We start from the raw sequence: 115,343 nt of genomic DNA on the forward strand, positions 1-115,343 counted from the left end.
TCTGGTATGTGGGTGAGCGTGTGGCTCAGCACGAAAACGGGCTTTGCGTAGGGCCATTCACCGAACGCAAGCACCGTCTCATACGTGCCCCGGCCCATCACCAGCGCATCGACAGTATGTATAAACGCCTGATAACCAAAATCTTCACCTGGAACGGTGTGTTCCGGTGCCGTAAGCCAGTCGATGGCACCATCTGGCCGGGCAATAAACCCGTCTAGGCTCGTGGCGATGTAAACGGAAAGTTTGAGCGACATAACAGAAGAGGACTAAGCACCCAATAGCCATTAGATGCCATTGTTCAGGCAAATGTATCGGCTCCGGAACAGCCCGCCATCGCCAACTGCGCCACCGATAACAGAAAGAAGCTGGCCGTATTCGCCGCAAACTATGCGGTGAATACCATTTGGAATGACAACATCACCGATTGGCTCGACTGTTTTCTGGCCTGCTTAGGCCACGCGCTAACCACCGCCGAAACCATGCTGGCCAACGTACTACGTAAAGCCCACTACTGAAGTTGGCTGAACACCCTACCCCGCGCCACCCACAAATTAACGACCGCCAACCCTAATGCCCAACAAGCTATTAGACGTACTTAATGCTAACAATCTAGTTGTCTAAGGATCACACAAGTTTGATTAACATGAAATAATGAATACTTTTACGGCTATTCTTATAATAAGGCATTGCAGTCCCTTATAAGTCCCTAACGTTGATAAAATTATATAATGAAATGAACACACCATTTTCGGCTGGGCCACAAGCAATAGGGTACCTGTATCAAGCTCGCTACTCTTTATACGAATTGCTATCCCAAGAACAACTAGACTCTGGTATCAGAATAGAATGTTTAGATGATATATCGGTCGAAACAACTGATGTAATTAAGCTTGATCAGTTGAAACACCACGTAAAAAAATCAGTGAATATCACAGATTCAAGCGTAGAGTTATGGAAGACCATTAGAGTATGGAGTGACTCATTATTACAAGGTAAGTGGAGACCAGAAGATGTTACTCTTAGTCTAATAACGACAGCTTCTGCTGTATCAGGCTCGGCAGCAGAATTCTTAAGACCAAGATATAATAGAAATGAAGAAAAAGCTTTAACTATTTTATTGGAAATATCCCGCAACTCCTCAAATAAAAATCTTAAAAGTTCATTTGACAGCTTTAGATCTTTAACAAATATTCAGCAAAGGCGATTGATTAAATCAATTCATATTCTTGATGATGCAGACAATATTCGTGACATTGTGTCTAAGATAAAACTAAAACTTAGTAGGTCTGCTTATGGTAATCACATTGACTCTTTATATGAACGATTAGAGGGATGGTGGTTTGATAAAGTTGTTGAACAGTTGCTAGCAGATTCTTCCTATCCGATAATGCTCGACGAATTAAATCAAAAGATTGTTTCTATTTCTGAACAATTCAAACGTGACAGTTTACCTATTGATTATGCCCTAGAAGAGCCAGAGTTAAAGTATTTTACAAATAAAGATGATAGAGTGTTCGTCCATCAACTAAATCATATTAAGATAAATGCTAAACGTGTACGATTTGCTATTTTAGATTATTATAGAGCTTTTGAACAAAGATCAAGATGGACTAGAGAGTCACTTATAATAGATGATGAATTGATAAATTATGAAAAGCGCCTAAAAGAAGAGTGGGAACGTTGTGTAGCGAATCTAGAGGATGGTATGCTTTATCAAAGCAAGGATGACGATTGTATTATGTTTGGACGAGAGGTGTTCAACTGGATGGAATCTTCCAAGATTCCAATTAGAAACAATATGCCTATCAGTCACGAATATGTGACTCGTGGTAGTTTCCACATGTTAGCAGACTTAGATCCTCCCAGCGTTTACTGGCATCCAAAATTTCTTGGTTTTTTAGAAAATGTAATAAACATCAATGAATCAAAATGATTACGTGGAACGAACGACCTGGTGAGATAGCTAATCTACTAAATCCCGCTTTTTGCTCTTTGATTGTTAAAACAGCTGTCGTTGAATATTACAAACGGAAGAAAGAGGGAATTAGTTATCCGTTAGCTTTCATAATATTACCTTTAGTGCTTCACAAAAATACGCGTGAAGCCTTACCAGCTACAACTCGTACAAAATTTTACACTTGGCTTCAAAACAATCAACAGGTAAGAATTGGGCTTGATGAGCGTGTGAATTCACTTTCGAGTTACACCAAGGAAACTCTAATGTTTGCCATCCAACACAATATTATCAAAGTAGATTTGGATGGCTTATTGCTACCTGTAAGACGTCGATTGCCTTCTTCTTACAATCCGATGACAGAAGAAACATTGTATTGTATTAATAGCGCAAGTTTAATAGGAAAATGGCTTGCAGACGTGAATGACGTTGATACATTGTTTTCAATTTTTGGAATTAAATTGTGATTTAGTTAACAGACGGTAATATGCAGATAATATCATTACACCTTTACAGTACGACAGGAAAAGTTCGTAGCCTTAATTTCAAATTAGGGTCATTAAATATTATTACTGGAAGGTCAGGGACGGGTAAGTCAGCAATAATTGACATTGTTGATTACTGTCTGGGTAGATCAACTTTTAATGTTTTTGAAGGAGTAAACAGAGATGTTATATCTTGGTACGCATTGTTACTCCAGTTCAAAGATTCACAAGTATTTGTTGCCAAACAATCCCCTTCTGGGATGGCCTTATCACAAAGTCAAGTTTATTGGCAAGAGTCTTTTGTAATATCGCTGCCAGCTATGAGCGATTTAATTGCAAATACAAATGATGAATCTATTAAGAAAAACTTGTCTAGATTGATAGGGATATCACCGAACCAGACTATAGTTGCTGATGGAAGGACAATGGATTCCTTTCAAGCAACAATTGATCATACTAAATACTACTTATTTCAAGATCAAAACTTAGTGGCAAATAAAAAATCTCTATTTTGGTGACAATCCGAAGATTATATTTCTCAGCATATTAAAGATACTTTGCCATATTTTTTAGGCTCAATTCAGGAAGACAGATTGAAATTGTTACAAGATCAAAAAGAATTTTCGAAAAAACTGAAGCAATTAATTAGAGAGAGAAACGAGATAGAGTCAGTGGTCAGTAATCAAAATAGTGGAGCAGTTAGATTATTTGAAGAAGCGAAATCAGCTGGGATAATTGTTGATGAAGTTGATACTAATAAAGATTTGATTGAGAGTTTGCGCAAAATTTCTCAATGGGTGCCTTCTCAATCACTTAGTAGCCCGGACAGTACTATCAGCGTTCAACAACAGATCATAAAAGATTTAAGAAAAGATTACAGATCAAAAATGGATGAAATTCGAGAGGCAGAAGAGTACATAAGGCAGGCTGATGGATTTACTCACGAAGCTGACGAGCAAGTTGCAAGGTTAAAAGCGATTGAGGTATTTGGTCGAGGTATTGTAGACAATGAACATTGTCCTTTGTGTGATTCCAAGTTGAGTGTTGCTACTCCTTCTATAGAGTCGATGAGAAAAGCTATGATTAAAATTCAAAATAATGTCACACATGCTAGAGAGGAGCGCCCACAAATAAATGAATATTTGACAAGCCTGTCTGTTGAACGTTCATATATAGGTCAGCAATTGAATGTTGCTCAACAGCGACTGGAATCTCTTATCACTGATCAAGAAAATGTAAGCCGGCTAAGAGATTTACATGTTCATGCTGCTCGTATTGCAGGCAGAATTAGCTTATTCTTAGAGAGTGTAAAAGCTGTTGATGTCAATTCTACGTTACAAAACGAGATTGAAAAAATCTCATTGTTAGTAAAAGATTTGAACGAACAACTAGAGGCAGAACAGGTAGAAGATATTTTAGAGTCTATTCTTAATGTGATAGGCGCAAAAATGACTGAGAAAGCTAAATATCTTGAATTAGAACATGCCTTCAACTCCAGATACAGGTTAGATGCCAAAAAATTAACAGTTATAGCTGATTCGCCAGATCGACCTATAGCTATGGATCGAATGGGTAGTGGTGAGAACTGGCTTGGTTGTCATATCATTACTCTGTTATCACTTCACGAGTATTTTTTGGAAAAAGCGCGTCCAGTACCTCATTTTTTAATTTTGGATCAGCCATCCCAAGTTTATTTTCCATCTAAGCAGCACTATCTTTCTTTGGACGATAGCACAAATAATTTAGCAAAGGCTGGGGCTGATGTAATAGCAGTTTCACGGCTGTTTAATTTGTTATTCGATACTGTAACAAATATGAATTCTCAGCTTCAAATTATAGTTATAGAACATGCTAACTTAGATGATGATAAATTTCAAGATGCTTTAGTAGAAGAACCTTGGACCGATGAATTAGCTTTGATACCTAAAGATTGGTTATAGGGATTCCCCCTAATCCAATTCTAAATTCTAAAGCCGCTAAGATGTCCGCCTCTTCCAAATGGGTGTACATCGTAAGCAGATCAGCCGGGGTGGCTCCTTCAGAGAGCTTGCGCAGGATGAGTTCGACCGTGATGCGGGTGCCTTTGATGACGGGTTTACCCAACATGACCTGGTGATTGGCGGTAATTCGGCTGGCGTAGTTCGTCATGTGTGGAGAAACATCGCTGGTTGGGCGACGATTATAGTAACGTATAGCTAGAAGCAATATACGAGACTTTAGCATACAGTCAGGCGCGTCAGCCTGAACGCCACGTTTAGCCCTACACGGGCTGACGCGCCGGTTTGGGGGCATTTACACTGCGCCCCGCTTTAACTCGTTTACGGCGTGGTTGGCGGCACGGGCGGTGATGGCCATGAACGTGAGCGACGGGTTTTGGGTGGACGTGGAGGTCATGCAGGCACCATCTGTCACGAAGACGTTTTTGCACTGATGCAACTGATTCCACTTGTTTAGCAGCGACGTTTTGGGGTCTTTGCCCATTCGTACGCCGCCCATCTCGTGAATATCAAGCCCCGGTGCTTTGTCGGGTTTGTCGTTGGTGCGGATGTTTTTGAAGCCCGATACGGTCAGCATCTCGGTCATCTGCTCGTGGAAATCACGAATCATTTTCTCGTCGTTGTCGTCGTAAGCCACTGAGATCTTAAGCTGCGGAATACCCCAGGCGTCGGTCAGAGTCGGGTCGAGGGTGACGAGGTTGGTTTCTTTCGGAATCGTCTCGCCCATCATGTGTGAGTTTACGCGCCAGTTGCCCCATTTGGGCTGCATGAGGCTGTTTTTCAGGTCTTCGCCCAGGCCCGACGTGTCTGTTTCGGTGGGGCGGTATGAGCCAAAACCCGCCGCGTAACCCCGCAGAAAGTCGGTTTCCTGCTTCACCACATTGCGAAAACGCGGAATGTAGCTGCCGTTGGGCCGGATGCCGTCGGTGGTGGTGTCGCGGAAGCCCTCGTGTTCTGCCGAAATGGTGGTGCGGAAATTGTGGAAGGCTATGTACTTGCCCAGCAGGCCGTTGTCGTTGCCAAGGCCGTTGGGGAAGCGGTGCGATCTGGAGTTCAGCAGAATCAGGTTGCTGTTGAGCGTGGCGGCGTTGACAAACACAATGCGGGCATAGTACTCCGTCATCTGCTTCGTGTGGGCGTCTATCACCCGCACGCCAGTGGCCTTGTTTTTGGTTTCGTCGAAGATGATCGAATGCACCACCGAGTCGGGCCGGAGGGTGAGCTTACCCGTTTTGGCGGCCCAGGGCAGGGTAGACGAGTTGCTGCTGAAATAGCCTCCATACGGGCACCCGCGCTGGCAGAGCGACCGGTTCTGGCACTGTCCCCGGCCCTGCGCCAGGTGAATAGGCTTGGGTTTGGTCAGGTGCGCACAGCGGCCAATGATGACGGGGCGCGTGCCGTTGTAATGCAGCGCCATCTGATCGGTGAAGTGCTTTTCTACGCACGATTGCTCATGGGGTGGCAGAAACTCGCCGTCGGGCAGGGCCGCCAGACCGTCTTTGTTGCCCGAAATACCCGCAAATTTCTCCACATGGCTATACCACGGAGCCAGGTCAGCGTAGCCAATGGGCCATTCCACGGCAAATCCATCGCGGGCAGGTCCATCGAAATCATACTGCGACCAGCGTTGTGTTCCCCGCGCCCACATCAACGATTTACCCCCCACCTGATACCCCCGAATCCAGTCGAAGGGTTTTTCCTGCACGTAGGGGTGCTCGGCATCTTTCACGAAAAAATGGCTCGCATCCTCCCGGTTGGCGTAGCAACGGCTAGCCACGGGGTTGGCATCACGGTATTCTTTCGAAAGCTGACCCAGGTGCGCAAATTCCCAGGGCTGCATCATGGTGGTGGGGTAGTCGGTCACATGCCGCACGTCGCGGCCCCGCTCCAGTACAAGGGTGCGTAAGCCTTTACCGGTCAGCTCTTTAGCCGCCCAGCCACCACTGATACCGGAACCAATAACGATGGCTTCGAACGTCCGCGCCTTGATAGAATCGATGTTTAAGAGAGCCATATCGTGTTGATGGACAGGGGAAACTGCACTACCGGCCCGACGCCGCAGCCAGCTTTTCGACGGGAACGCAACCGTGGTAATAGCCGGGTGCCATGTTGAATTTCTGGACGTTGACCATGTAATATTCCGAGTTGGTATAGCCCTGAATGGTCAGCCGCTTGATGAGGTCGATAAACGATTTGGCTACAGGATCAGTCGATAGCGACAGGCTGGCCAGGATGTCTTTGCGGCCCCCCGCGTCGCAGGCGGCAAAGGATTTATTGTATAGCTGCTGCGCCGTGGTTTCTGTCAGCAAAAGCCCCTGTTGCAGTGTAAGTTTTGCCGGTTCGCCGTAACAATCCCGGATCATGCGCATGGCAAACTGATGCACCTTGAGCGACTTCGCGCCGGGGGTGCTGGTCTCCGGAATGATGGCCTCAACGATATCGCCCAGCAGCGCCTCGTCATCCACCGACCCAAACGCAATGGGGCCAAGTGAGGTGGGGTTCCAGCCCGATGCCCACGCGGGCAGGGCTACTATGCTCAGGACAAGACCTTTTACTATCGAACGTCGTTGCATACGGAAGCTTGAGTAGTCACACACCTTTATAATCAACCCGGCCAGCTTACTTACTCTTTCGGCGGGCAAAAAACTACAGCCGTACGATTTCGCCGGTGCGTACGCTTTCGTCGCAGGCGAAGGCAATGCGGAGGCTGTTGACGGCGTCGGCGAGGTGGTCGGTGAGGTCGAGGTTTTCGGTGATGGCGCGGAGGAAGTAGTGCTGCTCGCGGTTGCAGAGTTCCTGGTGGTCGGGCTCGTCGGTCATGTCGATCCAGGTGTCGGGCTGCGTAAACTCGTCGGCGGGGCTCAGCTGAGCGCTATGCACGCGCAGGGACTCGGTTTTGGTGTGGGCGTCTACGTTGTCGGAGTTGCCACCCGACCCGGCGTTTTTTGCCACGATAGACACGCAGCCTTTGGGACCGATCACGTCTTTCACGAAGAAGGCCGTTTCGCTCACCATGGGTCCCCAGGCAGCTTCGTACCAGCCCACAGAGCCGTCGTCAAACCGCATCTGAAGCTGGCCGTAGTTGTAATTGTCGGCGGGAATATCGTCGGTCAGCCGGGCGCCGATGGCACTTACCCAAACGGGTTTCGAGCGGGTCATCTGGCACATCACGTCGATGTAGTGCACGCCGCAGTCGACAATCGGGCTGAGCGATTTCATCAGGTTGCGGTGCACGGTCCACATGTAGCCGTGGCTCTGCTGGTTGAGGTTCATGCGCATCACCAGCGGTTTGCCCAGTTGCTGCGCTTCGCTGATAAACCGCATCCAGGAGGGGTGAACCCGCAAGATATAGCCTACCACCACTTTTTTGCCCGCCTTCACAGCGGCCGCCACCACGCGCTCAGACCCCGCCACGGTGTCGGCCAGGGGTTTTTCGATGAACACATGGCAGCCTGCTTCCAGGGCCTGAATGGCAAAGGCCTCGTGGGTGTCGGGGTAGGTAGAGATGCAGACAGCGTCGGGCGCGGTGTCGGCGAGGGCGGTGGTGTAGTTGTCGAAGAGGGGGTAGCTACCGCCGAGTTTGTCGTTCAGAACGACTTTACTTTCGCCGGTCGAGACAAGGCCGACGATCTGGAAACCGTCGAGGGTGTGGTAGGCGGTGGCGTGGGAAGCACCCATGTTGCCGCAACCGACAACCAGCACGCGTAGGGGAGAGGGCATGTGGGAGGGAATGTAAAATGTAAAATGAAGAAGGGCACGATGCGCGAAGCTAAATGCGCGTAGCACAGCAACAATTACGCAAAACTACGCATTCACCCTATCGAACGAGGGCCGGTGACTGGTTTATGAGACTGGTTTGTGATAAGGTGCGTTACCTTAATACATCGCCCCATTATGACCATCCGACAACAGCTCTTTCGGCTTACCCACTGGGAAACCTGGGATTACCGCATCAAACTGATACCGTTGCTGCCCATCTGGTTCTGGCATTGCCTGCGGAGCCGGTCACCCTGGTTTTTTACCCCCTCGAACCCTACGCTGACGTTTGGCGGCTTTGAGGGCGAAGGCAAGCGCGAAATGTACGAGCAACTCCCGCCCGACCTGTACCCCAAAAGCATGTATATCAGCCCTGATGCTGATTTCAGTGAGGTGGCGCAGCAGGTAACAGCTACGTTTGGCGAGTATCCGGTAGCAGTGAAACCCAACGTGGGCATGATGGGCCTGCTGTTTCGCATTATCCACTCGCCCGACGACCTGCGGCAATACCACGAGCAGGTTGGCGTCGATTATATTGTGCAGGCACTGATCACATACCCCATCGAGGTGAGTGTGTTCTATTACCGGATGCCGGGTGCCGAGCGGGGTACCATTACGGGCTTCGTGCGGAAAGACGAACTGGCCGTGGTGGGCAATGGCCGCGATACGCTCTGGACACTGATACAAGCCTACGCCCCCGTGCGCTACCGCCTGCCCGAAATGCAGGCCAAACACGCCAACCGCCTCGACATGGTGGTGCCTGCCGGGGAACTGTACGCGCTGAGTCACGCCCTGAACCAGACCCGCGGTGGACAACTGGTGAGCCTTGCCCACGAAAAAGACGAGCAACTGCTGGCCCTGTTCGACCGGTTAAGTCATTACACGGGACAGTTTTATTTTGGCCGCTACGACATCAAAACCACGTCGGTGGCCGACCTGAAAGCAGGACGGAACTTCTCGATTCTGGAGTTCAACGGGGCCGGGGCCGCACCGCATCACGTCTACGGCAACGGTCATTCGCTCTGGCAGGCCTATGATATCGTGCTTCATCACTGGGCCATGCTGGCCAAAATTTCGCGCGAAAACCATCGGCGGGGGGTGCCGTACTGGGGCTTCCGGCAAGGATGGAAGCAGTTGAAAGACGCACAGATCCATCTGCAACACCTGAAACGCATGGACCTCACCTTACTGGTGGAACCGGATGTGGTTGGGGCTGTGGTGTAGGGGTTACGGGTACGACATGTTTGTAGCAAGAAGATTACTTATGTAGTAGCCCTGTAGCTGGCTTGGAAGTGGGTGGGTTCTATACAAAAAAGAGGCCGTCCGGGATAAATCCGGGACGGCCTCATTGCACAAAAACCATGCGCTATTATTTACGCCCGCCGAAGAAGCGCAGCAGGTAGAGAAACATGTTGACAAAGTCGAGGTAAAGGCGGAGGGCACCTATAATGGCCCCCTTACGCTCTTCGTGCGGCGTCAGGCCGAGGGTAATCATGGCTTTGATCCGTTGGGTGTCGTAGGCCGTCAACGCGGTGAAGATCAGCACACCCACGAAACTCGTGATCCAGTAGATCGTTTCGCTATGCAGGAAGATATTCACGACCGAGGCGATAATGAGGCCAATAATGCCCATAAACAGCAGGTTGCCCCAGCTGCTCAGGTCCGTTTTGGTCATGTAGCCGTAGGCACTCATGGCCCCAAACGTGCCCGCCGTTATGAAAAACGTCGACGCGATGGATGAGCCGGTATAGATCAGAAAGATAACGGCCATTGTCAGCCCGTTTACGGCCGCGTAGGTAATGAACAGGGCCGTAGCTGCCGACGAGGATAGCCGGTTGATTGCCGCCGAAAGGCCAATGACCATGAGCACTTCACTGATCAGTAACCCGTAGAAAACCAGCCGGTTACTGAAGATCATGGTCAACAGTGCCTCTGACGAAGCCGTGTAGATGGACACTACTGCCGTAATGAGCAGGGCAATGCTCATCCAGCCGTAGACCTGCGTCATAAAAGCGGCCTGCTCACGCTGAACATCTTCGGGCGTGATATACCTGTTTTGAACAAACGATTGATTCTTATTCTCCATGAGGCTGCGTAATCGGGATGTTTAAGACATAAAACTATTGGGGTAGCAACTTAACCAAATCACACAGGTATAGAACAATTTTCCTGGCATTATAGTGTATACTTTCCTCAATTATCGTACCACCAACAGTCGCTCGGTGAGGCGTTTGGAGCCAGATTCCACGGCTACCACGTAGCTACCCGCCGCCAGCGACTGCACATTCATACCCATCGTATGGTCGGTGAGGCGACTCACCGGCACACCCACGTTCCGCCCGTTGGGGTCATAGAGAGCTACCCGGTCAATGCCCGCCGAGAAGGCATCCGTTTCTAGCAATACCTGATCCGACGCTGGGTTGGGATACAGCCGGAATGCCGCTGCCAGGGGTTCGGTGGCCGTGATCGTTTGCTGGAAAATAGGCGACGCATCAAAACTGCGCTGCAGCACCGCGGTCATCTCCGGCTTACCCTCACCGAGCCAGTCGGTGAGGAGCGCGGCATATACCTGCCGGAAATCGGTCTGCATCTTGATGTTATTGTTATCCAGGTCCGAGAGGTTCGGGTTCCTGCCAATGGCCTGTGTCTTCACGCCTTTACCAAACACAAACAGGGGTGCCGCCGCGCCGTGGTCGGTGCCGCGACTGGCGTTGGAAACGGCCCGCCGACCAAATTCGGAAAACGTCATGCCCGCCACCCGGTTGTCGATGCCCTGTAATTTGAGGTCGTCCTGAAATGATCTGACGGCGTCAGACAGGGTTCGCAGGAGGTTGGCATGGTTGCCCACGGTGGTGTCGGTGGCCGTCACCTGCTCGGCATGGGTATCGAACCCGCCGATGTTCACGTAATAAACCCGCGTTTGCAGGCCGCCATGAATAAGCCGCGACACGATCTTAAGCTGTTCGGCCAGGCTGTTTCCGGTGGGGTAGGTAGCCATGTTTTTGCCCTTGCCCGCCGCCGCCTTAATCTGCGCGGCATACGCCACCGACGATAGTTGCTGCTGCCGAATGTAGGCCACGTGTTTACCGGCGGGGGTGTTGGTCACGGTGCCGGGATCAATCTGGGGTTTGTCGCCCACAAGCTGAGCAAAGGTGTCGGGGTTAGGAATAGCCACGGCCATGGGTCCGGCGGGACCGGCAAAGGCCGTTGAGGTGATGTAGCCGATCTGAATAGCCAGCGGGTCGGGCGTGTCTTTGGTGGGAAAACCTACGGGGTAGCCCGGCCATTCCTGGTTCAGGTAACGGCCCGTCCAGCCCGTAGTCAACTGCTGGTTGTAGTCGGCCCCGGTGAACCAGATGTCGCTGGCGCGGAAGTGCGAAAAGTTGGGCGTGGGGTACGACACGCTATGCACAATAGACAGCATGCCCTCGTTATACAGGCTTTGCAGACCCGTCATGGCCGGATGCAGGCCGGTGGTGAGGTTGCCGCTGAGCTTAAGCACCTTGGCTTCGGGCAGGGCAATGTTGCTTCTGAGCGTATTGTACTGGCTCATCTGGTCGAGTGGGATGACCATATTAAGCCCATCATTGCCACCGTTGAGCTGGATCATCACGAGCACCCGGTCGGTAGCCGTGGCCAGCTTGGTCAGCGTTTCCATAAACGCCGAAGCTGGCGAACCAAACGCCTTCGCTCCAAACCCGTCGATGAAAACGGGCAGCAACATGGAAGCCGAAGCATGCTGAAGAAAATGTCGACGATTCATAGATCAATGAGTGAATGAGCGATTGAGTGAATGAGTGAATAGCTTGGAGCGCTTCGCGCAATGTTTGCTTTACTGTGCGCGAAGCGCTCCAAGCTATTCACTCATTCACTCAATCGCTCATTCACTAATTAAGTTGGTACTCCGCCATGCGGAACATGAATTGCAGGGTGGTATTGAGCTTGGTACGCACGGCCATCAGCTTGTTTTTGTCGGTGGGTGCGGCGGCATAGGTATTCCATTCGGCGGTCCACTCGTAACGGGGCAAACCCGACACCAGGACGTTGTCGATCAGGAAATCGCGCTGTGATTTGGTCAGGTCGATAGCGAAAAACTGCGCCGTCCATTCGTCAATGAGCTTCACCGGGTCGCCGGGGTCAGATGTGCGCTGAGCCAGCACCACAGGATCGAGCGTGAGCTTGTCGGTGCCGTATTTCACGTTCCCGGCCGCTACCTGGTCGGTATACAGGCCGCGCAGGGCCAGTGTCGTGCTGTTGATCCAGAGGTCGTAATAACCGGTGTCGTAATAAGGTCGCCAGCCAAACACCGTGGGCTGATCCATAATATCCTGTTGCAGGTTGCGGCTGTTCGACCAGATGTAGGCCGTCAGTTGCGTGAATCCCATAGGGTTCGTCACCGGGTCGGGCGCGGTGATGCCAAAATAGCGTAATGTGCCCAAGGTCAGTTCCAGCGGCGACTTCACCACGGCCCCGCGCAGGCCATCGTCGTAGAAATGCTGGCTCGTCAGCAGGGCCGTCAGTACGGTACGCATCTCGTAGCCCCCGTCGCGAAAAATTTTGGCCAGGGGTTCAATGAAGTTCTGCTCAACGTCGGGCGTCAGGTCGGCGTTGATAAACCAGCGGTAGAGTTTGCGTACCAGAAAGCGCGCTGTTTCGGGTTGCCGAAGAATCATGTCGACCAGTTCACCCAGCTCATCCTCGCCCGCTGTAGCGCCCGTGCGGCCTCTGATGACCGTTTTCTGGTAGGCGTCTGAGAAAACCTTGTCGGTGGTGTCGTGCTGAGCAGGGCGGAAGGTAGCCGTGATGTCGGCGGTGGTGGCACTGCGGTAGCCCGTTTCGGTCCAGCCCGTCAGCACGCGGGCAGCGGCCTTCACATCATCTTCCGAATAGTTGCCACGGCCAATGGTAAACAGCTCCTGCAACTCACGGCCGTAGTTTTCGTTGGGTTTACCCGCCACGTTCTGGTTGCCATTCAGGTACCGCAGCATGGCCGGGTCTTTGGTCATGTCGATCACAAACGACCGAAAATTGCCTAATGCGTGGCGACGCAGCACCGTGTTCTGTCGGTAGATGTACCGGGCATCAGAGACTTCGTTAAACGTGGATACGAAGTGATTTTGCCAGAAAAGCGTCATCTTTTCCCGCAACGATGCGCCTTCGTTGAGCATCAGCCCCACCCACCAGTATTTGGTTGCCGACTGCCAGTTGCCCTGTTGGTTGGCGTCGAAAACCAGGGTGTTGAACGGCTTGGCCGTGTTCGGGTCAATGGGGGGAGCGGGGGTGGGCGTTGTGGCCAGCAGGAGTTGCAGGGCTGCCTGCGGGGTCTGCCCCGTAAACTGCTGAATCTGGGCGGGCGAAGGCCCGAACGTAGCTCGCCGGAGCAGGTGCGCGACCTGTTGCAGCGTGAGCGGTTTCTTTATGGGGTCGAGTAGGGCCATAAGCAAAGTTGTGATGCTATTTGGACAGCCCTAAGTTCCGCATTCAGAACCACTTCTGACTATTAAACTTTTTTAACCGGCGGTTTTGATTTACGACTTACGAGCGGTCCGCCGCTGCGGGACGACTTACGATTTATTGCTGACGCTGCTTTTTGCTCTATAGCAATCTCATGCGTCAGCAATAAATCGTAAGTCGTCCCGCAGCGGCGGACCGCTCGTAAGTCGTAAATCCCTACGTTCTTTTCTCACGCTTCATGTAGGTCGATGCACCGGTGCCGCGGCGGTCGCCCATTTTGTGGAGCAGCCGGGCGTCTTCCTGCGACATGAGTTGCAGGGCTGAATACTCGGTTTTGCCGGTGATCATGGGGAAGCCCGCCACGCGTTGCGCCGATGAGCAGCGCACGCAGGTACGGGTGCCAGGCACCGCTTTCAAACGACCTTCGGGAATCTCATTGCCACACTTGATGCAGTACATAACGTTGGTTGAGTTGGTTATCTATAGAACAACTCAGCGCCTGGAATAGTGCCTGTTTCAGCCGATGTTAAATACCCGTAACTCGCAGAAAGACAACGTCATGCGGTGGAATTTGGACGGTGTAGTCTTTCTTGAAAAGACCCCGATAGGCCTTCTGCCAGATGTCGCGGACGTTGGCTTTTTTGCCCGCTCCCAACTGGGCAAAATCGACGGTCATGGGGGCGGGTTGGTCGCCCAGATTGAACAGCGCTACGTGGTGCGAACGCCCGTCGGCGGCCTCTGAGGTCCACATCACCAGGTCGCCGTTGCGGCTTGCCTGACGGCTGTTGGTGGCGGTCTGGTTGGCGGCCAGGGCTTCTTCGTTGGTGAGCAGATTGTTTACGAACACGCTATTGTCGGGGAGGTTACCACCCATCATCAGGGGTGAGCGGGCCATGCACCAGAGCGTCATGTGGGTGCGTTGTTCGGCCTCGGTAAAGCGCGAAAAACGGGGCTTGGCCACGGGGCCGCGCTTGGCGATTTTGCCCAGTTGCAGCATGTCGGCGTCGGGCCAGTGTCCGGGGGCGCCTACTGTTGCCCACTCAGCGCAGTAGTCGAACTGTTTTTTCAGCTGTGGCCACTCGTCCCAGAAGTCGTTGGAGATACGAAACAGGTTAGCGTGCTGACGCAGGTGTTCGCTGTTACTAAACGGCTGAAACGGCGATACACTAAACACAAACGGCCGGCGCGTGTTGGTAATGGCTGACCGGATGGCTTCGACCTCGTTTTTGTAGTAAGTAAACGTGTTTCCGTTTGGTGCAGCCTTTTCCACGCCCAAATCGTCGACCTTAATGTAGTCCACGCCCCACTGCGCATAGAGGTCCAGCAGCGAATTATAATAGGCCTGGGCACCGGGCTTCTTCATGTCTACGCCATACATATGGTTGAGCCACGGACAGGTAGAGGTCGTGTCGGCAATCTGGTCGGCGGTGATACCGTTGGTGCCTAAAATGGGCGATTTAGCCCAGACGGCCTGTTTTGGAATGCCCCGCATCACGTGGATACCGAATTTAAGCCCCAGTCCATGTACATAATCGGCCAGTGGCTTAAAGCCCGCGCCCCGCGCTGAGGAGGGGAATTTGCGCTCGTCGGGCAACAGGCGCCCATAGGCGTCCATGTTCAGCCAGGGCACATGAGCACCGTCTTCCAGCCGAAATTGCTTTGGGTTGCTCTGTGTACTGGTGGGCGGGTGGGCGTATGACCAGCAAAAATCGACCACCACAAACTGCCATCCACGGGGCCGTAGGTACTCGGCCATGTAGGCCGCATTTTCTTTCACCTCTGCTTCCGTTACTGTGGCTCCATAGGCATTGTAGCTGTTCCAGCCCAGGGGCGGCGATTGCGCTACCGGGGCCTGCGCCAACACCATATTGCATGTGAGCAGTAGGAGGGGGAAAAGAAAGGGGCGTTTCATGGGAGAGGGAATAGTTTCAGTTATTGGTAGCCAACTTCAACTGAAAGCTCAATTAATGTGCCAGCACTGTGGTATCCATATTTTCCAGCGACGTGCCTTTGGTTTCGGGCATGAGCCGCCAGACAAAAAGACCCTGCAGGACCATCATGGCGCAGAAAAAGGCGAACAGGGTGGCCGGGCCAAAGCGTTCGGTGAGGATGGGGAAAGTGGCGGCTACAAGGGCGGCCATGATCCAGTGCGTGAAACTGCCCAGTGCCTGCCCACTCGCGCGGACTTCGTTGGGGAAGATTTCGGAGATGAATACCCAGATGACGGCCCCCTGCGAGAAGGCGAAAAAGGCAATGTAGACAAACAGCAGCAACGGCACGGTAATGCCGCCGAAGTCCTGCACGTAGAACGCCCGTGCCACCAGCCCCAGGGTGAGCACCAGCCCCGCCGACCCCACCAGCATGAGTGCCCGCCGCCCAAACCGGTCGATGAAGTTGAGCGCCAGAATGGTGAACAGGAAGTTAATCAGCCCAATCCCCGCCGACGATAGCAGTGCCGACGACGTACCTAACCCGGCCATTTCGAAGATGCGGGGGGCATAATAAATGATGGCGTTGATACCCGACACCTGGTTGAACACGGCAAACAGCACCGCCAGCATCACCGGAAACCGGTAGGCCTTGCTAAACAGGGCCGCCCTGGGCCTAGCACTGGTTTGGCGGCTGCTTTCGTTGATGGCAGCCAGAATATCGTCGGCGGTGGCGGGGTCAATGAGTTTCAGGGTCTGGAGGGCTGTGGCCTGATCGCCGCGTTTCAGCACCAGCCAGCGGGGGCTTTCGGGTATGCGCAGCACCGCCAGCATAAACAGCAGCGACGGGGCCGCCTGTACGCCGAGCATCCACCGCCACGAATTGTCGCCGATGCCCTGCAAGAGGTAATTGGAGAGGTAGGCGATCAGGATGCCGGCCACCACGTTGATCTGGAACATGGCCACCATACGCCCCCGCGACGCCGCCGGAGAGACCTCCGTAATGTAGAGCGGTGCTGCCACCGACGAGGCCCCCACACCCAGCCCGCCCAGGAACCGGAAGGCCAGAAACAGCCACCAGTCGTGCGCCAGGGCCGATCCTAACGCGGAGACGAGGTAACAAACGGCAATGCCAAACAAGGTAGCCCGCCGCCCCAGCCGGTCGGCAGGGATACCGCCAAGCATAGAGCCGATAACTGTGCCAATGAGGGCAATGGAAACCGTGAAGCCATGTTCGGTGGCGGTCAGGTGCCAGAGTTGTTGAATGGCGCGCTCAGCCCCAGAAATTACGGCCGTGTCGAAGCCAAATAAAAAGCCGCCCAGCGCGACCACAAACGACCAGTAGAGTACGTTACGATTTGTCATAGGAAGGGTTTAGTAGAAAGTAAAGATAGGAGAAGGGAATGGCATTGCTTTCGCTCTGCGTGGTAGGTGGCTGTCGCTTGGCGAAGGGCCAAGCGACAGCCACCTATTCACTCGCTAAACAACATCGCCATCATCCGGGTAAACTCGCTCTGCAACGGTGCTTCAATCGATAGGGTCTCGCCGGAAACAGGGTGCCGAAAAGCCAGCTGCCGTGCGTGAAGCAGCATGGTATTCATGCCAAATTGGCTCAGAAACAGCCTGTTCTGTTTGTTGCACCCGTGGGGCCTGTCGCCGATGATGGGGTGGAAAACGTGGGCCATGTGCTTCCGCAGTTGGTGCATTCGGCCTGTAGTAGGGGTGAGTTCCACCAGCGAATAGCGTGAGGTGGTGTGCTTACCAAACGGCAATGGAATTTCGGCCCGGCGCAAGGTCGTCAGGCTGGTAAACGCGTCTTGCAGTACGTTGTCTTCGTCGCGGCGGAGGGGGTAATCAATGTCGAGAAAGTCGGGGGTGTAGCCGCGCACAATGGCCCAGTACGTTTTGTGCATCTGCCCGTCGGCAAATTGCTGTTGTAGGGCCGCGTTCATGGTTTCGTTCAGGGCAAACAGCAGCACACCGCCCGTTTTCCGGTCGAGCCGATGGGCCGGAAATACCCGCTGCCCCAATTGATCGCGCAGGAGTTGCACGGCAAACTCATGGGCGTCGGCCGCTATCGGCGACCGGTGCACCAGCAGCCCATGCGGCTTGTTAATTGCCACCATATCAGCTGATTGGTACAAGATCGGCAGCGGCTCCGAAGGCAGAACAACATCGGTCATGCTGGAAAACCGGGGCTGGCTTTCACCTCTTCAATCTGCTTACGGTGCCGTTCGCAATGGCCGGCGAAGAGAAGCAGGGTCTGGTAGGCGTCGATGGTGCCAAAGACCAGGTGCTTGAAGTAGTGCGTTCGCCAGTTGCCCGGTGCCGAATGGACATAATCGATGATGGCCGCACGCTGCTCGTCGAAAGCCGCCAATGCCGCCTCCAGACTACCAAAACGACCCGTCGGTTCGAAGGGTGCGGGGGCTGTAATAGCCGTTTTGCGACTACGGAGGGCTTTCGTCAAATACAGATCCGATACCTGAATTTCGGCCCTCTTCTCGGGGGCTTCATCCTGTTGCATCCCCGTTTGCAGTCGACCAAAGATGCCGCCTTCTACCAGCACAATATGTTCCACGCACTCGGCTACCGACCACCGGTCTGGGGCTGGCTTGGCTATTGACTGCGCTGCCGAAAGCCCTTGTACGGCGTCATGCAGGGCTTTTTGCGAGCTGTCAAGCTGCTCGACGGCATACGTGATCTCGTCCTCAGATGCAGGGCCGGTGATCGTAGAGGGGTGTTGTTCTTGTAGCATGTTGCTGATTTACGATGTACGAATTACGATTTACGATTTTTGCTGACGCCTGTCTGGCGGAGCGTTGCTCCGCTGTTTGACTAATCTATCGCCTATTCAATTGTAAGCGGAACGCTGCCCGGCAACGCTTCGCCAGACAGGCGTCAGCAAAAATCGTAAATCGTACCTCGTAAATCGTACATCTCTACAGTTTCATTGCGGCGAAGTGGCGGATTGAGTAATTGAACGACACCATAAAGTAGCGGCGCAGCACCAGGCTCTGTACATCGTCTACGTAGCTCTCGGTGGTGGTGCGGGTCACGCTCCGGTTCTGGTTCAGCAGGTCGAAGGCGGTGATACGCAGTTCGCCCTGTTTTTGCTTGAACAGGTACTGCCCAAGGCTGGCGTTGAGCAGCACGTACTGCTGATTATACCCCGCCGACCGCCCCGAATTGGCGATATAATACACGTCGGTCTGGACAAATAACCGGTTCCCAAATCGGTGAAAGGCACGGAGGTTGGCCGTGTTCGTAAAAAAGCGCGTATTTTGCTGAGGCTGAACCGAGTAAGTGGCCACCTGGTAGGTAACGTTGCCCGACAAGTTGAGGTCGGTTTTCTCGTTGATGTTCGTATTCAGGCTCAGCCCTTGCCCCAGGCTCAGGTTCAGGGCGGTGTTGGCGCGGTCGTTCAGAAAGCTCATGCTCCGGCTGCCCTGTAGGTTGGTACTCCAGCTCACGTTGACCGTCTGCGCCCCCCACTTGGCGGGCTTGCTGATGTTCATAAACCCAAACAACGAATAGTAACCGTTGGCATTGATGGGGCGTACCTCCTGCGCGCCCGACGGCGAAATAGTAGTGGCATTTACGATGCGGTTCTGCGTCTGCGTGACGTTCAGCGAGGCCACAAAACTGTGGAACGTGGTCTGATCGTAGGTGCGGTAGTTGAGGTTGACTACGTGGCTCAGTTCGGGGCGCAGATCGGGGTTGCCTCGGCGAATGTAAAGGGGATTCGAGTTGTCGACGATGGGCTGCAACTGCGATACCGACGGGGCATTTACGCGGGTGCGGTAGTCGAGGGTAACGTTGCGGTTGCGGCCCAGGTTATACTGAAAACGGGCCGAAGGCAGCACGTTAAAAAATGACCGGTTCAGTGTGGTGTCGCGCGACAGGTTGTTGGACTGTAACGTTGCGTTTTGCGCGTCCACCCCAATCGTGTACTGGTACTTCACCCGCCGGAACTGATAGGAAACGCCCCCGCGCTGGGTAGCAAACACATTGGCATATTTGTTAGTCAACTGATTGTTAACCAGATCATAAGCTCTCGTGCTTTCTTTGAAATCATACACTTGCCGGTCCGACTTAGTATCGGAATGGGACATCGTATACCGGAATTCAATTGACTTGGCCAGTGACAGCGGCTCGGTGTAAGAGACGGTGAGGTTGTTGGTCAGCGCGTTGGTTGTTTGTCTATTCTGCTGGTCAATCCGCGATGCAAACAGGCTCGACTGCCCACCCACCGACCGCAGAAACTGGTTCTGCGACTGGTTGAGTCCGTTGCTGTTCTGGTCGTTGATCGTTGTGATCAAATTGGCCGAAAACGTGCGCCCCCGCCGTTTGAATTTGTGCATCCAGAGCAGCGTATTCGTCCCCGAAACCCCCTGCACGTTGTTGGTGTAACTGCTGTTGCTGGTGTTCAGCAACGCACCCTGTCCGTCTACGGTGCGGGCCGTAGCCAGGCTGCTGGTCTGGTTGTTGGTGAAACTCAGGTTCGGGATGAGCCGGATTGAGTTGGCTGAGTCGAGGCGGTAGTTGAGTTGCAGGTTGATGCGGTGAGCACCGTTTGCCAGGCCGCTGCCATTCTGTTTGTCGGTGAAATTCGTTTGCGACGCGGCCGTGGCACTGTTGGGCAGGGTGGTTTCGCGGCGGCTGGTCTGCTCGTTCTGGGTGTTGGTCTGGTTGTAGAAATAGCTGGTGCTGATGTCGACTTTGGTGCCAATGGCATCGGAGAAATTCAGGCCACCCGCCAGGGCCCGCGTGATGCCCGTGGGCGATAGACCGCTGGCGTTGCTACCCACGATACCCCCGCCGCCCTGACTACCCCCGCCTTGTCCGCCGCCACCCTGACCACCGCCACCCTGACCACCACCGCCGCCGGTTGGACCGTTGCCCAGTCCATCACCAGTGAAATTCTGCTGGTTAATGTTGTTCAATTGCCCTACGCCGCTTAGCTGCTGCCCATTGTTGAATCGGTTTACGCTCAGCCGGGCCTGATACCGCGCGTTGCCCGCCTCGTCGGTACCGTACCCAGCCGACTGCTGTCCGAAAACACCCCGCCGCCGGTCACGCTTGGTCACGAGGTTTACCGTCCGGTCGCGTTCGCCATCATCTACCCCCGAAAACTGCGATTGCTCCGACTGCCGGTCGAACACCTGCACCCGCTCAATCATGTCGGCGGGGAGGTTACGGGTGGCCATTTTGGGGTCGTTGCCGAAAAACGGTTTCCCATCTACCAGCACCCGCCGCACGTCCTGCCCCTGCGCCTTCACGTTGCCATCGCGGTCTACTTCCATGCCCGGAAGCTTTTTCAGCAGATCTTCCACCTGGGCGTTGGGCTGCGTTTTAAACGACCCCGCGTTGAACTCCAGGGTGTCGCCTTTCACGCTCACGGGCGGACGTTCCTGCACCACCACAACCTCGTTGAGCGTCTGGGTTTGTGATAGTACCCTGATGGTGTCCAGACTAACCGTGGGTTGCGCTGCCGTGAGGGTTAGCAACACCGATTTGGGCCGGTAGCCCACGTAGGTAATCAGGAGCCGATATCGCCCCAGGGCCAGATTCTGGACCGAAAAATCGCCGTCGCCACCCGTAGTCTGCACCTGCACAAACGACGAATCTCGCGCCAGCAGCACGGATACGTTGGCTTCCATAAGCGGTTTTTTCGTGACCGAATCAATCACGAACCCGCTTACCTGACCTGATCTGGCCGGTTTGTTCTGTGCCAGTCCTGCCAGTGGCAGCAGGAAGAATCCAAGCAGAAAAAGGCGCATGGCGTGGCTAGTTTCTGATCGGGAAGTCGCGCGATTGCTGTTGCCGCAAGGTAGCCATGGCCTTCTGCCGAATGGTCCGCAGTTCATCGGCCGACACGGTCTTGGCATCGGCGCGGGGTTTCAGCAAGGCTTCATTCACGGCTCCCGCATCGATCTTGGTAGCCCGGTACATCAAATCATCGCTTTCGATGAAGAGCACCACACCTTTGTCGGGGGTGAAATTGGGCGCGGGCGAGTAGGTAAAGGGCAGGTCGGTGGTAAACCAGACCGAGCAGGGCTGTTCTTTAATGGTGCAGGTGGCCCGCTGGCAGGTATACCCCAGAATAGTCTTGGTTTTGCCCGTCACCTTCCAGTCGGCGGGGCGGGCGGCAGTCACCTCGGTTTGGTAATATTCTTTCTTCGTCGAATCGATATTGAGCGTAGTCAGCTGGAAACTTTTGCCCGTAGTAAGGTCGGTATGCGTAGCCTGCTCCATAGGCATCCTGAACCGGTTCATGCGTTGTTGCATGGCCCGCATCTGTTCGGGTGTACGCTCACCCCCGCCGTTGTTGCCGTCAGGCCGGTCACCACCGGGCCTGTCGCCCCCGCCAGGAAAGCCCCCACCCGGCCCGCCGCGAAACATGCGCATCTGGTTGCGACCGCCGTTGTCTGCTTTGGCCCACTGCCCGCCAAATTCCACTTTTTCGACGCCCTCTGTTGTTTCGGGCACCTCGAATTTGCGGCCATCGGGCAAGGTGCCACCGGGTCTGATTTCCTGCCCGTTTACGTTGATTCGGATGTTCGACGGATCAATCCGGCGCATGGTCTCGTAGGTAATCGTACCCGACGTGGGGGCGGTTTGGGCGTTGGCCAGCGGGCAGGTTAAGAGGCTGGAAGCCAGCAGTAGGTAGTGATGATGTTTCATGGTATAAGGAATTGGTTATTGGGTCAACGTTGCATTGGAGGCACAAAAAACGCGCACGTAAACTGTTCATCTGGCGTCTGGTTGGCCTGATCACTGTTTCAGCACCCGGGCGGTGCCAAGCCGCGTACCGTTCTGATCAAAGGCCGTGAGCACATACAGGCCCGCACCCAGGGTCTGGAGAGCCAACTCGTCGGTGCCGCCAGTCGTTTGCAGGACCAGCCTCCCCGCCGAATCGACCAGGTGAACAGCGTGGGCCGGTTGGCTGCCCGCTTCTACCCGGATGCGGTCATGCGTGGGGTTTGGATACACCCGCAACGACTGCCCGGTGGCGGGGTCGGTGCTCAACACCTGAATCTCGCCGGTTGCGTAGGTGCGCAGGGCCTCCAGCATACAGGGCATGATCTGGGTGCTGCCGCTGCCAAACATGCTGAATCCACCGTCCCATTCCCACCAGGCCGACGGAATCTGAAACTTGCCCAGCGCATAGTAGATCGCCTCGGCGTGCTGGCAGCGGCTGGCCGGGCTTGCGTTGAGGTTATACGACCCAAATTCGCCCAGGAAAATAGGTACGCCCTTTGCCTCCGACCAGGCTTTGGCCGCGCCGATGCGTTGGTAGATGACCTCGTAAGTGGCCTCCTTAGCGTAGTTGTTGATGGCCCCTTCTACCCACGTACCCCTTGCCGATGCCGGTACGCTGATGGGGCTTCCCGGAACGGCCGGAAACGGAATGTTTTTCAGATCGGGAATGCCCTGTCCAGCCCAGGTAGCCCCCTGGTGAGTAAACACAAAGGGATCATAGAAGTGGAAAGTATACAGAATGTTGGGGTCGGTAAAGGGTTCCGACTGAAGCATGGCGTCGCGGCCATTCCAGTTGTGAAAACCCACCACCAGCGTGTGGTTGGGAGCAATGGCGCGTACGGTTTGAATCAGGGTCTCGGCCTGTTTTCGCCAGGTGGCAGCGGTCATGCCGTTGGGTTCGTTACGCAGTTCAAAGAGCACCCGTTCGGGGTCGGTGGTTTTGTAGCGCTCGGCAATTTGTTGCCATAGCCATACCAGCCGCGCGGTGGTATCGGCCCCGGCAAGACTCCGGTCAAACTCCACATGGTGCAGGTCAATGAGTACGTTCAGGTTATTGGCCAGTGCCCATTTCACCAGCGAATCGGGCGCGTAAAGCTGGTCGGGCGCATCCCACTTATAAGGTGGCTGTAGTGTGGCCCAGGCCCCAAAATTGATGGGTATACGTACGGTTTTGAAGCCCGCTTTTGCCAGATCGGCCATTTTTTGTTTGCGGGCAGCTACGTCGGCGGGTTTGGCGAAATCACTGAAATGCCGGGCTTTGGTGCCATTCCAGTAGTTTTCCAGAAACGACATATTCATGCCCATACCCAGGCGGGAGGCCCGTTTTTGCGCCGCTGTCTGCCCAAAGACGGGGTTGATGAGTTGACAGATTGTTAGTAAACAGAAAAATAATGGACGTAGCATAAGTTCGATCAGGACGTTAACTTTAGAAGCTACTGGTCTGTGAATTTACTCCCATTTTTGTGGCGTGTAGCCTGGAGCGTCAAGAGTGTAGAGCAACGGGCGAAGAGCGTAGAGCAAGAGAGGTAGTGCGTAGGGCTTCCACCCGCCTTTGTCTAATCCTACGCACTCAGCGTTTCCCACTCATCACTCATTTATCTCCATGCATCGCATCGTCTCCATTGTTCCTTCGCAAACCGAGCTGTTGTTCCATCTGGGCGTTGGCTCGCTGGTGGTGGGACGGACAAAATTCTGCATTCATCCCGCCCCCGCCGTAAGCCGCGTGCCGGTGGTGGGCGGGACCAAAAACGTTGATATCGAGCGTGTTGCTGCGTTGAAACCAACGCTTATTCTGGCCAACCGCGAAGAAAATACCCGCGCCGACGTGGAAGCTCTGCAAGCCATTGCGCCCGTGCACGTCACCGACGTAAACACGCTGCCCGATGCCCTGCAAATGATCTGCGACGTTGGTCAGCTGACAGGTAAAAATGCAGAAGCTGAGCAACTTACGTCAGAAATTGGTCAGTCAATGGCAACCCTAACGCCACCCTCAACCCGCCCGTCGGTGGCGTACCTGATCTGGCGAAAACCCTGGATGGTGGCCGCCGCCGATACGTTTATCGACGCCATGCTGACCGCAGCTGGCTTTACTAATGTGTTTTCAGATCGAACCCGCTACCCGGTTGTTGACGAGGCCGACTGGCAGACGGTTCGTCCCGACCTTATTTTCCTGTCGTCGGAACCGTACCCGTTTAAAGACAGGCACATGGCCGAGCTACAGCAACTATGCCCGTTGGCCAGAATCCGGCTCGTGGATGGTGAACTGTTTAGTTGGTACGGCAGCCGGCTGCGGCAATCGGCCGCTTATTTTCGGCAGCTTCAGAACGATACCAACCAGTCTCTTTTTGTGCCTTTGTAGCCTGCGTAGCCCTCTTAATTGGTGGACTAAAAAAAGTAGTAGCCATTTTTAACCCGTCGCCTGACCGAATTACCCGGCTGCGTTCGTAATTTTCGCCTTATGATGAAACTGCCTCTATCTATTTTGTTGCTGTCTGCGCTCTGGGCCGGACAGGGTTGCCAATCGAAAGCAGCCAAAGAAACCACCGCCAACGACAGTACTGCCACCACCGTTGCGTCTACATCGGCCACCACCACCGAGACCAGCACCCCCGCCAGTACCAGCACCGCTACCCCCGATTCGGTGGCCGCGGGTAAAGAACTCTCACCCATTGACTCATTGGGGTTGATTGGTCCCAAAATCACGGGCGCTATTCTGCCTGGCAAGCGCATTCTGGCCTATTATGGCAACCCGCACTCGAAGAAAATGGGCGTACTGGGCGAATACCCCAAAGACGAGATGCTCCGTATGCTCGACAAACAGGCTGTAGCGTGGGTTCAGCAGGATTCGGCCAAAACACCGGTGCAGAAAGCCCTTCACCTGGTGGCGATTTCGGCGCAGGGACTACCCGGAAAAAATGGCCACTACAGCATGCGGATGTCTGACAAAACGATCCGCAAAGTGATCCGTTGGGCGGCAGAGCATAACTCCATCTGCTTCCTCGACATTCAGGTGGGCCACGCACCGCTGGGACCTGAGATGGAATTTCTGAAACCCTACATTGAACTTCCTTACGTTCACCTGGGTATCGATCCTGAATTTTCGATGAAAACCGGCGCTCGTCCTGGCTCAAAAATTGGTACCTACGATGCCGCCGACGTAAACCAGGCGGTGCAGTTTCTGAGCCGTATTGTCCGCGACAAGAAGTTGCCCCCCAAGATTCTGGTTGTACACCGGTTTACCCGCCGCATGGTGACCAACTACAAAAATATCAAGCTCGACCCGAATGTACAGATCGTGATGAACATGGACGGCTGGGGACCACCTTCCCTCAAGCGCGATACCTACCACGACTACATTCAAACTGAACCCGTGCAATACACCGGTTTCAAGTTGTTCTACCACAACGACTTACGTAAGGTAGATATGAACTCAAAATACAAGGTACCGCACCTGATGGAACCTTCAGAAGTGCTGTCGCTCACCCCAAAACCACTGTACATTCAGTATCAGTAAAAGGAGGAACGGACAAAAGGAGGAGAGGGAGGAAGGGATTGCTGACGCCAGCGAATTAAGGCCACGTCAGCAATCCCTTCCTCCCTCTCCTCCTTTTGTCCGTTCCTCCTTTCACTCCAGCTTCCCCCACAACTTCGCGTATTTCTCGCGTTGGTGTTTCCAGCGTTTGTGCGACCAAAGCCAATTGGCAGGGTTGCGCTGAATCGTGTTTGTCAGCTCGTCGCGGTAGCGTTCAATAAGTTGGCCTTCGGGCAGTGTGTCATAGGGCGGTTCGGCCAGTAGCGTGAATGTTGCCTGGTAGTAGCCCCGCTTAACACGAACCATCTCAGCGTATAAAACGGGCAGTTTCAGGTTACGCGCCAGCCGTTCGGCACCGGTATAGAAGGGGGTGTCGCGGTGCAGAAAATCAATCCAATAGGCCGATTCGGGCTGATTGGGCATCTGATCGGCTACCAGAGCGATCAGGCGCGGAATGTTTCGCCGCAGGACCAGTTCGCGGGGTAGGCGCTGCATCGGAATCAGGTAGGGGCCAAAACTCGATCGGATGCGTTGCATCAACCGTTCTGAGAAAGGGCTGTTCAGCGGTTTGTATACACTGTCTACCCGCATGCCATAGAGGCTTGCCGCAGATGGCAGCCACTCCCAATTGCATTGATGCGCCGCCAGGCCAACAACCGCCTGCCCTCGTTCCAGCAGATCCATAGCCACTTCCGGGTTCGTGTATACAACACGGCGACGCAGTTCATCGGCCGACAGACCAGGCAGTTTTATTGTCTCCACCAGTATATCGCTGATGTTGCGGTAATAGGCTTTGGCAATGTCCCACCGTTCGGGTTCGGTGAGGGTAGGAAACGAGTGGCGGAGATTGTCGAGAATAACGGCCCGTCGGTAGCGGACCAGGTAAGTTAGCAGGAGGTACAGGATGTCTGCTACCCTATAGAGAATGAAAAACGGCAACGAGGCCAGTACCCGGAACGCAATCATAGAGCAAAGATACGAGTTGCCCGCCGGGGCGGTTTCCCTTCACTCGGATCGTTTTCGGTATAAACGGTTGCCCAGAGCTTGGATTTATAACATTTTAATGAGTGGCGTTGTTATTTTATTCTTAAGTACAAATACTTTTGTACTGCTTCTCGCGAAGCTATATCTCTCCAGGTCCAACTGGGCAGATGAAATGGTGTGGATATAGTCGGAAAGCTATTCAGGGATCCTGGGTAGCTTTTTTCATAAAAAGAGATCTTAGTTAACGCAAACCATTTATCATCTATTTAACCGCTTTAAATAAATGTATTTGGCGGATCATAATTTCGGTACCAACTTAACTGCGTCATAATCCGTAAAAGTACTTCCATGAATCAAAACCATAAACCGTTACTTCTGATTGCCGATGATGACGACGACGACCGTGTCCTGATTGAACAGGCGCTGAAGCAAACGGCGTTCAATGGCCGGATTCACTTTGTGGAAGATGGCGAACAGTTGATCCAGTACTTAAAGGATTGTCAGGTTGAATCGCCCGATGCACCTGATCGGCCAACCTTACTTCTGGTGGATCTAAACATGCCCGTTGTGAATGGTGTTGAAGCGCTGACTTACATCAAGTCGGTGCCCGGATTGCGGCAGTTGCCGGTGGTGATGCTGACTACGTCGTCGGCTGAGAGCGATATTTCAACCTGCTACAATTTGGGTGCTTCGTCATTCGTTATAAAACCGATTACCTTTACCAAATTAGTAGAGCTAATGGACTCACTTCGGGCCTATTGGTTGGGTACCGTTCAGTTGCCCCGCTGAGGCCGCGTGATTTCTCAACAAGTGACTTACGAGCAGGTGGTGAGTGCACCGCCTTGTGTATAAAGATCCTTTACAAAGGGAAGGTTGAATAGCAGAGTGAGGTGCCGCACTGCCCTGCAGTAAACGACCCATTCTGTAATGGTGTGGATAGAAGCGGAAAGCCGGCGGAGTTTCTCCGACGGCTTTTTTGTTTATTCCCGTCCTATCTTGATTAAATCCATAATAAAAGTAGGATTAAGATAGTTTAAAAAGGAAACTATGTAGTTGGGTACGCTGTTTCTGCCTCAACTGCAACTATTTCTGAACCACATGACGCTGCTTAGCAAGACCTTGTTCTGCCTTCTGCTCTGCCTGATTGCCGTGTCAACCGGCCAATCGACCGATAGCAATGCCGACCGAATTTTAGGCCGTTGGTTGTTTCCGAAGAAACAAACCTGCGTTGAGATCTACCGTGAAAACGGGCTCTATTTTGGCCGTATGGCTCAAATCAGTGGTAGTTGCCAGGCCAGTTATGGCGATATCAGCAACAAGGTGGTGCTTACCAATCTGTCCTACGCCAACAACGGTTGGTCGGGAGGCACGATGGTGCACCCTACGTCGGGCATGAAATTTAGCGTTGATATGAAGATGAGCAACGCCAACACGCTGATAGCGACAGTGTACAAAGGCATGCGCATGTTCAGTAAAGAATTAATCTTAACCCGCCAACAACCCGCGAGTTGATAGTAAGGCCTGAGAAGTAAGAGATAAGAAACAAGAGGCAAGAAAAAAGACGATGTTCAGCAACTGGGCACCGTCTTTTTTCTTGCCTCTTGTTTCTTATCTCTTACCTCTTGCTTCTTAACCTCTAAAGTAGATCAGTAATGCGGCGACCGTCACGACCTGTAAAGGCGCTCTGGAATTCGCGGCGCAGGGCCAGTACCCGGCGGCGGGGGTGAGTGGAGATAAATACCGCCCGCATCTTGAGCAGGAAGCCAATCAGCAGATAGCCAAAAAACGACGCAATCAGCACGACAAGGGATAATGTATTCGACATATTGCCGTGCAGGAAGAGAAACAGGATGGTGTTCAGCAATGACATACTACACAACACCGCAGTTGCACCACCGTGCGAAAGCCCATTGTCGAGCAGGATATGGTGCATGTGATTCCGGTCGGCAGAAAACGGCGAACGACCGTTCAGGATGCGTACCATAAACACGCGCAGGGTGTCGAAAATGGGTACAATAAGCACCACCATAGCAATGATGGGGGCATCGAAAAAGCTGCGCGGGTCGAAGCGGTAGGTGGTATTGAGGTTCACAAAGCGCACGGCAAAGAAGGCGAGGAAGAACCCGATGAGCAGCGACCCGGTGTTGCCCATGAAAATCTTGCTCGTGTGCGAGAAGTTAAACCGCAGGAAACCAACCAGCCCGCCCGCCAGAGCGAAGGCCATCGTTGCCATGGCGTAGTGTTCAGACAAGAGGAACCAACTGCCAAACGTGATGCTGGCGATGGTGGCAATGCCGCCCGCCAGCCCGTCGATGCCGTCGATGAGGTTTATGGCGTTGGTGAGGGCAATAAACACAAAGCACGTCAGCAGGATACTCACCACGTCTGTGATATAGTGGAAGCCCATGATGCCGTAGAGGTAATCTAGTTTCAGATGGCCAAGAAAGATAAGGCTACTGGCACTAAGTAGCTGAAAACCAATCTTTTTGTTTGGGTCGATGCCCACAAGGTCATCTTTCATCCCGATAAAAAACAGGATGGCAGCCCCTACGATGGAGAGATTCGTACAGTACAGATCGCGGGGATCATTGATGGGCCAGATGAAATAACTAATGAGCACGGCGGCAAAAATGGCCACCCCGCCGAACGTGGGGGTGGGTACTGAATGAGACCGGCGCTCGCCCGGTTTCTCCATTAGCGACTTTAATTCGGTGATCTTGATGACTACAGGAATAGACACCACGGCCACAAAACAGGCCACCAGAAAAGCCATCAGCACCTGGTAGAGGCCCTGCTGAAAGGCTGATTCTGTAAGCTTTTGCTGTATATAGGCTAAGAGTAGATCAGGATTCATGTGATGAGTGAGTGCGGCTCGGAAGTGGTAACGAGGCTGTATGCTAACAACTCCGGGGGGACAAAAATTGTGCTTTTCGCTTGATTACCAAGCCCCGAAAACTAATCTTCATAATTGCTTATTGAACGGTCAGGTCCGTTTTGACCAAAACTGAGACAGTTTCCGAATGGGTTTAAGCCACAGGGTCAGCCAGTTCGGCTTAAGCTCATTCAACTGCCAGGCCATGCGATCTTCGCGGTTGGCTTTCAAGCGATTGCGTAAGCTGCTGTTGCTGACGCCCCCCAGCCGCATAACAACCAGTACCTCGTTGAGGTAAGCTATCCGTATCTGGTGTTTGTGGATAAGCCTGAGCATCAGCTCATAGTCGGCGGCTGAACGCAGGCTGGTGGTGAACATGCCGTATTTCTTATAAACGTTGGTTCGAACAAAAAAGGTGGGGTGAGGCGGCATCCAGCCATACAGAAAATCGCCGTGCTGATAGTCGCCTGCCCGCCAGTAGCGGGTGACGCGATCCGGCTCGTTGCGTTGAGCATAGACCAGATCGCCGTAGACCCCATCAACCGTGGGCTGTTGCTGAAATACATCAACAACCCGGCCAATAACATCGGGGTGGCGGTATAAATCGTCCGCATTCAAAATACCGATGATGTCGCCGGTGGCGGCGGCAATACCTTTATTCATGGCGTCGTAAATACCGCCGTCAGGTTCAGAAATAAACCGGGCTATGCTGTTTCCATAACTGCGTATAATATCGGCAGTGCCATCTGTAGACGCACCATCGATGATGATGTATTCGATGGGGCTATAAGACTGTCCCAAGACCGATTCAATGGCCTCGGCAATGGTATTGGCTCCGTTGTAAACGACGGTGATAATGGAAACGGTCATGCAGAAATAGTACGCTGCCGAACAGCTACAGCGGGGTTACCCTGGTAAATGGTGTAGGGGGCCAGGTCGCGGGTGGCCACCGACCCCACGGCCAGTACGGCATGGCTGTGCATCCGCACCCCAGGGCAGACGGTGGCCCGGGCACCCACCCAGGCGCCGGTTTCGAGCACAATGGGCAACACCCGCAGGTCGAAGGTGGGCCGCTGATAGTCGTGGTTACCAGTCAGAAGCATGGCTCCCTGCGAGAGGCAGACGTTGTTTTCGATAGTGACCTGCGTGAGGTTATCGATCCATACCTGCTCACCAATCCAGACGTGGTCACCAATGGTAAGTAACCATGGGTATTTGATATTGACGGCGGGTTTGATGAGCACACCCTGACCTACCTTCGCTCCAAACAGGCGCAATAGGCTCACTTTGAGTGAGGCCGGCAGGGGGGCATACGAATTGAACAACCACGCGTTGGTAAAGTGCCACAGCAGAATCTTCCAGCGCGGTCCCGGATTGAACCACTGGTTGTTATAGGCCGACAGGTCGGTTCGGCCCTGCTGAACGGGTGTGGGGGGCATCATTGGCTGGTGGTAGTCTTGGTTTCGTCCCGAACTCCAACGGTCAGATCGCGTCCGTGTTCCTGTTTAAAATAATTGATGATGGCCTGTTTGTCGTGACCGGTGTGGTTATACACTTCCATCAGTTTGGCGTCGACCAGAAACCGATACCACAGCCCTTGCAGAAAATGCCAGACAAATCCCTTTCGACCGTCCAGAAACCCAAGCTGGATAAGGTAACGGAACAGGAAATAGATGATTGGCCGGGTGAAGAGCGGCAGGGAAGCATACTTTTCTTTCAGGTATCGTTTGCGTTCTTCCTGCGTGCCAAACAGCCGAGGCGTCACGCGTACGGTTTCGTCGAAGTTGAATCGGATGTTAAGCAGGTCAATTACCTCGCGGGTGGCGTAGTTGTTGTGCTTTTGGGTCCACCAGGTAAGGTTGTTAAGGTTGTGGTCGACCAGATCATTGGCAAACTCAATGGTTTTGGGGGGCGCGTCAGTTGGGCCGCTCAGCTTGATGTGTTCGTCCATCCAGGTTTGTTCGCAGATGCCCTGCCCCTGCCGCCAAAGCCGCAATAGCCAGATAGGGTAGTAGCCCCCGTGCCGAATCCAGCGGTCCATGAACATCACGCGGCGCTTCACATACACGCCTGTCACGCTGGCATCGAGAGCGGGTAGCCGCTGATTGATTTCCTGGGCCAGTTCGGGCAAGATGTATTCGTCGGCATCCATCCGCATCAGCCATGTTGATCTGAACGGCGTGTGGTTAATGCCATAGTTGAACTGCACGGCGTAGGTAGACCAGGGGTTTTGCACCACTACGGCCCCCAGTTCCCGGGCAATGTCGACGGTACGATCCGTAGAGAAAGAGTCAACGATGAAGACCTGCGACGTAATGGAACGCAGACTGTCCAGGCAGCGGGCAATGTGCTTTTCTTCGTTGTGAGTGAGAATTATTACGGACAAGCCGCTCATACGTGAGGAGTTGACGAATGCAATTTTATCGAAAAAACGGCACTTTACGAAGCTACATACCCTTGCCACTGCTGCGTAGGAAGGCGAAGTGCCACATACACAGCTATCTAATATAACGAATCTGCGGTTTGTCTACTCTGGGGATATGCCCCAGTACGTGTTTCTCGATGGCGTTTTGTACTCTACGCCAACTAGTTCGGCTGAGTTCGTCGGGGTTGACCCATGAGCAATCACTTCGCTGACTCCTGTCTCGCAATACAATCTGCTCAGTAGTCGGCCATGGCATTCGCACTTATGACCTCACTTACTGCCCTGCGCGCCCAACTCCGCGACGACGTATGCAGACAACGCATATATGTATACTTGCTATCAGAAGCCGGTGAGCAGTGTAAAACTTAGATGAGTCTGCTCCTCTTTATGCTGTTGATCGTAGTCGAGCACCGCCGCATTCGGAGAACGAAGGGCTGATGAAGCCTTTGTGCTGACCCAAAGCAGGCAGGTCGATTAGTGTCAGCGAGGTGACGTTGAGTATCCTGACAGGTCATGAAACTGTACCGGCGGCAACGTTATAAAAGACCTTGCCGCTTCGAGGACGTGCTATGAGATCAGTTTACTCACTGTTAGTTTGCCTGTTTATCTGTTTGCCCCTTGCCGCGCAGTCACTAGTCACGTTTCAAACGCTGCCGCGTGATCTGCAATTATACGCCCGTGACGGAGCCAATCAGGCTGCTGTAGTGATCGAGGGTACAGCCACCGACAACAGCCTTGTTAGAGTTGCCTGTTTACTTAACCGGAATGGGCAGGTGACTCAACAGCAGCGGTTTACATTTTCCAATACGCGTATGTTCCGGTTTGCCCCGACTATTGTGGCCGAACTGGCGGAGTATGGCATTCGGCTTTATGGTTACCGCGCCACGGGTGACTCTGTCCTGCTGGCCGAACGCAAACGGCTGCTGTGCGGTGACGTATTTGTGATCTACGGGCAGTCAAACGCCATTGGTCTCGGCGGCCTTGATCAGAGCAAAATTGACGACCAGTACATGCGGCAATGCGGCTACCCCTTTGGTGTTGCCGACATTCCGGGGTCCATGCAGTGGTATCCGGCAAGCCAGCCCTACGGCGCGGTGGGTGCGTTCGGCCTGTACATGGCCGAAGCCATTATGGCCGTGACCAAAATTCCTCTCTGCCTTATCAACGGGTCGGAAGGAGGGGCCAGCCTTAACCAACTGGCCGACCGGAATGCCGCCAACACCACTGATCTGACCACGTTTTATGGGCGGATGCTGTACCGCACGCGCTGGGCAGGTTATCAGGGAAAAGTGCGGGCCTTGTTCTACAAACAGGGAGAAGCCGAAGCCGGGTCGTCGGTAGCTGGCTATCCGGCCAGCTTCGACCGGCTGTATCGCTTCCTCCGGCAGGACTACGGCAACGAACCGCGCCTGTATGTGAGTCAGATCAACATTATGGCCGCTGGACAGGCAAACGTGGGTGAACTGCGTGACTTTCAGCGGCGACTGACATCAATCTATCCTGTTGGTGTAGAAAACATTGCCACCGTGGGCACACCAGGGTATGACGGTATTCACTACAGCCTGGAAGGCAACCGACAAATTGCCCGCGAACAGGCCCGGCAAGTGCTACGCGACATCTACGGGCAAAGCGATACGCTCCAGATTAACTCGCCCAATATCCGGAAGGTGGTACAAAATAGCCGTAACGACACGCTGACGCTGGTTTTTGAACCCGATATGCAACTTGTCTGGGCTGCCGATTCGGTGCTGGACCACGGCAATGGGCAGTACACCCGCAAACTGGCCGACGTTTTTTATCCCGACGGTCAGACCGGGCGGGTGAGTGCGGGGCGGGCCACCGGCAACCGGATTCAGCTTGCCCTGCGGCAGCCAGCTCCCGTGCAGGCGCTAACTTACCTGCCGCCTTATTTCTCAGATAAGCAGAACGGATTCTACGACGGTCCGGTGCTCAAAAACAGTCGGGGTATGCGTGCCTTTAGCTTCGACAACGTAGCCGTGGTTCGTGCCCTGCCCGCCATTACCAACCTGGCGGCAACGGCCAACGCCACCACCCGCGAGATAGCGCTCTCCTGGACGTTAAGTACCACCGCTGCCAGTGAGGTAGTGCTGGAACGAGCCGTAATTGGTGTATCACCTTTCGCCATCATTGCCACGCTACCTGCCACCACGAATACCTACCGCGACCGCCCGCCCCTGAGCCTGTTGGGCCAACACCAGTACCGGGTAAGGGTGATCAGCCGGGAGTCGGAATCGGGTCTGAGCAACGTGGCCGAAGGGCGGTTGCCCGTTGTTTGTACCCTGGCCGTGAGCCTGAGCGGCAGTAGTACGCTGGCCGTTGGAGCTACCGCTTCCCTCTCGGCCAGCGTAATGGGCGCACTGCCGCCTACCAACACGGTTGCACTCCGTTGGTCGGGGCCGGGCAGTAGTTCAGCGGTGGGTAGCTCATTGATCGTGAATGGATTGGCGGCGGGTTCAACCAATGTATATGCCGTAACGGCTACGCAGGGCGCCTGTTCAGCCACCGCCACCAGCACCGTCACCGTGCAGGGTGCCTGCACCCTCTCGGTAGTGATTGCAGGGGCACAAACTATTCCCTTTGGCGGTACCCTCTCCCTGTCGGCTGTAGTGAGTGGTACGCAGGTGGGCCTGGGACCAGTAACCAGTCGCTGGAGTGGCCCGGCGGGGTATACGGCAAGCGGCACCACACTGACACAGGCGGGGTTAACGCCGGGCCTGAGCGGCACTTATAGTCTAACCGTAGAACAGGGCCGATGTACAGCCGGCGCGGTGGCTGCGGTAGAGATCCAGCTGCCGCTTGCCGTGGAAGAGCCCGATGGACCTGGGCGTATTGGGCCAAATCCGGTGCGGGCAGGACAACCCTTGTGGCTGCAGACGGCGGGCAATGCCGGAACGGGACCCCTTAGCCTGACGGTCTGGACCCTGGCCGGGCAGCGGGTTATGAGCCGAACAATACGCCCCGCGCGCCAAACCGAACTGCCCACTACCAACCTCGCCCCCGGCCTTTATTTTCTCGATATTGCCAACGGCACACAGCGGCTTGTGCATCAGCGGATTATCGTAGAGTAGCGGTCAGTCCAGTACCACACACCCATGGCCCGGCACGCGTACGCCCGTATCGAGTACCCGCGCTCCGGTAGCCGAGGAGAAAGTAAGCCGGTTAAAACGAACCTCGTTGGGTGAAAAAACCACGTCGATGGGCTGGCTGCTGAGGTTGTGCAATACCAGCACCTGCGCACCCCCCGCCGACTGCCGACCAAAAGCCACGATGCCCCGCTGCCGAATGCCTGTGAGCATCAGCCTGCTGCGATTGTCGTTGAGTACGGCATGACCATTTCGGAAGGCAATCAGCCGTTTGTAGTGCGAATACAGGGAATGAGGGTCGTCCTGCTGCTGCGCCAGGGGCCGCACCGTGCGGCTGGTGGAATACCGGGCGGGACGGCCAGCCCCGTTTCGAGCGCGGTGATGGTCCTTTTTGCCTACATCCCAGAGAAATGGTTCGCGGATATATTCATCGGGTTTCAGGCCCAGCATCCCGATTTCTTCGCCATAATAGAGATACGGATTGCCCGGCAGGGTGAGCAGCAAATTCGCCGCCACCTTCAACTTCTCTACGTTACCGTTGAGCAGACTACCGACGCGGTTCTGGTCGTGGTTCGACAAAATCAGCGCATCGATAAAATCGGGATTCACGGCGGTGTAGGCAGCGTGGGTATTCGCCAGGAACGAGATCAAATCGCCCGAATCGGTACCTCGGCGGATGGCTGCTTCCAGTTCCAGGGCCAGGTCGAAGTTGAAATTGGCCTGTAAGCCCCGAAAATAGGGTGCCACGCGGTCGGGGCGGGTCCATACTTCGCCCACGAGGTAGGCTCCCGGTTTAGCCGCCTGCACTACCTGGCCAAATTCGGCCCAGAACTGGTGATTTTTTGGCTCTTCACGTTCCCGGTACAGATGCCGCGCTGCATCAAGTCTAAATCCGTCAACACCCATGTTCAGCCAGTAGCGGGCAACGGTATACACTTCTTCGCGAAGCGGCTGATGGTCAAAATTGAGGTCGGGCATACCGCTCCAGAACATGCCGTAATACTTCTCCGTTTCTGGATTCCGGGTATCATCGCCGGGCGCGTAATGCCACGGGCTGCGCTCGCCGGAGTCGGCGGTAATGTCGCGGGTGGCGAGCTTGCGGCGGCTGATTTCGGCGGGAGTCAGCCACTTATAATATGACCTGTAGGCATTGTCAGGCCCTTTTTTGGCTTCCAGAAACCACGGGTGCCGGACACTGGTGTGGTGGATAACAAGGTCTATCAGCACCGCAATACCCCGGCTGTGGGCTTCGGCAATCAACCGTTGAAAATCGTCGAGTGTACCGTATTCGGGGTCGATACCGTAGTAGTCGGTGATGTCGTACTTGTGGTAGGTGGGGGAGGGGTTGATGGGCATGAGCCAGATAGCCCGGATGCCGAGGTTGTAGAGGTAATCGAGTTTACTGATAACCCCGTTTAAATCACCGGTGCCGTCGCCGTTACTATCGCAGAATGACCGGACAAAAATTTCGTAATGGACACCCGTGGTGCCAGTAGGCGCAATAAAAGACATGGAACAAAGGTAAAGAGCGGTTTAACGTTTAAGGTCTAAAGTCTAAGGTTGGCTGACGTCAGCGCGGCAAGCATACGCCGGCGTCAGCCAACCTTAGACTTTAGACCTTAAACGTTAAACCGCTCTTTACCTTTGCCCCCATGGACGCTCCTCAACTGCTGGCCCAATTTGATGAACAGGCCATTTCTTCTATCCAGTTTGCCTTCGCCGACATCGACGGGGTGCTGCGGGGTAAGGTCATCAGCCTCGACAAATTCCGGGCGGGCCTGGCCGACGGATACGGTTTCTGCGACGTGGTTTTTGGCTGGGACAGTGCCGATGCCGCCTATGACAACGCTACGCTAACGGGCTGGCATACAGGCTACCCCGACCGGCCTGTGCGCATTGACCTGAGCACCTTCCGCGAAAAGCCCTGGGCAGGGGGAAAACCGTTTTTTCTGGCCGATTTTTCGTCAGCTACCAACCCCGACGATGATCTGGCCGCCTGCCCACGGTCGCTGATGAAACGAGTGGCGCAACAGGCCGAGGCCATGGGCTATCGGGCCGAAATGGCGCAGGAATTTGAGTTCTTTGTGTTTCAGGAAACGCCCCAAACGCTGCAGCAGAAGGGTTTCCGGGACCTCACGCCCCTGACACCGGGCATGTTCGGCTACTCGTTGTTGCGCCCTGCCCTGGCCCAGGCTTTTACCGACGATCTGTTCGGTCTGCTCACTCAATTCGGTATTCCTATCGAGGGGCTGCACACCGAAACGGGGCCGGGCGTGTATGAGGCCGCCATTCACCACGACACCGCCCTGCGCGCTGCCGATAAAGCGGTTTTGTTTAAAACGTCGGTAAAAGAAATCGCCTACAAACATGGGCTGGTGGCTTCGTTTATGGCGAAGTGGAACGCCGATTTGCCCGGTTGCAGTGGCCATATTCACCAAAGCCTCTGGACACCAAACGGCACGTCGGCTGGGGTATCGAACCTGTTTTACGATGCCACTCAGCCCGACAAATTGAGCACGCTGGCCCGGCAGTATCTGGCCGGTCAGCTGCATTGTTTGCCCCACATACTGCCCATGTATGCCCCCACCATCAACAGCTACAAACGGCTGGTAGAAGGCGCCTGGGCACCCACCACGCTCACCTGGGGGTTTGATAACCGGACCGTGGCCATGCGGGTATTAAACCATGCTGAAGCCTATACCCGCGTGGAAATGCGCGTGCCGGGCGCCGACACCAATCCGTACCTGGCCATGAGTGCAGCCCTGGCGTCGGGCCTCTACGGCATTCGTCACGGCCTCTCGCTCGATGTGCCGCCTACCACCGGCAACGGTTACGAAAACACCACAAACGGCCGCATGGCGCCTACCCTCGGCGACGCCACCAACCTCATGCGGGATTCGCCCGTAGCCGCCGAACTATTCGGCGTGGGCTTCGTTAACCATTTCTGCCAAACCCGCGATTGGGAACACCGCCAATATGCCCGTCAGGTGGGCGACTGGGAACTGCGGCGGTACTTTGAAATAGTTTAGAAATGCACTTCATCAATTATCCAGCTATAGTTCAGCAAGCCTGGGCGGCGTTTGATCCGAGCCGACCCGTGCAGGATGTGAACGATATCAGCGCCCTGGTCTCTACCAACCATGTCTTCCGCATTACCCTCGACGGGGGCGACCACGTCATTGCTAAACTGTCATTTTTTGGCAAATTCGAGCAGTTTAAAGACGATCACCGCATCATCCACGCCCTGGCCAATAACCTGCTCTATCCGTTCGAGAATGTGTTGGCGAAGTCGCTGATGAAAAACGGTCAGGTGTTTATTTATCGCCATCAGGATGGTCCCGTAGATGCCTGGGTAGTGTTTTATAACCCCATCCGCACCCTCGACCGGATGCCCCGTCGCCTCGACGAAACGCATATTCGCAAACTGGGCAACGAAATGGCCCGCTTTCATCTGGCCTGCGCGCGGGCGTCGTCGGTGCTGCCCAAATACGCCAAAACCCTCCGCTCCGACATTCAGGGATTGCTCGATTTGCTCAACACCGAAGCCGGAAAAGCGGAACACCACGCTCATGCCGACGCTATCCGCCACCATTGCCAGTTGTTTCTCGAAAACCGGCAGAAGCTGGTAGCCAAGACCGTGGAGACAATGCCCGTCTTTGTGGACTGGAACATCGGTAATTTCTCTGTCACCAATGACCTGAAGCTGTTTTCGCGCTGGGATTACGACTGGTTTCGGATCAGCTACCGGGTACTCGACTTCTACTTTTTCAGCCGCGTTTGTTCCGACGCCGGCGACCGGACGGTGTTTTCCTACTACATCGGTCCACTGGCCGAAGAACGCTTTGGCTGGTTTTTGGAGGAGTATCACCAGATTTATCCCCTCACCGAGCGCGAAATCCGGTTCCTGCCCGAAGCCTACCGGTTTTTTATCCTCAATTATGTGATCAAATACGGTCGCTATTTTTTCAACGACACCTACGCTTCCAAACTTCAGCAGGAAGCTTTTGACATCTACCTGCCATCTATTGAACAGTTCTCCGTCGAGCCGATTCTGGCGCGGTTAGGACTTTAAAACAAGTTTACCGTTTGCCGTTTTCTGTTGGCGAACGCACAAAGGTTGCTTGGTTTGCATCAGATATGCTGCGTGAACACAATGGAAAACAGTAAACGGAAAACGGTAGACTACCTATGACCCCTTTCGCCAGCCTCCTCAATCAGTACAAAGCTATTTTCTTCGATGCCTACGGGGTGTTGAAAAACGCCCATGGCCTCATCCCCGGCGTTGACCAAACCATTGGCCGGTTGGTGGAAAGCCAAACGCCGTTCTACGTCCTCACCAACGATGCTTCGCGCAGCCCCGACGAACTGGCCGAATCGTACGCCCGGCTGGGGTTGCCTCAAATTACGGCTCATTGCATAGTGTCATCGGGTATGCTGGCAAGGGAGTATTTGCAACTCAAAGTAAACCATGGTACGGTGGCCTATCTGGGCACGCCCACTTCGGCGCACTACATCGAAAATGCCGACCTCCACGCCCTGCCCATCCGCGACGTTGACCTCGACAATGCCGCCGATATTACCGCGCTTGTACTGCTCGACGACGAGGGTTTCGACTGGAATACGGACCTCAACAAGACCGTAAACCTGCTGCGACGGCGCAATATTCCCGTCATCGTAGCCAACACGGATGCTACGTATCCCGTAGCGGGTAGTCAGGTAGCTGTGGCTATTGGAGCCGTAGCCGACATGCTGGAACGGATTGTAGGAAAGCAGTTTATTCGTTTCGGAAAGCCTGACGCCCAATTGTTTATGTTTGCTTATGACCTGCTACGAGAGCGGATGCCGATTACGAAAAGCGACATTCTGATGGTGGGCGACACCTTGAAAAGCGACATTCTGGGTGGCAATAAATTCGGCTTCGACACGGCCCTTGTCCTCACCGGCAACACCCCCGCCCAAGACGTAGACCTCCGCATTCAGGCCACGGGTATTATCCCCACCTACGTCTGTGAATCGGCGGCGGTGTAGGTGGTGCACCCATACGTCTACACATGAACCTGCCTACGTCGACACATGCCTGCGGGTGAGCCATTTGTGGGTTTACTTTATGACGTACCTACTTTTTAACCATAGATTATGAAATCGAAGAATCTGGTCAGCCTATCGGTTGCCGCTGTCTTTACTGTGTTAGCTATCACGGGGTTATTGATTTATTTTGGACAGGGGAGCCACGTTGTCGAACACACCCACGCCTGGTTTGGCGTACTGTTTGTGGCAGCGGCCGTTTTCCATATTGTTAATAACTGGTCGTCGATCAAGGGCTATTCAACCGACAAGAAGACGGGTGGCATCCGGCGCGAACTGATCGTAGCCTCTGTGGTGGCGCTATTGTTTCTGGGCGGCATCGCTGCCGATCTGCCCGGCTTCAAAGCCCTCCCCAATGGTGGCAAGGCCCTTTTTGGCAAAAAACGTCCCGGTGGCCCTGGTGGTCCTGAAGGTCGGCCCGGTCCACCTAATGGCGAACGGGGCGAAGGAAATAGAAATGGTGCTGAACAGGCCGTTTTGACCAGCGCGGCCATCGATTCTATCGCCCGGCAGATGGTGGCACAACAGTTAGCCGCCAATGCCCAAACCATCCAGTTCGATACCACTGCTGCCCTAGGTCACGACGTGATTTTGGCGCAGGGAACGGCCACGTCCACCAAGCCCGGCAGTGCCAAATTCCGATTCACTCAGGTACTTACCCTTGCCGATCATGTATGGAAGGTTGCCGCTAAACAAACTGCGCCGCTCTAAAGATTGATGGCTTCACTCCGTGCTCCAGGGCCAGACGTCAGCTCCTGAAGCAGGGAGCCACACCAGCACGGAGTTGTTCTCGCTTGCCAAGCCACAGCACAATACCAAACCCATTAAAACCCAAGCGTGAGCTGTTTGCCAACCTCGTTTTGGCTTGCTACCCCGTCCATCGATTCGAGGTTGGAGAGCGAAACGCCAAGCAGCCGAACGCCCTTGGGTAGCGGCATGAGTGTTTGCAGGATGTCGTGGGTGCATTGAGCAAGCTGAGCATGGCTGCTAATGGGCGACCCAAAGCTGCGACTTCGAGTAATTAGTTGAAAATCAGCATATTTTACTTTGAGCGTGAGCGTACGGCCCGTGCTGCGGATGCGTTCGCAGTCCTGCCAGAGATCGTTGATGGGGCCGGCAAGTCCGTCGATAAGGTCAGGCCATTCGGTAAGGTCGGTGGCGAAGGTAGTTTCGGAGCCGGTCGATTTCCGGATGCGGTCGGGCTGCACGGGTCGGTCGTCGACGGCGTTGGCAATGGCGTGGTAGAACCGACCCGCCTTACCAAATTTCTGCACCAGAAACGCCTCCGTCTGCTGCCGCAAATCGAGGCCGGTGAAGATGCCCAGGTCGTTCATTTTCGCCGCCGTCACCTTACCAATACCGTGGAATTGCCCCACCTTCAGCGGTTCCACAAAGGCCAGACCCTGTTGGGGTTTAATCACAAACAGCCCGTCGGGTTTATCGTAATCAGAGGCAAGTTTGGCCAGAAACTTGTTATACGACACACCCGCTGAGGCCGTCAGCCCCGTGGCTTCCCTGATCTTGCTTTTGATCTCCTGCGCGATCTGCGTAGCCGACGCAATGCCCGGAATAGTCTCTGTCACGTCGAGGTAGGCCTCGTCCAGTGAGAGCGGTTCAATCAGGGGGGTGTATTCGGCAAAAATGGCCCTGATTTGTCCAGAAACGGCTTTGTATACCTCAAAACGCGGTTTCACAAACACCAGGTCGGGACACAGCCGCCGCGCCGTACTCGACGGCATGGCCGACCGAACGCCGAAAACGCGCGCCTCATAACTCGCCGCCGCCACCACGCCCCGCTCCCGCGAACCACCCACGGCCACGGGCTTACCCCGCAGGGCCGGGTCGTCGCGCTGTTCGACGGAGGCATAAAACGCGTCCATGTCGATATGGATAATTTTCCGCTGCATATAATACAACGCAAATATAGTGGAGGGTGATAAGTGGTGCGTGCGTATCGTGGACATATACGCACACATCACTTATCACCCTCCACTATTCTCCTCCCTTTCTTAAACTCTGTTAAGTCCGGGCACGAGATAAGGGGTATTGGCGTTTTACGGGTATAGACGCCTGAAAATTTGTATCTTTGCAGCTTATGCGAAACCTCCAGAGAGTTGTTGTGTTGGTTGGCCTGTTGGTGCTGGGGCTTAGTGCGTGTACCGACTTCAACAAGGTGATGAAAAATCCCTCGGCCGATGTGAAATATCAGGCGGCGTTGAAGTACTACAAAAAAGGCGACTGGTACCGGGCAGGGGTGCTTTTTGAAGAAGTCATTCCCCGCCTGAAGGGTGGTTCGGAGCAGGAGTTGTCGCAACTCTACTTTGCCCACACCCAATACAACCAGAAGCTGTACGAGACAAGCGCCGCGTCGTTCAAACGGTTCTACGAGACTTTTGCCCGTAGTGAATCGGCTCCGGAAGCGATGTACATGTACGCGCTCTCGCTGTTTAAAAGCACGCCAAATTTCAACCTCGATCAGTCAGGCACGATTGGCGCAATGGCCGCTATGCAGGATTTCGTAAACTCGAACCCTGACAACGAACACGTTAAGGAGTGCACCGAGATGATCGCGACTCTGCGCAAGCGGCTGGAGCGCAAGGCCTATGAACGGGCTAAACAGTACTACAAGGTCAGTGGATTCAGCATTGCCAATTACAAATCGTCGGTTGTGGCGATCAACAATTTTCAGCGTGAATTCCCCGACTCGGAATACAACGAAGAACTGTCGTACCTGAAGGTAGATGCTGAGTATAATCTGGCCATGAATTCGCTGGACACGAAGCAGAAGGAACGTTTTCAGGAGGCAGTGGATTTCTACAAAGCCTTTATTGAAAAGTATCCGAACAGCAAATACGTGAAACAGGCCGAGAAGATGCAGGAAAACAGCCTCAAGCAACTCGACCGTATTGCTAAAGAAGAAAAGGCCCGCGACGACCTTAAGAAACAACAGCAGCCCAATCCTAATGCTCCGGCAAAGGTGACGTCGGCTAATTAAAACGAGTTCAAAGTCTAAAAAACAATGTTTAAGGTTTAATCTCTGATGTCTAAAGTTGCTTCGCATTTGCAATAGTTGAGCGTGAAGCAGCGCTAAATCGTAGACGTTAAACCTTAAACCTCAGTAAAGTCAACCAAAAAATATGGCTTCCAATCCATCAATTATCACCCGCGACACAGACAAGATCGCGGCTTTCACGGGCAACATGTACGAGTCAGTTTCGGTGATTTCGAAGCGGGCGCGGCAGATCTCGACCAAGAACAAAGAAGAACTGAGCAACAAACTGTCGGAGTTTGTGTCGGCGGTTGACAACCTGGAAGAGGTGTTCGAAAACCGTGAGCAGATCGAAATCTCGAAGTTCTACGAGCGCATGCCCAAGCCAACTACCCTGGCTACCGACGAGTTTCTGGCCGGAAAAGTGTATTTCCGCTACCCCGAAGAAGGCGAAGCCGAGAAGTAACCCCTCGTTCAACTAACCTCAACGCATCTCACGTGCTGTCTCAGTGTCTAGGCTGGGCAGGGCGTGAGGTGTTTTTTTTATGCTTCAGGGAAAACGTATTCTGGTGGGGGTGTCGGGCAGTATTGCCGCCTATAAATCGGCATTGCTGGTACGGTTGCTGGTGAAAGCCGGAGCCGAGGTGCAGGTAATCATGACCGAGGGAGCCAAAGCGTTTATCACACCCCTAACCCTGGCCACGCTCTCCAAACGCCCGGCCTTGTCGGCTTTTGTGAGCAACCCCGCCACCGGCGAATGGACCAACCACGTAGAACTGGGTCTATGGGCCGATGCCCTCGTGGTTGCTCCTGCCTCGGCCCGCACTCTGGCCCGCTGCGCCCACGCCCTCTGCGACGATCTGCTGTCGGCGGTGTATCTGTCGGCGAAATGCCCGGTGTTTTTTGCGCCCGCTATGGACCTCGACATGTACCGTCATCCGGCTACCCGCGATAACCTGAACCGCCTTCAATCGTTTGGTAATCAACTGATTGATGCTGAATTTGGTGAGCTGGCGAGTGGTCTGGTGGGCGAGGGACGGCTGGCTGAACCAGAAACGATTGTGCAGACGCTGGTTAGGCATTTTGCCAAAAATTCGGTAGTGGCGGGCAAACGCGTACTCATTACGGCAGGCCCCACGCAGGAGCCCATCGACCCGGTGCGGTATATCAGCAATCACTCTACGGGCAAAATGGGCCTTGCCATCGCCAATGCCTTTGCGCAGGCCGGAGCTGACGTTACGCTCGTCTGCGGCCCCACTCACCTGCCCACGCCGGATGCCAGCATTCACCGCGTCGACGTGCGGTCGGCGCAGCAGATGTACGAGGCTACCGCCGAGGCATTTCCCAAGGCTGACCTGCTGATTCTGAATGCCGCCGTAGCTGATTACACCCCGCTGCACCCGGCCGAGAAAAAGATCAAGAAAAAAGAAGCCCAGTTCACCATTGAACTGGGCAAAACCGTCGATATTGCCGCCACGCTGGGTTCACAAAAACGCCCTGGTCAATTGCTGATGGGCTTCGCGCTGGAGACAGATAATGAAGCCCAAAATGCCCTTGACAAGCTGGAACGCAAGAATCTGGACTGGATCGTGCTGAACTCCCTGCGCGACGCCGGGGCTGGTTTCGGACACGATACCAACAAGATAACCGTTATGGATAGGGGCGGAGCCGTACAGGTATTCGACCTGAAAACAAAAGACGAAGTGGCCGCAGATTTGCTGGCGTTAGTGGTAGAAAAGTGGGGTAACGAGGTTAAAGTTTAATGTTTGAGGTTCAATGTTTTGCTGGCAGACATGAGAGCTGTTGGGAGGCGTCTCTCGCCAGGGCACAACCTCACCACCTACATACACTTAAACCTTGAACCCCAGACGTTAAAGATTGAACACAGTCATGAAACGCTTTCTTAGTACCTTACTTTTTATCCTCGGCCTGGCCATTGTGGCACCGGCGCAGGAACTGAACTGCACCGTAAACCTGAATACAGATCAGTTATTTGCCCAGCAGAAGACCGATTTTTCGTATTTCAGCCAGCTAAAAGGGCTGATCACGGAGTTTATGAATACCCGCCGCTGGACAAACGATCAGTTTGCGCCTACCGAAAAAATCAACTGTACGCTGAGCATCAACTTGTTGAAATCTGTCACGCAGGGCGTGTTTGAAGGTACGGCGCAGTTGATTGTAACGCGGCCCGTGTACGGCAGTAACTACCAGACCACCACGCTGAGCTACGTCGACAAGGCGTTTAACTTTTCGTGGTTACCTACCTCGCCGGTGTTTTACCGTGAGAACCAGTATTCGGATGACCTCACGCAGATGCTGGCTTTCTACGCCTACATTGCCCTGGCTGTCGACTACGATTCGTTTGGCAAGCAGGGCGGCAACCCCTACGTGCAGCGGGCGTATCAGGTCATGAACCTGGCCCAGCCGCCCGCGTCGAGTAACTCGGCTTGGACTGCGCAGGGCGACCGTCGGAACCGCTATTGGCTGATCGAAAACCTGCAAAGCCAGCAGGTAATTCCCTTCCGCGATGGGTTCTACACCTACCACCGCCTGGGGCTGGATGCCTTCGCGCAGAACCCCATTCAGGCCCGGAAATACACGATGGATCTGCTCACCAATATGCGGCAGATCACCCTGCAAAAGCCCGGTGCTGTGATCCTGAATGCCTTTTTCGACGCCAAATCGAAGGAATTGCTCAACATTATGGCCGAGGGCACCCGCGACGAACGCAAACGCGCCTACGACCTGCTCTCTTTTCTCGACCCTACCAACACCGAGAGCTATCGGCAGTTGTTGAATTAATGAACAATGCATAATGTACAATGCATAATGTACAATGTACAATGGTTGCTCACGTGAGAGCATACTGCGCGAAGCCATTATTCATTATACCGCATCGGCGGACCGATTATTCATTGTACATTAAAACTCTTTCCCCTTCCTTGATTGTTCTTTTTACGTATGCTATCGCACCTGTTGATTAAAAACTACGCGCTAATTGAGCAGTTGGAAATGGTGCCCGACAAAGCCCTGAACATCATCACGGGCGAAACGGGGGCGGGGAAGTCGATCATGCTGGGAGCCATCGGATTATTGCTTGGTAACCGCGCCGACACCCGCGTTTTGTACGATCCAACCGTTAAATGCGTTATTGAAGGCTCGTATGACGTATCGGGCTACGTGATCGAAACCATTTTTGAGGAAGAAGAACTCGACTACGCCCCTACGTGCATCGTGCGGCGCGAGATCAGTGCCAGCGGTAAGTCGCGGGCGTTTGTCAACGACACCCCCGTCAATCTGGATACCCTCCGCCGCGTCACGAGCCAGCTGATGGACATCCATTCGCAGCACGATTCGGTACTGCTTGGCTCCAATGAATACCAACTCCAGCTGGTTGACACCTATGCGCAGGACGATGACCGGCTGCGGGCTTACCGGGCCGATTACCAGTTGTATAGGGAGAGGCAAGCCGTTTATGACAACCTGCTGAATGAAGCCGGCGCCATGCGCCGTGAGTTCGACTTCAACAACTTTCTGTATGAAGAACTGGCCAAGGCTAATCTCCAGCCCGACGAGCAGGAAACGATTGAGCAGGAACTGAATGTGCTCGACAATGCGGGCGAGATCAAAGAGCGGTTGCTGATGGCCTACGAATACATCGACAACCCGGAGCAGTCGGTGGTGTCGTTGCTGAAGAGTGCCGTTGGTTGCCTGAATCAGGTAGCCAAAGTGGCCGACCAGTACAAGCCCATGCAGGAACGCGCGCAGAGTGCGCTGATTGAACTTCGCGATCTGGCGGGCGAGATCAGCGTGGAACAGGAGAACGTCGATATCGACGGTAGTCGCGCCGATATCATCCGCGAACGGCTTAACCTGATTTATCAACTGCAAACCAAGCATCAGGCATCGGACGTTGCCAGGCTAATTGCCATTCGCAACGAGCTGGAGACAAAGGTGAGCAAGGTATTGAACCTCGACGACGAGATTGCGAAGGCGAAGACCAAAGCCGAAGCTGCCCACAAAAAGATGATGGCCAGCGCCGAAGCCCTGTCTAAGGCACGGCGGGCGGTGCTCAAACCCATCGAGAAAGAAATTGGTGGTCTGCTCAACGATCTGGGCATGCCCAACGCCTCGTTGCAGATTCAGGCCGAACACGGCAAACCCACGCCTACAGGCATCGACACAGTGTCGTTCCTGTTCAGCGCCAACAAGGGAGTGAAGCCCCAACAACTGAAAAATGTGGCCTCCGGTGGCGAATTCTCGCGGTTGATGATGGCAATCAAGTATATTCTGGCTAGTCGTCGGTCGTTACCTACTATTATTTTCGACGAAATCGATACCGGGGTATCGGGCGAGATTGCCATCAAGATGGGGCACATGATGCGCGACATGGCGGGCAATCACCAGCTTATTGCGATCACGCACCTGCCGCAGATTGCCGCACAGGGAACGGCCCATTATTTTGTGTACAAAGACCATTCGGCCGCAAAAACCGTAAGCCGGGTGAAAAAACTGACGGTTGATGAGCGGGTGCAGGAAATTGCCCAGATGATTGGTGGTAAAAACCCCACGCCCAGTGCCATCAGTTCTGCCCGCGAGATTTTAGAGCAAAATGCCGTGGCGTAAGGTGAGTTTACTGTTTACCGTTTTGGTCATTCCCACAACGGGGGGATGACCAAGAAATCCACCAATTATTTATTTCTCCCTATGAAAAACCTTCTCTGTACCATAGCAATTGCTTGCGCTGTCATTGCCTGTGGCCCGGCCCCTAAAACGGACGAAACCAAAACACCGGGTAGCCCCCTTGACAAAGCCGAAATGGCTGTGATGGCTGTTCACGACGAGACAATGCCGCAGATAGAGACCATGTTGAAGCTCAAAAAGCAGGTCAATGCCCGCATCATGAAGCTCGATAGTCTGGCCGGGACACCCGCCGAAAAAATTCGGGCCGACGAAGAACAGGCGCAGGGCCGTCTCATTGTGCGTCACCTCACCGAAGCAGATAGCTTGATGATGAGCTGGATGAGCGGGTATAAGGGTGACACGTTAAAAAAACTTCCCGAAGCCGACGCGCTGCGCTACCTCGACGGGCAACAGAAAAAAGTAGATGATGTTAAATCGAAGATTAATCAAAGTATTCAGCAGGCCAACGCGTACCTTAGGCAGTAGGGTCTGGCTTGTTGCTATTGCCCTGCTGGCTCTGGCAGGGTGCGCCGGTGGTGATGGCGACAAACTGCCTATTTTGGGTCAGCGGGAGGCTGTAACGAAGCAGGTAGACGGCAAAACCGTAGTCGATAGTGTGTACCATACTATCCCCGACTTCGCTTTCGTAAGCCAGTATGGCGACACGGTTACGGCTAAAACGCTGGCTGGCAAAGTTTACGTAGCCGACTTTTTCTTCACGTCGTGCCCCACGATTTGCCCAAAGATGAAAACGCAGTTGAAGCGTGTCTATGAGCAATTTGGTAAGGATAACCGGGTTGTGCTGCTCTCGCACACGATAGACCCCAGCCACGATACCGTACCCGTGTTGAAAGCCTTCGCCGACCAACTGGGCGTGACGGGCCGTAACTGGCTCTTTGTGACCGGCGACCGCGACAAGATTTATGATATTGGTCAGAATAGCTACATGGTCACGGCGGCTGAAGATGCTTCGGCACCCGGCGGCGTGGTCCACAGCGGCGCGTTTATTTTAGTCGATCCTGATCGCCACATCCGTGGCATTTACGACGGCACCAAACCCGACGCCGTTGATAAATTAATAGCCGACATGACGAAGTTGCTGGCGGAGAAATGAAAAGAATGTAAAATGTATAATGAACCACAACCGAAAATTGATCGTCAACGATTGACCGTATTTAGCGATTTTTTTAAACGCGCCGGATACGCATTCTTCATTGTGCATTGTGCATTGTCCATTCTTTTTTCCTCCTGTCAGTCGAAAGAAGAAACAGATCGGCAGAAATATATTTCGGAGGGCATCGCATTGTATAAAAATAATTGCGCCAACTGCCATCAGGCCGACGGGGCTGGGTTGGCGGGTCTGTATCCACCCCTGGCCGGGTCCGATTATTTAAAGGCCAACAAGAACGCCGTAATCTGCTCGATCAAGTACGGGCAGCAGGGGCCTATTGTGGTGAATGGTAAACGATACAACCGAGTCATGCCCGCCCAACTGGGCCTGAGCACCCTGGAAGTGGCCGAAATAACGACCTACATTTACCACAAATGGGGAGGCGACGAAAAAGGCATGATCACTGCCAAAGAAGTGCAGCCTATTCTGGACGAATGCAGCATATCGTCGCAGCGGCGAACCGTCCGTTAGATTACTGCCCTGTCTCCAGATTAAACATGCCTGAGACCTTGCGAATCGTGTAGCGGGAGAAATCCTGGTCGGCATCCATGCCAATGCCGTAAAGTTTCTCGCCGGTCAGCTGACTGGTGATGATGACTTTGTTTTCCGTGAAAACCTTCTTGGTATTAGGGTTCCAGTTGAGCAGATTGGTCTGTAGTTTCTCCTGTTTCTGCTTGTTGACAACCACCACGTGCCCCATCACCGTATACAGGTCTTTGGCGCGGTCATACCGGCCCGAATCAGAGCGGAGCGTCGTTACGATCTGCTGTCCGCCGGGGTCGTAGAAATCAATGTGAACCACGTCAGGGTATTTGCGGTCGTCGTTGAGGTAGCGAAACTGGCGGGCAGTGGTGAGTTTTACTTTTAGCAAAGCTGCCTCACTATAGCGCAGATTCACGTCTTTTATTTCCTCAATCGGTCCCACATAAGCCACCGATTTTGCCGGTTTTTTTTCTTCTTCGCAGGAAAAAAAGAATGTACAATGGACAATGCACAATGTACAGTGAAGAAGCGTCTGTAAGTGCTTATGTAAACTCGACTTTTTAGAACGAAACCGTTTAATTAAATAGACAGATGCATTATACATTGTACATCGTGCATTAACTATTAATCAATTACCGACTTACGGAACCACCAGTCGTTGAGGGAGAGACCAACGGCGAAGCGGAAATAACGTTCGCGGATCTGCGTACCAACCAGTGCTCCACGTTGCCCACCAATGAGGGCGAAATTGACGTGGTTCACGAAGAAAGCGCCCACCGGAATGGATACACCCAAGCTGCCGTTGACATCGGTCAGTTGAGTACCGTCGACCTGGTAGGGGAGGGTATTATACTGAAATCCGGCCCGATAGGTGATCAGGTCACGGTAACGGGTTGAGTTGGGTTTTGGGGTGTATTCCAGGCCAATGGCCGTGTGAAGGGCATCCCGAAGGTTACCGGGCTGGTCGGATATGGTGCGGTAGAGGCTCCAGTTTTGCACCCCGGCTTCGATACCAACGGCCAGCTGATTGTTCTTTTCCAGCGTCACCCCAATCTGAAACTGTTGCGGCAACACTGCGCTGCCTGCTATGCTGTTGCGAAGGGTATCGCTCGATGAGATAGGGCGCCCACCCTGAATTTGCTGGTAAACGTCGGTTTCGCTACCACTGATGCGTGAACGGGGCGAATACGTTGCTCCCACGTTCAGCGTGTAATCTTTATTGATGGTAGGCCTCCAGGCACCGCCGAACGTAAAAAAGGCGTCGGCATAACCAACCCGGTTCACCCGCGATACGATAATGTCGCTGGTTGAGTTGATCAATACCTGCGAGTCAGACGTAGAGGAAATATTGCCGAAGAGAAACGAGGCATCAACACCGGCGTAGATATTTTTTGTGAGCCGGACCCCGTTGCTGACCGACGCTTTGTTGAGCGCACCGCGGCCAGCGTAGTTCAACACGGTTTCGTAAATCGTGCCGGGGACTTTGCCATACTGGCGGCTCTGGTAATCCACAAAGCTGTAGGGGCGCAGGCTGATAGACGTGTTCCAGCGCGACGATAACGGGAAGGCAAGAGCCAGGTAGCTCAAGTTGCCGCCAAAATCGCGCTGTGTTTGCTGTTCATTAGCCCGAATCTGGCTGATTGCTTTCTGCTGACCCAGTAGGCCAACTTCAAAGATGGTGAACCGGGTACGGCGGGCCAGCAGTGCCGGGTTTTGGCTGTTGAGGTAAAACGGACTGGCGTAGCTTACGCCAATGCCACCCATACCCAGGTTGGCCACGTTGGCCGACGGAAGCACCTCGCCAAGACCGAGTGCCGAATAAGGCGAATTGCCAAGGCCCTGCCCCCGCAAGGTGGTGGTGGCCAACAGGCCCAGACCGACCACAAATAGACTGATTTTTTTCACGAAAAGACGAAGTAACGAGCCATCAACTGGCAGAAAACATTGGATTGGCGGGTGGTCAGGCTAGCCGATTAAACCGCAAAATGTGGTTCAGGCCCCGCAGCACCAGTTCTGGCACTGCAAATATACCCGGTTTCAGGCGGTTTAGGAACAGCGAACCATCCCCACCGCAGACAATGACCCGCAAATCGGGGTGTTGGTTGGTATAGGCTGTGAGCAGTCCGTCGAGTTCGAACGTCATGCCGTGGAGCACACCGCCCAGCATGGCGTCGTGGGTATTTTTGGCCGTAATGGGCGGCTCTTCGTCGGGAGCGCGCGTAATAAGCGGCAGGCGTTGCGTGAAGGTGTGCATGGCCTGTAGCCGCATCTGGAAGCCCGGCGCAATCAGTCCGCCCTGAAACGTACCGTCGGCAGAAACAAAATCGGCGGTGAGGCACGTACCCAGGTCGAAGATCAGGCAGGGCTGGTTGGGAAACAAGGACACCGCCCCGGCCGCCCCGGCCAGGCGGTCGGCACCCAGCGTCTGGGGTGTTCCATAGCCGTTTCTGATAGGCAGAGGCGTATCTGGATCTAAAATCAGCCAGTCAGCGGCATTGTCGAACAGGGCCAGATCGGCGCGTAATTCGTCGGCGGGACGGTTGGTCGACGACACAATGACGTGGTCGGCGGGGCGGGTCAGCAGAGCCTGACGGAGCAGGTCCGGCGAATTGAAGCGCCCCGTTTCAACAAGGGTGTCGTTGTTAAACCAGCCCGTTTTCAGCCGGGTGTTGCCCCAGTCAATGGCGAGGGTCATGAGGATTCTGAATTTTGAATTGGGGATTGCGGCTTTGTCGCCAGGTGGCGTACCGCTTCCGTAGCGGTTTACTCTGATATAAGTCCATGCGCAAGCAACAAATCCGCAATCCCAAATCCCCAATCCGAGATCTTTTTTAACAAACTTTGTGACCTATGCCAACGCTCTATCTGATTCCAACGCCGCTTGCTCCCGATACCAACGCCGATGTGCTGCCTGCCCCTATATCGGCGGTAGTGGCGCGGGTAGACTGTTTTTTTGTGGAGGAGGTGCGCACCGCCCGCCGCTTCATCAGCAGCCTGCGCACAGGCCGGGTCATTGACGAAACGCAGTTTTTCGATCTTCATAAAGACACGCCCGAAGCTGATACCCGCCGCCAACTGACGGAGTTGTGGAAGCAGGATCGCGATGCGGGCGTACTCTCGGAGGCTGGCTGCCCCGGCGTGGCTGATCCGGGCGCGGTGGCTGTGCGGTTGGCGCACCAACTAGGATTTAGGGTTGAGCCCCTGGTTGGGCCGTCGTCTATTTTGCTGGCCCTGATGGCGTCGGGCATGAGTGGTCAGTCATTTGTGTTTCATGGCTACCTGCCCATCGACCGCACCGACCGGAGCCGCGTGCTGAAGCAGCTTGAGGCCGACGCCGGGCGGAAGCAACAGACGCAGATTTTCATGGAAACGCCTTACCGGAACAACGCTTTACTCGCCGATCTGCTGGCCAGCGCCCAACCCGACACGCGTCTTTGCATTGCCTGTCAGGTAACGGCACCCGATGCCCTGATTCAAACGAAAACCGTACGAGAATGGCGTGGCCAATTGCCTGATTTACACAAGAAACCCACTATCTTTCTGCTGTTCTGAATTAGTGGATATTGGATGGTGGGGGTAGTTGGGTTGTTGGGCGAATAGCTTTGAGCAACAACCTAACTACCCCCACCATCCAATATCCGATATCCAACGTCTTTATGCATTATAAATTTCTACTAGCCAGCGGTCTATGGTTTATTAGTGTATTGGTTGGATTGCCAGGGAAAGCCCAGACCACCACTGCCGATTCGGCGCGGATTGTGGCCATCAAAGACGATTCGACCCGGATAAGGCAACTAGCCAAACTGGGCGTCGATATTATGTATGAAGGCACGGGCCGCTATGAACAGGCGCTGCCTTACCTGCAACTGGCCGACGAACAGGCCAAAGAAACCGGGTCGACCCTGCTACAGGCGCATGTCCTGAGCATGCGGGCTGAGCTGGAACGGTCTATAGCGCACTGGGCTGAAGCCCTGCGTTGCCTCGGTCAGGCCGAGCAGGGTTTTGCTCAGTTGGCTATGGGTAAAAGCCCTGCCGCTGCCAGAAGCCGTTACTTTGTCCTGCTGGTGAAGCTGAAAATTGCTCAGATTCAGCTGGATAATAATGATCTGGTGAAAGCCCGTCGGTCGTTGGAGGCGGCTCGTCAGTACCAGCAACAACACAAAATGACAGACCGCGACAGTGAACGCCTGGTTTCTGATATCTACAACAGCTACTCTATTCTGGAAGGAAAGCTGAAAAATAGGCCTAAATCACTGGCCTACGCCGATACGTCGGCTATGCGCTCATTGGCTGTGGGTGACACCAGCGACTATTATGTGACCCTGCTCAACACGGCCATCACCCGCAAGAACCTGGGCCACTTTGCCATTGCTGTCAGTCAGTACGAGGCCTGTGCAGCTTATTTCGCCAGGCAAAAGAACCTCTTTGCGCTCACCATGGTCTACGCCAACATGCCCCGTGCGCTGTATGGCCTGAAACGCTACGATGAGGGCATTCGGATAGCCAACAAGGCTATTGCCATGGCCAATAATACCGCCGACAGGCTGGCTATACAATCGGACGTGAACGAGGCCCTGTCGCAGTTGTATGAGGCGAAAGGCGATCATCGGCAGGCGTTGCGGGCATTCAGGCAGTCGAAAGCGCAGCAGGACTCCCTGTTTAATCAGGAAAAAGAACGGCAGATTCAGGAACTGGAATCGAAGTATGAGGCTGAAAAGCGAAATGCCGAAATCAAACAGTTGAACGAAGAGCGTAGTCAACGCCATTGGCAACTGGCGGGGTTGGGGGGCGGAGCGCTCCTGCTGGCGTTGTTACTAGGGCTAAGCGTAAGCCAGTCGAGGCGGCTGCGGCAGGGGAGTCAGCGGATGAGTAAACAGGCCGATCAGCTACAACTGCTGATGCGCGAGTTGCACCACCGCGCCAAAAATAACCTCGCCATCGTGTCGGGACTATTGGAATTACAGGCCAACCGTACCGACGACGGTCGTACGAAACAGGCGTTTCAGGAAGGGCAACAGCGTATTCATGCCATGTCGCTTATTCATCAGCGACTCTACCAAACCGATGCGCTGACTACCATCGACCTCCGCGACTATATCAGCAACCTGGTGCAGTCGATGATGAACACCTACGGCTTCACGCCCGCCACGCTCGATCTGCACATGTCGCTGGTGGCCGATGCTGTTGATGCCGACATGGCTATTCCGATGGGACTGATTATCAATGAGGTGTTGACCAATGCGTTTAAATACGCGTTTGGGGGCGTAGAGCACCCTCGGCTGAGCGTCATTCTGCACACAAACCACGACGTTATTCTGCTCGAAATTGCTGATAATGGCCCGGGTGTGGATCTGACTGCCTGGCAACAAGCGACGGGCTCGTTTGGCAAGCAACTGATTCGGAACCTGAGCGACCAGCTCGATGCTGAACTGACCGTCGAAAATCGGCAGGGTACATACGTGCGGCTGCAAGTGCCGGTGGGTGTACACGCAACGGCAAGAGTTGCTGCGGTGTAGGCTGTAGCCTTCGCCGTAGCGTATGTTTTTGTACTTTTGCCCCCGCATTATGGTACAGTCATTCGTTTTCTCTCCCCTTCAGGAGAATACATATATCATTGCCGACGAGGCAACGCGTGAAGCTGTGGTAATTGACCCCGGCTGCTACACACAGGCCGAAAAGGAGCAATTGGCAGCCTACATAGCCAGTCAGAACCTAACGATTCGGTACCTGCTGCTCACCCACGCCCACCTCGACCATGTGTTTGGCGGGGCGTTTGTGAAACGGAAATACGGCGTAGCCGCCTACCTGAATGAAAAGGATCAGCCCATCCTGGACGACGTGCCAACGCGGTGCCGGTTGTTTGGCTTACCGGGCTATGAACTCTTCGAGCGGGATCATAACCTGGCCGAAGGCGACGTGATCAGGTTTGGTAAGACCGAACTGGCCGTGGTTGAAACGCCGGGCCATGCACCGGGCCACGTGGCGTTTATTAACCATGCCGACCGTTACGTCATTGGTGGCGACGTACTCTTCAATAACAGCATTGGCCGGACCGATTTGCCCTTTGGTGATTTCGACACGTTGCTGCAAAGCATTCAAACAAAATTCTACACCCTTCCCGACGACTACATTGTTTACGCCGGGCATATGGAGCCTACCACAATAGGAAAAGAAAAACGCACGAACCCGTTTGTTACATCTGAAAGGTAGCGGTAAGAAGCGAGAGACAAGAATTGAGAAAAAGTAAGCACAAATTGCCTCTTGTTTCTTACCTCTCACATCTTGCCGCTTATTTCTTGCTTCTTGTTTCTTCGCTCTCACTTCTTACTTATGCTAAAACACGTACCCAACGCCATGACCTGCGGCAATTTGCTTTGTGGGTGTATCGGAATTCTGTTTGCTGTGCAGGGCGATTTAACGTCAGCAGCATGGCTGATTGTGCTGGCGGGTGTACTTGATTTCGGTGATGGGTTTGTGGCGCGGGCAGTTGGTGTATCAGGGCCGTTTGGCAAAGAGCTTGATTCCCTCGCCGACGTAGTCACGTTTGGGGTGTTGCCTTCATTTATACTGTTTGCCCTCATTCAAGATCCGTTTCAACCCCTGACAAGGGAAATAAGCGACACAGAAAAAGGGCCAATCTGGCCATATCTGGCTTTTTCTATTGCCGTTTGCGGTGCTCTACGTTTAGCCCGGTTCAATATTGACACGCGCCAGACAGAGCAGTTTTTGGGCCTGCCAATTCCGGCCAACGCGCTCTTTGTGGCGTCGCTGCCCATGATTCTGACGTTCCACCCACAGCACCAGTCAATTATTCTGAGCCCTTATGTTCTCTACGGTACCATCATTATTTTATCACTATTGATGGTGTCTGAATTACCCCTGATGGCGTTTAAATTCAAGTCATTTAGCTGGGCGGCAAATCAGGCTAAGTACAGTTTTCTGATCGCTTCTATTTTGCTGTTGCTTCTGCTTCAGTTTGCCGCTATCCCACTCATTATTTTACTGTACATTCTTCTTTCTATTGTTGTAAATCGTAAGACAAAAGGAATGTAAAATGAGTCATGTAAAATGGTTTTATGGTCGTAGCCCGCACGCAAAACCATTTTTCATTTCACATTCTTCATTCCCTTTCCTCCCCATGACGTACCTCGCTGAAATTGACATTATGCCCCAGAAGGAGATTCTGGACCCGCAGGGTAAGGCTGTAAAGCTGGGCCTGCACAACCTCAATATGGATAGCATCGACAACGTGCGCATTGGCAAGCATATTCGCCTGGAGGTAGACGCTGCCTCGGAAGATGAAGCCCGCGCTACCGTCGACGCTGCCTGTCGCCAGTTACTGGCCAACCTCATTATGGAGGAATATAGCATCACTATGAAGACCGCCTAGATGACACCAATCTATTCGCGCATTACCGGATTGGGTTTCTACGTGCCCGAAACGGTAGTGACCAACGACGACCTCACGCAGTACATGGACACCTCCGACGCCTGGATTCAGGAGCGGACGGGTATAAAACAGCGGCGGTATTTTACGTTCGGCAAAGACACCAACGCCAGCATGGCCGCCGCCGCCAGCAGGCAGGCCATGGACCGGGCGGGGGTAGCCACGTCAGATGTTGACCTGATCGTGTATGCTACCATCACGCCCGATTATTATTTTCCGGGGTCGGCTTACCTGATGCAGCGCGAACTGGGGCTGGACGGAATCGCCGTGATCGACGTTCGGCAGCAGTGTTCGGGCTTTGTGTATGCCCTGTCCATTGCCGACCAGTTTATTCGGGGGGGCATGTATAAAACCGTGCTTGTGGTGGGGTCCGAGATTCAGTCATCGCTGCTGAACAAGTCAACGGCAGGGCGCAACGTGGCGGTGATCTTTGGCGACGGGGCCGGTGCTGCTGTGGTGCAGGCCACCGATGATGCCGAACACCGCATTCTGAGCACCCACCTTCACGCCGACGGTCGTTATGCCGAAGACCTCATGGTGAAGGACCCTGGCAGTAGCCGCGACGGTCGGTGGATTACCGAGGCTACGCTGGCCGCAGGCGATTATAACGTAGCCATGAACGGCAACGCGGTCTACAAACATGCTGTAGTGCGATTTACGGAGGTTATTAACGAAGCCCTGGATGCCAACGGCTACACCGCTGCTGACCTCGATTTACTGGTTCCCCATCAGGCCAATATCCGCATTTCGGAGTATGTACGGCAGCAAATGGGCCTGCCTGAAGAAAAGGTGTATAACAACATCGAACGCTTCGGCAACACTACCGCCGCCTCTATCCCCATTGCTATGACTGAGGCCTATGATCAGGGTATTATCAAATCAGGCGACCTCATCTGCCTGGCCGCTTTCGGCAGCGGTTTCACCTGGGCATCAGCGTTGATCAGGTGGTAGGAAAAAGGAGGAGGGGAGGAGCGGAAGAAAGGAGAAAAGCGATTGCTTTTCTCCTTTCTTCCGCTCCCCCCTTCCCTCTTTTTCCTAATAATTCCCAATCGAGAGCATGACCAGCGTGCAGGCCTCGACAGGTTCAATACCCGCCTGCACAAGCTCTGATTCAAGTGCTGGATTTTCAGCACCGGGGTTAAAAATGACCCGCCGGGGCTTCAGCTGTTTGATATAGTCGGCGTAGATGTGCTGGTTGCGCGGGCCTACGTAGAGGGTCACGGTGTCGATATCTGTCAGCGCGGGTTGGCCTGTTTGAATAGGGGTACCGTTAATTGAGCCTGCTCTCAACCCAATCAATTCTACCGGATGACCGTGTTGTTTGAGGCTACGGGCTGCCTTGTAGGCGTACCGGTCGGGGTTTTCCGATGCACCAATTACTAACGTCTTCGTTGGCATAGTATAGCGAGGGCTAAGCAATCTTTGTTACGCCCTTTCGTTTGATTTTGGAGGTAAGACCACATAATACACCCGGTTGTTCTGGAATGTTATGTTCCTTTCGACGCATCCATGGAAGCTTTTGCATCGTACTAGTCTTCAGATAACCTGATGACAGTAGGTTAATAATCTGCAGCGACAGATACCTGCTTGTGACCAAACGTCAACAGTCCTGTCTATTTTACTGTTTAGAACACGTTAATTATCTATTCAATTGTAATTGCGTTTCTTTGCACAAACCCGCAAGTCGCCCACTCATTTTCCTATGCTGTCATGAACGATACTAAAACCACAAGCTATTGGAATGAGCGTTGGCTGCCTATTGCTTTCGACAGTGTGGAGCCAGCTCCGAAATATGAGGTGTCAAATTATGGCCGGCTGCGGAGTTTTCAATCCGGACCAAACGGAGCCATCATCAAAGGCTCCGTGATTCAGGGCTACCGGTCACTGAATATCAGAACCGGCGGCAAAACATTGAACCGATACGTGCATAAGCTGGTGGCCCAGTATTTTCTCCAGCCTGACCTGCCCGAGCGTACGTACGTCATTCACCTCGACCACGATAAGCTCAACAATCGGGTACAAAACCTGCGCTGGGCTACCAAAGAAGAGATGATCGAGCATAACCGCGATAACCCGAATGTGGTGAACCGTATGCAGCCCCGGCGCACAAGCAATTATAAACTTACAGAAAGCAAAGTATTGATTATCAAGAAATTACTCCGAAACGACAAGAACCGACTGAAGATGATTGCCCGTCAGTTTGGTATTACACACACCCAGTTGAACCGCATACGGTCGGGTGAGAACTGGCGGCACGTAGTACTTGACGACGATGTTCAGGTACCCGCCAAACAAATGGCGTTTGCCACCAACGAGTAGCCAGTAGCCTTTGGGCTACTTTTTTTTGCCTAATTGTGAACGGGCCGGGTCTGACTGACCAGTGGTAGCGCAATGAAAAAGGAAGTGCCCACGGCTTCCTGCGTTTCGAACCAGATGCTGCCGCTGGCGTGTTCGATGCCGCGTTTCGAGAGGGCAAGGCCAATGCCGTTGCCGCCCTGCTTGGTGCTAAAGTTGGGCAGGAATACTTTACTTCTGATGTTTTCGGGAATACCCACGCCGTTGTCATGTACTTCAATGTTGGCGTTGCCGTCGGTGGTAAACAGGCGCAGGTCAACAACGGGTCTTTTTCCCTCTTCCACCGACTGTATGCCGTTGATGATCAGGTTGGTGAAGATGCGCATGAGTAGTTGCCGGTCGCCCATAATCCAGACAGGGCCCGTTTCAATCTGCCGACGGATAACTACGTGCCGGTCGTCATTGTAGAGGTCTGCCACCTTGTTCAGTACCGACGCCAACTCTACGAGTTCATTTTGCGGCAGGGGCATGTTGGCAAAATCGGAGAAAGACGTGGCAATGTCACTGATGTTGTTTATCTGGTCGAGGAGGGTGTCGAGGGTGCGGCTCACAGCCCGGTCGGTTACGGGGTTCATACCCGGCAGGGTACGTTGAAGCTGTTGCAGGGTGAGCTTCATGGGCGTGAGTGGGTTCTTTATTTCGTGGGCCACCTGCTTGGCCATCTCGCGCCAGGCCGACTGTTTTTCGCTCTGCGCCAATGACACTTTACTTTCTTCCAGCTTGGCGAGCATGCGGTTGTATTCTTTGATCACCGCGCCTATTTCGTCGTCCGATTTCCACTCGATGGTCTGGTTGAGCCGGTCGAGGCTGGTACGCCGAATTTTGTGCGTAAGCAGCCGCAGTGGACCGGTGAGACTGTTTGAGGCGAAGTAAGAGAGAACTAAGAACAGCAAAAACAGGGCCGTAAACACGCTCAGCGCCGAAGACACCACGTCGAGCAGCTGACGGTCGAGTTCGGGGCGGGCGTAGAAGTAGGGAACACTCAGGATGCCAAGCAGCTTGCCGTCATACGCCTTTATGGCGGTGTAAACGGTGCTGAACTGTTTGGTACCCAGCGACTCGTTGAGCAGCTTCTGGGTTTCCTTGTCTTCTACAATGTGAATGAAGGCACTTGGATTGATGTACTTCGACAGATGGCCACTCTCATACATCAGTGGCCGGGTTGACGTATACAACTGTCCGTCTGTATTGAACACGTTAATGTCGATGTCTGCATCGCGGGCAATGGTCTGAAGCTCCTGCTCCATAGACTCCTTGCTGCGTAGTTTTTTCTGGGTTTCTTCCAGATAGGTCCAGAAGTTAGACGCAATGTTTTTGGTGTTACTGAGGTAGTTGGCCTGTTGGTTGCTGATGTAGTTGGCACTGATGACGCCCAAAATGATGAGCACTACCAGCAACAGGGGCAGGAAAAAGGCCACGTTCAGCAAAATCTGGATTCGCGTGGAGTAATTAATACTGAAACGCGACAGACCATACTGCACGGCATAGAGCACAATAACCATAATAACCGACAGCACCAGCAACAGGTACAGGAAGGAGAAACTGGCCAGTACAGCCTGGTAGGGGTAAGCCTCAGACGAGACCACCAGCGTTCGGTTGTTGGTTCCTTTGATACCCAGGTGATCATACCCTTCAACCGAGATGCCCTTGTCGTAGAGGGCCGGATCGGTGAGCAGCGCCACGGGTAGCTTGCGCTCATAGTTATAGCTACCTGTACTTAGCAGCAACCGTTGCGTAGTGGGCCTGCCCATGGCTGGTGTAGAGCCCGTACTGAAAATAGCGTAGCTGTAGTCGCGCATGGCCGGCGACTGGCTTAGCTTATCATCGACCAATAGCTCAGGATACACGCTGCGGGGCGTTTCACTCCGTAATTTGAGGTCAAGCACGACGTAGCCAATCAGGGTGCTGTCGGCATCACGGATATTGATGAAACTGACGTATTCTTTCAGGAAACGGTTACCTACCTCATTGGCAAAATACAGATTTGGGTACTGCGTCTTGTAGGCGGGCTGCTGAAATCGCTGTACCAGTGAAGCCAGTGATACGGCATCGTTGAGCAGATCGAGCGGGTGCCCGCCGCCATCAAATGACGATACCTCTACGTCATATTTGTCGAAATAGCGGTCGAGGTGGGCTATTTTCACCCGCTTCTGAATACGGGCATGTTTCAGCAGCGAATCGGTCTGGAAAATGCGACGGAGCGTAGGGTCATTGTCTATCGAGGCCGAGGCTTTGTGGAGCAGAAATTCACCAAACTGGTCATTTTCGGCCAGCAGTTGTTTGCCAATATCCTGTTTGGTGATCAGGTCTTTTTTCAGGTGCTGGCTATACACTACGGTAGCCGCCGTGGCGGCGCAAACGAAGCTGCCTAAAAACAGGTACAGTGACGTTTTGTAGCGAAAGGTGTAGAGGTAGCGGGGAAAGTTGCTCAGATATAAGCCTAAAAAATAGGCCATATTCAGGAGGCAGACTGGTTCGGTGGGTAGTTCGAACAACAGCCACACGCTGACTGAGATCAGGGTGCCAACCAGAAAAATAATCAGCCCCTGCCACCGCTTTTCATTCAGCCGAAGAAACAAACTGGCCAGTATGTGTTGCGTAAGGAAATACAGCAACGACAGGACGACAAAGAAAAGGAGGCTGGCTATTTTGAGTGGCGGGAACTGAATGCTCAGCGACAGGTCGAGTGTATACTGCGATTTTTCGTAGAGCGCGTTTAACTGGTTTAAACACAGGTAGTAGACGTAGTTGCTGCAAAGGATGAGCGCAAACGAAATGGCTGCACGCCCCGGCAGTGGCAGGTGAATAACCCAGAAGTAAATCCTTGACCGGTAGAAGGTCATCCCCATATGAAACGCCAGCGCCACCAGGGCAAGGCTGTTGAGCAGCAGGTCGCCAAGGGAGGGCGACAGCTCGGAGGCGGCGTAATATTTGGCGTTGAAGAGATCACTCTCAACAAACAAAAACGGTACTCCTGTATAGAGCATCAGCCCCCGGAGCAGAAGCAGGTAGCAGAGCAGCCACAGGAAACCCAGTTCATATTGCCGTTTGCGGGCCGCCCAACTGATGCGGCGCATCACGTAGATACCCAGCAGCAGTACGCCCAATGTGGCCAGAATAACCGTGTTGACGGGGGTGCTGTGGTTGTGGTAAGGGTCGATGCGGGGGGGCACAACGGAAAACAGGAATACGGGCGTATCGTCATACACGTTCTGGTAAGCTGGCCCGCGCTGGGTGGTGAGCGTGAGCGGGTCGTGCGTGAACAGGCTGGGGTTATAGCCCGATTTTAGGTAGTTGTTGGTGCTTGTGTAGCGACGGTAGACCGGCACCATCGAGACCACAACGAATGAATCGGGCTTGACAAGCACGGTTTTACGGCTCACCACAAATTGCCCCTGGTCAAACTCAACCACGCGGGGCAACGTCACGTCGGCCACGCGGGCGTAATCGGGAATAAAGCGGTTGTCGGACCAGAAGAGAAGTCTGCGATTTTTGAAGATGAAATAGGGGTACTGGTAATCTGACTCGTATAGCGATCCAAAGGTGAATTTTGGTGATTGTTTGAGTTTGGCCACCACCTGATTGAGCTCGGCGTGGCTGGTTTGCATCTCGGCTTTTACCCGCTCCTGCACCGCCACTACATATTGCTCGTCGGTGGCACCGGGGGCATCTCGTTCCAGAAACGTGTAGCAAAGCACCGAAAGTCCGAACGCCAGCGCAGCCAGCAACAGGAAGATATGTCGTTCGAGGAAAGCCACTGAGTTGAGATATGAGGTCTGGTTTTGGTACATTTCCCCTAAAATCGTGCCATGATTCTTACTGGACTATCTGTTCGGTTGATGCTGTTGCCAGGGGGCGGTCTACCACAAAGCCCCACCCTTCTTCCGATTGTTCGAAGCCGATAATGGCGTCGAGTACATAAAGAAGATGCCGCCGGTCAATGATTACCCGTATGCCGTCGACGAGATAAAGCTCATCGGTGGGGCCGGGCAGGTCGAAACCCAGCAGCCATGAAGCCCCGCAGCCACCCCCACGCACCCCCACCCGCAAACCATACTCCGCCGGAATCTTTTGGGTATGCAGGGTATCCAGAATTTGGGTGCGGGCTTCAGGCCGGATACTGACGGGACTACTAACCATGGGGTGAGCTGATTGGATGAAAAAGCCGCTGGGGCCAATATACCGGGGCAGACAGCCCCAACGTTACCTTTACGCTAAATTACGAAAAGACCCGCGTATGACCGTCCTCAGCGACTTTGTAAAACTACTGGTGCCTGCCGCACTGGTGCTCTATGGTATGTACCTGACGGTGAAATTACTCCTTCAGCGGGAAGCCGACCGCCACCAGAATGAGGTAAAACAACGCTACTCAGACACAGTGGTGCCCATACGCCTGCAGGCCTACGAGCGCATGGTCCTTTTTCTGGAACGCATCAGCCCCAACCATTTATTGCTCCGCCTGGGTAATTCTGCCGATACCGCCCTCGATCTGCACCAGACGCTGCTGCGCGAGATCCGCGACGAGTACAGCCACAACCTGTCGCAGCAGGTATACATGTCGCAGCAGGCCTGGGATCAGGTGCAAAACGCCATGAACGACGTAACGACGCTCATTAACCAGGCTTCTGGCGATGTTCACGCCGATGCCCCTGCCATTGAGTTGTCGAAGCGTATTTTCGAGCGCATCGTGCAGCGTGACCGCCTCCCCACTGCCGAGGCACTCCGCACGGTGAAAGACGAAATCCAGACGATGTTTATGTGAGGAGGAAAGTTGTCTTGAGGAGTCTGGAAAATCGAAGAGAGGAGTGCTGATAGTCTGGAAAGTCGCAGGTATAGCTTCAGGGTAGCAAATTACCCACTATGACTTTCCAGACTATCAGCACTCCTCTCTTCGACTTTCCAGACTATATGATCAGACGTGATTTTATCAAGCAGGCGGCTGCCGGTTCGGCGACCCTGGCCGCTGGCGGAACAATGGCCTCGTTTTCGGCCAAAAGCTACAACCGCATTATTGGTGCCAATGACCTGGTTCGGGTAGCGACCATTGGGGTCAACAGCCGGGGCAATAGCATGGGTGGCACGTTTGCCGGGCAGCGAAACGCCGAGGTCGGCACGGTCTGCGACGTTGACGAGCGGGCTATTCCGAAAGCCATTCAGACCATCTTGAAAACAAAACAGACCCTGACGCCCAAAGCCGAACGGGATTGCCGCCGGGTGCTCGACGACAAGTCTATTGATGCCATCTACATCGCCACACCCGACCACTGGCATGCACCGCTCGCCATTATGGGCTGTCAGGCGGGTAAGCACGTGTACGTAGAAAAGCCCCTGAGCCACAACCCCCACGAAGGTGAACTGGCCGTGGCTGCTGCCCGGAAGTACAACCGCGTGGTGCAGATGGGTGCTCAGCGGCGGTCGGCCCCGGTGCTGACTCAGGGCATCGAACAACTGCACAAAGGCATCATTGGCCGGGTGTACCTGGCCAAAACCTGGTACACCAACAAGCGGAAAGCCACCACACTCAGGCCCGGCACCGTACCCAGTTGGCTCGATTATGACCTGTGGCAGGGACCGGCCCCACGTGTGCCCTACAAAGAAGGCTTAATCCATTATGACTGGCACTGGTTTTGGCACTGGGGTACGGGCGAGGCCCTCAACAACGGTACCCACGAAGTCGACGTGGCGCGGTGGGGGCTGGGTGTTGACTTCCCCATCCGGGTTAGCTCGGTAGGGGGGCGGTATGAGTTTAAAGACGACTGGGAAACGCCCGACACGCAGGTGGTGATCATGGATTATCCGGGCCGGGTGTCGCTGATGTGGGAATGCCGCAGTTCGAACGGGCGCAAAATTGAGGGCCTTGACCGGGGCATTATTTTCTACGGCGAAAACGGAAGCCTCGACACGGGCGGCGACAGCTATACCGTGTATGACCTTGATGGTAAGAAGATTAACGAAGTAAAAGCCGGCATGAGTGAAGACGCCGTGCAGGGCCGCAATACGGCAAGCCCCAGCCTGGGTATGGATGCGCTGCACGTTGCCGACTTTCTGGACGCCATCAAAAACAACCGCCGCCCCAACTGCGACGTGGAGCTGGGCTACAAGAGTGTGCTGGCTATGCAGCTTGGCAACATTGCCTGGCGGGTGGGCCGCGACCTGCACATCGACCCCAAAAACGGCCACATCCTTGGCGACAAGGACGCTCAGAAGCTCTGGAGCCGCGACTACGAAAAAGGCTGGGAACCCAAAGTATAGGCCCAAAAACCAAGAGCACACGATGAAACGTAAAGGACTTGTGGCGAGAGGTGGAGCCGTTATAGTGGCGTTGCTGTTATGGTCAATGCCCTCAGCTGGTCAATCGGCGAAAGGGCTGAAGGACTACTACGCAGCCTACTTTCCGATTGGTGTGGCCGTTAACCCGCGCATGATGCAAAACGGGCCGGAATCAGCACTGATTTTGGCGCAATTTTCCAGCATGACGCCCGAAAACGCGATGAAAATGGGGCCTATTCACCCCGAAGAAAACCGCTATAACTGGAAAGACGCCGATGCCATTGTTCAGTTTGCCCAGCAACATGGGCTAAAAGTGCGGGGGCATACGCTTTGCTGGCACAACCAGATCCCGCCCTGGCTCTTTGTCGACTCGACGGGTAAGCAGGTAAGCCGCGACGTGTTGCTGGCCCGTTTGAAGCAGCACATCTCTGCCGTGGTGGGCCGCTACAAAGGTAAAATCTATGCCTGGGACGTAGTCAACGAGGCCGTACCCGACGGGGGCGATGCGCTGTATCGCCCCACCAAATTCTACGAAATTATTGGCGAAGACTACCTCGAGAAAGCCTTCCAGTATGCCCACGAGGCCGACCCGGCTGCCTTGTTGTTTTACAACGACTACAATACCGAGAATACCGTAAAGCGGGAACGCATCTACCAGTTAGTCAAAAAACTAAAAGACAAAGGCGTGCCTATTCATGGAGTTGGGCTACAGGGGCACTGGTCTATCCATGAACCCACGGCCCAGCAACTGGACGAGTCGATTACCCGGTTTGCGGGTTTGGGCCTGACGGTGCAAATCACGGAATTAGACGTGTCGATCCATGCCAAACAACACGAACGTCAGGAAGCAGCAGCCACGGCCAAGAGTGAATTCACCAACGAGTTGAACGACCGGCAGGCCGCGCACTATGCGATGCTATTCAAGGTGTTCAGAAAACACCGCGACAAGCTATCGGGCGTTACGTTCTGGAACCTGTCCGACAAATCGTCGTGGCTGGATAATTTTCCCGTTAAAGGCCGTAAAGACTATCCCCTGCTGTTCGACCAGAATTACCAGCCTAAAAAGGCCTATTCAGCCGTTGTGAATTTTTGACCTGTACAACACCGTAACAGACAGGTAGTATGACGGGTAGAACCGACACCATTGCCCCCGCGCTCTATCGGCAGCAAGTTGAAGCAGAGCTGACGAACATCCTCACTTTTTGGGCCACCCATAGCCTCGACAACGCGCACGGTGGATTCATTGGTCGCATCTCTGGCGAGGGGGTGCCCGACCCCGCCGCGCCCAAAGGCGGAGTGTTGAACGCCCGCATTTTGTGGACGTTTGCGGCGGCGTACCGGCACACAAAAAAGCCCCAATATCTCGTCCTTGCCGACCGTGCCTACGACTACCTGATGGCCCATTTCTGGGATAAGAAACATGGCGGTGTCTACTGGTCGGTGAACGCCGATGGCACCCCGCGCGAAACCCACAAGCAAGTGTACGGGCAGGCGTTTGCGCTCTACGGCCTGAGCGAATACTACCGCGCCACGGCCAGACCCGATGCGCTGAAGGCTGCCAAAGAGCTGTATGCCTGGATGGAAAAATACAGTTTCGACGGGCAGCGGGGCGGGTATTACGAAGCCACCAGCCGCGAAGGCGCCGTGCTGGACCGGTCGGCGTTGAGTGCCAATGAGCGCAATGTGGTGAAGACCATGAATACGCATTTGCATGTGCTGGAAGCCTACGCCAACGCCTACCGCATCTGGCCCGACGCCGGGCTGGCGCGCCAATTACGGAGGCTACTGCAAACCTTCCGCCAGCACATTCTGGACCCGCACACCTATCATCAGCGTTTGTTTTTTACCGCCGACTGGAAACCCACCGCCGACCTGGTCTCCTACGGGCATGACATTGAAGCGGCCTGGCTGCTGCTGGAAGCTGCCGAGCTATTAGGCGACAATATGCTGATTCAGGAAATGAAAATGGTGGCCGTGGAAATGGCACGGTCGGTGGGCAAAACCATAGAGCCCGACGGTAGCCTGCTCTACGAACTCAACCGCACCACCGGCCATACCGACACCCACCGCGAGTGGTGGGTAATCGCCGAAGCAATGGTTGGTTTCCTGAACGCCTGGCAGCTTACGGGCAACAAAACGTTCTATGAACAGTCCGTGCGCAGCTGGCAGTTTGCGCAGGAATACCTCCTTGATAAGGCAGGTGGTGAGTGGCGCTGGGGTGTCTTCGCCGATCATAGTCCGATGGTGAAAAACGACAAAATCGGCTTCTGGAAATGTCCCTACCACAATAGCCGTGCTTGCCTGGAAGTGATTGAACGACTGGGGGAAAGTCGATAGTCAATAGTCGATAGTCAACTGTCGACTTCTTAAACAACCGGCCATTTGAACGTGGATTGTAGCGCAACTCGCTGGCCCGTAGTGCCCGATTTGCGGGCGGCTTCGATGATGTCGAGCACGTGCAGCGCGTGTTCGGGCTGAATAAGCGGCTCCTTGCCTGTAGCCAGGGATTCGGCAATCACCGACGCGCCCATTTCCCACCGATAATCCCTGGTGTCGGTAGCGAAACGGTCGCCTTTTTCATTCTCGGTGGTGGCCATATCTACGCCGAAGGGTGCCCAGTCGTAGCCAATCAGGGCCAGATTTCCCTTCGTTCCCCAGACCGTGATCGTCGGTTTTTCCTGTCCTTTACCTTCATGGCCGTAGGGGTCGAAATAGTTGAAGCCGCACTGCACATGCGATAAAACGCCATTGCCGTGATCCAGGAGCACCATCGCGTTGTCTTCGGCCACCACCGGCACCGTGCCTTTATCGGTCGTGTGGCGGGTGGGTGTTACGATGCTCGTCATGGCCATCACAGCTTTTGCCGGACCCAGCAGCCCTGTTAGCGTAGCCAGATTATACACGCCCAGATCGGGCAAACTGCCACCCCCCTTTTCGTAGAAAAACGCCGACCAGTCAGGGCCGAGGTGGCCGTAGTGCGCGTGTGCCGCCGACACCTTACCCAACTTACCATCGCGGATGGCCTGCGCCATAAAGGCAAACTGCGGGCTTTGTACCACCGCCGGGGCACCCCAGATGCGCCGCTTTTTCTGGATTGCCAGTTCCAGCAGGGCGCGGCCCTCGCGGTAGGTATTGGCCATTGGCTTTTCACTCCAGACGTGCTTGCCCGCCAGCAGAGCCAGCCGGTTTAGCCGTCCGTGTTCCTGCATGTTGGTCAGGTTCACGAGCAGATCAAACGGTGCGCCAGCCAGGAGTTGATCAATGTGGGGGTAATGATCGAGCGGCGACCCGTCGGACCGTCTGTATTTGGCGGCGGCCTGTTGCGCCCGTTCAGGAATGATGTCGCAGGTGCTGACCAGTTCCACAAAGGGCGATTTGCTCAGGTGCGGCAGGTACATATTCGACACGCTCCCACAGCCAATCAGCCCCACGCGCACCCGTTTTTCGGGGGCACTGGCCAGCATCGAAGCCTGACCGGCAAGTGGGCTAAGTAGGGTAGCCGCGCTAAGGATGCCGGCCTGTTGTAGAAACTGCTTTCGGGTAGGAGAGGTGGGCATAGTAGATGGGTATAACTACACAGGATTTTGGTGAAAAGCGCCCTATAACCCCACTCTACTAGGCTGCGGAAAGGCCCACTACCCGGCATGCTGACTAAGTTATTTAGAACCTTCCCCGAATTGTCTCGTTAATCGGGCACAGTTAGGTAGAAACGGACTCAATGAGCACGGATAAGGGGTATGGCAAACGATAAAATACAGGTAGTTGACGGAAGTAACCGACGTTGGTTTCTAAAGCAGTCCTCGGCTATAGCGGGCTTGCTGGCGCTGCCACCACTGGTTACGCCAACAAGGACTATGGCAGCAACCACACCAGCAGCGGATACAGCACAAAAACAGGCTATTACGCTGAAAGTCAACAGAAAAACCTATAAGCTGGACGTTGAACCCCGCGAAACGCTGCTCGACGTGCTCCGCGAACGGCTCGACCTGACGGGTAGCAAAAAAGGCTGTGACCACGGCCAATGTGGGGCCTGCACGGTACACGTCGACGGGCGCACGGCCAATGCCTGTCTGCTGCTTGCGGTCATGCAGCAGGGGCGCGAGATCACCACCATCGAGGGCATCGCTCCCGGTGGCAAAACCAACGGACAGGAACGCTTACACCCCCTGCAGGCGGCTTTTATCAAACACGACGGCCTGCAGTGCGGCTACTGCACACCCGGCCAAATCATGTCGGGTGTGGCGGTGCTGCGCGACGGCCATGCCGACTCGCCCGCCGAGATCCGGGAGTGGATGAGCGGCAACATCTGCCGGTGTGGGGCCTACGCGGGTATTGTGGCGGCCATTGAATCGGTCAAAAAAGGAGATACCATCGGATGAAATTATTCAGCTACGCCCAGGCCACCAAACCCGCCGACGCCGTGCAACTGCTTGGTGCCCAGACCCAATCGAAGTTTATCGCGGGCGGCACCAACCTTGTCGACCTGATGAAATATGACGTCGAAAGCCCCGATCGGCTGGTCGACATCAGTCAGTTAGCCCTTACGCAGATAGACGCTACAGACAAAGGCCTGCGCATTGGCGCGTTGGCCCGCAACAGCGATGTGGCCGCCAACGCCCTGGTGATGAAGCAGTTTCCGCTGCTGTCGGAGGCCCTGTTGGCGGGCGCTTCGCCGCAGTTGCGCAACATGGCCACAATGGGGGGTAACCTGCTGCAACGTACCCGCTGCCACTACTTCTACGACGTTAGCCAGCCCTGCAATAAACGGGCTGCCGGGAGCGGATGCGGGGCCATTGGCGGCTACAACCGGATTCATGCTATTCTGGGGTCGTCGCCCAGTTGCATTGCCACCAACCCCAGCGACATGAACGTGGCGCTGGCTGCCCTCGACGCAGTGGTGCAGGTGACGGGTCCCAACGGCAGCCGGTCTATCCCCATTCTCGATTTTCATCGGCTACCGGGCAACACCCCTCAACGCGATACTGTCTTGGAAGCCAATGAGTTAATTACAGCCGTTGACCTGCCGACAACCGCCATCGGCGGAAAGTCGCACTACCTGAAAGTGCGCGACCGGGCTTCGTATGCCTTCGCGCTGGTATCGGTTGCGGCACGATTGGCTGTTGAAAACGGGGTCGTTCGTGACGTGCGCATTGCGCTGGGTGGGGTGGCGCATAAGCCCTGGCGACTACCCGACGTGGAGAAAAACATGGTGGGTAAACCCGCCACCGAGACTACGTTTCGGAGCGCGGCTAAAGCGCTGCTGGCGGGTGCCCAACCCCACGAACACAACGCATTCAAAATTCAACTGGCCGAAAACGCCATTGTAAGGGCGTTGCAGACAGTTAGTTAGGCAAGGCTGATGTGGGTGGCCTCGCGTGAGTTGGCTACGCGCTGGTGTGTAGCCAATTCACGCCAAGCTTTGTCTCTCGTGCTGGACAAGATCTCAACGCTTGTTTGGTGTCTCATACAACCAATGACCTTTAAAAACATGGCAAAGAAACTGCTAGGTGATCCGATAAACCGCGTCGACGGGGCGTTGAAAGCAACCGGTCGTGCCCGCTATTCGGCCGATATAAAACGGCCCGGCATGCTGCACGGCGTACTGGTGATGAGCACCATCGCTAACGGAAAAATTACGGCCATCGACACGGCGGATGCACTGAAAGTACCCGGCGTGGTAAACGTAATGAGCCACCAGAATGCCCCCAAACTGGCAGGGATGGACAAAAACAAACCCTCGGAGATTGCCACCGACCGCGTGTTGCACGTCTTTCAGGATGACCTGGTGCACTACAACAACCAGCCTATTGCCATGGTGCTGGCCGAGACGCTTGAGCAGGCCACAGAGGGCGCTTCGCTGGTGCGGGTGACGTATCAGACGCAACCCGTGAAACTGCCGCTACCCGCCGGAAAAGCCGACATGAGTACCCCCAAGCAGATGCCTCGTGTAGACGACCAGGTCGATACCAAACGGGGTGACCTGGCGGCGGGGCTGGCGGCGGCTATCAACCGGATGGAAGAGACCTACACCACGCCCACCATGAACCACAACGCCCTGGAACCCCACGCGTTGCTGGCCTATTGGGAAGGTGATAAGCTCACCATGTACAACGCCACGCAGGGTATTTCGGGTTGCCAGAAGCGGGTGGCCGAGATCTTTGGGATGCCCAAAGAAAACGTCCGCGTAATCACGCAGTTTCTGGGGGGCGGCTTTGGCAGCAAAGGCACCACGTTTTCGCACGTGATGCTGGCCCCAATGGCGGCTAAACTGACGGGTAAACCGGTGAGGCTGGTGCTGAAACGCGAGCAGATGTTCGGGATGGTGGGCAACCGGTCGGCTACGGTGCAACGGCTGAACCTGGCTACCGGCAAGGATGGAAAACTGCTGGCTACGGCACACCACTCTATTACCCAAACGTCTGATTTTGACGAGTTTGCGGAGCCGGCCGGCACCATTACCCGGATGCTCTACGCCTGCCCCAACCTCGACACCACCCACAAGTTCATCCGCGCCAACATCGGTACGCCAGCTCCCATGCGCGCACCGGGCGAAGCCCCCGGCGTATTTGCCCTGGAAAGCGCCATCGACGAAATGGCCGCGCAGCTCCGGATGGACCCGCTGGCATTTCGGCTGGCCAATTACGCCGAAACGGACCCCAACAAAGACAAACCATTTTCGTCAAAATCACTCCGCGAATGCTACCGGCAGGGGGCTGAGCGGTTCGGCTGGAGCAAGCGCCCCGCCCAGCCTCGCAGCCTGAAAAACGGCAACTACCTCCGGGGCATGGGCATGGCTACGACCGTTTACCCCATGAACCGGGGCGAGTCGACAGCGCTGGTGCGGCTCAAACCCGACGGCACGGTGCAGGTGGAAACCGCCACGCAGGATCTCGGCACAGGTACGTTCACGATTATGACCCAAATTGCCGCCGAGGTGTTCGGCCTTAGTCCCGATCAGGTGACCCTCAGCGCGGGCGACTCTATCTACCCTACGTCGTCGGTGTCGGGCGGGTCGCGCAACACGGCGAGTACGGGGTCGGCGGTGACGCAGGCAGCGCAGGAGGTGCTGAAGAAAGCCAGACAGATGGCGTTGAAGGACCCAAAATCACCCCTGTTCAACGTGGCTGAGGCCGAGATCGTGGTTCAAAAAGGAGGTCAGTTACAGCAGAAATCGAACCCGAAAGTAGGCGAGGCCCTAACCAGTTTGCTGAAACGTAACGGCAATAAACCCCTCGAAGCCACGGTGCAGTCGAAGCAGGGTGACGAGAAGGGAAAGTACTCTATGAACGCGTTCGGGGCCGTTTTTGCCGAGGTGGAAGTAGATGAACTACTGGGTGAAGTGCGGGTGACGCGGCTGCTGGGGTCGTTTGCTGCCGGTCGGATTGTGAATCTCAAAACAGCCCGCAGTCAGGTGCTGGGCGGTATGGTCTGGGCGGTGAGCATGGCCCTGCACGAAAAAACGGTGTTCGACCCGCGCAACAACCGCGTTATGAACGCCAATCTGGCCGAATACCACGTGCCGGTCAACGCCGATATCCAGGAAATAGACGGTTTTTTTATCGAGGAAGCTGATGACATTGTGAACCCGGCGGGCGTGAAAGGCATCGGCGAGATTGGCGTAGTAGGCACCGTGTCGGCCATCGCCAATGCCATCTACCACGCCACCGGCCGCCGCTTCCGCGACCTGCCCATCACGGTCGATAAAGTGCTGGCGTAATTGGTGGATCTGTCCAGACTCACCAATCATACACCACATTCAGCCGGAAGCCGTTGTTGTTTTCAAATACTGGTTTACCCGTTGCTGGGTCGTTATCGGCGTGTTGGGTAATCTGGTTCAGGTAGCCCAGTTCCAGGTTGAGCGCATCGGAAAATCGGTAGCCGAGACCGCCGCTGATGCGGTTTTGGTTAAAGACGTTGTTACCCACGTTTTTGCCGAAACCGATGAAGAGTTCATCGTAGAAAAAAGCGTACCATTCCCGGTTGTCCAGGGTGCGACCCTGCAGCGGCACCCTGGCCTGTAGCTGATACCGGACCCGGTTCTGATAACTCCAGCCAGCCACTTCGCGTGAGCCGCCGGGCATGAGGTTCGCCAGCCACCGCTGCTCCAGCCGGAGGCGGTGGCTTAGGTTCACCGTGCCCACCGTATCAGTTACCGTGATGTCTTCGTAGGCCCTATGTTCGGTAAAAGGTACGCCCGTTTCAGCCACCGGATGATTGCCATACGGGTAGGTGACCAGGGCCGTGTAGCCCCCGGATAACTGAATTTTATCGGCTGTTTTATACACCAGCCCCAGGCGATAAAGAGCTTGCTGCCAGTTTGTTATGAGATCGGTACGGCGCCACTGCACTTCTGTATGAATGGCCCAGTTGCGGGTCAGTTTGTGATCACCATTGTAGGTGAACCAGCCAATGGCATTGTGGTCGGTGATACGAGCAGGCTGGGCGTTTACCAAGAGTGGCGCCAGGGCAAAAAGGGCCAGTATCAGCAGCCAGTTGTGCATGGTGAGGCAGGTCAGTTGTTGAACTGGTTGTTTTTCAGGACAACCTATAGCCGGAGGCCAGGGCTGTTTTTTTCGAGGCAGCGGATTGTTTGGGTTGCGTGGCGACCTAACGCCAGCGTTTTGTGCCGGATCGCGGTGTAGCCCCCAATCAGCCTGTCTGGGTTCCATCAACGATAAACAGTTGACGCCTTAAGGCTCCTACAATCAGGAGGGCCTTTCTTTTGGTCGAAAGGATAGTTTTCACCCCCTCCTTTCTTCTGCTACTACAATACCTGATTCACGAGTTATGAAAAAGATTACCCTGTATCTGGCCCTGCTGGGGTCTGTTTCCTTCTCGCAGGCACAGTCGCTGAGGCCCCCTGCTTACCCACTCATCACCCACGATCCGTACTTCAGTGTCTGGAGTGAAACCGACAAGCTCACCGATTCGCCCACGCGCCACTGGACAGGCAAGCCGCAGTCACTGGAAGGTATTGTGCGGGTCGATGGCAAAGCGTACCGGTTTATGGGGGCCGTGCCTACCACCTACAAACCGATCTTACCCACCGGCGAAAGCGGCCCTTATTCCGCCCAGTACACCACCAGTCAGCCCGACGGTGGTTGGGAAACCCCCGGTTTCGATGCCAGCAACTGGGTTACCGCTCCCGGCCCCTTCGGCGACACACCCGACGCAAAGACGACCTGGAAAAACGGCGCGGGGCAATCGGGTCAGATCTGGGTCCGTCGCGAATTTACCTACGACGGCGAGGGTGATCCCAGCAAATTTCTACTAAGCCTTAACCACGACGATCAGGTGGAAATTTACCTCAACGGGGTCGAGATTCTGAAAAAGCCCGATTACATCAACGACTACGTTTACCTGCCGTTGCCAGAGTTGGGGCAGAAAGCACTGAAAAAGGGCAAGAACATCCTGGCAGTACACTGCACCAGCCCACGTGGTGGTTCCTTCATTGATGTGGGCATTGTCAACCCCATTACCCCCGCAGCGCTGACTACCGCCACCCAAACGGGCGTGATTGTACGGGCCACGCAGACAGACTACACCTTCACGGCTGGTCCGGTAGACCTCCGGCTGAATTTTCTCTCGCCGCTGCTGCTGACCGAACTTGAGGTGGCTGCCCGCCCCATTACCTACCTTACGTTTACCGTGCGTGCGCGCGATGGCCGGGCGCACGCGGTGCAGCTCTATGTTGGTGAATCGGCTACGATGGCCACCAACCAGGGAGGTCAGGAAGTGGTGACCAATGCCAGCTTAAGCAATGGCCTGAGCTGGCTGAATGTGGGCACCAAAGACCAGCCGTTGCTGCAAAAGAAAGGCGACAACCTCCGCATCGACTGGGGGTATGCCTACCTCGCGTCGCCCGGCAGCGTGGGTGTTCAACTGGCGGCAGGTACGTCTGAGGCCCTCCGCATGGCTTTCATTGATGGGGGTAGCCTGCCGGCGGGGCAGCAAACCACCGGGGCTGCTCAGGACGTGGGACTTGGCATCAGCCTGGCGATGGGCAACGTGACGGCCAAACCCGTTGAGAAACACATCATGCTGGCCTACGACGACCTGTATTCGGTGCAGTATTTCGGCAAAAACCTGCGGGCGTGGTGGCGGCGCGATGGCAAAACAACCATGCCCGACCTGCTGCGAACCGCCTCTAACGACTATGCCCGCCTTCGTCAGACGTGCACCTCGTTTGATGCTAAGCTCCGCGCCGATGCCCAGAAGGCTGGTGGTAGCCAGTATGCCGACCTATGTGTGCTGGCCTACCGGCAGGCCATTGCGGCCCACAAGATTGTTGAAAGCCCCAAAGGCGAGGTGTTCTTTTTCTCGAAAGAGAATTTTTCCAACGGCTCCATCGGCACCGTCGACGTGACCTACCCGTCTGCACCACTGTTTCTGCTGTATAACAACAACTTAGCCAAGGGCCTGCTGCGGTTTATCTTCGACTACAGCGAAACGGGCAAATGGAAAAAAGACTTCCCCGCCCATGACGTGGGTACCTACCCGCTGGCCAACGGCCAGACCTACGGCGAAGACATGCCCGTAGAAGAAGCCGGTAACATGATGATCCTGACCGCCGCCTCGGTCATGGCCGACGGCAAAGCCGACTTTGCTAAGGAACACTGGCCTTCGCTGACCAAGTGGGTGGGCTTTCTGAAACGCGATGGCTTTGACCCCGGCACGCAACTCTGCACCGACGACTTTGCCGGTCACCTGGCCCGCAACGCCAACCTCTCGGCCAAGGCCATCATGGGCATTGCCTGCTACGGAAAGATGGCGCAGATGATGGGCGACAAAAAAACCGCCGACGAACACCTGACCCTCGCCCGCGACCTGGCTAAAAAATGGATGACCATGGATTCGGAAGGCGATCACTACGCGTTGACCTTTGATCGGCCCGCGTCAGGGAAGACGCCCAATAGCTGGAGCCAGAAATACAACATTGTCTGGGACAAGCTATTAGGGCTGAACATCTTCCCGAAAGAAGTGGCTCAAAAGGAGATTGCCTTCTACCTCAAAAACCAGCAATCCTACGGCCTGCCCCTCGACAGCCGCAAGACCTACACCAAGTCGGACTGGATTATGTGGACGGCCACAATGGCCAACTCGAACCGTGACTTCCAGGCGTTTGTAAGCCCCGTCTGGAAGTATGCCAACGAAACCCCAACCCGTGTTCCACTCAGCGACTGGCACGAGACTACGGATGCCAAACAGGTTGGTTTTCAGGCCCGCAGTGTAGTAGGCGGCTATTTTATCAAGATGCTGGAAGGCAAACTGGCAAAGTGATTTACGAATTACGATTTACGAATTACGATTTATTGCTGACGCGAGGGTTTGCTCTACAGCAAAAAGGTGCCGCACCGGCGGACCGGTCAGCAATAAATCGTAATTCGTAAATCGTAATTCGTAAATCACTTCATTCAAGCTATTTTATGAAAGCACCCCTCGTTATCTGCCTGCTGGGCCTTGGCATGGCATCTGCGCTGGCGCAGACTACGGTCAATGTACCCCGCAAGGCGAACATCATGAGTCGCTGGGAGAAGGCGATTACGCCCGAAAACGCCTGGCGCGAATACCCCCGTCCGCAGATGGTGCGGAAGCAGTGGCAGAACCTCAACGGTATGTGGGACTACGCCATCGTCCCCAAAAATTCGACGATGCCGCGAGGGACTACAGAACAAATCATGGTGCCGTTCTGTGTTGAATCGACGGTATCGAAGGCAAACAAATCCCTTGGGCCGGACGAACGGCTGTGGTATCGGCGGAACGTGACGATACCGGCTCAATGGGCGGGTCAACGGGTGCTGCTGCATTTCGGTGCGGTCGACTACGAGTGCGGTTTGTGGATCAACGGGGCCTACGTGGGCAGCCATGTGGGCGGCTCCGATGCCTTCAGCTTCGACATCACCGATTACCTCGTCAACGGGTCCAATCAACTCGTTTTGGGCGTGACGGACCCCACCTCCACCGGCGAGCAGCCACGCGGAAAGCAACTGATGAACCCCAATAGCATCTGGTACACGCCGGTGTCGGGCATCTGGCAGACCGTCTGGATGGAACCCGTGCCAAAGCAGCACTACATCGACGAAGTAAAAATCACGCCCGAACTGGATTCGGGTCGTGTGCGGATCGACGTGCTCACCAATCAGCCCACCAGCAACAGCATGGCCGTACGGCTCACGGCGATGGACGGCAAACAGACCGTGGCGAGCACGATGGTTCGGGCCGGAAAAACGGCGTACCTGCCCATCAAAAACCCCAAGCTCTGGTCGCCGGATAGCCCGTTTTTGTACGACCTGACCACCGAACTGGTCAACGTGGTAGACCCCTTCGCGTCGGCAGAGCGAGGCCGTCGGCCCCGGCAGGATGACGTGGTGCGGGCTGCCTATGCGGCCACGACGGTGCAGGGTGCCCCGGTCGACGTGGTGACGGGCTATTTTGCCATGCGCAAAAGTTCGATAGGCGCGGGGCCGGTGGCCGGGCAGCCGGTGATGCTGCTCAACAACAAGTTTGTGTTCCAAAACGGCCCCCTCGATCAGGGCTGGTGGCCGGGCAGTTTGCTCACGCCCCCGTCTGACGAGGCAATGGCCTATGAGATCGACTTCCTCAAAAAGTCAGGCTTCAACATGCTCCGTAAGCACATCAAAGTAGAGCCGGACCGCTACTATTACCTCTGCGATAAAATGGGTATGATGATCTGGCAGGACATGCCGTCGGGTTTTCTGGAAGGCCAGAACGAAGCCCCCGGCGACCAGACCGAACCCATCCGCCGGTCTCGGGCCAAAGAGCAGGTGGAACTTGAGTTTCGGCGGATGATGAACAACCTGCACAGCCACCCCAGTATTGTGGCCTGGGTGGTGCATAACGAAGGCTGGGGGCAGTACGAAAATCCACGCATGGCGGCCTGGGTGAAGGGCATCGACCCTAGCCGGGTGGTCAATGCCGTGAGTGGCTGGAACGACCGCGGCGCGGGTGATTTGTTCGACATTCACACCTACGAACCCGAACCCCGTTCGCCCGAAGCGAAGAACAACCGCGCGGTGGTGATCGGCGAGTTTGGCGGCATCGGCTGGCCGGTGCAGGGGCATCTGTGGAACCCGGAGATGCGCAACTGGGGCTATCAGACCTACCAGACTGCCGCCGAGGTAGAAGCTGCCTACCGAAAGAAATACGCCAAAATTGTGGAATACTACCAGAAACAGGCCCTGTCGGCAGCGGTCTATACCCAAACCACCGACGTGGAAGGCGAGGTAAACGGCCTGCTGACGTACGATCGCGAAGTAATCAAAATTCCCGTCGAGACGCTGAAGGCCATTCATGCACCGCTGTTTAGGTAAGCTGATTATGCTTTATGCGGGTTGGCTTCGCGCTCTAGGCCCTTCGACTAGGCGTCCCCGACAGGCTCAGGGTGACAACGATCTTGAATTGATTCACAAGAGAATGGTTCTAGTTTCCTGTCACCCTGAGCCTGTCGGGGACGCCTAGTCGAAGGGCCTAGAGCGCGAAGCCAACCCGCATAAAGCAACACCAATTATCGACCTCTCCCCCATGAAATACCTCATCTCCAGCCTTGCCCTCTCCGCAGCGGCGTTTGTTGCGCCCAACAAACCCGCCCCCACCCGCACCGTAACCGTGGTTGACCGCCCGGTAACGACATCGCGGAATGCGTATTATGTTAGTAATCAGGCACCGCTGCAGCCCGAGTTTCTGGTGAAGCTGCCTATCGGGGCTATTAAGCCGGCGGGGTGGCTGCGGGAAAATCTGGACCGGCAGGCCAACGGACTAGCGGGGCACCTGGGTCAGATCAGCATCTGGCTCACCAAGAAAGACAACGCCTGGCTGAGCAAAACCGGCAAGGGCGAATATGGCTGGGAAGAGCTGCCCTACTGGCTGAAAGGCTACGGCGACATGGCCTACGTACTAAACCGTCCCGACATGCTGGCCGAAACCAAAATCTGGCTCGACGGCACCATCAACAGTCAGCGCGACAATGGCGATTTTGGTCCCATCGTGATGAAAAACGGCAAGCGCGACCTCTGGGCGCAGATGCTCATGCTCTGGTGCCTGCAATCGAGCTACGAACACAAGCCCGACCCGCGCATTCTCACCCTGATGACGCGGTATTTTGCCTGGCAAAGCACCATTCCCGACGATCAGTTTCTGGAAGATTACTGGGAAAACAGCCGGGGCGGCGATAATCTCTTCAGCGTCTATTGGCTCTACAACCGCACCAAAAACCCGAAGCTACTGGACCTGGGCACCAAGATTCATAACAACACCGCCAACTGGCGACAGGCGAACAAACTACCCAACCTGCACAATGTGAACATCGCGCAGTGCTTCCGCGAGCCAGCCACCTATTATCTCCAAAGCAACGAGGCAAGCGACCTGAAAGCCACTTACCGCGACTACAACATGGTGCGCGAACGATTCGGGCAGGTGCCCGGCGGCATGTGGGGTGGCGACGAAAACAGCCGACCCGGCTACGACGACCCCCGGCAGGCGGTGGAAACCTGCGGCATGGTGGAACAAATGGCTTCCGACGAACTGCTCATGCGCTTTACCGGCGACCCGTTCTGGGCCGAAAACTGCGAAGACGTAGCCTTCAACACCCTGCCCGCCGCCTTCATGCCCGACTACCGGTCGCTGCGCTACCTCACCGCGCCCAACATGGTGGTGAGCGACAGCAAAAACCACAGCCCCGGTCTGCAGAATGAAGGACCGTTTTTGATGATGAATCCCTTCAGCAGCCGCTGCTGCCAGCATAACCACTCCAACGGCTGGGTCTATTACGCCGAAAATCTCTGGATGGCTACCCCCGACAATGGCCTCGCGGCGGTGCTGTACAACGCCTCGTCGGTGACGGCGAAGGTGGGTGATGGGCCGGGCGGCGTTCCGCAGATGGTTACGCTGAAACAGGAAACGAATTACCCCTTCGAGGAACAGGTACGGATGACGGTGCAGACGGCTAAACCCGTGGCCTTTCCGCTGTATCTGCGGGTGCCGGCCTGGTGCCGGAATCCCACGGTGCGCATCAACGGGCAGGTAGTGAAAGCCGATGCCAAACCCGGACAGTACATTGTGGTAACGGAAACCTGGAAACAGGGCGACAAGATCACGCTCGACCTGCCCATGCACCTGGCCGTGCGGACGTGGGACAAGAACAAAAACAGCGTGAGCGTGAACTACGGTCCGCTGACGTTTTCGACCAAAATAGAACAGGAGTTCCGCAAAGAGGATAGCAAGAAAACGGCCATCGGCGACTCGAAATGGCAACCCAACGCCGACCCGACGCAGTGGCCGTCGTATGAGATTTACCCTAAATCGGCCTGGAATTATGGGCTGGTGCTGAACGGCAGCAAGCCCGAAGAGTCGTTTACGGTGGTGAAGAAAAAAGGGGTCGCAAACACCTTCCCTTTCACGCCCGACGCTGCTCCGATCACCCTAACAGCCAAAGCCCGCAAAATTCCCGGTTGGGGCGTAGACCAGTACGGTCTCTGCGCCGTATTGCCCCAAAGCCCCGTTGCCACTACCGAACCCCTCGAAACAATCACGCTGGTGCCGATGGGTACCACCCGCCTGCGTATCTCAGCATTTCCGGTAGTGCGGTAGGGGCGGGCACGACCGATTCGGGTCCGGCCCGCCCCAACAATCTCAACGTTCTATGAAAAATACCCTATTACTTCTCTGGCTGACCCTTGTCAGCCTTTCCGCCTGGGCACAGACGCCCACCGTTCCGCCTGAAGGCACGGTGGTGCCAGATAGTTTGGTGAAGAAAAAGGAGACTCCCGCACTACCCGATTCCACAACCAAACAAGCTGATTCGCTGAATGTTACCCCTGCCGACAATCAACCCGCGGTACTGGCAACGGGCAACATCACCGGTATGGTGCTCGATTCGGCGGGGCAGGGGCCGGTGGAGTTTGCCACGGTGGCCTTGCTCGGCCCCACAACAAACCGACCCATCACCGGTACCACCACCGATGCGGCGGGGCATTTCTCGTTTGCCCACGTGCCACCGGGCACGTATCGACTGCTGATTAGCTTCGTAGGGTACGAGAACCAGATGGCCAGCGTGTTTATGGTTACGCCCGTAAAACCCGACGTGACCCTGCCGAAACTGCTGCTTCGAAGTTCGCACCAGACGCTGAGCGAGGTGAAAGTGACGGCCAAGCGCGATCTGATCGAAGACCGCGAAGACCGGCTGGTGTATAACGCGGGCAACGACCCCACCAACAGCGGCGGCACGGCGGTCGACGTGATGAAAAAAGTGCCCCTCCTCACCGTTGACCCCGACGGAACGCTGACGCTCAAAGGCAGCACAAGCATTAAGGTGCTGGTGAATGGAAAACCGTCGAGCATCATGGCCCGCAGTATTGGCGAGGCGCTGCAGATGATCCCGGCCGATGCCATCAAATCCGTGGAGGTGATCACGGCACCATCGGCGAAATATGACGCCGAGGGCACGGCGGGGGTAATCAACATCATCACCAAAAGTAGCCTGCAGGGCCTGGTGGGGGGTATCAACGCCACCACCGGCAACCGGAACCATAACCTGGGTGCCAACGTCAATATGCGGAAAGACAAAACGGCCCTCACGGCCTATGGCGGGGCTAACCTGAACCAGAATGACGGTGGTTCGTACTCGCTCCGGCGCACACTGCTACCCACGCAGGGCAGCAGTGTGCTGGAACAAAGCAGCACCAACCGTAGCCTTGGCGGGGCTGCGTTTGGGTCGTTTAACCTCGACTACGAGCTTGATTCCACGAATCAGTTTGGTCTCGATGGGAGCTTCAACAGCGGCTTCCGCAACGGCTCTTCCATCCGCGATACGCGCTACGGCAGCGACGACACCCGGCAACCGTTTCGGCGGTACACCGACAGTCCGTCAACCAACAACAGTCTCGACGGCAACGTGAACTATACCCGGCTGTTCAGGCGGACCGACCAGCAGTTTACGTTTCTGGCCCAGGCCAACCGCAATAAAAATGATAGCCGCTATTCGCTGAATCAGTACCCGCTGCCGCAGACCGAATTCATTAATTACCGCGAACGCAACACCAACCTCAACACCACCACCGAGGTGACGCTGCAGGCCGATTACGCCCACCCATTCAGGAAGGGCAAAAAAACGCTGGAGGTAGGCGCCAAAAGCATCAGCCGGACCGTGGCAAGTGATTACCGGCTTGAGAACGCCACCGACAGCACCGCCTTCCAAGATGTACCCAGCCGCGCCAACCAGTTCGACTACCGGCAGTGGGTAGGGTCGGTCTACTCATCGTTTCGGCTGGTGACGCCCAAACGGTGGAGCTATACGCTGGGTGGCCGCTACGAAATCACGCATATCGACGCCAATTTTATGTCGACAAAAACGGCGTTTGCGAGCAACTACCGCAATTTTTTGCCCAACATCACCTTCTCGAAACGGTTTGGCACCAGTCAGCGCATCCGGCTCAACTACAGCCAGCGGATTCAGCGGCCACAGATCTTTTTCCTCAACCCCTACATCAACTCCATCGACCCCAGAAACCTGTCGTTTGGCAACCCGTACCTCAACCCCGAACTGGCGCATTCGGTGGAATTGACGTACAGCACGTTTACTAAGAAGGGACTGAATATCAATGCGTTGTTGTTTACACGATTGACCAATAACGCCATTGAGCGCATCACCACCGTGGATACCACCAACGTGTCGTACAGCACGTTTCAGAACATCGCCAAAAATGCCACCTACGGCATGAATCTCTTCGCCGCCGGTCGTCCCTACAAAAACTGGCAACTGAACGGATCGTTTGGCCTGAATTACAACGTGCTGAACAGCGTGGCCCTCAACATCCGCAACACAAACTGGAACTACCGCGTCACGCTCAACGCCTCGGTGCCACTGGCGCAGGATTACAGCATTCAGGCCAACGGTTCGTACAACTCGCCGCGTATTCAGCTGCAGGGACAATCGTCGGGATTTTATAACTACGTGCTGGCGTTTCGGAAGGAATTCAAGCCGAAACAGGTGGTACTGACCCTAAACCTGGAGAATTTCCTGTCGCGCTACAACACAATCTACAACCAGTTCAGAACGGTGCAGTTCATCACCGACGGCTACAACTACAACGCTTATCGCAACATCCGGCTGAGCGTCAACTGGCGTTTCGGTAAGATGGAATCCAAGGCCCCACGCGCCAAAAAGCGCATCAGTAATGATGACGGAAAGTCGGAGTAGGGGTGGGGTTATTGTCATCGTGGCATTTTTTGTCATCCCGGCGTTTTCTGTCATCCCGACGCAGGAGGGATCTACTTTCCTTCAATCGAATTGTATGTTAGGAAAGTAGATCCCTCCTGCGTCGGGATGACAGAAAACGCCGGGATGACAAAAAATGTCGCGATGACAAAAAATACTGGGAGAATGAAAGCTTGTTGACTGTTAATATTATGACTGTCAATGTATTATGAAAAACTCACTTACTCTTCTCACCTCTTTACTCAGCCTGTTCCTGCTGCTGAGCAGCAATCGCAAACCCGACACACCCACCGCCACCGCTGCCGATTCATTACAGGTACGGGTGGTGAAAACGGGGCTGACCATGCCCTGGGAAATCCTCTGGGGGCCTGACAACATGATCTGGATGACCGAGAAGGCCGGTAAGGTGTCGCGGTTAAATCCGAAGACGGGCGAGCAGACGACCGTATTTCAGGTGCCCGACGTGAAAGAAGGCAACTACGGCGGGTTGCTGGGCATGGTGCTGCACCCGCAGTTTGCGCAGCAGCCCTACGTTTTTCTGGTCTACAATTACGACGCGGCGGGGAAATTCAAGGAAAAAGTAGTGCGCTATGACTACCGAAACGGCACGCTGACAAATCCCAAAACGCTGATCAACAATATCACCGGTAACGAAGACCACAACGGCAGCCGCCTGCTCATTACGCCCGACCTGAAATTGCTGATTACTACCGGCGACGGTGCGCGGCAGAACGTGGCGCAGCAACTCGATTCGCTCAACGGGAAAGTGCTCCGGCTGAATCTGGACGGCAGTCTGCCCACCGACAACCCGTTTCCCAATAGCCCCGTCTGGAGCCTCGGCCACCGCAACATTCAGGGCCTGGTGCTGGTGGGCGATAAACTCTACGGCTCCGAACACGGCCCCAACACCGACGACGAGGTGAACCTGATTACCAAAGGCGGCAACTACGGCTGGCCCAACGTGGCGGGCTACTGCGACGATAACCAGAAGGGCGAGACAGCCTTCTGCCAAACGCACACCATTATCGAGCCGCTACGGTCCTGGACACCCACCATCGGCCTGTGTTCGCTGGACTATTACAACAAATCACAGTTACCTCGATGGCGCAACTCGCTGATTGCTACAAGCCTGAAAGCCAGTCGGTTGTTACAATTAAAGCTTGACCCAACGGGTAGGAAAGTGGTGGGCGTCAACGAGTTCCTGACTAACCAGTACGGGCGCCTCCGCGACCTGTGCATCGCCCCCGACGGTACCGTCTATGTGGCTACCAATAATTTTGGGGACGATAAGATTATTGCCATTACGGCGGCAAAATGAGGTAGTCAGGCAGACCAGGTGCAGGCGCGTATTTCCGGCATATCTTCGTCGTTTTGGTAGCACCCGACAACCAGCCCCCGGATTGCCATTGGCCTGGTGTTGCTGGGAGGGCTTGTTCTGTTGGTGTTTGGCGGCAAATGCCCCCTCACTATTTCTATTTTTTCATAAGTATTGCTGGCCACCTGTTTTGAAGGCTTTAACGTCGTTTATACCCCTCTATCCAGCCTACACCAACCAGCGCGGCGAGTGTGCACCAGCCCAGGAAGGATGCCGACAGGGGGGTGAACTCGAACAGGCGTTGGGCGGGGGCTACGAACAGCGTGGTTAGCAGGAGGCCAAACGTCAGGGCCAGCATCAGCCAGAGGGTTGGGTTGGGCAGGCGAAGGGTCTGGAAAACCGACTGTGTGAAGGATCGACTTACCAGCGTCAGGGTGATGTTGCTGAGTACGAGCGTGGTGAACACCAGGGTGCGTACCTGCGCCATGGATTTGCCCTGCTGCATGAACACGTAATACACACTCAGCACGGCCCCTGAAATGCCCAGGCCCTGCAGAATGCTTCGGGTCAGTTCTGGCCCGGCCAGGAAGGTGTCGGGCCGCAGTAGGTCGGTGGCTTTTCGGGGTGGCTGTTGCATTTGGTCGAACCCGGCCGGGCCGGGTTCGGCGGGTTCGGTCTCGAAAGCGATGGAGCAGGTTGGACCCATCACCAGTTCCAGGAAAATAACGTGTACCGGCGTGAGCAGATTGGCCCATTTCCAGCCTGCCAGCAACGGCACGGCTACCGTCAGGATAATCGGGATGTGGATGGACACCACATAGGCCACGGCTTTTTTCAGATTCTGGTAAATGCGTCGCCCCTGCGCGATGGCCTCGACCATGCTGCCCAGATCATCATTGACCAGCACCAGCGAGGCTGCCTGTTTAGCGACTTCGGTGCCGCGCCTGCCCATGGCCACGCCAATGTGGGCGGCTTTCAGGGCCGGTCCGTCGTTGACGCCGTCGCCGGTCATGGCCACGATTTCGCCGGTCTGTTTCAGGGCCGCCACCACCCGCAGTTTGGCGTCGGGAAACATCCGGGCAAACACCGCCGTCTGAGCCACCTGTGCTTGCAGCGTGGGTACATCCATGGCCATCACCTGCTGGCCCGTGAGCAGCGTGTCGGCACCGGGTAGGCCCACCTGCCGGGCAATGGCCTGCGCCGTTTCGGGGTAATCGCCGGTGATTAGTTTGACCCGGATGCCCGCGTCGGTAAACGCCCGGACCACGGCGGCGGCGTTGGCTTTCGGTGGGTTGTCGAGGGCAATCAGCCCCAGAAATGACCATGTAAAGGCATCCTGGTTGGCCGGAAAATCGGATGTTGCATACGTACCCCGCGCGACGCCCAGCACGCGCAAACCAGCTTCGGATAGCTGTCTTGTTTCGGCACGAATACGGTCGGCGGCACCCGCGTCGAGGTGGCAAACGGCCAGTACGTGCTCCACGGCCCCTTTTGCCGCAATTAGCTGCTCGCCCGATGGTGACCGCCGCACGTGGGTCATCATCGGCGGCGTACCGGCCAGCGGGTATTCGTGCACCATCGGGTACATGTCAATCGGCAGGGCTGGGCAGGCGGCAGTGAACGCGGCGACGATGGCTTTTTCCATCGCGTCGAAGGGCTCGGTTTCGCTGGCCCAGCGGGCGTAGGTGAGCACCGTCGTGGCCGCGTCGGACAAGGTTTCCGGCAGGGTGGTGCGGACGTGGGCGGCACCGTCGTAGAGTGCCCGGACGCTCATGCCTTCCTGGGTGATGGTGCCGGTTTTGTCGGTGCAGATGACCGTGGCCGAGCCAAGGCTTTCCACCGTTTGGGGCTGTTTGGTCAATACACCCATCCGGCCCAGGCGGGCGGCGCCCAGGGCCATAAAGCTGCTGAACGCCACCGGAATTTCTTCGGGCAAAATAGACATCGCCAGCGTGAGGCCGAAGAGCAGCGCCGTGATTCAGTCGCCGGAACGGGCGTAGTTGATGCCGAACACCAGTGCAAACGCCCCCACGCCAATCCAGGCCATGCGCACCACGAATCGGCTTATCTGCACTTGCAGGGGCGTTTTTTCTGTGCTGATGCTGCCGATGCTCCGCCCAATGTTGCCCAGTTCGGTTTGCCCGCCCACCGCCGTCACCGTCAGCCACGCGCTGCCCGATGCGGTGCTGGTTCCCGCAAAAACCGCATCGCCCGGCTGCTTCGTCACCGCTACAGATTCACCCGTCAGGATGGCCTCGTCGACGGAGAAATCGGTGGTGTCGGTCAGGGTGCCGTCGGCGGGCAGGCGTTCGCCTTCGCTGACCAGCACCACATCGCCCACCACCACAGCCTCAACGGGGATGGCGGTCAACGTACCGGCGCGACGTACCTGCGTCATGGGCTGCGTCTGTTCCCGCAGGGCGTCGAGGGCGCGGTTGCTGCGGATAGACTGATAAACCGAAATGCCCGATACCAGTAGCAACGCCACACCCAGCGTGATGGCTTCGGCGGTTTGCCCCAGTCCGATATACAGGGCACAGGCCACCAGCAACAGCAGAAACATGGGCTCGGTCACGACCTCTTTCAACGTACCCCAAACGCCCGACCCGGCGGTGGCGGTGAGCACATTCGGGCCGTGCGTTGCCCGCGACTGGGTTACGGCGTCGGGCGATAGACCGGATAGGGGCGGGGTAGCGGTTTGCATCATTGGCTGGTTTTGGTCCGTTGGCGACTGATTAATTTCTGTACTTCCACCGCCCAGAACACGATGCTCGACACGCCGACAGTGACGCCCAGTTCGGTCCACGACAGCGGCTGCGTGTTGAAGAGGCGGTTGAAAAAGGGCACGTAGATGATGAGTCCCTGCAACGCCACCGCCAGCAGCAATGCCCCCAGCATGGGTTTGTTGGCCAGCAGGCTGACGCTGAAAAAGGACGCCTCGTGCGAGCGAATGGCGGCGGCGTTGCCTAACTGACTGAAGCAGAGTACGGTAAACGTCATCGTCTGCCAGTGCGGCAGGCCCTCCCCAATAGCCCACACCTGAATACCGATGGTGACGGCCCCGATCAGCAGGCCTACCCACAGGATAAACCAGCCCGTGCCGTCAGCAAACAGGGTTTGTTGGGGATCCACCGGCGGGCGTTTCATGGTGGTTTTCTCGGCGGGTTCGTAGGCCATCGCCAGGCCGGGCAGCCCGTCGGTAATGAGGTTGACCCACAGAATATGAATGGCCGGCAGCGGGATGGGAAAGCCCAGCAGCGGGGCCAGCGAAATCGCCACAATTTCGCCCGCATTGCCCGACATGATGTAGCGGATGAACTTCAGGATATTGTCGAAAATGCGCCGCCCGTGTTTCACCGCCGTCACGATAGTGGCGAAGTTATCGTCGAGCAGAATCATGTGCGCGGCCTCCTTCGAGACCTCCGTGCCGTTAATACCCATCGCAATGCCGATGTCGGCGTTTTTGAGCGCGGGCGCATCGTTGACGCCGTCGCCGGTCATGGCTACGTAGTGATGCTGGGCCTGTAATGCGCTGATAATCCGCAGTTTCTGCGCCGGATCGACGCGGGCGTACACACGTACCTGCTCCACGATAGCCTCGAAGGCCGGGTCGTCCAGTTTGGTTAGCTCTGGTCCGGTCAGCACCCGGTCGGTGGGGGCGGTGATGATGCCGAGGGTTTCGGCGATGGCTTTGGCGGTCAGTTTATGGTCGCCGGTAATCATCACCGTATTGATGCCCGCCCGTCGGCATTCGGCCACGGCTTTTTTGGCTTCTTCGCGGGGTGGGTCAATCAGTCCGGCAAACCCCAGAAAAGTCAGGCCGGTTTCGATGGTTTTTGGCGTCACCTCGGCGGGGAGTTCGGGCAGTAGCCGGGCGGCGTAGCCCAGAGTGCGGTAGCCTTTTTCGGCCATCGCATCTACCCGTTTCAACAGGTCAGGTACAGCCTGCCCCGCCGAAGCGAGGTTACCCGCCTGCACCGTGTCGAGTTGTTTGACCAACACTCCCACAGCCCCTTTTGTCAGCGCCAGCACGCCCGAATCGGTCCGGTGCAGGGTGGTCATACATTTGCGGTCTGAATCAAAGGGCAGTTCGGCGATGCGCGGAAAACGGCCTTCCAACGGCATACGGGCATAGTGTTTGTCGGCGGCGTACCGGGCCAGAGCCACTTCGGTGGAGTCACCGAGCCAGCCGCCGTCGGCATGCTGCATCACGTCGTTGTTGAGGGCCATCGCCAGCAGCAAGCCATTGTCCTGCCCGAAAAAGGCCGGTGCTGGTGCTTCGTCTATGGCTTCGACTGTCATCTGGTTGAGGGTCAGCGTACCCGTCTTGTCGGTGCAGATGTAGGTGACAGACCCCAGCGTTTCCACTGCCGATAATTTCCGTACCAGGGCATGAGTTTTTACTAACCGACTCGCTCCGAGGGCCAGCGCAACCGTCACCACGGCGGGCAGGGCTTCGGGAATGGCTGCTACGGCCAGCGAAATAGACACCAGCAGCAGGTTCAGCAGCGGTTCGCCCCGGAGCCAGCCGATACCAAAAAACAGCAGGCAGACCACCACCGCGCCCGCCGCCAGGTATTTGCCAAACGTACCCAGCCGTTGTTGCAGGGGTGTGGCCGTTTCGTCGGTCTGAATCAGTTTGGCAATCTGCCCCAGTTCGGTGTTCATGCTCGTCGCCACCACGTAGGCCGTGGCCCGTCCGTTGGTCACGAACGTACCTTTGTAGCCCATATTCAGCCGGTCACCGAGGGCGTAACTGCCCTCAGGCAGCGTAGCGGAGCTTTTTTCGATGTTGTCCGACTCCCCCGTCAGCGACGATTCATCAACTTTCAGGGCGTGGGTATCCAGAAACCGGACGTCGGCGGGGATTACGTTACCGGCTTCCAGCATCGTCACGTCGCCGGGCACGAGGTCGGCGGCGTCCAGTGTTGCGGGTTGTCCGTTTCGCAGGACCTGCGCCTGACTGGTAGCCATCTTTTTCAGGGCAGCCATCGCTTTTTCGGCCTGGTATTCCTGAAAAAAGCCGATTACGGCGTTGAGCACCACAATCGCCAGAATGACGTAGGTCGATTTCCACTCACCCACTACGCCCGAAATACCGGCCGCCGCCAGCAACACCAGTATCATCACGTCGGTAAACTGATGGAACAGAATCAGCCAGACGGTCCTGGTTTTGGCATCGGTAATCTGATTCGGGCCATACTTGCCAAGCCGCTGCCGGGCCGTGTCGGCATCAAGTCCGGCGGGCGACGTGCCCAGCACGCTGGCTACCTCGGCAACGGGCGTGGTATGGTAGTTCGGGTTATTTTTGGCATAGACCAGCATAGGGACGGTGGTCAGAAACGAAAAAGTAGCCGCGTTGCCCAGGTTGAGCACCTGGTAGAAAACCCTGATTTTGCGCCGCGAACAGAATGACTATAAATGGCTTTGTGGCATGAATAACAGCTGACAAAATTGTCAAGCGATTTTAACGCCTTCCTCGGTCTGCTTTTTTCGTGTATCAGCTACGTGGCTTCGTGCCAGACGGCGGGTGCATCACGTGGTGAATAGGCACGAACGTCAGCAGTCGCTTTGCAGGGCTAGCTAACTGGCACTTTCGAGTAGGCGGAAAGGCCGGTGGTGATAAGGATCTTGGTCATGGTTGCGGGTTGGGTCAGGGTGCGTTGGCTGGTGATTGGCTACGTCTGGTCAAAGGGCTTAGAGCGCAAAGCAAAACGCAGAATAATAGACTATTACAAAAAATTAGCATGGTAGCAGACTACAGCCAGCGGTGATTCAAAACCAGCTGTCTCTCCGACCGGCTTTACAAAGATTACCCACTCAACAAAGGCAGGACATGACGCCGGTCATGCCTTTGGTTGACGAATGATAGGTGTGCCTTGTCAGGAATTGCCGCCACGATAGCTACATCGGCCCGGACAGTTGTAGGGGTTGCGTCAACGTCTAGCTGACAAGCAGTAATGCCCGCGAAAGCTGAACCGCCTCAGCAAAACGTTCGGGGTTTATGTTTGTGGCAATGCCCATTGCCCCCAGCGTATCGAGGATAACCTCTGTGGGCAGGTTCCCCGTGAGCGAATCAGCCGCCATCGGACACCCGCCGAGGCCACCGATGGCTCCCTCCAGGCGGCTCACCCCGGCATCAACTGCCGCCCGTATCTTGGCGGGCGCTTCGCCGGGGAGGGCGTGCAAATGCGCCCCGAATTTGTGGTGCGGGAAGGCGTCGGACAACTCGTTGAACAGGGCCTCGATGGCATCGGGAGTGGCCGTGCCGATGGTGTCGGAGGGGACAATGTGTTTGATACCGAAGTCAGTGAGGCGGGCCGTGAAATCGAGCATCAGGGCCGGGCTATAGGGATCGCCATACGGATTGCCGAAACCCATAGATAAATACACAACCAGTTCTTTATCAGCCTGTTGGCTCATACTGTGCATGGCCGCTATATCGGTCATGGCCTCGGCGATAGACTTATTGGTGTTGCGCTGCTGAAACGTTTCCGACACCGACAGCGGGAAGCCCAGGTACCGGATGGGTTCATAAGAAACAGCCTGCTCAGCCCCGCGTACATTGGCTACAATGGCCAGCAGTTTCGTGGCCGACGACGCCCAATTCAACCCGGCCAGTACTTCGGCGGTATCGCGCATCTGCGGCATGGCTTTGGGCGATACAAACGAGCCAAAATCAAGCACGTCGAAGCCCACAGTCAGGAGGGCGTTGAGGTAGCGAATTTTATCGGCTGTCGGAATAAACCGGGTCAGGCCCTGCATGGCATCGCGCGGGCATTCGGTGAGGTGCATAGCGAGGAGGAAAGGAGAAAGGGGGGAGAGGGGAAATGCGTGTTAAACGAAATGGCAAACTTGCGCGTTTGAGCGATATAGTTAACTTGCTGTAAAGCCAACGCAATCAGATGCTAGTTGTAGACATAGAACACGATCAGATCAGCATTCGTCGGGGTGCGATGGAAAAAGATATTCTGGACATGACACCGGAAGAACGGGAGGCGTATTATGCCCAATGTGCCTTGAAAACGCGTGAACAATTATTTATGGTAAATATGCCTGTAGTTTACCGTCAGGATGGTCATACGGTTGTTGAAAAGACCGACGGGTCAGTCATTATTTATTAATTCGTGGCGAGTACATATATAATAGCGGGGCCACCGGGAATTGGAAAAAGTTGGAACGGACATTACTTTGTTAATCCGCAAGTTGGCATTTTAAATCACGATTATATTGCACTTCGCTATAAAAATGCCGGTGTAGAAGATTTTCAAAGAATAGCCAGCCAAAAGGCGAAAGAATTCGTTACCAGCAAACTAACCAACAAGCTCAATTTTGGCCTTGAATTAAATCTAGGCTTTGATAATCATTATTCGGTAATTCACGATATTAGACAGCGCGATCCGTTCAGAACTATAACTGTCATTTTATTTTATACCGATGATCTACTGCTCTGCCTAGATCGAGCCAGGGTAAGGCAACTAGCTGGTGGTCACGATGTTGAACCATCAATAATTGAAGCAATGTACCATAACATATTTCCGCTGCTTGCCAAATATAAATACTTGATCGACAGGTTGCAACTGGTGAATGTTAGAGCGAAAACCGTAGAATTAATTTATTCCCACCGTTTCTCTTCGCCTGAGCCAGAATTTATTGCCGAAAAACTTCCGGTATGGTTTCGATATTATCACTAAACGTACCACGGACTTCAGTCGGGGACGCCCAGTCCGTAAGAATTATCTTCTTTACGGATTAAAATCCGTGGTACGTACGATTACTCCTGATTAAAACTCTTCATAATCCAGCCGCCGCCGATGACGTCGTTGCCTTCGTAGAAGACGGCCGATTGGCCGGGAGCAATAGCCGAGACGCCCTCGTCGAAATGGACCTCGATTTTGTCGGGGGCGGTTTGCATGATGGTGGCGGGTGTACCGGCGTCTTTGTAGCGCACCTTCGTTACCGTCTGCAGGGGGGCGTCGATGGTGGGGTACTTTTGCAGGTTCAGTTTGCTCACCAGCATGCCGTTGCGGTAGAGGTCTTTGTCGAGGCCCAGGATCACTTCGTTGGTCTCTTTCCGGATTTCCGTCACAAACACGGGGTGGCCCAGCGCAATGCCAAGGCCCTTCCGTTGTCCGATGGTATAGAACGGATAGCCCTCATGTTTACCCACCACTTTACCGGTGCTTTCCATCACGAAATTACCACCTGCCACCTCGGCTTCCAGCGTAGGTACGCGGCGTTTCAGAAAGCCCCGGTAGTCATTATCGGGTACGAAGCAGATTTCGTATGACTCTGATTTAGAGACCAGTTCCATGAATCCACGCTCGGTAGCCATCTCCCTGATTTCGGTTTTGCGCAAATTCCCCAGGGGTAAAATCGTTCGCGCCAGACTCTCCTGCGACACACCCCAGAGTACGTAGGACTGGTCTTTCAGGGTATCGACGCCTTTCGAAATCACGTACCGCCCGTTCGATGGCCCTTCGGTGGTGTCTTGCCGAATGTGGGCGTAGTGACCCGTGGCAATGTGTTCACAGTCAAGGCGGTCCGCCCGGCGCAGCAGCGCGTCCCATTTGATGTGGGTGTTGCACATGACGCAGGGGTTGGGCGTGCGTCCGTCGAGGTATTCGCCCGTGAAGTGGTCGATGACAGCATCGCCAAACTCGTTGCGGATGTCGAGGATGTAGTGGGGGAAACCCAGGCTGACAGCAATGTTGCGGGCATCGTTGATAGAATCCAGACTACAGCAGCCGGTCTCTTTTTTGGTCCCGCCCGACGAGGCGTAGTCCCAGGTTTTCATGGTCATGCCAATGACCTCATAGCCTTCTTCGTGGAGCAGCACCGCCGCCAGCGAAGAGTCGATCCCGCCGCTCATGGCGACCAGGATTCGTCCGTGTTTACTCATGGTATCTGAGCGGGTTCAAAGTCCGCCGATAGAATTAATGTGATTGCAAAGTTAGTCAACGACGAAGCGCGACCGAATAGTTTCTGGGTACAGCGTGCTTTCACTGCCATGAAACTCTACCGCACTACGGCTGGCATTGTGCTGGAAAAAGACGGCCAGGTCAAACTGCTGGCACAGTCGAACTGGGATACCTACGTTAACCGCGACGACCTTTTCGATAGTATGTTGGCCGATTTTGACCGTCAACAGTCCGAAGTTAACTCATTGGACTGGCTGTCGTCGCAACACATCTTGGCGCCTATCCAGAGCCAGGAAATCTGGGCGTCGGGGGTAACGTACCTGCGTAGCCGTGATGCCCGCATGGACGAGTCGAAAGAGTCGGGCGGCGACACCTTCTACGACAAAGTATATGATGCCGAACGACCCGAACTGTTCTTCAAAGCCACCGCCGGGCGCACGGTAGGCACCCATGATGCCGTCCGTATTCGCCGCGACTCGACCTGGGACGTGCCGGAGCCGGAGCTAACCCTATTTGTGACGAGTTCGGGTAAGATTGTGGGCTACACGGCGGGCAACGACATGAGTTCGCGGAGCATTGAAGGGGAGAACCCGTTGTATTTGCCCCAGGCCAAAAGCTACGACCGTTGCGCCGCGCTTGGCCCCTGCCTCTATGTACCCGGTCAACCAATTTCGCCCGATACGCAAATCAGCCTGACCATTGAACGGGGGGGCGAGATGCAGTTTTCGGGGCAGATTTCCATCAGTCAGATGAAACGCAGCCATACCGAGCTGGTCTCGTTTCTTTTCCGCGAATGCAGCTTTCCAAATGGTGTATTTTTGATGACGGGTACGGGCATTGTACCACCCAATACGTTCACGCTCCAGTCTGGCGACCAGATTACGATCACGATTGACGGCATTGGTACCCTCCACAACTGGGTAGAATGAGAAACATATGCAACTAACTGGAAAACAATTGATTGGTGCGGACATTGTGGCCGAGGGTACGACCACCTTTCACGGCTACACACCGCACAACGGGCAACCCACGGCAACAACATTCTATGAGGCCACCGACGCCGAAATTGATCGCGCCGTAGCCCTGGCCGATAACGCTTTCTGGACCTACCGCAAAACGTTGGACGTGCAACGGGCGGCGTTTCTGGAGGCCATCGCCACCGAAATCCTGGCCCTGGGCATCGACCTTATCGACATGGCCTCGCAGGAATCGGCCTTGCCAACGGCGCGGATTGAAGGGGAACGGGGGCGCACCGTGGCGCAGTTGCGGCTGTTTGCCACCTTCATTCGCGACGAAACCTGGGTTCGGCCCATCAGCAGCCCGTTGCAGCTTCAGAAGATGCCCAACGGCGAACCGGCCATGCTCCATCAGCGGCAGATTGCGCTGGGACCGGTGGCGGTATTTGGCGCGAGTAACTTCCCGCTGGCGTTTTCGGTAGCGGGGGGCGACACGGTGTCGGCCCTGGCGGCTGGTTGTCCGGTGGTGTTCAAAGCGCACCCCGCGCACCCCGCCACCTGCGAGATGGTGGGCCGCGCTATCCTGAATGCGGCGCAGCAAACGGGCATGCCTGGGGGTGTATTTTCGCTTGTCCACGGCGCGTCGAATCGGGTGGGGGAGCGGCTGGTGCAGCACCCGGCCATCAAAGCGGTGGGCTTCACCGGTTCATTTCGGGGGGGCAAGGCACTGTATGACCTGGCCGTTCGGCGACCGGAGCCGATTCCGGTTTATGCCGAAATGGGCAGCACCAACCCTGTCTTTTTCCTGCCTGGTGCCCTGGTTGGCCAATCCGACCAACTGGCCGCTTCCTTTGCGGCATCGGTCACGCAGGGGGTAGGTCAGTTTTGCACCAATCCCGGCCTGTTTGTCACAAGTGATACGGCAACCAATTTTACCACCGAACTAGCCCGGCAATTGAGTGCCATGCCCACCGGCACTATGCTGACGGCTGGTATTCAACAGGCTTATAGTCATGGTATTATGCATCAGCGGTCTGTTGCCGGAACGCAGCAGCCAACTCCCTGGACGGGAAACGGCGCGCAGCCGCATTTGCTGCTGACGTCGGTGGAAAATGCGCTGCAACACCCCGAATTATCGGAAGAAGTATTTGGCCCGTCGACGGTGGGCGTGCTGGCGCAATCGAAGGAGGAACTGCTCTCGTTTGCCCGACAACTGACCGGGCACCTCACGGCCACGATCCACGGCACCGAAGCTGACCTTGCCGAGTATGCCGACCTCGTCGACATCCTGACCACGAAGGTGGGGCGGCTGGTATTCAACGGTTTCCCCACGGGCGTAGAAGTCAACCACGCGATGGTGCACGGCGGCCCGTTCCCCGCCACCACCGACAGCCGCAGCACGTCGGTAGGCACCACGGCCATTTACCGCTTTACAAGACCAATCTGTTTTCAGGGGTTTCCGGGAGGGACTGTGTAATGTACGTGGAGTTTGCTACGTTCACGGTGTACTAATGATAGGTTTTTCCAAAATGCCTGAAAGCTATGGGGTTTGAGTCGGACCCGCGTGCAGGCACACAGCCCCAGGTAGTAACACAGCGTCACAGCTACCAGTGAAGCAGTCAGGGAAGCTTTTCCTCATGAAAATCTTCCAGTAAGTGCTTAGCCAGGTATATGGGCTTTGGCACTTGACGAATTAGTGATTGAGGTTGATGCTGTTGCTGGAGCTTTTCCGTTTGTTTATCATAACTCAGATTATAAAGCAGGTAGATTCGTCAAGAGATGCATCCTAGAAGGCTTGTTATCATGTACTTTCTGCTAACAGGGTTGATTGGCTTAACTAGCTGTAAGCCTTGTCGTAGCCCAGAACATAAGCGGCTAGGGCCAGAATCGCTTACCTACTTTGGTTCTCAAAAAAACGGAAGTTGGTGGGTTTTTGAGCGCAAGTCAGACCGGGCAAGAGATTCTGTTTATCTGACTAACTATTCAAGGCAGACAGAACGACCTATTGATATAAATGTGTGCTATGACTTAGAAGCTGTTCGCTACCAACTGGTTGGAAAAGGAGTTCTATGCCAACGAAGTATAGTTACTATCGATGCTCGTGGTAGCATAGATCAAGTCAACTTTGTAGACAATGGTATCAATAATCCTTTGTTTTATTTTAGCCTATACACTGCCAATAATCAGGGTTTTGAACGTGGGCCTTATGCCGACTTTGAACGCTTAACAAGCTACACAGTGAATGGAGTATCTTATCCAAACGTAACCAAAGTATATGCTAAGGCACCTCAATATAACAGGTCAGGAGCAATGACTTATGTAGTTTGGCGGACGCTTTATATAACTCCAGAAGTGGGCTTGATTCGAGCTGAGTATATACCCACTTCACAAGGAGGCGTTAGAGAGACATACGATTTGATAAAGTACAGTATAGTACATTGAGACCATCGGCTTTATCAAAACAGTTCTTCGACAACACATTACTAGGTGGTATTAATTAGTATCAAGTCGCTTTAGCTGTAGACATTACTTTATACCTTAGCTTTACATAATTCCACTTATACAACAGCGCTTTACCAGTAAATTCTTCTATACTTAGAGTAGGTGAGACCCCATTGTCCGTTGCCATCTCGCTGGACGTAGATGTGCTTGTAGCCTTTTTTGAGCGTAAATCGAGTGCAACCTTGTTCTACCGTTCTAATTGTAATTTCTGTTTTGGGTTTTACCTTAATGCTCGCTCGATCCGCCAAATCGCCTAACGAGTCGGTTTTCATGTATTTCTTAAATATGAGTTTATTAGCCACCCATATTGAGATGGTATCTTTAAACATTGCTTCAAACGTAAAAACCTTTTCCCCAGCAGGATCATACTTTTCAATGAGCTTGCGATTATCAGGAGGCCTAGTAGAGATTTTTTCATTGGGATAAGCACATTCCTCTATTTTATTAGCCTGTCCGAAAAGAGAGGATGTAGCAAATAAAAATAGTATTTTGGCAAGCAGGAGCTTATTCATAGACTTATAACGATTCTATGTTTAGTTTCTTTACATAACATCAGTTCTGCGAAGCTTCTTAAAATAGTATAACAAAAATTACCGGTTTATAAGTTGGGGAGTATAGCACTATTCTTTTGCCTTAATATGAAGCGAAAAATTCTGATTGGTCTGTTGATTGTTATCTCTGTTATAGTGGCTCTATCTGTTGCGGAGTACTTTAGTTTGGGTAGTTCAAGCCCTCGAACAGTAAAAATTCGAAGGGATAGATAGATGATAAATACAAAATACCAAAGATAACCCATAGCGTTGTTTCTGGTATTTTTTTAAGGTTTGCTGTTGATGCGATGTTATGTAAAGCAGCCAAAAGTTCTGCTCTGATAACGATAATCTGCAGGCTAAACCATGCGGTCCGACGGGTTGGCTTCGCGCTCAGCAGGTGCCGAATGCGAAGCCGACCCGTCGGACCGCATGGTTCAGTATACAGTGTTCATTCTTCAATATTGAATCCTAGGAATGGAATCACCCCGGCTGACCTGACCGATGAGTTTATTGACGCGGCTGAGCCAGTAACGTTTACCCTGCCTGTTCCAGTGACCGTCGCCGAGGTGGTACCATTCAGGGTGTTTCGTCACGGTGCCGTAGAAAGACAGAAGAGGCGTTTTCAGCGTCGTATCGGCCTCCAGACGCTCAATTAAGTGATTATAGGGCTGACCATAGGGCCGGTGTTCCGGTTCCAGCACCGTCACTTTGTTAGGAATGAAAGCCACGTACATCTCGTCGAACCCCATCTTTTTGTAGTAATCGCGCATGGTGTTCAGCACCCTGACGACGCGCTTGAGTTCTGTTTCGTCGACAGGATAAAACGAACTTGAACTCGACAGACCGTTGGCTTCAATCTTATAAAAAACGTGTTTATGGTCGTGCGACACTTCGGCGGCTGGTACCCGGCCTAGCACATTCAGCGTGAACTGGGCTTTAGCTTCTTTCAGCTTCAGAAACGGCTTGAAATTGAACAGGATAAACTCCAGTCGCGACGACATATCATGACCAAACTGAGCCAGTGCCCAACTAGGCAGCGGACTGGGCTTACCTGTTTTCTGGGGCGGAAGAGGGCCTTTGCCGGTGGTGTCCATGATGCCGTTTTCGATGTACATGCCCGGGTAAACGGCGGGTTGGAGCCGTTCGCGGATAACCCGTTCGATGAACTGGAAAAACAGAATATTCTTTTTGCTCCGGTCCAGATGAATAGGTTGGAGCCGTTCATTCTGCGACGCCCGGAAGTTGAAGCTACCCGCGTAATAACTCGTGTCGATGTCGGTGAAGCTGTCGCCGAAGTTGTAGAAATGCACGTTCGCGTAGTGCTGTTCGGGTTTATCCTCTGGCTTAAGCATCATGTGCTCGGCGATGTTTTCCTCCCGAAATGCGGGCAGGTTCGTCATGTTGTATAAATCGCCGTAGCTGAACTGATTGGGTATCAACCCTTTGCTGCTCAGTTTGCGCTGAAGTGGTGGCGTAAGACCCACAAACAGCACAAGACCGGAGAGGAGCAGAAAAAACCAGCGTAGGAGGGAGAGCATAGGAACATAGAGTTCAATGTTTAACGTCTAAGGTTCAAGGTTGCTTCGCGTACGAACCGGCGAGCGCGAAGCAACCTTGAACCTTAGACGTTAAACATTGAACTCATTTTAGAATTGGAAATAAATAAACTGGTTGGAGGTAAACACGCCGAGGAAGTAACAGGCCAGGGCCAGCAGGGGCATCAGCACCCAGAAGGCTCTGGTGCTGGCGCGCGGCACGTACGTTATCCAGGCGTTTTCGTACAGAAGCAGGCCAATGAGCGCCGCGCAGAGCCAGAGTTCAGGCGGGGCCAGCGGGGTTTGGGCGGGCACGGCGGGGTTGAGCGTGACCACTTTTTTCAGCACCGTAAACGCATCGTCGGTAGTGGGCGCGCGGAAGAAAATCCAGGTTAGCGTAACCAGCCCGAAAGTAAGCAACTGGTTGACCCGATGCCGTACCACGCCGCCCACACCCCGCAACTGCACCGCCGGTGAGCTGTCTTCCTGAATGGGCAATGGTCGCGCCGACGGTTTAATGATCTGACTGATAACGAGATACAAACCGTGCAGGAGACCCCAGATCACAAATTTCCAGTTGGCTCCGTGCCACAGGCCGCTTAGCCCAAACACAAACAGCACGTTGAGGGCAGTGCGCGTAGCCGTGCGGCGGTTGCCCCCCAGCGGAATGTAGATGTAGTCGCGGAACCAGCTTGAGAGTGAGATGTGCCACCGCCGCCAGAAGTCGCCGATAGACGCGGCAAGGTAGGGCGTGCGGAAGTTTTCGGTCATGCGGATACCCATCACCTGCCCCGCCCCAATGGCAATATCGGAGTAGCCCGAAAAGTCGCAGTAGATCTGGATCGAATAAAAAATACTCGCCAGCAGCATGGTCGTGCCCGACGATCTGTCGACGTCGAAATAAGCCTGATCCACTACCAGGGCAAGGCGGTCGGCGATAACCACTTTTTTCACGAAGCCCCCCGCCATGCGCAGCAAGCCCATGCGCACCGTGGGCCAGTCGAAGGCGTGGAAGGCGTTTAGCTGCGGCAGCATATGGCCGGGACGTTCGATGGGGCCGGCCACAAGCTGCGGGTAAAACAGCACGTAGAGCGAGTAGACCCCGAAATTGCGTTCGGCGGGTTGCTTACCCCGGTACACCTCAATGGTATAGCTCATGGACTGAAACGTATGAAACGACAGGCCAATGGGCAGCACCACGCCGGGTAGCCAGTCGCCCAGCATGGGTACCGAACTTTGCCAGCCAAGCGGAGCCAGCAGGCTGTTGACGCTTTGGTTGATGAAGTCGAAATACTTGAAAAAAGCCAGTAGGGCTACGTTCGCCACCAGGCTGAGAACAAGTAGAGCCTTTCGTCGGGAGCCTGTCGACCGCTCGATCCAGAGGGCGGCGAAGTAATCGATCAGGATGACCACGCCCAGAATGAGCAGGTACGACGGGATGAAGGCAGCGTAGAAATAACAACTGGCTACCAGCAGCAGCACCCAGCGACCCTGTTTCGAGAGGCTGTAGTAGCTGAGGGTGACAAACAGGAAAAAGACGAGGAAATGAAGCGAATTGAACAGCATGCGGGGTAGTCTTGGCACCCCAAAAGTACAGCATCTCCCCCGTACGATTGGTACCCCTGCCTAAATGGGGAAGTGGGGCGCGGGTATTTGAGTGCTGGTCAGGATAGGACAGATAGTCTACGTCAGCCCAAAGAGGCCAGTTTCTTACGCTGGTAGTAGCGGCGGGCTTTCTGGTTTGTGCCACATGTTTGCATATCGCACCATTTCCGACGATGGTTCTTGGTTTCGTCGAGGAAAAACCAGCCACAAGCACCGCATTGTTTAACCAGTTGTTGGTCTCTGGTTGTCAATAAGTCATAAGCCGACAGGCTAAAAGACCAGACAGCCTGCATAAGCTGTTTTTCTGATCGTTCCAGGGTCATTGCCAGCTCATTGCCCTGTACAGAAAAATTGCGTTCACAGAGCGCCTCGTGAACAGACCCGTTAAAGGATGTCAACAACTGAGCAGTGACCTGCTGCAACTGACCACTTGCCAGCGCGTCGAATACACCCAACATCGACTGCCTGACTTTACGGGCTTCCAGCAAGACACGCTCCGCCTGCGCTGAATTCTGGTTGGCTATAAGCTCCAGGGTGTCAAGGGTGGCCGTGTCGAGTAGTGATAACCGGCGGCTTAAAACCAGCAGGTCACTGTAGCTATGCAGGCGCTCTACTGGCAAGTGATCGCTGAGTGCCGTGTTAATGAAATCGAGACACGCTATTCCGCCCGTAAGATCCATTTCGGCAATTGTACTGACTTTCGCCATGCTCAAAAGATGATCAACTTATATAACCAGTAAAACAAGTTTAAACGGTTATAGTTTACGTATCGAAATTCATACCCTTAAAACGTGTTTCAGAGGTTATATAATGAATGCAACAACTGTTCCTCGCTTTTGGCTGGTGCTGGCTTTTTTCGCTGTCTATTTTGTATGGGGAACGACCTATCTGGCCAACCTGTATGCGCTCAAGGCCATTCCGCCGTTTGTGATATCGGCACTCCGCTATTTGGTTGCGGGCTTACTATTGGCGCTACTCGCCTACAGTAAAGGCCATGCATGGCCACAAAAGGAAGAGATTCGAGATTTGGCCATCAGTGGCATATTGATGTTGGTAGGTGGCTCTGGCCTGGTCGTTGTGGCTGAGCAATATATTACGTCTGGCTCTGCTGCTGTCATTGTAGCCACTGAGCCGCTTTGGTTTGTCCTGCTGGATCAGCCTCGGTGGAAGCTGTATTTTAGCAATGGAAAAATTATTGCGGGGCTGCTTATTGGCTTTGTGGGCGTCGTTCTGTTTGCCCAGATGGCGCCTGCCAATTCCCCTCACCAAGACCAGTCTACCAACCAATTCTTAGGCACAGTGATTGTTCTGGTGGGGGCTATCCTGTGGGTGAGTGGCACCCTGTTTGCGGCACGCAGGATAAAGCCTGGCCGTTATAACCTCTGGCATACCACAATTCAGTTGGGTGCTGCCGGGCTTTTCGCGACGTTTCTGGCGCTGGCCAACGGCGAGTGGAACCGCTTTGCATGGCTGGCAGTGCCGTTGCCAGCCTGGGGCGGACTTGCTTTTCTGATTCTCTTTGGCTCCCTCATCGCCTACCTCGCCTTTGCTTGGCTGGTCACCGTTCAGCCGCCCGCCATTGTCAGTACCCATACCTATATTAACCCGCTTATTGCTGTGCTGATAGGCTGGCTCGCCGCTGGTGAGGAAGTAACTGGCCTACAGGTTGTCGCCCTGACTGTTGTCCTGACAGGTGTGGTACTCACACAACTCAGTAAAATACAGGCTGGTGGATGAGATCTGGCACGATAGGTAAGGCGTTAGTCAGTTGCCCGGCTTAATGTAGCCAATGAGACAAGCGAGTATAGCGGTATGAACGGGGCGTGGCTTTTTTGACGGACCCATACAATCGCTGACGGCAATTCCGTATTTTGGGAACAGATACCTGATAAGCCCCCTCTTATGCGTTTACGTCTCTTCATCTGCCTCTTCCTTTTGGCCACTGTAACCCTTGCCCAGTCACCTATCCAACTTATTCCGCAGCCCGTCAGTGTGGTTCCCCAAGCCGTGGGCTTCACGCTCAACAAAGCCACGACCATCGTTTACAGCAGCCCCGAACTGGCCCCACTCGCCGCCAGACTGTCGGCGCAACTGACCCGCCCCACCGGCCTCACGCTTGCCCACCGGATGGCCAAAACACCCCCTGCCACCGGTGCCATCAGCCTGCAACTCAACGCCACGCCCGACGCCCAGCTTGGCCGCGAAGGCTACCGGCTCCGCAGTTCGGCCAAAGGCGTGACCATCACGGCCAACACCGAAGCCGGTATTTTCTACGGCACACAGTCGCTGGCGCAACTGGCCAACCCGGCTACCGGCAAAACCAATCAGGCTATCCCTGGTGTGCAAGTTGTTGATTACCCGCGTTTTGCGTGGCGGGGTGTTATGCTCGACGTGAGCCGCACGTTCTTTCCCAAAGCCGATGTACTGCGCTACATTGATGAGTTGGCGCAACTGAAAATCAACACCTTCCACTGGCACCTGGCTGATGACAACGGCTGGCGGATCGAGATTAAATTACTGCCCCGCCTCACCAGCGTGGGCGCCTGGCGCGTACCCCGCGATGGTCATTTTGGCGAACGGGCCAATCCTAAGCCCGGCGAACCCGCTACCTATGGTGGCTTCTATACCCAGGACGATATTCGCGAGGTGGTGCGTTATGCGCAGGCCCGCAACATCACCATTGTGCCCGAAATAGACGTGCCCGGCCATAGCATGGCGGCCCTGGCGGCATACCCCAACCTGTCGTGCAGCAAAGACACGTCGGTACGGGTGAACCCCGGTACCGAATTCTCCGAGTGGTATGCCGACGGTACGTTCAAGATGCTGATCGACAATACGCTGAACCCCTCCGACGAGAACGTATATGTATTTCTTGACAAGGTGTTTGGCGAGGTAGCAGGCCTGTTTCCGGGTCAGTACATCCACGCCGGTGGCGACGAGTGCTACAAAGGCTACTGGGAAAAAGACCCCGCCTGTCAGGCACTCATGAAAGCCAATAACTTTCAGCATATGGAAGACCTGCAGGGCTATTTCATGAAGCGGGTGGAAAAAATTATCCAGTCGAAGGGAAAGAAACTGATTGGCTGGGATGAGATTATCGAGAGCCACGACCCAAACGCCCAACTGTCGAAAGACGCCGCCGTGATGAGTTGGCATGGCGTGAAGCAGGGCATCGACGCGGCTAAAATGGGCTATAAGGTGGTGATGACCCCCGCCCCATTTACCTATATCGACTACATGCAGAGCGACCCCACGCTGGAACCCCGCATCTACGCCAGCCTGCGCCTGAAAACCTGTTATGAGTTTGAACCCGTACCCGACGGTGTCGATTCCACGCTGATTCTAGGTGGGCAGGGCAACCTCTGGAGCGAGCAGCTCAGCACTTTCGCCCATGCCGAATATATGTCGTTCCCACGCGTATGGGCACTTTCTGAAACATTCTGGACCCCGAAGAGCCGACGCAGCTGGGCCGGATTCATTCCCCGTCTGGAAACGCAGATGCGCCGTGCCGAGGCCGCCGGTATCAACTACGCCCGCGCCGCCTACGACCCCATCGTGAGCACCACCAACGCCGATAACAAGCTGACCCTGACGCTCGACTGCGAGATTCCCGGTTCGGAGATTTATTATTCCCTCGACGACACCATGCCGGGTCGCTACAGCCTTCGCTACACCCAGCCCATCATCGTCCCCGAAGGCAACGTCACCCTCCGCACCATCACCTACCGCAACGGCCAGCCATCGGGCCGTCAGATTACATTAAAGCGCGACGAGTTGGTGAAACGAGCAAAGAAGTAAGTAGGCAGTGGCGGTGGGATTACGGTAGCTTAGGCACAGTACAACCATTAAACCAGTTGCATAATAAAGACCAGACCCCGCTGGGGTCGAAGGGGACGGGCTGTGATGGGTTGAGGTATAGCGGAACGATGATAACGACAGTAATACACCACCGTATACTGCCTCAAAGACTACCCATTTTCCCCGCCTGAAAGTCGGCGAAGGCTTCCAGGAGTTCTTCGCGGGTGTTCATCACAAAGGGGCCATAGGCGGCAAGGGGTTCGTTGAGGGGTTCGCCTGCCAGCACCAGCAGTTTCGCCTCTGTAGTGGCCGAAATATGGACTGAATCGCCGCCAGTTAGCTCGAAAAGGGCAATCTGGCCTGTGGTTAGGGTGTCGGTCTGGTTCAGTTGCACGGTGCCTTTCAGGGCGTAGAGCATCAGGTTGAAGCCCGGCTGTATAGGTAGCTCAACGGTGGTGCCGCCCGTCAAGGTCAGGTCGGCCAACAGCAGGGGGCTAAACGTCTGGGCGGGACCAGTCAGCCCCATGGCTTCGCCTGCGATTACGCGGAGCGCTGCGCCGGGAGCGATGTTGGCCTTCGGAAACTGAGTCGACTGTAATTCCTGATACCGGGGCGGACGCATTTTGTCTTTGGCGGGCAGGTTCACCCATAGCTGCACAAAGTCGAGGATGCCACCCGTTTTCGAGAAAGCCAGTTCGTGTTTCTCTTCGTGCACGATGCCGCTCGCAGCGGTCATCCACTGCACGTCGCCCGCAAACAGTTTGCCCCGATTTCCCGCTGAGTCGCGGTGTTCCAGTGCGCCTTCATACACCACCGTGACCGTCTCGAAACCCCGGTGCGGGTGTTCATCAACGCCCTTCTGCCGGTTAGATGGTGCCACCGTCATGGGGCCGTGATGGTCGAGCAGCAAAAACGGACTGAAGGGCCGGGCCGATTGTGGGTGAAAAGCATTTTTACCAACAAAACCGTCGCCCACCTGTTGGGGCTGCGCAGTCTGGATTGTGCGGACGGAACGATATGAGGTCATAACACATGTATTTAATGTAGTAACATATATATGGCTTGAATCAGTTCGTGTCAGTTTAGTTTGTCAGAATAGCCAGCCAGGTGGTGATGCCGTCGAGGTAGTTGCCGAGGCGCAGGTTCTCGTTGGGGGCATGCTGGTTGTTATCGAGGTTGACCATCGGCACGTGAATGGCCGGGATGTTGAGCGTACGTAGAAACGGCACAATTGGCACCGACCCGCCCATCATCCGGATTTTGACGGGGTCCTGCCCAAACGCCCGGCGCATAGCTCCCGTTAGCCACTGATCTTCCGGCCCACCCAACTCCGTCCGGAACGGCAGCATCGACACCTCCGAATCCACCCGAATCAGGCGCGGATGGGCGGCTCGTTCAGCCTCGGTGGGGTCGTGGTCGAGGATGGTATAGCCCTTCTTTTCGATATGCTGACGCACCAGCGCAATCAGTCGGTTTGGGTCCGATTCGGGTACCAGGCGCAGGTCAAGCTCGGCCACGGCCCGGTCGGGTATAACGGTGCCGGCCTGCTTGCCCACAGCGGCACTTTGCAGCCCCCGAATATTCAGCGAGGGGTATTGCAGGGCTTCCTGATAGTTGCTGCCCACGTGGTCGGGCTGGGCCATGCCAGTGATACGGGCAATCTGGGCGGGGTCGTCGGGCACGGTTGCCAGCACTTTTGCCACGGCGGGGCTAATGGTGATGCCGTCGTAATAACCAGGAATAGTTACCCGGCCATCGTCGTCTTTCATGCCGGCCAGTAGTTGCGCCAGTCGCAGGGCCGGGTTGGGCGTGTAGTTGCCGTAGTGGCCGCTGTGCTGTGGCCCGCGCGGACCAAAGGTCGTCAGTGTCATGTTGGCAATGCCCCGGCATCCGTAGGCCAGCGTAGGTCGGTTCGAGAGGTGCCGGCCACCGTCCATCACCATCAGGAAATCAGCCTTCAGCTTGTCCTGATGCGTTTTTACGGCTTCGGCCAGGCTGGGTGAGCCAATTTCTTCTTCGCTGTCCAGGATGATCTTTAGGTTATAGCGCTGGGCCATTTTTTCCTGCTTCATGGCATTCAGTGCCGTCAGCAGCATCATAATCTGCCCCTTGTCATCGGAAGAAGACCGACCAAAAATGCGCCATTCGGGATCGTAGCCGGTTTGCAAGATTTGCCAGTCGAGGGTTTTCCAGGTGCCATCCGGCTCTTTTTGTTTCAACACCGGGCTGTAGGGGTTGGGTTGCTGCCACTGAGCAGGGTCAACGGGCTGACCGTCCATGTGCATATAGAATAGCAGCGTTTTCAGGGGTGTGGTGGGCGGCACGTCGGCCTGTTTTTCGGCCAGCAGCAAGGCCTGGGTGCGGGTGGGTAGTTGCGTGACCCGGAAGCCGGCCTGCTCAAAAGCTCTGGTGAGCCAGGTTAGGTTAGGAGCCAGGTGACCCCCAATATGGGCGTTGTTGGGCAGGCTCAGCATAGCCTGAAAATCGGCGTAGCTGGCGCGAACGTGCCGTTGCGTGATGGCCTGTAGCTGTTGGCTATTCGGCTGCTGAGCCAGCAATGATTTGGCCAGGGTGAGGCAGAAAAGAAACGGGTAAATCAGACGCATAGCTAAGCGGGAGTTGAACGGGTAAATTAGGCACGAAACGGGTATGGTCGGGGTTAATTTGGATGTAGATATTGCCCGAATCATGATCGAGTTACTGACCATCACCACGTTTATAGGCTACCTTGTTTACCTCCGTTACTATGCCGACGGGCGGAGCGATGCCCAAAAACAGGCCGATGAACTGCGCGAGGGCATTACACTCTACGAAAACGACCAGTTTGCGTCGGCGCTGGCTTACTTCAACAATGCCCTCGCTGCGCGGCCCAAACTGGCGGTAGCCTACCTCTATCGGGCCCGCATCTACCGCGCCCTGACCGACAACAAAGCGGCGCTGGCAGAGCTGGACAAAGGCAAAAGCTACGACGACACCATTGCCGATCTGCACCTCGAAACAGGGCAGATTCAGTTTGAAAAACGCAATTATCAGCAGGCCTTTCTCGATTTCGACAAGGCCATTTTTTACGGAGCCACCGCCGAATCATATTATTGGCGTGGCCGAACCCGGCAGCACCTCGACCAGCCCGAGGAAGCCGCCCGCGACCTGGCTAAGGCAGAGGCCACCGTTGATGCCGCCCGCGACCTGTTGGGGCAGCCGCTCCCCACTGCTACCCGGTTTATAGATCGGGCTTTACTCATTCACGCGGGCTTCACTACGATGAATGCTCTGATATTGCTGTTGCTGATCAAACGGAGCCCAGTTATTCACTGGCCTTACTTGCTGGCGGCGTTTTCGGCGGGAGCCATCGGTTTTGCCGAGCCACGAAAAGGGTGGCTTCTGGCTATCTGGCAGGTGATTGTGTTGGCAACGGGCTATTGGCTGGTGGTAGGTCCGGCTCAGTCGAGCGTGGCGCGTGAGCTGGAAGCGTTTTGCCTGTACGGCTCCATTGGGCTCACGTTTGTGGGCAGTTTTCTGGGCAGCATCCTGAAGCGGGCTCAAGGGTAAATAGCCATAAGCTAAGAAATGGTACAATGGTTGCAGGGGTAACGTATGACTATACGTTTGCCTCTTCCTGTGTGCCAAACCAGTATTTATGCGCTCCAATATGCCTGCTTTACCTGACTTTTTCTCACGACTGAATCCTGCTAAACCCCCCGAATCGCAACTGACTCAGACGCTTGTTGGTGCCATTAACAACACGATTCCGGTAACGCTCACCATCATCACTATGGGCAGGCTGGCGCATGGTACACTGACTTACACCCGTTCGGGCATTGCCATTCAGGTTGTTGGTACCCTTACAGGTAGCGAACTGCTGCTTCACGAGTTCGACAAAAAAGGTACAGTTACGGGTATTCATGTCGGCGAGTGGTCCAAGTCAGGGTATGTTGGTAGCTGGCGCAGCCCTAGCTTACCTGGTCGGTCATTACCGTTCGACCTAACGGTGATGTCGCAACACGATGGGCTGCGGGACAAATTAGCTGACCTGACAGGCCTGTATCAATATAGCTATGGCAACCGGCACCGGTTTGCCCAACTGCATGTTGAACAGATCAACGAAAAGACACTGGCAATTGCTGCGCTGGCCGTTACCGATGAACCAGTTCAGAATCAGATGGTTGTGTCGAAGACAATAATTAAGCTGGTGGGTAGTCAGGCCACCCTCTCCATAAACAGGGTAGCCATTGTGGCCTTAACGTTTGCCTTTTTCAACGGTGGTACCAGCGTTAGTTTTTCCGGACCTACATCGGTCAGCACCTCAAACCGTCCACCTATTTTGTCGGCAGACATGCTGTTGGGGCATTACATCCGTACCAGCACCCGGCCTCCGCGGTTTTCGGAAGACGAACTAAGCCGCATGTTGTAATTTTGGGGGCTACCAACTGTATATGCCCTGTATGGCCCTCCAGACAATCGTTAAAATCAGTCATGTTACCAACCTGAGTGATGCCCGTTATTGCGCCGGAATGGGCGTAGATATGCTTGGCTTTTCTATGGATACCAACAGCGTTAACTACGTGTCGCCGGAGGGTGTACGTGAAATGCGTGGCTGGGTGGCCGGCGTACAGGTTGTGGGCGAAACGCAGTCAATGGACCCCGAACAAATCGGGCAGCTGGTTATGGCCTATGAACCCGATATGGTGCAGGTGGACGAAGCCGCCCTGCTGCCTTTTCTGCACGCACTGGCAAAGCCGCTCATTCTGCGTCTCGATATGATGGGCACCACCCTGGCTCAGCTAGACGCCCTTGCCACCACCGAAATTCCTGATATGGCTTATCTGCTCATTGAAAGTGCGTCGCCCGTGCATTTCGACGAAGATCTGCTGGCCTCGCTGAAGCAACTGGCCGCGCGTCATCCCGTGTTGCTCGGTACCGGCATTTCCGTTGATAATGTACATACTATTCTAAGCGAACTGCCCGTGGCAGGCATTGCCCTGGCAGGCGAAAACGAAGAACGCCCCGGAAGCAAAGACTTCGGAGCGCTCATGGACGTGCTGGAAACGTTGGAACAGGAGTAGTTCAAGGTTTAACGTCCAAGGTCTAACGTCTAAAGTTCAAGCGCGAAGCAACCTTGAACTTTAGACGTTAGACCTTGGACAGTAGACTATTTCCCCAAAATTTTGATGTTGCGGAACGAGACTTTTTCGCCGTGGTCCTGGAGGAGGATATGGCCTTTGGGGGCTTCGCCGAAGCGGCCGTTGGCGTTGTAGGCGGGGGCGGCATACTTGCTTTTCGCCACCAGCGCCCGGAAGGCTTCGCTCCCCCGTTCATAGGACACCACCCGCTTGCCATTCAGCCAATGCTCTACGTGGTTGCCGCGCACCAATACGCGCCCGGCATTCCACTGGCCAATGGGGTTCACGGTTTTGCCCTGAGCTGTAATCAGATCATAGAGCGACCCCACCGTGCGGTTGCCGTCGCGGCCCATCTTGGCATCGGGATGGCGTTCGTCGTCGAGCACCTGATATTCCAGCCCGAAAGCTGAGCCAGCCGGTTTGGGCGTAGTTTCGGCCACAAAATATTTCACGCCGCTATTGGCTCCTTCGCTCAGCTTGAACTCGAACCGCAGGTCAAATTGGCTGTATTCATCCGTGGTCACGATGTCGCCGAAGCTCTTCGATTCCGAACCGTCGCTTTTCTGAATCGTCAGCGCACCGTCTTCTACTTTCCAGCCTTGTTCGGGGAATGTCTCTTTGTAGGCACCCCGCCAGCCTTTCGTCGTTTTTCCGTCGAAAAGCAGTTTCCAGCCTTCTCGCATTTCGCTCTTCGTCAGCGTGTTAGCCTGTTCGGGCATCCGTTTGGCCGATAGCAGGAAGCCACACGCAACCAGGGCAATTTCCAGCCCCACCAGTTTGAGTACCCTTGAGCTGATCAGGGGCTGATTGGACGTATTTTTAGCGTTGAGTGATGCGCTCATAATTTTACTTTCAGGGTTTGAGTAATGTAGTCTTTGTTTGTTTGAGCGCACTGCAGCGCCGTCCGGCCCTGATCGGGAACACCATCGAGTTCAACAATGCCCCAGCCCGTGAAGCCGATGTCTTTGAGGGCTTTGAACACCGCCGGCACGTTGACATTGCCCCGGCCCAATTCCACGAATTTGTAGGCGTTGGGGTCGTTGGGGCGGTCGGGGAGGGGCGAGAGGGTGTCTTTCAGGTGTAGCGAATGCAGGATGTCCTTATACTGCTTAACGGCTTTCTCCGGTTGGCCGCCGCCCTGCCGGAAGTGGGCAATGTCGAGCAGCAGACGTACCGCTTTGGGGTTCATGGCCTGCACAATCATGTCAATTTCGGCGGGGGTTTCGCCCAGTTGATGCATGTGGTTATGGTACACGGCCTGCACACCCAGATCGGCGGTTTGTTTGCCAATCTCATTCATCACCGTGGCAAGGCGCTTCAACTCGTCGGGGGTGGGCTGGCGGTCTTTAGGCCGGGCCGAATTGGTCAATTGAATAGCCGACCCACCCAGGGCCTTTACAAAACTGGCGTGGGCCACGTGGGTATCTATCGTACTCTGCTCATTGGCGGGGTTCACGTCCACGTTGCCGCTCGAAAACATCACCAGTTTCAGGTTGTGCTGATCCAGCATCGCCTTCAGTTCCGACGGTTTGGCGCGGTAGGGTCCAAACGCGTTGGCCCTGAGCTGGATACCTTTGTAGCCCGTCGCCGAAATATCATTGATGGCCTGCGCGTCATTGCCCCCCCACGTAATGGCCGAATAGCCAATGTGCAGCCCTTCCTGTTCGGGTATCTGCGCCAGCCCCCGCGAGTGGGCAGCCAACGCCAGTGCCGATAGCCCGGCCAGGGAAAGAAATTGCCTGCGGTTAATGCCCTCGTCCGGGTGGGTATGTGATCCCGTTGCGTTGGGCAAAAGCCGGTCTGGCAGACGGGTGTCTAGCTGAGATTCGATCCATTTTTTCATATAATGCCGAAGGAAACGCGTAACGCTTTCTACTGAACCAGCCTATGTCGACAGTCGATGCAACGCATTAAGCAGCAGTACCTATTTTTGTCTTTTATAGACAACCTGACTATGACGCGTACCGACAAACTAGCGTACTCTTTACACCGCATTTCCGGATTGGTTGGGGGGCTTTTCCTCCTGATGCTCTCCCTGACAGGCTGTATTCTTCTCTTCGACAACGCCATCGACGGCTGGCTGAATCCCAGCATAGTGACCGTTGCCGCCCCGGCCAATGGCGGGCGCCAGCCCTACGATGCTGCCGTGCAGACCTTACAAAAACAGTTTCCCAATGCCCAGCTTCGAAACCTCATTCTCTATCCAGGTGCCACCAATCGTGCACTGCGCGCCGATTTGAATGAAGGCCGTGAACGCCTCTGGGCTTACGTAGACCCGTATACGGGCCGTTTTCTGGGGCAGCGAAACATGCAGAATGCGTTTGTTCGTCAGGTCCGTAATCTGCACGAACACTTGCTGGCGCCCCCCATTGGCGACTGGGTTTTATTGCTGGTGGGCATTTGCCTCGTCACGTCGGTGCTGACCGGTACCTGGTACTACCGCAAATCGTTGCTCAGCGTATTCAGCATTGGTGTGCGCTGGAATAAGCCCAAACGAATCGTCTACGGCGATTTGCACAAATACCTGGGGGTGGCCGCCTTGCTGTTTTTACTGATCATGGGCGCAACCGGCACGTTTTTTCACTGGGAAAAAACCGTCGACCGGCTGTTCGGCGAAGAACGCCCGCGCGGACCACGCCCCGAACCGGTGGCCCTGAAACTGAACACATCAGTAGATGCACTCTTGGCCAAAAGCGCTACCACGGTACCCGGGTTCGTGGCTGAGGTCATTAGCTTCCCCGACGGCCCCGATGGGCCACTGGTGGTACGGGGCAATGGGGCTGATGCCAATCCATTCTACGGAAAATTCACCGCTGCTACCGAATTTGACCCCAATACGGGGGAGCTGACCAAGGTATTTAACGCCAACGAAGCCGATGCCGAATACAAGTTCGAGCACATTAACGAAGAACTGCACTATGGCCGCTTCGGTGGACTCATCAGTAAAACGATCTACTTCATCCTGTCTCTGGCCATGACCATCGTCACGGCCACCGGCCTGCTGATCTGGTGGACAAAGCGCAGGTAAAGACCATGGCTGGCAGAGCAGTGCGCTGCTGTCGAAAAAGGCACATGCTCACAGCGGAGAACCGCTCTGTTAAACACAGTTGATACAGTAGAAAACCCCTTGTTTTTTCCCTTTACACAAATACGAACAAGTAGTCAATCCTATGTACAAACAAGCTCTGTTTTACACACTTGCCCTGGCTGGCGGGATGTTGGCCCTTTCGGTCAGTGACCCGGTCATGGCGCAGTCCCGCGCGAAGGCCCCGGCTGCAACCGCCAACGCGCCCGCGCAGAAACGCATACTCGTTTTTTCGCGCACCATGGGCTTTCGTCACCAGTCGATTCCGACGGGGCAGAAAACGCTGATGGCTATGGGGCAACAGAACGGTTTCGCCGTGGATACCACCGAAGATGCCGGGAAGTTTACGGAGGCCAACCTAAAGCGCTATAACGCCGTAGTCTGGCTTTCGACCACTGGCGACGTCCTGAACGAGGCCCAACAGGCAAGTTTCGAGCGGTACATCCAGGCCGGAGGGGGCTACGTAGGCATCCACGCCGCCACCGATACCGAATATGGCTGGCCGTGGTACAACAAACTGTCGGGTGCCCAGTTTGCGTCGCACCCCGGTAACCCCAACGTGCAGACGGGCGAGGCTTATGCGGTGAATAAGAACCACGCCTCGATGTTTGGCTTCCCCGACCGCTGGACTATCAAAGACGAGTTCTACGACTTTAAGAATGTTAACAAGGACGTTAACGTGCTTGTCAAGATCGACGAGAAAACCTACAAAGACGGCAAGATGGGCGACAATCACCCCATGGCCTGGTATCACGACTACGACGGTGGCAAGGCGTTTTACACCAACTTCGGCCACCCCAACGAGACCTACAGCGATCCCGTATTTCTGAAGCATTTGCTGGGTGGACTGCAATCGGTGATGGCCACGAAACTGGATTACAGCCTGGCCAAATCGCAGCCCGCGGCTGAAGAAAACCGTTTCGAGCGCACCGTGCTGGTCGACAAGCTCGACGAGCCTACCGAACTGGTGGTGCTGCCAGGTGGTAAGGTAATTTTTGGCGAGCGGAAGGGGGCACTGAAAATGTATAACCCTGCTACGAAAAAGATGAAGGTGGTGGCCCGGATGCCGGTTTATACCAAATTCGAGTATGGTTTGATGGGAGTCAACGCCGACCCGAATTACGCTCAGAACAAGCGCCTGTTCCTCTATTACTCGCCCGACGCGGCTAAGTTCGGTGCCGACACCGCCCAGCACCTTGCCCAGTTTACGTATGACGACGTGCGCGACACGCTGCTGATGGATTCGGAGAAAATCCTGCTCCGTGTTCCCGTAAAACGCATCGACTGCTGCCATACGGGTGGCTCTATTGCCTGGGACAAAAAAGGCAACCTCTACCTTTCGGCGGGCGACGATACCAACCCCTTTGCCTCCGACGGTTTCTCGCCCAGCGACGGACGGCCCAACCGTCAGGGATGGGATGCCCGTGCTACATCGAGCAATACCAACGATTTGCGGGGTAAAATTCTGCGCATCACGCCCGACGGCAACGGTGGCTACACCATCCCAGCTGGCAACCTGTTTCCCGTTGGTACTGATAAAGCCCGTCCCGAAATCTACGTTATGGGCAACCGTAACCCCTACCGGATCTCCGTCGACCAGCGCACGGGCTTCCTGTACTGGGGTGAAGTAGGTCCCGATGCCGGTGAAAACAAGGAAGGCCGCGGTCCTCGCGGACATGATGAAATGAACCAGGCCCGGCAGGCTGGCTACTACGGCTGGCCCCTGTTTGTAGCCGACAACAAGCCTTACAACGCTTACAATTTTGAGAATAAAACGTCGGGACCCCTCTTCGATCCGGCCAAACCTGTTAATGATTCGCCTCATAATACAGGCCTGACTAACTTGCCCCCGGCCCAGAAAGCATTCATCTACTACCCCTATGCCGACTCGCCGGAGTTTGGTGCCATTGTGGGCAAAGGGGGCCGCAACGCCATGGGTGGACCGGTTTATTATTACGATGACTACGCCGAGTCAAAAGTGAAATTCCCCCGCGCCTACGAC

The 115,343-nt window shown here is 54.8% G+C and carries 98 protein-coding genes (2 of these 98 running past the window's edge); 54 read left to right on the forward strand and 44 right to left on the reverse strand.

Annotation, left to right across the window (positions count from 1 at the left end):
• On the reverse strand, positions 1-254 hold the beginning of the coding sequence (locus J2I47_RS17475) for a dihydrofolate reductase family protein (protein ID WP_207365886.1). 292 nt of this gene lie to the left of the window's left edge; 254 of the gene's 546 nt are visible here — the first part of the coding sequence; it begins with the start codon at positions 252-254; the stop codon falls past the left edge of the window.
• Positions 255-392: 138 nt separating this feature from the next.
• Here J2I47_RS17475 and J2I47_RS26800 point away from each other — a divergent pair, with 138 nt between their 5' ends.
• From J2I47_RS26800 to J2I47_RS17495, 5 genes are all read left to right on the forward strand, one after another.
• Complete coding sequence (locus tag J2I47_RS26800; protein ID WP_262899027.1) at positions 393-515, forward strand: hypothetical protein; 123 nt, start codon at positions 393-395, stop codon at positions 513-515.
• Between the two features lie 218 nt (positions 516-733).
• Complete coding sequence (locus tag J2I47_RS17480; protein ID WP_207365887.1) at positions 734-1,933, forward strand: ABC-three component system protein; 1,200 nt, start codon at positions 734-736, stop codon at positions 1,931-1,933.
• The gene (locus tag J2I47_RS17485; protein ID WP_207365888.1) at positions 1,930-2,421 is read left to right on the forward strand and encodes a three component ABC system middle component; all 492 of its coding nucleotides are present in this window, start codon (positions 1,930-1,932) and stop codon (positions 2,419-2,421) included. The genes J2I47_RS17480 and J2I47_RS17485 overlap by 4 nt, the downstream gene beginning before the upstream one ends.
• Positions 2,422-2,441: 20 nt before the next feature.
• On the forward strand, positions 2,442-2,957 hold the full coding sequence (locus J2I47_RS17490) for a hypothetical protein (RefSeq protein ID WP_207365889.1): 516 nt from the start codon (positions 2,442-2,444) through the stop codon (positions 2,955-2,957).
• Positions 2,958-2,996: 39 nt separating this feature from the next.
• Positions 2,997-4,379 carry a DUF3732 domain-containing protein gene (locus tag J2I47_RS17495; protein ID WP_207365890.1) on the forward strand — a complete coding sequence of 461 codons (1,383 nt, stop codon included), beginning with the start codon at positions 2,997-2,999 and terminating at the stop codon, positions 4,377-4,379.
• Here J2I47_RS17495 and J2I47_RS17500 read toward each other — a convergent pair.
• The 4 genes from J2I47_RS17500 to J2I47_RS17515 form a co-directional block, all read right to left on the reverse strand.
• Positions 4,363-4,587 carry a DUF433 domain-containing protein gene (locus J2I47_RS17500; protein WP_207365891.1) on the reverse strand — a complete coding sequence of 75 codons (225 nt, stop codon included), beginning with the start codon at positions 4,585-4,587 and terminating at the stop codon, positions 4,363-4,365. The two genes, J2I47_RS17495 and J2I47_RS17500, sit on opposite strands and share 17 nt — an antisense overlap.
• A 144-nt stretch (positions 4,588-4,731) precedes the next feature.
• On the reverse strand, positions 4,732-6,450 hold the full coding sequence (locus J2I47_RS17505; protein ID WP_207365892.1) for a GMC oxidoreductase: 1,719 nt from the start codon (positions 6,448-6,450) through the stop codon (positions 4,732-4,734).
• A 28-nt stretch (positions 6,451-6,478) separates the two neighbouring features.
• Entirely contained in the window at positions 6,479-7,009 is a 531-nt protein-coding gene (locus tag J2I47_RS17510) for a gluconate 2-dehydrogenase subunit 3 family protein (RefSeq protein WP_207365893.1), read from the reverse strand.
• 73 nt (positions 7,010-7,082) lie between these two features.
• The gene (locus J2I47_RS17515; protein ID WP_207365894.1) at positions 7,083-8,156 is read right to left on the reverse strand and encodes a Gfo/Idh/MocA family protein; all 1,074 of its coding nucleotides are present in this window, start codon (positions 8,154-8,156) and stop codon (positions 7,083-7,085) included.
• Positions 8,157-8,330: 174 nt separating this feature from the next.
• On the opposite strand from J2I47_RS17515, the gene J2I47_RS17520 reads away from it, so the two are divergent.
• Positions 8,331-9,416, forward strand: a complete 1,086-nt coding sequence (locus tag J2I47_RS17520; protein WP_207365895.1) for a hypothetical protein — start codon at positions 8,331-8,333, stop codon at positions 9,414-9,416.
• Positions 9,417-9,561: 145 nt separating this feature from the next.
• Here the strand turns inward: J2I47_RS17520 and J2I47_RS17525 are convergent, their stop codons facing one another.
• The 11 genes from J2I47_RS17525 to J2I47_RS17575 form a co-directional block, all read right to left on the reverse strand.
• Positions 9,562-10,278: a Bax inhibitor-1/YccA family protein gene (locus tag J2I47_RS17525; RefSeq protein WP_207365896.1), complete on the reverse strand. Its 717-nt coding sequence runs from the start codon at positions 10,276-10,278 to the stop codon at positions 9,562-9,564.
• 111 nt (positions 10,279-10,389) lie between these two features.
• Positions 10,390-11,955: a DUF1501 domain-containing protein gene (locus J2I47_RS17530; protein ID WP_207365897.1), complete on the reverse strand. Its 1,566-nt coding sequence runs from the start codon at positions 11,953-11,955 to the stop codon at positions 10,390-10,392.
• Between the two features lie 124 nt (positions 11,956-12,079).
• A complete protein-coding gene (locus tag J2I47_RS17535) occupies positions 12,080-13,630 on the reverse strand; it encodes a DUF1800 domain-containing protein (protein ID WP_207365898.1) in 1,551 nt (516 codons plus the stop codon).
• 232 nt (positions 13,631-13,862) lie between these two features.
• The gene (locus J2I47_RS17540) at positions 13,863-14,105 is read right to left on the reverse strand and encodes a TraR/DksA family transcriptional regulator (RefSeq protein ID WP_207365899.1); all 243 of its coding nucleotides are present in this window, start codon (positions 14,103-14,105) and stop codon (positions 13,863-13,865) included.
• A gap of 67 nt (positions 14,106-14,172) precedes the next feature.
• On the reverse strand, positions 14,173-15,558 hold the full coding sequence (locus J2I47_RS17545; RefSeq protein ID WP_207365900.1) for a glycoside hydrolase family 27 protein: 1,386 nt from the start codon (positions 15,556-15,558) through the stop codon (positions 14,173-14,175).
• A gap of 52 nt (positions 15,559-15,610) precedes the next feature.
• Entirely contained in the window at positions 15,611-16,939 is a 1,329-nt protein-coding gene (locus tag J2I47_RS17550) for a sugar porter family MFS transporter (RefSeq protein WP_207365901.1), read from the reverse strand.
• A gap of 107 nt (positions 16,940-17,046) precedes the next feature.
• On the reverse strand, positions 17,047-17,757 hold the full coding sequence (locus tag J2I47_RS17555) for a pseudouridine synthase (RefSeq protein ID WP_207365902.1): 711 nt from the start codon (positions 17,755-17,757) through the stop codon (positions 17,047-17,049).
• Positions 17,754-18,332 carry a DinB family protein gene (locus J2I47_RS17560; protein WP_207365903.1) on the reverse strand — a complete coding sequence of 193 codons (579 nt, stop codon included), beginning with the start codon at positions 18,330-18,332 and terminating at the stop codon, positions 17,754-17,756. Before J2I47_RS17560 ends, J2I47_RS17555 begins: the two co-directional genes overlap by 4 nt.
• 184 nt (positions 18,333-18,516) lie before the next feature.
• Complete coding sequence (locus J2I47_RS17565) at positions 18,517-21,357, reverse strand: outer membrane beta-barrel family protein (protein ID WP_207365904.1); 2,841 nt, start codon at positions 21,355-21,357, stop codon at positions 18,517-18,519.
• Between the two features lie 7 nt (positions 21,358-21,364).
• Positions 21,365-22,261, reverse strand: coding sequence for a GLPGLI family protein (locus J2I47_RS17570; protein WP_207365905.1), 897 nt, complete (start codon positions 22,259-22,261; stop codon positions 21,365-21,367).
• 90 nt (positions 22,262-22,351) lie between these two features.
• On the reverse strand, positions 22,352-23,743 hold the full coding sequence (locus tag J2I47_RS17575; protein ID WP_207365906.1) for a cellulase family glycosylhydrolase: 1,392 nt from the start codon (positions 23,741-23,743) through the stop codon (positions 22,352-22,354).
• 199 nt (positions 23,744-23,942) lie between these two features.
• Here J2I47_RS17575 and J2I47_RS17580 point away from each other — a divergent pair, with 199 nt between their 5' ends.
• Positions 23,943-24,698, forward strand: a complete 756-nt coding sequence (locus J2I47_RS17580; protein WP_229374710.1) for an ABC transporter substrate-binding protein — start codon at positions 23,943-23,945, stop codon at positions 24,696-24,698.
• A gap of 99 nt (positions 24,699-24,797) precedes the next feature.
• Complete coding sequence (locus tag J2I47_RS17585; RefSeq protein ID WP_207365907.1) at positions 24,798-25,853, forward strand: hypothetical protein; 1,056 nt, start codon at positions 24,798-24,800, stop codon at positions 25,851-25,853.
• Between the two features lie 111 nt (positions 25,854-25,964).
• Here J2I47_RS17585 and J2I47_RS17590 read toward each other — a convergent pair whose 3' ends face one another.
• Positions 25,965-26,837 carry a lysophospholipid acyltransferase family protein gene (locus J2I47_RS17590; RefSeq protein WP_207365908.1) on the reverse strand — a complete coding sequence of 291 codons (873 nt, stop codon included), beginning with the start codon at positions 26,835-26,837 and terminating at the stop codon, positions 25,965-25,967.
• A 366-nt stretch (positions 26,838-27,203) separates the two neighbouring features.
• Between J2I47_RS17590 and J2I47_RS17595 the strand changes: the two genes are divergently transcribed.
• Positions 27,204-27,644: a response regulator gene (locus tag J2I47_RS17595; RefSeq protein WP_207365909.1), complete on the forward strand. Its 441-nt coding sequence runs from the start codon at positions 27,204-27,206 to the stop codon at positions 27,642-27,644.
• A gap of 309 nt (positions 27,645-27,953) precedes the next feature.
• Positions 27,954-28,367 carry a DUF2147 domain-containing protein gene (locus J2I47_RS17600; protein ID WP_207365910.1) on the forward strand — a complete coding sequence of 138 codons (414 nt, stop codon included), beginning with the start codon at positions 27,954-27,956 and terminating at the stop codon, positions 28,365-28,367.
• A gap of 124 nt (positions 28,368-28,491) precedes the next feature.
• Here the strand turns inward: J2I47_RS17600 and J2I47_RS17605 are convergent, their stop codons facing one another.
• The 4 genes from J2I47_RS17605 to J2I47_RS17620 all read right to left on the reverse strand — a co-directional run bounded on the left by J2I47_RS17605 (position 28,492) and on the right by J2I47_RS17620 (position 32,122).
• Positions 28,492-29,709 carry a glycosyltransferase family 4 protein gene (locus J2I47_RS17605; protein ID WP_207365911.1) on the reverse strand — a complete coding sequence of 406 codons (1,218 nt, stop codon included), beginning with the start codon at positions 29,707-29,709 and terminating at the stop codon, positions 28,492-28,494.
• Positions 29,710-29,838: 129 nt separating this feature from the next.
• Complete coding sequence (locus J2I47_RS17610; RefSeq protein WP_207365912.1) at positions 29,839-30,597, reverse strand: glycosyltransferase family 2 protein; 759 nt, start codon at positions 30,595-30,597, stop codon at positions 29,839-29,841.
• On the reverse strand, positions 30,594-31,169 hold the full coding sequence (locus J2I47_RS17615; protein WP_374759918.1) for a putative colanic acid biosynthesis acetyltransferase: 576 nt from the start codon (positions 31,167-31,169) through the stop codon (positions 30,594-30,596). The genes J2I47_RS17610 and J2I47_RS17615 overlap by 4 nt, the downstream gene beginning before the upstream one ends.
• Positions 31,166-32,122 carry a glycosyltransferase family 2 protein gene (locus J2I47_RS17620; protein ID WP_207365913.1) on the reverse strand — a complete coding sequence of 319 codons (957 nt, stop codon included), beginning with the start codon at positions 32,120-32,122 and terminating at the stop codon, positions 31,166-31,168. The genes J2I47_RS17615 and J2I47_RS17620 overlap by 4 nt, the downstream gene beginning before the upstream one ends.
• 599 nt (positions 32,123-32,721) lie before the next feature.
• Here J2I47_RS17620 and J2I47_RS17625 point away from each other — a divergent pair.
• A complete protein-coding gene (locus J2I47_RS17625; RefSeq protein WP_207365914.1) occupies positions 32,722-35,241 on the forward strand; it encodes a sialate O-acetylesterase in 2,520 nt (839 codons plus the stop codon).
• 3 nt (positions 35,242-35,244) lie between these two features.
• On the opposite strand, the gene J2I47_RS17630 is transcribed toward J2I47_RS17625, so the two are convergent.
• Positions 35,245-36,768 (reverse strand): alpha-amylase family glycosyl hydrolase, encoded by a 1,524-nt coding sequence (locus J2I47_RS17630; RefSeq protein ID WP_207365915.1) that lies wholly within the window; start codon positions 36,766-36,768, stop codon positions 35,245-35,247.
• 140 nt (positions 36,769-36,908) lie between these two features.
• Between J2I47_RS17630 and J2I47_RS17635 the strand changes: the two genes are divergently transcribed.
• The 4 genes from J2I47_RS17635 to J2I47_RS17650 all read left to right on the forward strand — a co-directional run bounded on the left by J2I47_RS17635 (position 36,909) and on the right by J2I47_RS17650 (position 41,052).
• The gene (locus J2I47_RS17635; RefSeq protein ID WP_207365916.1) at positions 36,909-38,285 is read left to right on the forward strand and encodes a glutamine synthetase family protein; all 1,377 of its coding nucleotides are present in this window, start codon (positions 36,909-36,911) and stop codon (positions 38,283-38,285) included.
• Between the two features lie 2 nt (positions 38,286-38,287).
• Positions 38,288-39,328 carry an aminoglycoside phosphotransferase/kinase family protein gene (locus tag J2I47_RS17640; RefSeq protein ID WP_207365917.1) on the forward strand — a complete coding sequence of 347 codons (1,041 nt, stop codon included), beginning with the start codon at positions 38,288-38,290 and terminating at the stop codon, positions 39,326-39,328.
• A gap of 116 nt (positions 39,329-39,444) precedes the next feature.
• A complete protein-coding gene (locus tag J2I47_RS17645) occupies positions 39,445-40,284 on the forward strand; it encodes a TIGR01459 family HAD-type hydrolase (RefSeq protein ID WP_207365918.1) in 840 nt (279 codons plus the stop codon).
• Between the two features lie 108 nt (positions 40,285-40,392).
• Positions 40,393-41,052, forward strand: a complete 660-nt coding sequence (locus tag J2I47_RS17650) for a DUF4405 domain-containing protein (protein ID WP_207365919.1) — start codon at positions 40,393-40,395, stop codon at positions 41,050-41,052.
• A gap of 113 nt (positions 41,053-41,165) precedes the next feature.
• Here J2I47_RS17650 and dinB read toward each other — a convergent pair whose 3' ends face one another.
• The gene (gene dinB / locus J2I47_RS17655) at positions 41,166-42,248 is read right to left on the reverse strand and encodes a DNA polymerase IV (RefSeq protein WP_207365920.1); all 1,083 of its coding nucleotides are present in this window, start codon (positions 42,246-42,248) and stop codon (positions 41,166-41,168) included.
• Positions 42,249-42,436: 188 nt separating this feature from the next.
• Here dinB and J2I47_RS17660 point away from each other — a divergent pair, with 188 nt between their 5' ends.
• The 8 genes from J2I47_RS17660 (at position 42,437) to J2I47_RS17695 (ending at position 49,655) form a co-directional block, all read left to right on the forward strand.
• Positions 42,437-43,336, forward strand: coding sequence for an outer membrane protein assembly factor BamD (locus J2I47_RS17660; RefSeq protein ID WP_207365921.1), 900 nt, complete (start codon positions 42,437-42,439; stop codon positions 43,334-43,336).
• A gap of 142 nt (positions 43,337-43,478) precedes the next feature.
• Entirely contained in the window at positions 43,479-43,796 is a 318-nt protein-coding gene (locus J2I47_RS17665; protein ID WP_207365922.1) for a DNA-directed RNA polymerase subunit omega, read from the forward strand.
• Between the two features lie 79 nt (positions 43,797-43,875).
• The gene (gene coaBC / locus J2I47_RS17670; RefSeq protein WP_207365923.1) at positions 43,876-45,093 is read left to right on the forward strand and encodes a bifunctional phosphopantothenoylcysteine decarboxylase/phosphopantothenate--cysteine ligase CoaBC; all 1,218 of its coding nucleotides are present in this window, start codon (positions 43,876-43,878) and stop codon (positions 45,091-45,093) included.
• Between the two features lie 127 nt (positions 45,094-45,220).
• Positions 45,221-46,132 carry a type IX secretion system protein PorD gene (gene porD / locus J2I47_RS17675; protein WP_207365924.1) on the forward strand — a complete coding sequence of 304 codons (912 nt, stop codon included), beginning with the start codon at positions 45,221-45,223 and terminating at the stop codon, positions 46,130-46,132.
• A gap of 159 nt (positions 46,133-46,291) precedes the next feature.
• Entirely contained in the window at positions 46,292-47,956 is a 1,665-nt protein-coding gene (gene recN, locus J2I47_RS17680; RefSeq protein WP_207365925.1) for a DNA repair protein RecN, read from the forward strand.
• A gap of 81 nt (positions 47,957-48,037) precedes the next feature.
• Positions 48,038-48,499: a viral A-type inclusion protein gene (locus J2I47_RS17685; RefSeq protein WP_207365926.1), complete on the forward strand. Its 462-nt coding sequence runs from the start codon at positions 48,038-48,040 to the stop codon at positions 48,497-48,499.
• Positions 48,438-49,127, forward strand: coding sequence for an SCO family protein (locus tag J2I47_RS17690; RefSeq protein WP_207365927.1), 690 nt, complete (start codon positions 48,438-48,440; stop codon positions 49,125-49,127). Before J2I47_RS17685 ends, J2I47_RS17690 begins: the two co-directional genes overlap by 62 nt.
• Before the next feature lie 51 nt (positions 49,128-49,178).
• Complete coding sequence (locus tag J2I47_RS17695; protein WP_229374711.1) at positions 49,179-49,655, forward strand: c-type cytochrome; 477 nt, start codon at positions 49,179-49,181, stop codon at positions 49,653-49,655.
• A 1-nt stretch (position 49,656) separates the two neighbouring features.
• Here the strand turns inward: J2I47_RS17695 and lptC are convergent, their stop codons facing one another.
• Genes lptC through J2I47_RS17710 form a run of 3 tightly spaced genes read right to left on the reverse strand, consistent with a single transcriptional unit; the run spans position 49,657 to position 52,362 of the window.
• Positions 49,657-50,271 carry an LPS export ABC transporter periplasmic protein LptC gene (gene lptC / locus J2I47_RS17700; RefSeq protein ID WP_207365929.1) on the reverse strand — a complete coding sequence of 205 codons (615 nt, stop codon included), beginning with the start codon at positions 50,269-50,271 and terminating at the stop codon, positions 49,657-49,659.
• A gap of 20 nt (positions 50,272-50,291) precedes the next feature.
• Entirely contained in the window at positions 50,292-51,572 is a 1,281-nt protein-coding gene (bamG, locus tag J2I47_RS17705) for a BamG family beta-barrel-assembly machinery protein (RefSeq protein WP_310587685.1), read from the reverse strand.
• A 55-nt stretch (positions 51,573-51,627) separates the two neighbouring features.
• On the reverse strand, positions 51,628-52,362 hold the full coding sequence (locus tag J2I47_RS17710; RefSeq protein ID WP_207365930.1) for a type III pantothenate kinase: 735 nt from the start codon (positions 52,360-52,362) through the stop codon (positions 51,628-51,630).
• Positions 52,363-52,517: 155 nt separating this feature from the next.
• On the opposite strand from J2I47_RS17710, the gene J2I47_RS17715 reads away from it, so the two are divergent.
• The 6 genes from J2I47_RS17715 (at position 52,518) to J2I47_RS17740 (ending at position 58,065) form a co-directional block, all read left to right on the forward strand.
• Positions 52,518-53,219, forward strand: coding sequence for an SAM-dependent methyltransferase (locus J2I47_RS17715; protein WP_207365931.1), 702 nt, complete (start codon positions 52,518-52,520; stop codon positions 53,217-53,219).
• A 104-nt stretch (positions 53,220-53,323) separates the two neighbouring features.
• On the forward strand, positions 53,324-55,183 hold the full coding sequence (locus tag J2I47_RS17720) for a histidine kinase dimerization/phosphoacceptor domain -containing protein (protein ID WP_207365932.1): 1,860 nt from the start codon (positions 53,324-53,326) through the stop codon (positions 55,181-55,183).
• Positions 55,184-55,232: 49 nt separating this feature from the next.
• Positions 55,233-55,877, forward strand: coding sequence for an MBL fold metallo-hydrolase (locus J2I47_RS17725; protein ID WP_207365933.1), 645 nt, complete (start codon positions 55,233-55,235; stop codon positions 55,875-55,877).
• A 120-nt stretch (positions 55,878-55,997) separates the two neighbouring features.
• Positions 55,998-56,720: a CDP-diacylglycerol--serine O-phosphatidyltransferase gene (gene pssA / locus J2I47_RS17730; protein ID WP_229374713.1), complete on the forward strand. Its 723-nt coding sequence runs from the start codon at positions 55,998-56,000 to the stop codon at positions 56,718-56,720.
• An 85-nt stretch (positions 56,721-56,805) separates the two neighbouring features.
• The gene (gene purS, locus J2I47_RS17735; RefSeq protein ID WP_207365934.1) at positions 56,806-57,057 is read left to right on the forward strand and encodes a phosphoribosylformylglycinamidine synthase subunit PurS; all 252 of its coding nucleotides are present in this window, start codon (positions 56,806-56,808) and stop codon (positions 57,055-57,057) included.
• Positions 57,058-58,065, forward strand: coding sequence for a 3-oxoacyl-ACP synthase III family protein (locus J2I47_RS17740; protein WP_207365935.1), 1,008 nt, complete (start codon positions 57,058-57,060; stop codon positions 58,063-58,065).
• Between the two features lie 84 nt (positions 58,066-58,149).
• On the opposite strand, the gene J2I47_RS17745 is transcribed toward J2I47_RS17740, so the two are convergent.
• A complete protein-coding gene (locus J2I47_RS17745) occupies positions 58,150-58,512 on the reverse strand; it encodes a CoA-binding protein (RefSeq protein WP_207365936.1) in 363 nt (120 codons plus the stop codon).
• A gap of 312 nt (positions 58,513-58,824) precedes the next feature.
• Between J2I47_RS17745 and J2I47_RS17750 the strand changes: the two genes are divergently transcribed.
• A complete protein-coding gene (locus tag J2I47_RS17750) occupies positions 58,825-59,433 on the forward strand; it encodes an HNH endonuclease (protein WP_207365937.1) in 609 nt (202 codons plus the stop codon).
• A gap of 29 nt (positions 59,434-59,462) precedes the next feature.
• Here the strand turns inward: J2I47_RS17750 and J2I47_RS17755 are convergent, their stop codons facing one another.
• Together J2I47_RS17755 and J2I47_RS17760 are read right to left on the reverse strand one after the other, a co-directional pair.
• Positions 59,463-63,227, reverse strand: a complete 3,765-nt coding sequence (locus tag J2I47_RS17755) for a sensor histidine kinase (RefSeq protein WP_207365938.1) — start codon at positions 63,225-63,227, stop codon at positions 59,463-59,465.
• 58 nt (positions 63,228-63,285) lie between these two features.
• Positions 63,286-63,609, reverse strand: coding sequence for an iron-sulfur cluster assembly accessory protein (locus J2I47_RS17760; protein WP_207365939.1), 324 nt, complete (start codon positions 63,607-63,609; stop codon positions 63,286-63,288).
• Positions 63,610-63,706: 97 nt separating this feature from the next.
• On the opposite strand from J2I47_RS17760, the gene J2I47_RS17765 reads away from it, so the two are divergent.
• From J2I47_RS17765 to J2I47_RS17780, 4 genes are all read left to right on the forward strand, one after another.
• Positions 63,707-64,231: a DUF7935 family protein gene (locus J2I47_RS17765; RefSeq protein ID WP_207365940.1), complete on the forward strand. Its 525-nt coding sequence runs from the start codon at positions 63,707-63,709 to the stop codon at positions 64,229-64,231.
• A gap of 98 nt (positions 64,232-64,329) precedes the next feature.
• Positions 64,330-65,721, forward strand: a complete 1,392-nt coding sequence (locus J2I47_RS17770) for a Gfo/Idh/MocA family protein (RefSeq protein ID WP_229374717.1) — start codon at positions 64,330-64,332, stop codon at positions 65,719-65,721.
• A gap of 22 nt (positions 65,722-65,743) precedes the next feature.
• Positions 65,744-66,832, forward strand: a complete 1,089-nt coding sequence (locus J2I47_RS17775) for an endo-1,4-beta-xylanase (RefSeq protein WP_207365941.1) — start codon at positions 65,744-65,746, stop codon at positions 66,830-66,832.
• Between the two features lie 29 nt (positions 66,833-66,861).
• Positions 66,862-68,076, forward strand: coding sequence for an AGE family epimerase/isomerase (locus J2I47_RS17780; protein ID WP_207365942.1), 1,215 nt, complete (start codon positions 66,862-66,864; stop codon positions 68,074-68,076).
• Positions 68,077-68,105: 29 nt separating this feature from the next.
• On the opposite strand, the gene J2I47_RS17785 is transcribed toward J2I47_RS17780, so the two are convergent.
• Positions 68,106-69,296, reverse strand: a complete 1,191-nt coding sequence (locus J2I47_RS17785; protein WP_207365943.1) for a Gfo/Idh/MocA family protein — start codon at positions 69,294-69,296, stop codon at positions 68,106-68,108.
• 180 nt (positions 69,297-69,476) lie between these two features.
• Here J2I47_RS17785 and J2I47_RS17790 point away from each other — a divergent pair, with 180 nt between their 5' ends.
• The 3 genes from J2I47_RS17790 (at position 69,477) to J2I47_RS17800 (ending at position 73,456) form a co-directional block, all read left to right on the forward strand.
• Entirely contained in the window at positions 69,477-70,118 is a 642-nt protein-coding gene (locus tag J2I47_RS17790; RefSeq protein ID WP_207365944.1) for a (2Fe-2S)-binding protein, read from the forward strand.
• A complete protein-coding gene (locus J2I47_RS17795) occupies positions 70,115-71,089 on the forward strand; it encodes an FAD binding domain-containing protein (RefSeq protein WP_207365945.1) in 975 nt (324 codons plus the stop codon). The genes J2I47_RS17790 and J2I47_RS17795 overlap by 4 nt, the downstream gene beginning before the upstream one ends.
• Positions 71,090-71,227: 138 nt before the next feature.
• On the forward strand, positions 71,228-73,456 hold the full coding sequence (locus J2I47_RS17800) for a xanthine dehydrogenase family protein molybdopterin-binding subunit (protein WP_229374719.1): 2,229 nt from the start codon (positions 71,228-71,230) through the stop codon (positions 73,454-73,456).
• A gap of 19 nt (positions 73,457-73,475) precedes the next feature.
• Here the strand turns inward: J2I47_RS17800 and J2I47_RS17805 are convergent, their stop codons facing one another.
• Positions 73,476-74,240, reverse strand: a complete 765-nt coding sequence (locus J2I47_RS17805) for a DUF2490 domain-containing protein (protein WP_207365947.1) — start codon at positions 74,238-74,240, stop codon at positions 73,476-73,478.
• 286 nt (positions 74,241-74,526) lie between these two features.
• On the opposite strand from J2I47_RS17805, the gene J2I47_RS17810 reads away from it, so the two are divergent.
• The 5 genes from J2I47_RS17810 (at position 74,527) to J2I47_RS17830 (ending at position 85,289) form a co-directional block, all read left to right on the forward strand.
• The gene (locus J2I47_RS17810; RefSeq protein WP_207365948.1) at positions 74,527-77,019 is read left to right on the forward strand and encodes a glutaminase family protein; all 2,493 of its coding nucleotides are present in this window, start codon (positions 74,527-74,529) and stop codon (positions 77,017-77,019) included.
• 146 nt (positions 77,020-77,165) lie between these two features.
• Positions 77,166-79,070, forward strand: coding sequence for a glycoside hydrolase family 2 protein (locus J2I47_RS17815; RefSeq protein WP_229374721.1), 1,905 nt, complete (start codon positions 77,166-77,168; stop codon positions 79,068-79,070).
• A 211-nt stretch (positions 79,071-79,281) separates the two neighbouring features.
• Positions 79,282-81,345 (forward strand): beta-L-arabinofuranosidase domain-containing protein, encoded by a 2,064-nt coding sequence (locus J2I47_RS17820; protein WP_207365949.1) that lies wholly within the window; start codon positions 79,282-79,284, stop codon positions 81,343-81,345.
• Positions 81,346-81,397: 52 nt separating this feature from the next.
• Positions 81,398-83,953, forward strand: coding sequence for a TonB-dependent receptor (locus J2I47_RS17825; RefSeq protein ID WP_207365950.1), 2,556 nt, complete (start codon positions 81,398-81,400; stop codon positions 83,951-83,953).
• A 226-nt stretch (positions 83,954-84,179) separates the two neighbouring features.
• Complete coding sequence (locus J2I47_RS17830) at positions 84,180-85,289, forward strand: PQQ-dependent sugar dehydrogenase (protein ID WP_207365951.1); 1,110 nt, start codon at positions 84,180-84,182, stop codon at positions 85,287-85,289.
• 196 nt (positions 85,290-85,485) lie between these two features.
• On the opposite strand, the gene J2I47_RS17835 is transcribed toward J2I47_RS17830, so the two are convergent.
• From J2I47_RS17835 to J2I47_RS17845, 4 genes are all read right to left on the reverse strand, one after another.
• On the reverse strand, positions 85,486-87,231 hold the full coding sequence (locus J2I47_RS17835) for a cation-translocating P-type ATPase (RefSeq protein WP_229374723.1): 1,746 nt from the start codon (positions 87,229-87,231) through the stop codon (positions 85,486-85,488).
• A gap of 33 nt (positions 87,232-87,264) precedes the next feature.
• Positions 87,265-87,993, reverse strand: coding sequence for a P-type ATPase actuator domain-containing protein (locus tag J2I47_RS26625; protein WP_229374725.1), 729 nt, complete (start codon positions 87,991-87,993; stop codon positions 87,265-87,267).
• A complete protein-coding gene (locus tag J2I47_RS17840) occupies positions 87,990-90,662 on the reverse strand; it encodes a cation-translocating P-type ATPase (protein WP_310587686.1) in 2,673 nt (890 codons plus the stop codon). The genes J2I47_RS26625 and J2I47_RS17840 overlap by 4 nt, the downstream gene beginning before the upstream one ends.
• 567 nt (positions 90,663-91,229) lie before the next feature.
• Complete coding sequence (locus tag J2I47_RS17845; RefSeq protein WP_207365952.1) at positions 91,230-92,081, reverse strand: hydroxymethylglutaryl-CoA lyase; 852 nt, start codon at positions 92,079-92,081, stop codon at positions 91,230-91,232.
• Between the two features lie 110 nt (positions 92,082-92,191).
• Here J2I47_RS17845 and J2I47_RS17850 point away from each other — a divergent pair, with 110 nt between their 5' ends.
• Positions 92,192-92,410, forward strand: coding sequence for a hypothetical protein (locus J2I47_RS17850; RefSeq protein WP_207365953.1), 219 nt, complete (start codon positions 92,192-92,194; stop codon positions 92,408-92,410).
• Positions 92,411-92,413: 3 nt separating this feature from the next.
• On the forward strand, positions 92,414-92,980 hold the full coding sequence (locus J2I47_RS17855) for a hypothetical protein (RefSeq protein ID WP_207365954.1): 567 nt from the start codon (positions 92,414-92,416) through the stop codon (positions 92,978-92,980).
• 80 nt (positions 92,981-93,060) lie between these two features.
• Here J2I47_RS17855 and mnmA read toward each other — a convergent pair whose 3' ends face one another.
• Positions 93,061-94,188 (reverse strand): tRNA 2-thiouridine(34) synthase MnmA, encoded by a 1,128-nt coding sequence (gene mnmA / locus J2I47_RS17860; RefSeq protein ID WP_207365955.1) that lies wholly within the window; start codon positions 94,186-94,188, stop codon positions 93,061-93,063.
• Positions 94,189-94,296: 108 nt separating this feature from the next.
• On the opposite strand from mnmA, the gene J2I47_RS17865 reads away from it, so the two are divergent.
• The 3 genes from J2I47_RS17865 (at position 94,297) to J2I47_RS17875 (ending at position 97,605) form a co-directional block, all read left to right on the forward strand.
• Positions 94,297-95,136 carry a fumarylacetoacetate hydrolase family protein gene (locus tag J2I47_RS17865; protein WP_207365956.1) on the forward strand — a complete coding sequence of 280 codons (840 nt, stop codon included), beginning with the start codon at positions 94,297-94,299 and terminating at the stop codon, positions 95,134-95,136.
• 7 nt (positions 95,137-95,143) lie between these two features.
• On the forward strand, positions 95,144-96,640 hold the full coding sequence (locus J2I47_RS17870) for an aldehyde dehydrogenase (NADP(+)) (protein WP_207365957.1): 1,497 nt from the start codon (positions 95,144-95,146) through the stop codon (positions 96,638-96,640).
• Between the two features lie 326 nt (positions 96,641-96,966).
• A complete protein-coding gene (locus J2I47_RS17875) occupies positions 96,967-97,605 on the forward strand; it encodes a hypothetical protein (RefSeq protein WP_207365958.1) in 639 nt (212 codons plus the stop codon).
• A gap of 131 nt (positions 97,606-97,736) precedes the next feature.
• Here J2I47_RS17875 and J2I47_RS17880 read toward each other — a convergent pair whose 3' ends face one another.
• The 4 genes from J2I47_RS17880 to J2I47_RS17895 form a co-directional block, all read right to left on the reverse strand.
• The gene (locus J2I47_RS17880) at positions 97,737-98,177 is read right to left on the reverse strand and encodes a hypothetical protein (RefSeq protein WP_207365959.1); all 441 of its coding nucleotides are present in this window, start codon (positions 98,175-98,177) and stop codon (positions 97,737-97,739) included.
• 476 nt (positions 98,178-98,653) lie between these two features.
• On the reverse strand, positions 98,654-99,736 hold the full coding sequence (locus tag J2I47_RS17885; RefSeq protein ID WP_207365960.1) for a hypothetical protein: 1,083 nt from the start codon (positions 99,734-99,736) through the stop codon (positions 98,654-98,656).
• Positions 99,737-99,844: 108 nt separating this feature from the next.
• Complete coding sequence (locus tag J2I47_RS17890; protein ID WP_207365961.1) at positions 99,845-101,299, reverse strand: MBOAT family O-acyltransferase; 1,455 nt, start codon at positions 101,297-101,299, stop codon at positions 99,845-99,847.
• Between the two features lie 122 nt (positions 101,300-101,421).
• On the reverse strand, positions 101,422-102,045 hold the full coding sequence (locus J2I47_RS17895; protein WP_207365962.1) for a CGNR zinc finger domain-containing protein: 624 nt from the start codon (positions 102,043-102,045) through the stop codon (positions 101,422-101,424).
• Between the two features lie 103 nt (positions 102,046-102,148).
• Here J2I47_RS17895 and J2I47_RS17900 point away from each other — a divergent pair, with 103 nt between their 5' ends.
• Both J2I47_RS17900 and J2I47_RS17905 read left to right on the forward strand, forming a co-directional pair.
• The gene (locus J2I47_RS17900; protein ID WP_207365963.1) at positions 102,149-103,075 is read left to right on the forward strand and encodes an EamA family transporter; all 927 of its coding nucleotides are present in this window, start codon (positions 102,149-102,151) and stop codon (positions 103,073-103,075) included.
• A 198-nt stretch (positions 103,076-103,273) separates the two neighbouring features.
• Entirely contained in the window at positions 103,274-105,136 is a 1,863-nt protein-coding gene (locus tag J2I47_RS17905) for a beta-N-acetylhexosaminidase (RefSeq protein ID WP_310587687.1), read from the forward strand.
• A gap of 163 nt (positions 105,137-105,299) precedes the next feature.
• Here the strand turns inward: J2I47_RS17905 and J2I47_RS17910 are convergent, their stop codons facing one another.
• On the reverse strand, positions 105,300-106,163 hold the full coding sequence (locus J2I47_RS17910; RefSeq protein ID WP_207365965.1) for a pirin family protein: 864 nt from the start codon (positions 106,161-106,163) through the stop codon (positions 105,300-105,302).
• 55 nt (positions 106,164-106,218) lie between these two features.
• Positions 106,219-107,742, reverse strand: coding sequence for a M20/M25/M40 family metallo-hydrolase (locus J2I47_RS17915; RefSeq protein ID WP_207365966.1), 1,524 nt, complete (start codon positions 107,740-107,742; stop codon positions 106,219-106,221).
• An 82-nt stretch (positions 107,743-107,824) separates the two neighbouring features.
• Between J2I47_RS17915 and J2I47_RS17920 the strand changes: the two genes are divergently transcribed.
• From J2I47_RS17920 to trpF, 3 genes are all read left to right on the forward strand, one after another.
• On the forward strand, positions 107,825-108,685 hold the full coding sequence (locus J2I47_RS17920) for a tetratricopeptide repeat protein (protein ID WP_207365967.1): 861 nt from the start codon (positions 107,825-107,827) through the stop codon (positions 108,683-108,685).
• Positions 108,686-108,773: 88 nt separating this feature from the next.
• Positions 108,774-109,547 carry a hypothetical protein gene (locus J2I47_RS17925; RefSeq protein WP_207365968.1) on the forward strand — a complete coding sequence of 258 codons (774 nt, stop codon included), beginning with the start codon at positions 108,774-108,776 and terminating at the stop codon, positions 109,545-109,547.
• Positions 109,548-109,578: 31 nt separating this feature from the next.
• On the forward strand, positions 109,579-110,199 hold the full coding sequence (trpF, locus tag J2I47_RS17930) for a phosphoribosylanthranilate isomerase (RefSeq protein ID WP_207365969.1): 621 nt from the start codon (positions 109,579-109,581) through the stop codon (positions 110,197-110,199).
• Positions 110,200-110,285: 86 nt separating this feature from the next.
• Here trpF and J2I47_RS17935 read toward each other — a convergent pair whose 3' ends face one another.
• Positions 110,286-110,975, reverse strand: coding sequence for a 3-keto-disaccharide hydrolase (locus J2I47_RS17935; RefSeq protein ID WP_207366055.1), 690 nt, complete (start codon positions 110,973-110,975; stop codon positions 110,286-110,288).
• Positions 110,976-111,094: 119 nt separating this feature from the next.
• Positions 111,095-112,099, reverse strand: a complete 1,005-nt coding sequence (locus J2I47_RS17940) for a sugar phosphate isomerase/epimerase family protein (protein WP_207365970.1) — start codon at positions 112,097-112,099, stop codon at positions 111,095-111,097.
• A 111-nt stretch (positions 112,100-112,210) separates the two neighbouring features.
• Here J2I47_RS17940 and J2I47_RS17945 point away from each other — a divergent pair, with 111 nt between their 5' ends.
• Positions 112,211-113,284, forward strand: coding sequence for a PepSY-associated TM helix domain-containing protein (locus J2I47_RS17945; protein WP_207365971.1), 1,074 nt, complete (start codon positions 112,211-112,213; stop codon positions 113,282-113,284).
• 142 nt (positions 113,285-113,426) lie between these two features.
• Positions 113,427-115,343, forward strand: partial view of a ThuA domain-containing protein gene (locus J2I47_RS17950; RefSeq protein ID WP_207365972.1) — the 5' portion only. 1,500 nt of this gene lie beyond the right edge of the window; 1,917 of the gene's 3,417 nt are visible here — the first part of the coding sequence; the start codon lies at positions 113,427-113,429; its stop codon lies beyond the right edge, outside the window.

The organism is Fibrella rubiginis, assembly GCF_017353185.1.
Classification (GTDB): domain Bacteria; phylum Bacteroidota; class Bacteroidia; order Cytophagales; family Spirosomataceae; genus Fibrella; species Fibrella rubiginis.

What these genes read in the sequence shown, in the direction of transcription:
- J2I47_RS17480 (WP_207365887.1), top strand. Translation starts at nt 734, where the DNA reads ATGAACACACCATTTTCGGCTGGGCCACAAGCAATAGGGTACCTGTAT.
- J2I47_RS17485 (WP_207365888.1), top strand. Translation starts at nt 1,930, where the DNA reads ATGATTACGTGGAACGAACGACCTGGTGAGATAGCTAATCTACTAAAT.
- J2I47_RS17490 (WP_207365889.1), top strand. Translation starts at nt 2,442, where the DNA reads ATGCAGATAATATCATTACACCTTTACAGTACGACAGGAAAAGTTCGT.
- J2I47_RS17500 (WP_207365891.1), bottom strand. Translation starts at nt 4,587, where the DNA reads ATGACGAACTACGCCAGCCGAATTACCGCCAATCACCAGGTCATGTTG.
- J2I47_RS17505 (WP_207365892.1), bottom strand. Translation starts at nt 6,450, where the DNA reads ATGGCTCTCTTAAACATCGATTCTATCAAGGCGCGGACGTTCGAAGCC.
- J2I47_RS17510 (WP_207365893.1), bottom strand. Translation starts at nt 7,009, where the DNA reads ATGCAACGACGTTCGATAGTAAAAGGTCTTGTCCTGAGCATAGTAGCC.
- J2I47_RS17515 (WP_207365894.1), bottom strand. Translation starts at nt 8,156, where the DNA reads ATGCCCTCTCCCCTACGCGTGCTGGTTGTCGGTTGCGGCAACATGGGT.
- J2I47_RS17520 (WP_207365895.1), top strand. Translation starts at nt 8,331, where the DNA reads ATGACCATCCGACAACAGCTCTTTCGGCTTACCCACTGGGAAACCTGG.
- J2I47_RS17525 (WP_207365896.1), bottom strand. Translation starts at nt 10,278, where the DNA reads ATGGAGAATAAGAATCAATCGTTTGTTCAAAACAGGTATATCACGCCC.
- J2I47_RS17530 (WP_207365897.1), bottom strand. Translation starts at nt 11,955, where the DNA reads ATGAATCGTCGACATTTTCTTCAGCATGCTTCGGCTTCCATGTTGCTG.
- J2I47_RS17535 (WP_207365898.1), bottom strand. Translation starts at nt 13,630, where the DNA reads ATGGCCCTACTCGACCCCATAAAGAAACCGCTCACGCTGCAACAGGTC.
- J2I47_RS17540 (WP_207365899.1), bottom strand. Translation starts at nt 14,105, where the DNA reads ATGTACTGCATCAAGTGTGGCAATGAGATTCCCGAAGGTCGTTTGAAA.
- J2I47_RS17545 (WP_207365900.1), bottom strand. Translation starts at nt 15,558, where the DNA reads ATGAAACGCCCCTTTCTTTTCCCCCTCCTACTGCTCACATGCAATATG.
- J2I47_RS17550 (WP_207365901.1), bottom strand. Translation starts at nt 16,939, where the DNA reads ATGACAAATCGTAACGTACTCTACTGGTCGTTTGTGGTCGCGCTGGGC.
- J2I47_RS17555 (WP_207365902.1), bottom strand. Translation starts at nt 17,757, where the DNA reads ATGACCGATGTTGTTCTGCCTTCGGAGCCGCTGCCGATCTTGTACCAA.
- J2I47_RS17560 (WP_207365903.1), bottom strand. Translation starts at nt 18,332, where the DNA reads ATGCTACAAGAACAACACCCCTCTACGATCACCGGCCCTGCATCTGAG.
- J2I47_RS17565 (WP_207365904.1), bottom strand. Translation starts at nt 21,357, where the DNA reads ATGCGCCTTTTTCTGCTTGGATTCTTCCTGCTGCCACTGGCAGGACTG.
- J2I47_RS17570 (WP_207365905.1), bottom strand. Translation starts at nt 22,261, where the DNA reads ATGAAACATCATCACTACCTACTGCTGGCTTCCAGCCTCTTAACCTGC.
- J2I47_RS17575 (WP_207365906.1), bottom strand. Translation starts at nt 23,743, where the DNA reads ATGCTACGTCCATTATTTTTCTGTTTACTAACAATCTGTCAACTCATC.
- J2I47_RS17580 (WP_229374710.1), top strand. Translation starts at nt 23,943, where the DNA reads ATGCATCGCATCGTCTCCATTGTTCCTTCGCAAACCGAGCTGTTGTTC.
- J2I47_RS17585 (WP_207365907.1), top strand. Translation starts at nt 24,798, where the DNA reads ATGATGAAACTGCCTCTATCTATTTTGTTGCTGTCTGCGCTCTGGGCC.
- J2I47_RS17590 (WP_207365908.1), bottom strand. Translation starts at nt 26,837, where the DNA reads ATGATTGCGTTCCGGGTACTGGCCTCGTTGCCGTTTTTCATTCTCTAT.
- J2I47_RS17595 (WP_207365909.1), top strand. Translation starts at nt 27,204, where the DNA reads ATGAATCAAAACCATAAACCGTTACTTCTGATTGCCGATGATGACGAC.
- J2I47_RS17600 (WP_207365910.1), top strand. Translation starts at nt 27,954, where the DNA reads ATGACGCTGCTTAGCAAGACCTTGTTCTGCCTTCTGCTCTGCCTGATT.
- J2I47_RS17605 (WP_207365911.1), bottom strand. Translation starts at nt 29,709, where the DNA reads ATGAATCCTGATCTACTCTTAGCCTATATACAGCAAAAGCTTACAGAA.
- J2I47_RS17610 (WP_207365912.1), bottom strand. Translation starts at nt 30,597, where the DNA reads ATGACCGTTTCCATTATCACCGTCGTTTACAACGGAGCCAATACCATT.
- J2I47_RS17615 (WP_374759918.1), bottom strand. Translation starts at nt 31,169, where the DNA reads ATGATGCCCCCCACACCCGTTCAGCAGGGCCGAACCGACCTGTCGGCC.
- J2I47_RS17620 (WP_207365913.1), bottom strand. Translation starts at nt 32,122, where the DNA reads ATGAGCGGCTTGTCCGTAATAATTCTCACTCACAACGAAGAAAAGCAC.
- J2I47_RS17625 (WP_207365914.1), top strand. Translation starts at nt 32,722, where the DNA reads ATGAGATCAGTTTACTCACTGTTAGTTTGCCTGTTTATCTGTTTGCCC.
- J2I47_RS17630 (WP_207365915.1), bottom strand. Translation starts at nt 36,768, where the DNA reads ATGTCTTTTATTGCGCCTACTGGCACCACGGGTGTCCATTACGAAATT.
- J2I47_RS17635 (WP_207365916.1), top strand. Translation starts at nt 36,909, where the DNA reads ATGGACGCTCCTCAACTGCTGGCCCAATTTGATGAACAGGCCATTTCT.
- J2I47_RS17640 (WP_207365917.1), top strand. Translation starts at nt 38,288, where the DNA reads ATGCACTTCATCAATTATCCAGCTATAGTTCAGCAAGCCTGGGCGGCG.
- J2I47_RS17645 (WP_207365918.1), top strand. Translation starts at nt 39,445, where the DNA reads ATGACCCCTTTCGCCAGCCTCCTCAATCAGTACAAAGCTATTTTCTTC.
- J2I47_RS17650 (WP_207365919.1), top strand. Translation starts at nt 40,393, where the DNA reads ATGAAATCGAAGAATCTGGTCAGCCTATCGGTTGCCGCTGTCTTTACT.
- dinB (WP_207365920.1), bottom strand. Translation starts at nt 42,248, where the DNA reads ATGCAGCGGAAAATTATCCATATCGACATGGACGCGTTTTATGCCTCC.
- J2I47_RS17660 (WP_207365921.1), top strand. Translation starts at nt 42,437, where the DNA reads ATGCGAAACCTCCAGAGAGTTGTTGTGTTGGTTGGCCTGTTGGTGCTG.
- J2I47_RS17665 (WP_207365922.1), top strand. Translation starts at nt 43,479, where the DNA reads ATGGCTTCCAATCCATCAATTATCACCCGCGACACAGACAAGATCGCG.
- coaBC (WP_207365923.1), top strand. Translation starts at nt 43,876, where the DNA reads ATGCTTCAGGGAAAACGTATTCTGGTGGGGGTGTCGGGCAGTATTGCC.
- porD (WP_207365924.1), top strand. Translation starts at nt 45,221, where the DNA reads ATGAAACGCTTTCTTAGTACCTTACTTTTTATCCTCGGCCTGGCCATT.
- recN (WP_207365925.1), top strand. Translation starts at nt 46,292, where the DNA reads ATGCTATCGCACCTGTTGATTAAAAACTACGCGCTAATTGAGCAGTTG.
- J2I47_RS17685 (WP_207365926.1), top strand. Translation starts at nt 48,038, where the DNA reads ATGAAAAACCTTCTCTGTACCATAGCAATTGCTTGCGCTGTCATTGCC.
- J2I47_RS17690 (WP_207365927.1), top strand. Translation starts at nt 48,438, where the DNA reads ATGATGTTAAATCGAAGATTAATCAAAGTATTCAGCAGGCCAACGCGT.
- lptC (WP_207365929.1), bottom strand. Translation starts at nt 50,271, where the DNA reads ATGTATAATGCATCTGTCTATTTAATTAAACGGTTTCGTTCTAAAAAG.
- J2I47_RS17710 (WP_207365930.1), bottom strand. Translation starts at nt 52,362, where the DNA reads ATGACCCTCGCCATTGACTGGGGCAACACCCGGCTGAAAACGGGCTGG.
- J2I47_RS17715 (WP_207365931.1), top strand. Translation starts at nt 52,518, where the DNA reads ATGCCAACGCTCTATCTGATTCCAACGCCGCTTGCTCCCGATACCAAC.
- J2I47_RS17720 (WP_207365932.1), top strand. Translation starts at nt 53,324, where the DNA reads ATGCATTATAAATTTCTACTAGCCAGCGGTCTATGGTTTATTAGTGTA.
- J2I47_RS17725 (WP_207365933.1), top strand. Translation starts at nt 55,233, where the DNA reads ATGGTACAGTCATTCGTTTTCTCTCCCCTTCAGGAGAATACATATATC.
- pssA (WP_229374713.1), top strand. Translation starts at nt 55,998, where the DNA reads ATGCTAAAACACGTACCCAACGCCATGACCTGCGGCAATTTGCTTTGT.
- purS (WP_207365934.1), top strand. Translation starts at nt 56,806, where the DNA reads ATGACGTACCTCGCTGAAATTGACATTATGCCCCAGAAGGAGATTCTG.
- J2I47_RS17740 (WP_207365935.1), top strand. Translation starts at nt 57,058, where the DNA reads ATGACACCAATCTATTCGCGCATTACCGGATTGGGTTTCTACGTGCCC.
- J2I47_RS17745 (WP_207365936.1), bottom strand. Translation starts at nt 58,512, where the DNA reads ATGCCAACGAAGACGTTAGTAATTGGTGCATCGGAAAACCCCGACCGG.
- J2I47_RS17750 (WP_207365937.1), top strand. Translation starts at nt 58,825, where the DNA reads ATGAACGATACTAAAACCACAAGCTATTGGAATGAGCGTTGGCTGCCT.
- J2I47_RS17760 (WP_207365939.1), bottom strand. Translation starts at nt 63,609, where the DNA reads ATGGTTAGTAGTCCCGTCAGTATCCGGCCTGAAGCCCGCACCCAAATT.
- J2I47_RS17765 (WP_207365940.1), top strand. Translation starts at nt 63,707, where the DNA reads ATGACCGTCCTCAGCGACTTTGTAAAACTACTGGTGCCTGCCGCACTG.
- J2I47_RS17770 (WP_229374717.1), top strand. Translation starts at nt 64,330, where the DNA reads ATGACTTTCCAGACTATCAGCACTCCTCTCTTCGACTTTCCAGACTAT.
- J2I47_RS17775 (WP_207365941.1), top strand. Translation starts at nt 65,744, where the DNA reads ATGAAACGTAAAGGACTTGTGGCGAGAGGTGGAGCCGTTATAGTGGCG.
- J2I47_RS17780 (WP_207365942.1), top strand. Translation starts at nt 66,862, where the DNA reads ATGACGGGTAGAACCGACACCATTGCCCCCGCGCTCTATCGGCAGCAA.
- J2I47_RS17785 (WP_207365943.1), bottom strand. Translation starts at nt 69,296, where the DNA reads ATGCCCACCTCTCCTACCCGAAAGCAGTTTCTACAACAGGCCGGCATC.
- J2I47_RS17790 (WP_207365944.1), top strand. Translation starts at nt 69,477, where the DNA reads ATGGCAAACGATAAAATACAGGTAGTTGACGGAAGTAACCGACGTTGG.
- J2I47_RS17795 (WP_207365945.1), top strand. Translation starts at nt 70,115, where the DNA reads ATGAAATTATTCAGCTACGCCCAGGCCACCAAACCCGCCGACGCCGTG.
- J2I47_RS17800 (WP_229374719.1), top strand. Translation starts at nt 71,228, where the DNA reads ATGGCAAAGAAACTGCTAGGTGATCCGATAAACCGCGTCGACGGGGCG.
- J2I47_RS17805 (WP_207365947.1), bottom strand. Translation starts at nt 74,240, where the DNA reads ATGCACAACTGGCTGCTGATACTGGCCCTTTTTGCCCTGGCGCCACTC.
- J2I47_RS17810 (WP_207365948.1), top strand. Translation starts at nt 74,527, where the DNA reads ATGAAAAAGATTACCCTGTATCTGGCCCTGCTGGGGTCTGTTTCCTTC.
- J2I47_RS17815 (WP_229374721.1), top strand. Translation starts at nt 77,166, where the DNA reads ATGAAAGCACCCCTCGTTATCTGCCTGCTGGGCCTTGGCATGGCATCT.
- J2I47_RS17820 (WP_207365949.1), top strand. Translation starts at nt 79,282, where the DNA reads ATGAAATACCTCATCTCCAGCCTTGCCCTCTCCGCAGCGGCGTTTGTT.
- J2I47_RS17825 (WP_207365950.1), top strand. Translation starts at nt 81,398, where the DNA reads ATGAAAAATACCCTATTACTTCTCTGGCTGACCCTTGTCAGCCTTTCC.
- J2I47_RS17830 (WP_207365951.1), top strand. Translation starts at nt 84,180, where the DNA reads ATGAAAAACTCACTTACTCTTCTCACCTCTTTACTCAGCCTGTTCCTG.
- J2I47_RS17835 (WP_229374723.1), bottom strand. Translation starts at nt 87,231, where the DNA reads ATGTCTATTTTGCCCGAAGAAATTCCGGTGGCGTTCAGCAGCTTTATG.
- J2I47_RS26625 (WP_229374725.1), bottom strand. Translation starts at nt 87,993, where the DNA reads ATGATGCAAACCGCTACCCCGCCCCTATCCGGTCTATCGCCCGACGCC.
- J2I47_RS17845 (WP_207365952.1), bottom strand. Translation starts at nt 92,081, where the DNA reads ATGCACCTCACCGAATGCCCGCGCGATGCCATGCAGGGCCTGACCCGG.
- J2I47_RS17850 (WP_207365953.1), top strand. Translation starts at nt 92,192, where the DNA reads ATGCTAGTTGTAGACATAGAACACGATCAGATCAGCATTCGTCGGGGT.
- mnmA (WP_207365955.1), bottom strand. Translation starts at nt 94,188, where the DNA reads ATGAGTAAACACGGACGAATCCTGGTCGCCATGAGCGGCGGGATCGAC.
- J2I47_RS17865 (WP_207365956.1), top strand. Translation starts at nt 94,297, where the DNA reads ATGAAACTCTACCGCACTACGGCTGGCATTGTGCTGGAAAAAGACGGC.
- J2I47_RS17870 (WP_207365957.1), top strand. Translation starts at nt 95,144, where the DNA reads ATGCAACTAACTGGAAAACAATTGATTGGTGCGGACATTGTGGCCGAG.
- J2I47_RS17875 (WP_207365958.1), top strand. Translation starts at nt 96,967, where the DNA reads ATGTACTTTCTGCTAACAGGGTTGATTGGCTTAACTAGCTGTAAGCCT.
- J2I47_RS17880 (WP_207365959.1), bottom strand. Translation starts at nt 98,177, where the DNA reads ATGAATAAGCTCCTGCTTGCCAAAATACTATTTTTATTTGCTACATCC.
- J2I47_RS17885 (WP_207365960.1), bottom strand. Translation starts at nt 99,736, where the DNA reads ATGCTCTCCCTCCTACGCTGGTTTTTTCTGCTCCTCTCCGGTCTTGTG.
- J2I47_RS17890 (WP_207365961.1), bottom strand. Translation starts at nt 101,299, where the DNA reads ATGCTGTTCAATTCGCTTCATTTCCTCGTCTTTTTCCTGTTTGTCACC.
- J2I47_RS17895 (WP_207365962.1), bottom strand. Translation starts at nt 102,045, where the DNA reads ATGGCGAAAGTCAGTACAATTGCCGAAATGGATCTTACGGGCGGAATA.
- J2I47_RS17900 (WP_207365963.1), top strand. Translation starts at nt 102,149, where the DNA reads ATGAATGCAACAACTGTTCCTCGCTTTTGGCTGGTGCTGGCTTTTTTC.
- J2I47_RS17910 (WP_207365965.1), bottom strand. Translation starts at nt 106,163, where the DNA reads ATGACCTCATATCGTTCCGTCCGCACAATCCAGACTGCGCAGCCCCAA.
- J2I47_RS17915 (WP_207365966.1), bottom strand. Translation starts at nt 107,742, where the DNA reads ATGCGTCTGATTTACCCGTTTCTTTTCTGCCTCACCCTGGCCAAATCA.
- J2I47_RS17920 (WP_207365967.1), top strand. Translation starts at nt 107,825, where the DNA reads ATGATCGAGTTACTGACCATCACCACGTTTATAGGCTACCTTGTTTAC.
- J2I47_RS17925 (WP_207365968.1), top strand. Translation starts at nt 108,774, where the DNA reads ATGCGCTCCAATATGCCTGCTTTACCTGACTTTTTCTCACGACTGAAT.
- trpF (WP_207365969.1), top strand. Translation starts at nt 109,579, where the DNA reads ATGGCCCTCCAGACAATCGTTAAAATCAGTCATGTTACCAACCTGAGT.
- J2I47_RS17935 (WP_207366055.1), bottom strand. Translation starts at nt 110,975, where the DNA reads ATGCCCGAACAGGCTAACACGCTGACGAAGAGCGAAATGCGAGAAGGC.
- J2I47_RS17940 (WP_207365970.1), bottom strand. Translation starts at nt 112,099, where the DNA reads ATGAAAAAATGGATCGAATCTCAGCTAGACACCCGTCTGCCAGACCGG.
- J2I47_RS17945 (WP_207365971.1), top strand. Translation starts at nt 112,211, where the DNA reads ATGACGCGTACCGACAAACTAGCGTACTCTTTACACCGCATTTCCGGA.